At 42.6% G+C, this 115343-nt stretch carries 104 protein-coding genes, 2 tRNA genes, 4 pseudogenes and 1 riboswitch (2 of these 111 only partly in view); of the genes and pseudogenes, 59 read left to right on the top strand and 51 right to left on the bottom strand.

Annotation, left to right across the window (positions count from 1 at the left end; all coding sequences use genetic code 11):
• Positions 1-550 carry the 5' portion of a two-component system response regulator RppA gene (rppA, locus tag DP114_RS19680; protein ID WP_169267556.1) on the bottom strand. The gene continues 128 nt to the left of window position 1, outside the view, so only the first 550 of its 678 coding nucleotides appear in the window; its start codon is at positions 548-550; its stop codon lies off the left edge, out of view.
• 63 nt (positions 551-613) lie between these two features.
• Here rppA and DP114_RS19675 point away from each other — a divergent pair, with 63 nt between their 5' ends.
• Both DP114_RS19675 and DP114_RS19670 read left to right on the top strand, forming a co-directional pair.
• Complete coding sequence (locus DP114_RS19675) at positions 614-1000, top strand: hypothetical protein (RefSeq protein WP_171976918.1); 387 nt, start codon at positions 614-616, stop codon at positions 998-1000.
• A gap of 156 nt (positions 1001-1156) precedes the next feature.
• The gene (locus tag DP114_RS19670; protein ID WP_172195249.1) at positions 1157-2053 is read left to right on the top strand and encodes a GUN4 domain-containing protein; all 897 of its coding nucleotides are present in this window, start codon (positions 1157-1159) and stop codon (positions 2051-2053) included.
• A gap of 300 nt (positions 2054-2353) precedes the next feature.
• Here the strand turns inward: DP114_RS19670 and DP114_RS19665 are convergent, their stop codons facing one another.
• Complete coding sequence (locus DP114_RS19665) at positions 2354-3046, bottom strand: DUF305 domain-containing protein (RefSeq protein ID WP_171976916.1); 693 nt, start codon at positions 3044-3046, stop codon at positions 2354-2356.
• A gap of 177 nt (positions 3047-3223) precedes the next feature.
• On the bottom strand, positions 3224-4303 hold the full coding sequence (locus DP114_RS19660) for an ATP-dependent 6-phosphofructokinase (protein WP_169268897.1): 1080 nt from the start codon (positions 4301-4303) through the stop codon (positions 3224-3226).
• A gap of 615 nt (positions 4304-4918) precedes the next feature.
• Here DP114_RS19660 and DP114_RS19655 point away from each other — a divergent pair.
• On the top strand, positions 4919-5965 hold the full coding sequence (locus tag DP114_RS19655; RefSeq protein WP_211178796.1) for a hypothetical protein: 1047 nt from the start codon (positions 4919-4921) through the stop codon (positions 5963-5965).
• A gap of 929 nt (positions 5966-6894) precedes the next feature.
• Here DP114_RS19655 and DP114_RS19650 read toward each other — a convergent pair.
• The 4 genes from DP114_RS19650 to DP114_RS19635 all read right to left on the bottom strand — a co-directional run bounded on the left by DP114_RS19650 (position 6895) and on the right by DP114_RS19635 (position 8400).
• Positions 6895-7410 (bottom strand): GNAT family N-acetyltransferase, encoded by a 516-nt coding sequence (locus tag DP114_RS19650; RefSeq protein ID WP_169266936.1) that lies wholly within the window; start codon positions 7408-7410, stop codon positions 6895-6897.
• Complete coding sequence (locus DP114_RS19645) at positions 7410-7736, bottom strand: type II toxin-antitoxin system TacA family antitoxin (protein WP_169266937.1); 327 nt, start codon at positions 7734-7736, stop codon at positions 7410-7412. The genes DP114_RS19650 and DP114_RS19645 overlap by 1 nt, the downstream gene beginning before the upstream one ends.
• A gap of 202 nt (positions 7737-7938) precedes the next feature.
• Positions 7939-8106 (bottom strand): hypothetical protein, encoded by a 168-nt coding sequence (locus DP114_RS19640; protein ID WP_169266938.1) that lies wholly within the window; start codon positions 8104-8106, stop codon positions 7939-7941.
• A 15-nt stretch (positions 8107-8121) separates the two neighbouring features.
• Positions 8122-8400 (bottom strand): Precorrin-3B methylase, encoded by a 279-nt coding sequence (locus DP114_RS19635; protein ID WP_169266939.1) that lies wholly within the window; start codon positions 8398-8400, stop codon positions 8122-8124.
• 276 nt (positions 8401-8676) lie between these two features.
• On the opposite strand from DP114_RS19635, the gene DP114_RS19630 reads away from it, so the two are divergent.
• The 8 genes from DP114_RS19630 to DP114_RS19595 all read left to right on the top strand — a co-directional run bounded on the left by DP114_RS19630 (position 8677) and on the right by DP114_RS19595 (position 19118).
• Complete coding sequence (locus tag DP114_RS19630) at positions 8677-9360, top strand: SDR family oxidoreductase (RefSeq protein ID WP_171976915.1); 684 nt, start codon at positions 8677-8679, stop codon at positions 9358-9360.
• A 276-nt stretch (positions 9361-9636) separates the two neighbouring features.
• Positions 9637-9831: a heavy-metal-associated domain-containing protein gene (locus DP114_RS19625; protein WP_169266941.1), complete on the top strand. Its 195-nt coding sequence runs from the start codon at positions 9637-9639 to the stop codon at positions 9829-9831.
• A gap of 44 nt (positions 9832-9875) precedes the next feature.
• On the top strand, positions 9876-12188 hold the full coding sequence (locus DP114_RS19620) for a heavy metal translocating P-type ATPase (protein WP_171976914.1): 2313 nt from the start codon (positions 9876-9878) through the stop codon (positions 12186-12188).
• Positions 12189-12619: 431 nt separating this feature from the next.
• Positions 12620-13897: a hypothetical protein gene (locus DP114_RS19615; RefSeq protein WP_171976913.1), complete on the top strand. Its 1278-nt coding sequence runs from the start codon at positions 12620-12622 to the stop codon at positions 13895-13897.
• A 491-nt stretch (positions 13898-14388) separates the two neighbouring features.
• Positions 14389-15798 carry a PQQ-dependent sugar dehydrogenase gene (locus DP114_RS19610; protein WP_246162592.1) on the top strand — a complete coding sequence of 470 codons (1410 nt, stop codon included), beginning with the start codon at positions 14389-14391 and terminating at the stop codon, positions 15796-15798.
• Positions 15799-16065: 267 nt separating this feature from the next.
• Positions 16066-17007, top strand: coding sequence for an SMP-30/gluconolactonase/LRE family protein (locus DP114_RS19605; protein ID WP_216669922.1), 942 nt, complete (start codon positions 16066-16068; stop codon positions 17005-17007).
• A complete protein-coding gene (locus DP114_RS19600; RefSeq protein WP_171976911.1) occupies positions 17004-18041 on the top strand; it encodes a hypothetical protein in 1038 nt (345 codons plus the stop codon). Before DP114_RS19605 ends, DP114_RS19600 begins: the two co-directional genes overlap by 4 nt.
• Before the next feature lie 273 nt (positions 18042-18314).
• Positions 18315-19118 carry a sulfite exporter TauE/SafE family protein gene (locus DP114_RS19595; protein WP_171976910.1) on the top strand — a complete coding sequence of 268 codons (804 nt, stop codon included), beginning with the start codon at positions 18315-18317 and terminating at the stop codon, positions 19116-19118.
• On the opposite strand, the gene DP114_RS19590 is transcribed toward DP114_RS19595, so the two are convergent.
• Entirely contained in the window at positions 19095-19763 is a 669-nt protein-coding gene (locus DP114_RS19590; protein WP_171978238.1) for a cadmium resistance transporter, read from the bottom strand. The genes DP114_RS19595 and DP114_RS19590 overlap by 24 nt on opposite strands.
• A 72-nt stretch (positions 19764-19835) precedes the next feature.
• On the opposite strand from DP114_RS19590, the gene DP114_RS19585 reads away from it, so the two are divergent.
• Positions 19836-20519 carry a cadmium resistance transporter gene (locus tag DP114_RS19585; protein ID WP_171976909.1) on the top strand — a complete coding sequence of 228 codons (684 nt, stop codon included), beginning with the start codon at positions 19836-19838 and terminating at the stop codon, positions 20517-20519.
• 100 nt (positions 20520-20619) lie between these two features.
• On the opposite strand, the gene DP114_RS19580 is transcribed toward DP114_RS19585, so the two are convergent.
• The 3 genes from DP114_RS19580 to DP114_RS19570 form a co-directional block, all read right to left on the bottom strand.
• Entirely contained in the window at positions 20620-22350 is a 1731-nt protein-coding gene (locus DP114_RS19580; RefSeq protein WP_171976908.1) for a diflavin flavoprotein, read from the bottom strand.
• Positions 22351-22399: 49 nt separating this feature from the next.
• Entirely contained in the window at positions 22400-22930 is a 531-nt protein-coding gene (locus DP114_RS19575) for a phosphate-starvation-inducible PsiE family protein (RefSeq protein WP_171976907.1), read from the bottom strand.
• Between the two features lie 260 nt (positions 22931-23190).
• Positions 23191-24921: a diflavin flavoprotein gene (locus DP114_RS19570; RefSeq protein WP_171976906.1), complete on the bottom strand. Its 1731-nt coding sequence runs from the start codon at positions 24919-24921 to the stop codon at positions 23191-23193.
• A gap of 301 nt (positions 24922-25222) precedes the next feature.
• Here DP114_RS19570 and DP114_RS19565 point away from each other — a divergent pair, with 301 nt between their 5' ends.
• Entirely contained in the window at positions 25223-25369 is a 147-nt protein-coding gene (locus tag DP114_RS19565; RefSeq protein WP_172195120.1) for a hypothetical protein, read from the top strand.
• Positions 25370-25415: 46 nt separating this feature from the next.
• Here DP114_RS19565 and DP114_RS19560 read toward each other — a convergent pair whose 3' ends face one another.
• The 4 genes from DP114_RS19560 to DP114_RS19545 all read right to left on the bottom strand — a co-directional run bounded on the left by DP114_RS19560 (position 25416) and on the right by DP114_RS19545 (position 31042).
• On the bottom strand, positions 25416-25853 hold the full coding sequence (locus DP114_RS19560) for an RrF2 family transcriptional regulator (protein ID WP_171976905.1): 438 nt from the start codon (positions 25851-25853) through the stop codon (positions 25416-25418).
• A gap of 252 nt (positions 25854-26105) precedes the next feature.
• Entirely contained in the window at positions 26106-27098 is a 993-nt protein-coding gene (locus tag DP114_RS19555) for a LysR family transcriptional regulator (protein ID WP_171976904.1), read from the bottom strand.
• 349 nt (positions 27099-27447) lie between these two features.
• Entirely contained in the window at positions 27448-30798 is a 3351-nt protein-coding gene (locus DP114_RS19550) for a PAS domain S-box protein (RefSeq protein ID WP_171976903.1), read from the bottom strand.
• Positions 30788-31042 carry a helix-turn-helix domain-containing protein gene (locus DP114_RS19545; RefSeq protein ID WP_169266952.1) on the bottom strand — a complete coding sequence of 85 codons (255 nt, stop codon included), beginning with the start codon at positions 31040-31042 and terminating at the stop codon, positions 30788-30790. Before DP114_RS19545 ends, DP114_RS19550 begins: the two co-directional genes overlap by 11 nt.
• A 291-nt stretch (positions 31043-31333) precedes the next feature.
• Between DP114_RS19545 and DP114_RS19540 the strand changes: the two genes are divergently transcribed.
• The 3 genes from DP114_RS19540 (at position 31334) to DP114_RS19530 (ending at position 33187) form a co-directional block, all read left to right on the top strand.
• Entirely contained in the window at positions 31334-31594 is a 261-nt protein-coding gene (locus tag DP114_RS19540; RefSeq protein ID WP_246162591.1) for a hypothetical protein, read from the top strand.
• 59 nt (positions 31595-31653) lie between these two features.
• The gene (locus tag DP114_RS19535) at positions 31654-32379 is read left to right on the top strand and encodes a cadmium resistance transporter (RefSeq protein ID WP_169266953.1); all 726 of its coding nucleotides are present in this window, start codon (positions 31654-31656) and stop codon (positions 32377-32379) included.
• 385 nt (positions 32380-32764) lie between these two features.
• Positions 32765-33187: a YidH family protein gene (locus tag DP114_RS19530; RefSeq protein WP_169266954.1), complete on the top strand. Its 423-nt coding sequence runs from the start codon at positions 32765-32767 to the stop codon at positions 33185-33187.
• 370 nt (positions 33188-33557) lie between these two features.
• Here DP114_RS19530 and DP114_RS19525 read toward each other — a convergent pair whose 3' ends face one another.
• Positions 33558-34013, bottom strand: a complete 456-nt coding sequence (locus tag DP114_RS19525) for an RrF2 family transcriptional regulator (RefSeq protein ID WP_169266955.1) — start codon at positions 34011-34013, stop codon at positions 33558-33560.
• A gap of 268 nt (positions 34014-34281) precedes the next feature.
• Between DP114_RS19525 and cysE the strand changes: the two genes are divergently transcribed.
• A complete protein-coding gene (gene cysE / locus DP114_RS19520; RefSeq protein ID WP_169266956.1) occupies positions 34282-35007 on the top strand; it encodes a serine O-acetyltransferase in 726 nt (241 codons plus the stop codon).
• 193 nt (positions 35008-35200) lie between these two features.
• Positions 35201-36169, top strand: a complete 969-nt coding sequence (locus DP114_RS19515; protein ID WP_169266957.1) for a 50S ribosomal protein L11 methyltransferase — start codon at positions 35201-35203, stop codon at positions 36167-36169.
• A gap of 79 nt (positions 36170-36248) precedes the next feature.
• Here DP114_RS19515 and DP114_RS19510 read toward each other — a convergent pair whose 3' ends face one another.
• The 3 genes from DP114_RS19510 to DP114_RS19500 form a co-directional block, all read right to left on the bottom strand.
• Positions 36249-37067 carry a hypothetical protein gene (locus tag DP114_RS19510; protein ID WP_171976901.1) on the bottom strand — a complete coding sequence of 273 codons (819 nt, stop codon included), beginning with the start codon at positions 37065-37067 and terminating at the stop codon, positions 36249-36251.
• A 357-nt stretch (positions 37068-37424) separates the two neighbouring features.
• Complete coding sequence (locus DP114_RS19505) at positions 37425-37883, bottom strand: RNA-guided endonuclease InsQ/TnpB family protein (RefSeq protein WP_246162590.1); 459 nt, start codon at positions 37881-37883, stop codon at positions 37425-37427.
• A 243-nt stretch (positions 37884-38126) separates the two neighbouring features.
• The gene (locus DP114_RS19500) at positions 38127-38396 is read right to left on the bottom strand and encodes a peptidoglycan-binding domain-containing protein (protein WP_169266959.1); all 270 of its coding nucleotides are present in this window, start codon (positions 38394-38396) and stop codon (positions 38127-38129) included.
• A 395-nt stretch (positions 38397-38791) separates the two neighbouring features.
• Here DP114_RS19500 and DP114_RS19495 point away from each other — a divergent pair, with 395 nt between their 5' ends.
• The 14 genes from DP114_RS19495 (at position 38792) to DP114_RS19430 (ending at position 52420) form a co-directional block, all read left to right on the top strand.
• The gene (locus DP114_RS19495) at positions 38792-40027 is read left to right on the top strand and encodes a serine/threonine-protein kinase (RefSeq protein WP_171976900.1); all 1236 of its coding nucleotides are present in this window, start codon (positions 38792-38794) and stop codon (positions 40025-40027) included.
• A gap of 488 nt (positions 40028-40515) precedes the next feature.
• On the top strand, positions 40516-40923 hold the full coding sequence (locus tag DP114_RS19490; RefSeq protein ID WP_169268026.1) for a hypothetical protein: 408 nt from the start codon (positions 40516-40518) through the stop codon (positions 40921-40923).
• Positions 40924-41163: 240 nt separating this feature from the next.
• Complete coding sequence (cas10, locus tag DP114_RS19485; RefSeq protein WP_169268025.1) at positions 41164-43509, top strand: type III-B CRISPR-associated protein Cas10/Cmr2; 2346 nt, start codon at positions 41164-41166, stop codon at positions 43507-43509.
• Complete coding sequence (locus DP114_RS19480) at positions 43506-44216, top strand: RAMP superfamily CRISPR-associated protein (RefSeq protein ID WP_169268024.1); 711 nt, start codon at positions 43506-43508, stop codon at positions 44214-44216. The genes cas10 and DP114_RS19480 overlap by 4 nt, the downstream gene beginning before the upstream one ends.
• Positions 44213-45457: a type III-D CRISPR-associated RAMP protein Csx10 gene (gene csx10 / locus DP114_RS19475; RefSeq protein WP_169268023.1), complete on the top strand. Its 1245-nt coding sequence runs from the start codon at positions 44213-44215 to the stop codon at positions 45455-45457. The genes DP114_RS19480 and csx10 overlap by 4 nt, the downstream gene beginning before the upstream one ends.
• A complete protein-coding gene (locus DP114_RS19470; RefSeq protein WP_169268022.1) occupies positions 45454-45876 on the top strand; it encodes a hypothetical protein in 423 nt (140 codons plus the stop codon). The genes csx10 and DP114_RS19470 overlap by 4 nt, the downstream gene beginning before the upstream one ends.
• Before the next feature lie 22 nt (positions 45877-45898).
• Positions 45899-47044: a putative CRISPR-associated protein gene (locus tag DP114_RS19465; protein ID WP_169268021.1), complete on the top strand. Its 1146-nt coding sequence runs from the start codon at positions 45899-45901 to the stop codon at positions 47042-47044.
• Positions 47045-47051: 7 nt separating this feature from the next.
• Positions 47052-47930 (top strand): type III CRISPR-associated RAMP protein Csx7, encoded by an 879-nt coding sequence (gene csx7, locus DP114_RS19460; RefSeq protein ID WP_169268027.1) that lies wholly within the window; start codon positions 47052-47054, stop codon positions 47928-47930.
• 2 nt (positions 47931-47932) lie between these two features.
• Positions 47933-48553, top strand: a complete 621-nt coding sequence (locus DP114_RS19455; protein ID WP_169268020.1) for a hypothetical protein — start codon at positions 47933-47935, stop codon at positions 48551-48553.
• Positions 48554-48578: 25 nt separating this feature from the next.
• The gene (locus DP114_RS19450; protein WP_169268019.1) at positions 48579-49529 is read left to right on the top strand and encodes an RAMP superfamily CRISPR-associated protein; all 951 of its coding nucleotides are present in this window, start codon (positions 48579-48581) and stop codon (positions 49527-49529) included.
• Positions 49526-50056: a hypothetical protein gene (locus tag DP114_RS19445; RefSeq protein WP_169268018.1), complete on the top strand. Its 531-nt coding sequence runs from the start codon at positions 49526-49528 to the stop codon at positions 50054-50056. The genes DP114_RS19450 and DP114_RS19445 overlap by 4 nt, the downstream gene beginning before the upstream one ends.
• Positions 50053-51108 carry an RAMP superfamily CRISPR-associated protein gene (locus DP114_RS19440; protein WP_169268017.1) on the top strand — a complete coding sequence of 352 codons (1056 nt, stop codon included), beginning with the start codon at positions 50053-50055 and terminating at the stop codon, positions 51106-51108. Before DP114_RS19445 ends, DP114_RS19440 begins: the two co-directional genes overlap by 4 nt.
• 2 nt (positions 51109-51110) lie before the next feature.
• On the top strand, positions 51111-51755 hold the full coding sequence (locus DP114_RS19435; RefSeq protein WP_169268016.1) for a hypothetical protein: 645 nt from the start codon (positions 51111-51113) through the stop codon (positions 51753-51755).
• 137 nt (positions 51756-51892) lie between these two features.
• A complete protein-coding gene (locus DP114_RS19430; protein ID WP_171976899.1) occupies positions 51893-52420 on the top strand; it encodes a hypothetical protein in 528 nt (175 codons plus the stop codon).
• Here DP114_RS19430 and cas6 read toward each other — a convergent pair.
• The gene (cas6, locus tag DP114_RS19425; protein WP_171976898.1) at positions 52406-53518 is read right to left on the bottom strand and encodes a CRISPR-associated endoribonuclease Cas6; all 1113 of its coding nucleotides are present in this window, start codon (positions 53516-53518) and stop codon (positions 52406-52408) included. The genes DP114_RS19430 and cas6 overlap by 15 nt on opposite strands.
• A 73-nt stretch (positions 53519-53591) precedes the next feature.
• Between cas6 and DP114_RS19420 the strand changes: the two genes are divergently transcribed.
• Complete coding sequence (locus tag DP114_RS19420; RefSeq protein WP_169268013.1) at positions 53592-53900, top strand: hypothetical protein; 309 nt, start codon at positions 53592-53594, stop codon at positions 53898-53900.
• 146 nt (positions 53901-54046) lie between these two features.
• On the opposite strand, the gene DP114_RS19415 is transcribed toward DP114_RS19420, so the two are convergent.
• The gene (locus DP114_RS19415) at positions 54047-54979 is read right to left on the bottom strand and encodes a Tll0287-like domain-containing protein (protein WP_169268012.1); all 933 of its coding nucleotides are present in this window, start codon (positions 54977-54979) and stop codon (positions 54047-54049) included.
• Positions 54980-55278: 299 nt separating this feature from the next.
• Between DP114_RS19415 and DP114_RS19410 the strand changes: the two genes are divergently transcribed.
• Both DP114_RS19410 and DP114_RS19405 read left to right on the top strand, forming a co-directional pair.
• Positions 55279-56643, top strand: a complete 1365-nt coding sequence (locus DP114_RS19410; protein ID WP_171976897.1) for an NAD(P)/FAD-dependent oxidoreductase — start codon at positions 55279-55281, stop codon at positions 56641-56643.
• Positions 56644-56839: 196 nt separating this feature from the next.
• Positions 56840-57220, top strand: a complete 381-nt coding sequence (locus DP114_RS19405) for a hypothetical protein (protein WP_172195118.1) — start codon at positions 56840-56842, stop codon at positions 57218-57220.
• Positions 57221-57408: 188 nt separating this feature from the next.
• On the opposite strand, the gene trpD is transcribed toward DP114_RS19405, so the two are convergent.
• Together trpD and DP114_RS19395 are read right to left on the bottom strand one after the other, a co-directional pair.
• Positions 57409-58503: an anthranilate phosphoribosyltransferase gene (trpD, locus tag DP114_RS19400; RefSeq protein ID WP_169266358.1), complete on the bottom strand. Its 1095-nt coding sequence runs from the start codon at positions 58501-58503 to the stop codon at positions 57409-57411.
• A 131-nt stretch (positions 58504-58634) separates the two neighbouring features.
• Positions 58635-60200, bottom strand: coding sequence for a cation:proton antiporter (locus tag DP114_RS19395; RefSeq protein WP_169266381.1), 1566 nt, complete (start codon positions 60198-60200; stop codon positions 58635-58637).
• A 195-nt stretch (positions 60201-60395) separates the two neighbouring features.
• On the opposite strand from DP114_RS19395, the gene DP114_RS19390 reads away from it, so the two are divergent.
• The 6 genes and pseudogenes from DP114_RS19390 to DP114_RS19365 all read left to right on the top strand — a co-directional run bounded on the left by DP114_RS19390 (position 60396) and on the right by DP114_RS19365 (position 65863).
• Positions 60396-60557: a hypothetical protein gene (locus DP114_RS19390; RefSeq protein ID WP_169266357.1), complete on the top strand. Its 162-nt coding sequence runs from the start codon at positions 60396-60398 to the stop codon at positions 60555-60557.
• Between the two features lie 506 nt (positions 60558-61063).
• Positions 61064-61198: riboswitch (cyclic di-AMP (ydaO/yuaA leader) on the top strand.
• 264 nt (positions 61199-61462) lie between these two features.
• A complete protein-coding gene (locus tag DP114_RS19385; RefSeq protein ID WP_169266356.1) occupies positions 61463-61708 on the top strand; it encodes a hypothetical protein in 246 nt (81 codons plus the stop codon).
• Positions 61709-61734: 26 nt separating this feature from the next.
• Complete coding sequence (locus tag DP114_RS19380) at positions 61735-63036, top strand: SLC5/6 family protein (RefSeq protein ID WP_171976896.1); 1302 nt, start codon at positions 61735-61737, stop codon at positions 63034-63036.
• A 94-nt stretch (positions 63037-63130) separates the two neighbouring features.
• A pseudogene (locus DP114_RS19375) lies at positions 63131-63253 on the top strand (glycogen/starch/alpha-glucan phosphorylase); the annotation flags it as partial.
• A gap of 98 nt (positions 63254-63351) precedes the next feature.
• Positions 63352-63623, top strand: a pseudogene (locus tag DP114_RS36370) (glycogen/starch/alpha-glucan phosphorylase); the annotation flags it as partial.
• A 944-nt stretch (positions 63624-64567) separates the two neighbouring features.
• On the top strand, positions 64568-65863 hold the full coding sequence (locus tag DP114_RS19365; protein ID WP_171976895.1) for an HhoA/HhoB/HtrA family serine endopeptidase: 1296 nt from the start codon (positions 64568-64570) through the stop codon (positions 65861-65863).
• Positions 65864-66058: 195 nt separating this feature from the next.
• Here the strand turns inward: DP114_RS19365 and DP114_RS19360 are convergent, their stop codons facing one another.
• Entirely contained in the window at positions 66059-67435 is a 1377-nt protein-coding gene (locus DP114_RS19360; protein ID WP_171976894.1) for a midas domain-containing protein, read from the bottom strand.
• An 11-nt stretch (positions 67436-67446) separates the two neighbouring features.
• Entirely contained in the window at positions 67447-67692 is a 246-nt protein-coding gene (locus DP114_RS19355; protein WP_169268893.1) for a hypothetical protein, read from the bottom strand.
• 709 nt (positions 67693-68401) lie between these two features.
• Here DP114_RS19355 and DP114_RS19350 point away from each other — a divergent pair.
• The gene (locus DP114_RS19350; protein WP_172195247.1) at positions 68402-68983 is read left to right on the top strand and encodes a hypothetical protein; all 582 of its coding nucleotides are present in this window, start codon (positions 68402-68404) and stop codon (positions 68981-68983) included.
• Positions 68984-69269: 286 nt separating this feature from the next.
• Here DP114_RS19350 and DP114_RS19345 read toward each other — a convergent pair whose 3' ends face one another.
• The 3 genes from DP114_RS19345 to DP114_RS35145 form a co-directional block, all read right to left on the bottom strand.
• Complete coding sequence (locus DP114_RS19345; RefSeq protein WP_171976892.1) at positions 69270-72206, bottom strand: methyl-accepting chemotaxis protein; 2937 nt, start codon at positions 72204-72206, stop codon at positions 69270-69272.
• A gap of 653 nt (positions 72207-72859) precedes the next feature.
• Complete coding sequence (locus DP114_RS35150; protein WP_246162589.1) at positions 72860-73153, bottom strand: hypothetical protein; 294 nt, start codon at positions 73151-73153, stop codon at positions 72860-72862.
• Between the two features lie 39 nt (positions 73154-73192).
• Positions 73193-73627, bottom strand: coding sequence for a DUF1998 domain-containing protein (locus DP114_RS35145; protein ID WP_246162588.1), 435 nt, complete (start codon positions 73625-73627; stop codon positions 73193-73195).
• A 3-nt stretch (positions 73628-73630) separates the two neighbouring features.
• Here DP114_RS35145 and DP114_RS19335 point away from each other — a divergent pair, with 3 nt between their 5' ends.
• The 3 genes and pseudogenes from DP114_RS19335 to DP114_RS19325 all read left to right on the top strand — a co-directional run bounded on the left by DP114_RS19335 (position 73631) and on the right by DP114_RS19325 (position 77144).
• Positions 73631-74683, top strand: coding sequence for an RNA-guided endonuclease InsQ/TnpB family protein (locus tag DP114_RS19335; RefSeq protein ID WP_211178757.1), 1053 nt, complete (start codon positions 73631-73633; stop codon positions 74681-74683).
• Positions 74684-74761: 78 nt separating this feature from the next.
• Positions 74762-75022, top strand: a pseudogene (locus DP114_RS19330) (helix-turn-helix domain-containing protein); the annotation flags it as partial.
• A gap of 550 nt (positions 75023-75572) precedes the next feature.
• Entirely contained in the window at positions 75573-77144 is a 1572-nt protein-coding gene (locus tag DP114_RS19325; protein WP_169268591.1) for a group II intron reverse transcriptase/maturase, read from the top strand.
• Positions 77145-77185: 41 nt separating this feature from the next.
• Here DP114_RS19325 and DP114_RS19320 read toward each other — a convergent pair whose 3' ends face one another.
• Positions 77186-77524 carry a hypothetical protein gene (locus DP114_RS19320; RefSeq protein ID WP_169268590.1) on the bottom strand — a complete coding sequence of 113 codons (339 nt, stop codon included), beginning with the start codon at positions 77522-77524 and terminating at the stop codon, positions 77186-77188.
• 958 nt (positions 77525-78482) lie between these two features.
• On the opposite strand from DP114_RS19320, the gene DP114_RS19315 reads away from it, so the two are divergent.
• The 3 genes from DP114_RS19315 (at position 78483) to DP114_RS19305 (ending at position 82636) form a co-directional block, all read left to right on the top strand.
• Positions 78483-79379 carry a class I SAM-dependent methyltransferase gene (locus DP114_RS19315; RefSeq protein ID WP_169268509.1) on the top strand — a complete coding sequence of 299 codons (897 nt, stop codon included), beginning with the start codon at positions 78483-78485 and terminating at the stop codon, positions 79377-79379.
• A gap of 561 nt (positions 79380-79940) precedes the next feature.
• A complete protein-coding gene (locus DP114_RS19310) occupies positions 79941-81251 on the top strand; it encodes a serine/threonine protein kinase (protein WP_171976891.1) in 1311 nt (436 codons plus the stop codon).
• Positions 81252-81268: 17 nt separating this feature from the next.
• Entirely contained in the window at positions 81269-82636 is a 1368-nt protein-coding gene (locus DP114_RS19305; RefSeq protein ID WP_171976890.1) for a serine/threonine protein kinase, read from the top strand.
• Positions 82637-82863: 227 nt separating this feature from the next.
• Here DP114_RS19305 and DP114_RS19300 read toward each other — a convergent pair whose 3' ends face one another.
• The 5 genes from DP114_RS19300 to DP114_RS19280 form a co-directional block, all read right to left on the bottom strand.
• Positions 82864-84897: a potassium channel family protein gene (locus DP114_RS19300; protein ID WP_171976889.1), complete on the bottom strand. Its 2034-nt coding sequence runs from the start codon at positions 84895-84897 to the stop codon at positions 82864-82866.
• Positions 84898-85020: 123 nt separating this feature from the next.
• Entirely contained in the window at positions 85021-85200 is a 180-nt protein-coding gene (locus DP114_RS19295) for a DUF433 domain-containing protein (protein ID WP_370460852.1), read from the bottom strand.
• Positions 85201-85479: 279 nt separating this feature from the next.
• Positions 85480-86664 (bottom strand): ATP-binding protein, encoded by a 1185-nt coding sequence (locus DP114_RS19290; RefSeq protein ID WP_171976888.1) that lies wholly within the window; start codon positions 86662-86664, stop codon positions 85480-85482.
• A complete protein-coding gene (locus DP114_RS19285) occupies positions 86661-88247 on the bottom strand; it encodes an outer membrane protein assembly factor BamB family protein (protein WP_172195245.1) in 1587 nt (528 codons plus the stop codon). Before DP114_RS19285 ends, DP114_RS19290 begins: the two co-directional genes overlap by 4 nt.
• A 1-nt stretch (position 88248) precedes the next feature.
• Complete coding sequence (locus tag DP114_RS19280; RefSeq protein ID WP_246162587.1) at positions 88249-89835, bottom strand: P-loop domain-containing protein; 1587 nt, start codon at positions 89833-89835, stop codon at positions 88249-88251.
• Positions 89836-90738: 903 nt separating this feature from the next.
• Between DP114_RS19280 and DP114_RS19275 the strand changes: the two genes are divergently transcribed.
• Positions 90739-91266: a cysteine hydrolase family protein gene (locus DP114_RS19275; RefSeq protein ID WP_171976886.1), complete on the top strand. Its 528-nt coding sequence runs from the start codon at positions 90739-90741 to the stop codon at positions 91264-91266.
• 50 nt (positions 91267-91316) lie between these two features.
• Here DP114_RS19275 and DP114_RS19270 read toward each other — a convergent pair.
• Together DP114_RS19270 and DP114_RS19265 are read right to left on the bottom strand one after the other, a co-directional pair.
• A tRNA-Arg gene (locus tag DP114_RS19270) sits at positions 91317-91389 on the bottom strand.
• Between the two features lie 407 nt (positions 91390-91796).
• On the bottom strand, positions 91797-92159 hold the full coding sequence (locus DP114_RS19265; RefSeq protein WP_318284138.1) for a helix-turn-helix domain-containing protein: 363 nt from the start codon (positions 92157-92159) through the stop codon (positions 91797-91799).
• 487 nt (positions 92160-92646) lie between these two features.
• Here DP114_RS19265 and DP114_RS19260 point away from each other — a divergent pair, with 487 nt between their 5' ends.
• A complete protein-coding gene (locus DP114_RS19260) occupies positions 92647-92967 on the top strand; it encodes a hypothetical protein (RefSeq protein WP_169264137.1) in 321 nt (106 codons plus the stop codon).
• Positions 92968-93089: 122 nt separating this feature from the next.
• Here DP114_RS19260 and trmFO read toward each other — a convergent pair whose 3' ends face one another.
• From trmFO to DP114_RS36365, 4 genes are all read right to left on the bottom strand, one after another.
• Positions 93090-94409, bottom strand: a complete 1320-nt coding sequence (trmFO, locus tag DP114_RS19255; protein WP_171976885.1) for an FADH(2)-oxidizing methylenetetrahydrofolate--tRNA-(uracil(54)-C(5))-methyltransferase TrmFO — start codon at positions 94407-94409, stop codon at positions 93090-93092.
• Positions 94410-94457: 48 nt separating this feature from the next.
• A complete protein-coding gene (locus tag DP114_RS19250; protein ID WP_169264135.1) occupies positions 94458-94793 on the bottom strand; it encodes a XisI protein in 336 nt (111 codons plus the stop codon).
• Positions 94781-95173, bottom strand: a complete 393-nt coding sequence (locus DP114_RS19245; RefSeq protein ID WP_318284137.1) for an element excision factor XisH family protein — start codon at positions 95171-95173, stop codon at positions 94781-94783. The genes DP114_RS19250 and DP114_RS19245 overlap by 13 nt, the downstream gene beginning before the upstream one ends.
• Positions 95174-95256: 83 nt before the next feature.
• Complete coding sequence (locus DP114_RS36365) at positions 95257-95433, bottom strand: BrnA antitoxin family protein (protein WP_169264134.1); 177 nt, start codon at positions 95431-95433, stop codon at positions 95257-95259.
• A 271-nt stretch (positions 95434-95704) separates the two neighbouring features.
• Here DP114_RS36365 and DP114_RS19235 point away from each other — a divergent pair, with 271 nt between their 5' ends.
• Positions 95705-97222, top strand: a complete 1518-nt coding sequence (locus DP114_RS19235; protein WP_171976884.1) for a protein kinase domain-containing protein — start codon at positions 95705-95707, stop codon at positions 97220-97222.
• A 441-nt stretch (positions 97223-97663) separates the two neighbouring features.
• Positions 97664-98839, top strand: coding sequence for a hypothetical protein (locus tag DP114_RS19230; RefSeq protein WP_171976883.1), 1176 nt, complete (start codon positions 97664-97666; stop codon positions 98837-98839).
• A 22-nt stretch (positions 98840-98861) separates the two neighbouring features.
• Here DP114_RS19230 and DP114_RS19225 read toward each other — a convergent pair whose 3' ends face one another.
• From DP114_RS19225 to modD, 5 genes are all read right to left on the bottom strand, one after another.
• Entirely contained in the window at positions 98862-99548 is a 687-nt protein-coding gene (locus tag DP114_RS19225; RefSeq protein WP_171976882.1) for a glutathione S-transferase family protein, read from the bottom strand.
• A gap of 112 nt (positions 99549-99660) precedes the next feature.
• Entirely contained in the window at positions 99661-100437 is a 777-nt protein-coding gene (locus DP114_RS19220) for a glutathione S-transferase family protein (RefSeq protein WP_171976881.1), read from the bottom strand.
• Between the two features lie 62 nt (positions 100438-100499).
• On the bottom strand, positions 100500-101324 hold the full coding sequence (panB, locus tag DP114_RS19215; protein WP_171976880.1) for a 3-methyl-2-oxobutanoate hydroxymethyltransferase: 825 nt from the start codon (positions 101322-101324) through the stop codon (positions 100500-100502).
• A 173-nt stretch (positions 101325-101497) separates the two neighbouring features.
• Positions 101498-102091 (bottom strand): TetR/AcrR family transcriptional regulator, encoded by a 594-nt coding sequence (locus tag DP114_RS19210; protein WP_171976879.1) that lies wholly within the window; start codon positions 102089-102091, stop codon positions 101498-101500.
• Between the two features lie 193 nt (positions 102092-102284).
• The gene (modD, locus tag DP114_RS19205) at positions 102285-103142 is read right to left on the bottom strand and encodes a ModD protein (RefSeq protein ID WP_169266549.1); all 858 of its coding nucleotides are present in this window, start codon (positions 103140-103142) and stop codon (positions 102285-102287) included.
• Between the two features lie 167 nt (positions 103143-103309).
• Between modD and DP114_RS19200 the strand changes: the two are divergent.
• Both DP114_RS19200 and DP114_RS19195 read left to right on the top strand, forming a co-directional pair.
• Positions 103310-103408 (top strand): annotated as a pseudogene (locus DP114_RS19200) (DUF2254 family protein); the annotation flags it as partial.
• Between the two features lie 65 nt (positions 103409-103473).
• Positions 103474-103875 (top strand): hypothetical protein, encoded by a 402-nt coding sequence (locus DP114_RS19195; protein ID WP_171976878.1) that lies wholly within the window; start codon positions 103474-103476, stop codon positions 103873-103875.
• Between the two features lie 321 nt (positions 103876-104196).
• Here DP114_RS19195 and DP114_RS19190 read toward each other — a convergent pair.
• A tRNA-Gly gene (locus DP114_RS19190) sits at positions 104197-104268 on the bottom strand.
• 178 nt (positions 104269-104446) lie between these two features.
• The gene (locus tag DP114_RS19185) at positions 104447-105001 is read right to left on the bottom strand and encodes a helix-turn-helix domain-containing protein (protein WP_169266551.1); all 555 of its coding nucleotides are present in this window, start codon (positions 104999-105001) and stop codon (positions 104447-104449) included.
• 481 nt (positions 105002-105482) lie between these two features.
• Here DP114_RS19185 and DP114_RS19180 point away from each other — a divergent pair, with 481 nt between their 5' ends.
• Positions 105483-105851 carry a hypothetical protein gene (locus DP114_RS19180; RefSeq protein ID WP_169266552.1) on the top strand — a complete coding sequence of 123 codons (369 nt, stop codon included), beginning with the start codon at positions 105483-105485 and terminating at the stop codon, positions 105849-105851.
• A gap of 237 nt (positions 105852-106088) precedes the next feature.
• Complete coding sequence (locus DP114_RS19175) at positions 106089-106490, top strand: hypothetical protein (protein ID WP_172195243.1); 402 nt, start codon at positions 106089-106091, stop codon at positions 106488-106490.
• On the opposite strand, the gene DP114_RS35800 is transcribed toward DP114_RS19175, so the two are convergent.
• On the bottom strand, positions 106487-106618 hold the full coding sequence (locus DP114_RS35800) for a hypothetical protein (RefSeq protein ID WP_256379272.1): 132 nt from the start codon (positions 106616-106618) through the stop codon (positions 106487-106489). The genes DP114_RS19175 and DP114_RS35800 overlap by 4 nt on opposite strands.
• Before the next feature lie 9 nt (positions 106619-106627).
• On the opposite strand from DP114_RS35800, the gene DP114_RS19170 reads away from it, so the two are divergent.
• Both DP114_RS19170 and DP114_RS19165 read left to right on the top strand, forming a co-directional pair.
• The gene (locus DP114_RS19170) at positions 106628-108877 is read left to right on the top strand and encodes a peptidase domain-containing ABC transporter (protein WP_171976876.1); all 2250 of its coding nucleotides are present in this window, start codon (positions 106628-106630) and stop codon (positions 108875-108877) included.
• On the top strand, positions 108870-110378 hold the full coding sequence (locus tag DP114_RS19165) for a putative HlyD family type I secretion protein (protein WP_171978236.1): 1509 nt from the start codon (positions 108870-108872) through the stop codon (positions 110376-110378). Before DP114_RS19170 ends, DP114_RS19165 begins: the two co-directional genes overlap by 8 nt.
• Before the next feature lie 12 nt (positions 110379-110390).
• Here the strand turns inward: DP114_RS19165 and DP114_RS19160 are convergent, their stop codons facing one another.
• Together DP114_RS19160 and DP114_RS35140 are read right to left on the bottom strand one after the other, a co-directional pair.
• Positions 110391-110597, bottom strand: a complete 207-nt coding sequence (locus DP114_RS19160; protein WP_171976875.1) for a hypothetical protein — start codon at positions 110595-110597, stop codon at positions 110391-110393.
• 171 nt (positions 110598-110768) lie between these two features.
• Positions 110769-113099 carry a TolC family protein gene (locus tag DP114_RS35140; RefSeq protein WP_246162586.1) on the bottom strand — a complete coding sequence of 777 codons (2331 nt, stop codon included), beginning with the start codon at positions 113097-113099 and terminating at the stop codon, positions 110769-110771.
• A 682-nt stretch (positions 113100-113781) separates the two neighbouring features.
• On the opposite strand from DP114_RS35140, the gene DP114_RS19150 reads away from it, so the two are divergent.
• A complete protein-coding gene (locus DP114_RS19150; protein ID WP_169266555.1) occupies positions 113782-114090 on the top strand; it encodes a hypothetical protein in 309 nt (102 codons plus the stop codon).
• Between the two features lie 439 nt (positions 114091-114529).
• Here DP114_RS19150 and DP114_RS35135 read toward each other — a convergent pair whose 3' ends face one another.
• Positions 114530-115343, bottom strand: the 3' portion of a protein-coding gene (locus tag DP114_RS35135; protein WP_246162585.1) for an ABC transporter permease. The gene runs 218 nt beyond the window's last position; 814 of the gene's 1032 nt are visible here — the last part of the coding sequence; the start codon falls outside the window, past its right edge; its stop codon occupies positions 114530-114532.

The raw sequence follows: 115343 nt of genomic DNA, 5'->3' as shown, positions 1-115343 counted from the left end.
CTGTGCCCCATCCCCAAAGAGCCTGTTCTATTTGATTATGAGATAGAATTTGACGAGGATGGCGCATCAAGTACTCCATTAGCTGAAATTCTCGACCAGATAATTGAGCCGTAAATTGATTTCGCTCAATAGTCAGGTTATTCAAATCGAGATGTAAATCTGCCAAAGTAAGTTTGTCTCCTTGCCAAAGTGGCGAGCGCCTTCTCAAAGCTCTCACCCGTGCTAGCAGTTCGACAATATCAACTGGTTTTACCAGATAATCATCTGCTCCAGCATCTAAACCATAAACTTTATCTGATGTCGTATCCTTAGCAGTTAGTATTAGTACTGGGGCAGTTTTAAGCGCTAGTCGATATTCCCGACAAAGGTCAACGCCACTGACTTTAGGAAGCATCCAGTCTAAAATCAGCAAGTCATAATCTTTTTGAGATAAGAGCCATTGGGCTGTTTGTCCATCTTCTATCGCATCAATAATATGTCCTGCTTTAGTGAGCGCAGCTCGCAGTGGTTCTAATTGGGCTGGGTCATCTTCCACCAGTAAAATTAACATAGGGCGATCGCTGCTGTTGTTTTTTCTTTATCCTAGTGTGCTTAGTATCTGTAAAGTGAATCTATGCTCCAATCCCGATGGTTTAAGATTTTACGTTCTTTGGGATTAGAGTTTTGGCTACTCCTACCACTGCTTGGATTGACTTTTTGGGTGGGGAGTGGATTTGTGATGAATAGCATATTGTTGCGCTCTCGTCAATCAACGAATCCGTTGAAGGTTGAGACATTATCAGCAAAGCAATCCCCAACACTTGTACTATCAATCACAGTTCAAATCAAAAAGCATCAAAATCTTTCTAGAGTCAGAGTCAAGACAGCTTCCAAAGCCCTAAAAGAACTAGAATTTGAATTTCCGGTCACACAACTTAGCGCATTGGAAGCAGCAATTAGCAAAGAGTTACGATTGCCAATCGATGATGTGAGGAAGTTGATGCGCTTTGCAACGGATTGATTGGTGTTCCTGCTAATGGTTTTCCCGCAAGCGACGGTAGAGATTTTGACTATGGAATTGAGCATTTATCAGGTATCAGTCTTGACAACTCTGTTTTTAATAGTTAACAACAGACAAATTAAATCAGCGTGAAATTATCACAGGCATAAAAAGGTTATGAATTGGCTTGCCATTAGCATAAGCGTTGCAGTAGTCGTGACAGTAGCAGTAGGAGTGTTATTGTGGTTTAAATGGAAAAAGCGGCTCTTAACTCAACTCAAACAAGAAAAACATCAGCTTCAAGAAATAGAACATCGCTTACTAGCTCAACTTGAACAAGAAAAACACCAGCGTCAAGAAACAGAACGTCGCTTACTAGCTCAACTCGAACAAGAAAAACACCTCTTAACTCAACTCGAACAAGAAAAACATCAGCTTCAAGAAACAGAACATCGCTTACTAGCTCAACTTGAACAAGAAAAACACCAGCGTCAAGAAACAGAACGTCGCTTACTAGCTCAACTCGAACAAGAAAAACACCAGCATCAAGAAGCAAGAAAGCTCAAAGACTTGAGTCAACAGCAGCTAACTTTACAAAAGACACCAAAGTTAACTACAACATTGCGCGATCTCCTAGTATCTGGAAGATGGAAAGAAGCTGATCACGAAACACTCAGGATTATGCTCAACCTGACAAATCGAGAACAAGAAGGTTGGCTAAATGTAGCATCTATCCACAACTTCCCACACGAAGACCTCCGCGCTATCGACCAACTTTGGGTAGAATCTTCCAATGGTCGCTTTGGATTTAGTGTTCAACAACGCATTTGGAAAAGCGTAGGAGGAAATCTCAAAGCTAACGATAAGATTTACGAAGCCTTTGGTGATTGTGTAGAATGGCGCGTCCATAAAAATTGGTTACAAATCAATGAACTGACGTTCAATTCCTCAGCTCCGACTGGACATCTACCTGCTGTTGCTGTGAGGTTGGGTGGGTTGAGTTGGGGTATAGATGGGTTTTTGTGGGAAAAGAGGGATGCCTATGTGTTTCTTCTCTGTGAGAAAGATTGGTAGTTGTAACATCCTCTTTGGATGCTGATATCATCTGAGGTTTGATACGACGAGCTACTCAAAAAGCAACCGCTGCGATACGCCTCTGGCGTCTGCCCTTTGGGCAATCGCCCTGAGTGAGTCTTCCTGCTAGAGCATCGCACCCCCTCCTCCCACTACTTTAAAGTTGATAAATATGGGTAAGTGGGTAAGTGGGGGAGTAGGGGGAGTAGGGGGAGTAGGGGAGGCAGTGCGGTCTTGGGGTTTCCCCAAGTGGAGCAACTGCCGTGGAGTCAAATGTATCAGGATTTTTGTGAAAGGGTATTACTGCTTATACCAAGCTTGTCGCCACTTCTTCATTTGTGCAATTTCTTGTTGTTGAGAAGTGATGATATTTTGAGCCAGTTTCTTGATTTCAGGGCGCTTGGATTTATTCAATGCATCTTGCGCCATTGTCACCGCTGCTTCATGATGTGGAATCATTGCATTGATGAAACGCAAGTCAAAGTCGTTATCAGCCGCTCCCAAGTCCATGTCCATTCGCATAGCTTTAGATTGTTCAGGAGACATTTCCATCATGTGATTCATCTGGGTATTCCAAGCCATTGGCGTGCTAGGTGCTTTGGGATACCATGCTGTGCGCCACTGTTTCAACTCAGCGATTTCTTTGTTTTGAGCTTTGATGATTTCCTGTGCCAGCTTTTTGATTTCAGGACGTTTTGATTTCTGCAGGGCAACTTTAGCCATCACCACAGCACCTTCATGGTGTGGAGTCATCGCATCAATGAACCGCAAATCGTAGTTCGCATCGGCTGAACCTAAATCCATGCTGTGATTCATGTCACTACTATGATTCATACCACCGTGGTTCATCTGCTGCTTGTCGCTAGCCTCAGTTGCAGTGGTGTTTGGGGCTTGAGTTTGATTTTGGGAAGTTGTTGTAGAACAGGCGCTTAGGGATGCGAGTGCGATAAAGGTAACTGTAAAAAACCCAGTTTTCCAAGAAACACGTTGCATAGAATTTTATCCATATTATGGTTTGTAGCTCTATTGTGAAATCTCCAGTCAACTAGAGAGTCAACTATAATGTTTTGCTATAGTCGTTCACTGTTGGTGCAAAATCCTATGCCCTGGAATTTTCTCCCCAATTTCTGAGTAGTGTAAAGACGTTGCACTGCAACGTCTTGACAAATGTTAATCTCCCAAATAAATACCCAAACCACGAGCAGTTTTGACTAAAGTATCCTCTGGGTTGACAGCTCTATACTGAGCGATCGCCTCAGCAATGGGTACAGGAAAAACTCGGCGATTTTGCCATGTTACCATGTAGTCATATTTACCTTCATCAATGAGGTTTACTGCTGCTACACCAAAGGCAGCTGCCACGAGTCGATCCAGTGGTGAAGCGGTTCCACCCCGTTGGATGTGTCCTAATACTGTGACTCGGGTTTCTGCACCAATGCGATCGCTAATTTGATCAGCTAAGTATTGACCAATACCACCATACCGAGATTGACCCAAGCGATTTGTCATTGTGATACTTTCACCTTCTTGAGTACGAACTGCCTCGGAAACAATAATTAAACAATAGTTTTTGCCTTTTTCTTGGCGCTGTTTAATTTTGTTGCAGATGTGGTCAATCGTGTAGAGAATTTCTGGAATTAAAATCACATCTGCGCCCCCTGCAATTCCCGCAGCAATGGCAATGTGTCCTGCATCACGACCCATGACTTCTAAAATCATGACTCGACTGTGAGAAGCAGCTGTAAAATGTAACCTATCGAGTGCTTCTGTGGCAATATTAACTGCAGTATCAAAACCGATAGCATGTTCAGTAATCCCAATATCATTATCAATCGTTTTGGGAATACCTACTAAATTAATCCCGCCTTGTTGTGCCAAGCGACGGAGAATAGCCAAGCTACCATCGCCACCAATCCCAATCAAAGCATCTAAACCGAGTTGATGGTAGCCTGCAATGATTTCTTCTGAGCGATCGCATACACTGCCATCAGCCATAGGAAAAGCAAAAGGATCACCTTTGTTGGTGGTTCCTAACATTGTCCCACCAGAAGTTAACAGCGGGTCAACTTGGTCGATTTCCAGTTTTGTGAATTGCGGTGGACGCGCCATTAATCCCACAGTTGCTTGACGAATTCCCAGCACTTCCCAACCTTTTCCACAAGCACAATGGACAACAGCTCTGATCACTGCATTCAAACCAGAGCAATCTCCTCCACTAGTAAGAATGCCAATACGCTTGTATTTTCCCATATGTTCTTTAACATTTCAAATGTGAAATATATTTGGTAGTACATTAAAGATTAGCAGCATTCAATAACCGAAAATCCCAGGGTTGGGAACTGTATGCAGAAGAACTAGTGCGATAGTCAAGAAGAAGGGTGTGGGGCATGGGGTGTGGGGTGTAGTTTAATTGGTGGGAGCTTGCACCCTTCTATTCCGGAGGTAGGTGTACAAAAATACAATTTTCTCTTTTTCCCCTACACCCCTATCAAATGAAGTTAAAAGTTAAAAGGCAAAAGGCAAAAGAAAAAATTCCTTCTTTTTACTTTTTACTTGGTTCTTTTTACTTGTTTTGCCCTTACACCCTAGTTTCGGTCAGACAGCACTACACCAGAGAAGCCAGTACTCGAAAGTGAGTGTTACAGCTTGTAAGCGCAAAAGCGACGCTAAGGGCGTAAGCGCAAAGCGTTCTTATGGCATACAAAGCAGCCATGCTGTAAGTATAAGCTGATGCTTCTGACTCATCGTCCTAGGGGTCTGTTTTAAACACAGGCTCCTTTTCTTTTTATACTTGTACAAACACCTTGCTTTGATCACGCTTGTGCTTTTTTAAGTCTAAATTCCAGTACTTTAGGAGAGTCTTTCATGAAGATATCAGATGCAGATAAGGCAAAACGAATCGTATCTCCCTGGTGGCGCTGGCCTCTTGAAGCTTTCTTCCCGGATAAAAAATTTGATGGACAATTCCAAAATCCAGGTAATGAACAAGTTTTTGATTTTGACGCAGTGATGGAATCTTTTGATCCAATCACCATGATTACATCTGAGATTACTTATTATCCAGAAAATGATAAGCGTGAACTTTTTGCAGTATTTGTCTCTGGGCTGGGACAAAGTGAGTCAGAATCTTCAAAAAGGAGCCGTAGATATGCTGATACTCTTTTAACTGGCATCGCCAATATGAACAACTCCACTTTTCTTAAAAAACGTCCAGTTGTCGCTTGCATTAACCGACGCCTTGACTGGGCTAATGCAGCTCTTGACTATTTCGGTTTATCTGGTAGTCCAGTCATTGAAAATTTAGCAACTTTGATAACTTATGCTGTAAACAATTCAAAACCTCTCAATTTATCAGGCGATAGTCTTGGTACAATTTTTTTGGCTAGAGCTATTAAGCTTGCTAAAACAAATTTTATTTGTGAACACGCTAGGGTGTTTGACTTTAAACAACGACGAATTCAAGAACAGATTTGGAAGCAACGCACTAGTCAACTCATCAATGTTTTCACCTTTGGAAATGGCTATCAAAAATGGGTAGCAGGTCCAAATTACATTATGGTTTTCATTCAAGGCGATCCATTAACAGAGAATTTTGGAATAACACCCCAAAGAGCTATAAAGCAAAAACGAAAGGATATAAAATTTTTGATATTTCCGCGTTTGTTTACTCAAGGCAGCTTTGAAGCCCATAACATGATGTTTACAATCGAACTTCTTCGCGAAACCTTTGACAAAAATCATATTGAAATTGGTGATTTTTTGGGCTTATATAACAAACTCAATTCCGGCACCCTAAAAATTGCCACACCTGATGAAGTAACATGGCCAAGGGACATGAAAGATTACACATGGGATCAAAACAGCCTCAAGTCAATTCCATCTTTATCGCGACAGGAATCAAATTTTAACTGATATATAGCAATCCGTGCATGTTACCGGTGAGTATGCCTTGAACTCAAGTTCAAGGCTTATAGCCAAAGTCCGTTAAAACGGACTGAAATATATATCCAGTGAGCTAATCGCATACTTCAGCTCTTAGCCCCTGAATTTATTTCTAGGCGGACGAAAAAGTACGTGCAAGATCTGAGTATAGGAATCCGGTAGCGAGATTGTGCAAGAAATATCAATACAGTTCAGTTAGTGGTAATACCAATTCTCCATGAATATGCACTTAATGTTTTTTAAACGAACCGCCAAGACGCCAAGAACGCCAAGAATGAAAGAGTAAGTATTAAGTGCAAGTTTACAGAGAATTGGTATAAGTAGATCAACATTAAAAAACGTAAAAAGGTAGTGGAAGACAAATCAAAGCTCCTCATTTTCATATTGTCATCAACGCTTTCAGCCTTAACTGAACCGTGATTGAAAAAGAGCAATAACAGACATTACTGATGAGCAGTTAAGGAGAATTGTAGGTTGGGTTGAACGTAGTGAAACCCAACAAAGTCCCGAAAATGTTGGTTTATGTCCTGCGGACACGCTGCGCGAACGTTCCTCAAACGCCAGACTTGCCGTGAGAGCGGAAAGCCCTTCGGGTTCGCCCTATGGCTAACGCCACGCCTTACGGCTATCGGGAACGCCCGTCGCCTGGCTGTCGGGAAACCCTCCCGCAGCGCTGGACTCACCAGATGCCTGGCTGTCGGGAAACCCTCCCGCAGCCGGTTGTCGTCACCGTCATTCGCGCTGGCTCAACGGACAGGTGCGCGACTGTCGCAAAGCTCGCCGGACGGAAGATTCCGCCCGGCAGACTTTGCGGGAAACCCGCCCACGGTACTGTCCTCCCCAACCTACGAAAATTAAGGTTTTTGGCTCTAACTGAACCGTATTGGCCCATAAAGAACTTAACCTGCGGCTTCGAGCGATCGCCGAATGTCCTTGAAGAGTAAAAGCAGGTGCAGGGGATTGGTTGGGGATTCTTCCATGCCAAACTTGAGGTAAAAGGCGCGGGCTTCCTCGTCTTTGGCGTGGACAAGAAAAGCGCGACCGCCAATAGTTTCTGCCCCCGCCAGGGAGCGACGTAGCGCATTGCGGAACAGGGCTTTGCCTAAGCCTTTTCCCTGTTCGCCTTTGTCTATGGCAAACCGCGCCATCAGGATCACCGGCACAGGATAACGCCCTTGCCCTTTCATGACACGAGCGGGAGCCGACTCCGGTGATATGGACGCAGGGGCAAGGCTGTAATAGCCAATGACGCGATCAGCACGAGTCAGGATGTAGGTTCTGGCTCCGCCGCTTGCCTGATTTTGCAAAGCGTATTTGATCAGGAAATCATTAAGTGGCGACTTGCCGCAATCGAAATCCGCGATCAGGTGATGTTTGGCAAGCAGAACAGGCTCGTTTAAAGGCTCACTGTGCATTAAAACGGTTCCGGTTCGCTAAAGAGTCGCTGCAAGGCGGGAACGACTTTCGGCGGTGCGTCAAGACGTTCGCAGAACGCTTCCCACTGCTCAGGCGGCAAGCGAAACTCTGTTTGATGCACAAGAATCGCATTCGCGGCATCAAGTGATGCTTGCAGCACAAACTGGCTGACATTCGTGTGCCGCACGCGGGCAGCTTCTGCCAGTATCGCCTTTTGTGGCTCCGTTGCCCGAATGGAAAGCCGCGATTCTTTGGGCGTTGCGGCTTCTGCCTCAAACATAGTTTTTCTCCTATGGCGTTCTTCGTATTCCCAATGTACACCCAATTAATAAAAACTGTAATCTATGTTAAATGCGATCGCCCTTGGCGGCTCCCTGCCGGAGCATCGCACCTAAAAGCCCTTAAAAAGGGGGGCTTATAACCCTGTTTTACCCCCTTTTTAACTCTGTCGCCGCAGGCGTTGTGATCTTAACCGAACCGTATTGTGAGGTAAAATGGGAAAGAGGAAATAGATATCTGCGCAATGACTACGGCTCTATTCCTTGATCAATCCAAACATCAATTGCGGTTTTTACTTCTAATTCAGTCACGCTAGACCATTCTTTTTCGTTAATGATTGTTTGAAATACCGCTCTTTTACCGTGACCAACTTTTTCTATTACGTGTCCGCGATACAAATTTTTAGGCTTAATCATTTTTATATGTGCTCGTTAACGGATCTGGGTTTTGGATTTTCGTGCCGACTTGGGCGGTGTTCGGTGTGCCCCAAAGTATTTCTCACTGCGATAACGTAACCACACGCGCAACACTTGCGGAATCTGTTCTTTTTGTTCCTTGCTTAAGGTATTGTAAAGAGCTAACGCCTGATCGCGTTCCCCCCGACAAGCAGCATTGTTGTGGGCATCCCAATAACTGCGAGCAACCCGAATCCGCCGACAGACTTCTTTAATGAGTTCTTCCCCAGCAAGTGGAACTTCCTGCTTTGCCATACAATTATGCTACAAATTTCTAATACCATTGTAGCGAGTTAGATCTAACTCAAACTCGTCAAATCCGCAAATCGATTTCAACATTGTAAATGCGATCGCCCCAAAGCTATATCACTGCTAAACTTCTACATATAGCAGTCGCCAGTTACCAGTTACCAGCGATCAGTTATCAGTTGTTACTGTTCACTGTTTACTGTTCACTGTTTACTGTTTACTGTTCACTGTTCCCTGTTCCCTGTTCCCTGCTATAAATAAAAAACGCGATTGGATATCTAGATGACCAAGCAGATAGTGATAACAGGCGTGAGTCGCGGTCTAGGTTTAGCCATGACCGAACAGTTTATTGCACGAGGACATACGGTGATTGGGTGTACGCGCTCAACCACAGCTGTGGAAAAATTATGCCAGCGCTTTGCTGCTCCTCATGATTTCACCTCTGTCGATGTTGCGGACGAATCAACTGTGCAAGCATGGGTCGAGCGAATTCTCGCAACCTATGGCTCGCCCGATTTATTGATCAACAATGCCGCTTTAATGAATCATCCAGCACCCTTGTGGAAAATACCATCGGATGAATTCTCGCAGTTAATTGATGTTAACATCAAAGGCGTTGCTAATGTGATTCGTCACTTCGTGCCAGCGATGATTCAACGCCAGCAAGGGATTATTGTCAACTTCAGTTCGGGTTGGGGGAGATCGACCTCGCCGGAAGTTGCTCCTTACTGCGCCTCTAAGTGGGCAATCGAAGGACTCACGCGTACGCTTGCGCAAGAACTACCTGCTGGCATGGCAGCAATTCCCCTCAATCCTGGCATCATTTACACTAAGATGCTAGAAATTTGCTACGGCGAGGATGCAGCCCTATTTACACCACTCAAGAAGTGGGTAGAAAAAGCGGTGCCATTTTTGCTCTCGTTGAAACCTGAAGATAATGGCAGAGCGTTAACGGTGCCGAATTAGAGGATGTCCAGTGGATTGATTGACCAAGAAAGGGGTGTAAGGGTGTAGGGGTGTAGGGGTAAACGCTGTAGAAAAAGATCCTCTTGACTCTCCAGTTGACTAGAGATTTTAAGATAGATTCAAAACGAAACACGTTGTTAGGACTTACGCACGCGCTACTAAAAACAGTGGGTTGCGATTGCTTCCCAGAGGTCGCAATGACTATGATTACGTTGTTCGTGCGTAAGTCCTGGTTGTTTGTAACTACACACCACTAATAATCAATCATTTACCTTTATGACACTACAACTTCAAGTCCCCAATATGGCTTGTTCTGCTTGTGCAGACACTATCACCAAAGCAGTTCAAGCTATTGATGCCAATGCAACAGTTCAAGCTGATCCCAAAACCAAAATTGTGTCCGTGAAAACTAACGCTTCTCAAACAGCAATTCAGGAAGCGATTACACAAGCTGGATATACAGTTGCCTGATTTTTGATATCTACTACTCTCAAGGGTGCAAAGGAGTTTGTGAAATGGATACCCTCACACTCAAACTACGAGGCATGAGTTGTGCGTCATGCGCCAGAAATGTTGAACAAGCAATTCGTTCTGTTCCTGGAGTGATTGACTCTAATGTCAACTTTGGTGCAGAACAAGCTAGTGTCAAGTATGATCCGAGAAAAACCAGCTTGGAGAAGATTCAACAAGCTGTAGAGGATGCAGGATACTCAGCTTACTCACTCCAAGAACAAGAAATGCTGACAGGAGAATCGGATGCCGAGAAAGCTTCCCGGAATGCTGAAGAACAGGATCTCACCCGTAAAATTTGGGTAGGAGGCGTTGTCAGTATCATACTTGTGTTGGGTTCGCTGTCTATGATGACAGGACTCAAGCTACCCTTGATTCCTGCTTGGCTGTCTCAGGGATGGTTTCAATTAGCACTGACTGCACCTGTACAATTTTGGTGTGGATATAGGTTCTATGTAAACGCCTGGAAAGGTTTGAAGCGCCACACAGCAACAATGGATACGCTGATTGCACTGGGTACGAGTGCGGCGTTTTTCTACTCGTTGTTTGCAACTGTTTTCCCTAACTTCTTGATCAATCAAGGCTTAATGCCAGAGGTGTATTACGAAACAGCAGCGGTTGTCATCACACTCATTCTGCTGGGGCGACTTTTTGAAAATCGCGCAAAGAGTCAGACTAGTGATGCCATTCGCCAACTCATTGGTTTACAAGCAAGAGATGCCCGTATTATCCGCAATGGCAAGGAAATTGATGTTCCCATTCAAGAAGTTCAGATTGGTGATGTGATTTTGGTGCGTCCAGGTGACAAAATTCCTGTTGATGGAGAAGTGATAGAAGGCGCTTCTACTGTTGATGAATCAATGGTTACCGGCGAAAGTGTCGCAGTGAAAAAGCAGCCACCAGACGAAGTTATAGGAGCGACAATTAATAAAACTGGTAGCTTTCAGTTCCGGGCGACGAGAGTAGGAAAAGATACCGTTTTGGCTCAAATTGTTCAACTCGTGCAACAGGCTCAAGGCTCAAAAGCACCCATTCAACGATTAGCAGACTCTGTGACGGGATGGTTTGTACCAGTGGTTATTGGTATTGCGATCGCCACCTTCATCATCTGGTTTTACATCATCGGCAACTTGACATTTGCCCTGATCACCACAGTTAGTGTGTTGATTATCGCTTGTCCCTGTGCTTTGGGTTTAGCTACCCCCACTTCTGTGATGGTAGGTACAGGTAAAGGTGCAGAAAACGGTATTTTAATCAAAGGAGCAGAAAGCTTAGAACTGGCACACAAAATTCAGACGATTGTGCTGGATAAAACTGGAACTCTGACTCAAGGTAAACCCACTGTTATCGACTATGTTACCGTCAACGGTACTAGGGATAGTAATGAGTTAAAACTTCTGCACCTAGCCGCATCAGTTGAGAGAAATTCTGAGCATCCTTTAGCTGAAGCAGTTGTGAGATATGCTCAATCACAGCAGGTAGATTTGAGTGACGTGCAGAAATTTGAAGCGATCGCCGGGAGTGGCGTGCAAGCTATTGTTTCCAACCACCTTGTCCAAATAGGGACACAACGCTGGATGGAGGAACTGGAAATTAACACTGATACCCTCCAAGAACACAAAGCTGCGTTGGAAGCTGCTGGGAAAACTGCGATTTGGATTGCTGTAGATGGCGAAATGCAAGGATTGATGGGTATTGCAGATGCCCTAAAACATAACAGTGAAGCTGCTGTCAGAGCACTACAGAAGCTCGGTTTAGAAGTAGTGATGTTGACGGGAGATAATCGTAAAACTGCGGAGGCGATCGCCCGTGAAGTTGGCATTACCCGCGTTTTTGCCGAAGTTCGACCAGACCAAAAAGCACAGGTGATTCAATCTCTTCAAGCAGAGGAGAGAAGAAGACGAGCGCAGGTGTCTCTTGTGGACAAGAAGAGGGAAAATAGAAACTCTATTGTGGCGATGGTGGGTGATGGTATCAATGATGCACCTGCCTTGGCTCAAGCAGATGTGGGGATAGCGATTGGTACAGGAACAGATGTCGCGATCGCAGCCAGCGATATCACTTTAATTTCTGGAGACTTGCAAGGCATTGTCACCACCATTCAACTCAGCCGCGCCACGATTCGTAATATACGTCAAAATCTCTTCTTTGCCTTTATTTACAACGTTGCTGGAATTCCTATTGCTGCTGGCATTTTGTTTCCCATCTTTGGCTGGTTGCTCAACCCAATCATTGCAGGAGGAGCGATGGCTTTTAGTTCAGTGTCTGTCGTGACTAATGCTTTGCGCTTGCGTAATTTCCGTCCCAAAACTATCTGAGTTCGTAGAGGTAAAAGACAAATGTTGAGCAAAAGCAAGATTTTAGGAGCGATCGCTGGTTTGACCGATTTGCAGGACAGGCATAGCAATACAAAAACTCCTAAGTGTTAATTATTAGACCAGTACCCATGCTCAGATCTTGCACCTCTCCGTATAAAACCGTACAATATAAAAAGAGGTGCATAAAAATACATGATTTTTATTGGCTTTTCTCGCTAAATAAAGACTTATAGCTTAATACTGAGTGACTCAATGCCATCAATTTTTATTGATGCAAAATGTCAGCATGCGAACAATAATAATGTCCTATTTACTTTAAATAATTAAGTAAAATGGTTTTTAGCATGATATTGTCTCTACCCCTTATTTTTCTAACTTTAATCTTGCTATTTTTTTACCGAAAATTTAACAAGAGCAATCAAGATTTAATTTTGCTACCAAAAATAGATAAAACAGATAATTTTGGGGACATAAGACATTTTTATTTAATTATAAAAACTTTAATTGTGATAGTAGCTAATTCAAACAAACAGGAAGCAGAACTTCAGGTTATTCTTGTTAACCATCAATCTCTTCAACAAAAAGTTTGGAAGCTAGATGAAAAAATTCTTAATTTGTTGTGGGAGCGCGATAAAGCAGTAGAACTTACAACAAAAATACGCGCAGAGAATACTATTTTGGAGCATAAAAATAAGGAGTTAGAAGCTAACAGAAAAGCATTGATTGAAGAACTAGGTGGTGCTGTAGGTAGAGAAGACCTCGAATATGCTACATGGGACTTAGTTCTTCAGACGACTCAATTATTAATCAAGGAGCGAGATAAAGCTGTAGAAGAGAATCAATCACTCAAACAGGAAAACAGCCAGCTAGTTCAATCTATTAACCGTCTAGAATCTCAAATAAATTCCAAAGAAAATGAAATTAATTTCGTCAAGCAGAAGTTAAGCGATACAGACCGAGAAGTTAGCGCATTACAAGCTAGATATACTTCGCTAAAGCATCTTCAAAACGAGCTTGGTCAAAAAGAATCTGATATTCAAGCTATTAACCGTCTAGAATCTCAAATAAGTTCTAAAGAAAATGAAATTAATTTCGTCAAGCAGAAGTTAAGCGATACAGAGCGAGAAGTTAGCGTATTACAAGCTAAATATACTAGTTCGCTAAAGCATCTTCAAAACGAGATTGCTCAAAAAGAATCTGATATTCAAGCTTTAAAAGAAGAGAATTCTGAAAATCAAAAAATAATAACTTCTTTAAAAGATAATCTTTATAATGAACAGAGTTATAAATCAGAAAAACAACAAAATATAGAAGATAATAGTAAAGATAGATATAAATTTATCCAAAACCTACTAATAGAGAAAGAACAACTATATTCGAGTGACATCTATATAGATCTGCATAAAAAGAATTTTTCATCTGCAATAAAAGAATATAATAATTTAATATATTTTATTCAAATTTCTTTTCCGGATTTCGGGATAGAAGAGATAAATGAATGGAGACAAACTGAAAGTTTTTATTTTCACATTATTAGCCAGTTATATGTGATTAATTCACTACTAGTTTGTAAGGTTAGGGAATTGGATAAAAAGACTGGTAAAGCATTATACTGGTGCAATCAAGTATTAGTGTCAGAATTAAATATATTATTGTCTCAAGCTTCCTTTTTAGACAGCCAAGACTTTAATATATCTTATTTTGCATAGTGCTTAATCGCATACTCATCCACCTTACTTGGAATATCTTTCCAATTTTCTAGCTTGAGGTGAAACACCAAAGCGCGAACTTTTTGGCGCAGTTCTTTGCGTAATTGTTCCTTGAAATGCCAGCCGGAAGGGGCAGTTTCATCGCTGGAATAAAGTTTGTCAATGGCAAGGGAGGCTTGTTCTAAGGAACTAAGCTGGTTGTGCTGAGGTGAGGTTTTTGGTAACGCCGATGTAGTCTACAATGAGTCCGAATTCTTTATGAGAATTATAAACGCTGTTGGTACGGGCGATCGCTTGGGACAAACTGCCAATTTTGTAGTGGTGTAGTGGAAGCTCAGTAGTAAGATATTAGACATGGCTCGTGTAAGGCTGTCGCATTTGTTTATACTGACAGAATACCGTTACATGGGCTTTTTTTGATCTTCCGAACATCCTCTAAGATGAAAAAATTATATATTTTCTTTTGTATCTGCTCTGTTTTGTTTTCAATTTTGGCTTTTTCAAGTATTTCCTCTGCCCAGATTACAAACCCCATTCCCGTCAAAATTGAAAAATCAAATCTCCGTGTGGGGCTTAAAGAAGTTGTGCAAATTCCCATAAGTGGAGCAGGACGCGAGAGAGTGGCGCGATTGAATCTTTTGACTCATGCAGGTGATGGTAGTGGAAGGTTATTTGTTAATGATATGCGTGGCAAGCTTTATGTCATTTTGAACGAGAAAGCTTCTGTATACATGAATTTAAAAAATTTAGTTTGCCCAGGCTTTAGCGATGAAACTTCACAACAGGGTTTTTCCTATTTTGCGTTTCATCCAGAGTTTGCTAAAAATGGAATTTTTTACACTATACATAGCGAAGAAAAAAATAATCGAATTCCTGATTTTCCAGTCACGAAAACCATTTTTGATAGCAAAGGCAAGGTTATAGAAAGTTCTCATCACGAAGTGATTCGCGAGTGGAAAGCTACCAATCCTGCTGCTAATACTTTTTCTGGAACTTTTCGGGAAATCCTTCGTATTGAAAAACCCTACCCAGATCATAATATAGGGCAATTAAGCTTCAATCCTAATCCTAAACCTGGAAATGCAGATTATGGAATGCTGTATATTGCAGTAGCAGATGGTGGGAGCGATGGCTTTCCTGTCAGCGATACAGATCCTCTAAATAATGGACAAGACCTCGGCACTCCCCTTGGTAAGATACTCCGTATTAACCCTTTCGGCAATAATAGTGCTAATGGCAAATATGGCATTCCCAAGGACAATCCTTTTGTTAAAGATGGTAGTCCAAATATTAGTCCAAAAAAACTAGGGGAAATTTGGGCTTATGGATTGCGTAACCCCCATCGTTTTAGCTGGGATATGGGTGGCGAAGGCAAAATGTTGATTGTCGATATTGGTCAAGCTTTTATCGAAGAAGTGAATCTTGGCATCAAAGGTGCTAATTACGGATGGGGAAACCGTGAAGGAACTTGGGTGATTGATGAAAAAAATGAGAATGTCCTGTTTCCATTACCTAAAAATGATGCTGATTATGGTTACACATATCCTGTTGCTCAATATGAGCATGACAAACCACCTAATTGGTCAGGCTACTATGCGGTGGCGATCGCTGGCGGTTATGTTTACAGGGGCAAAGCGATTCCAGAATTGGTAGGTCAATATATTTTTGCGGACTTTTGCAATGATGGACGCTTTTTTCATGTGCCTGTCAATCAACTCGTTAATGGTAAACAGGCAAAGATAAAAGAACTCAGACTTTTTGACGGCAAACGAGAAACTTCTTTTCTCAAAATCGTTGGCAGTGAACGTTCTGATGTCCGGTTTGGCATAGACGAAGCAGGAGAAATCTATGTGACGTCTAAGAGTGATGGTAAAGTAAGAAAACTTGTTCCATCACTATAATCACGGGATTATCAAAACCGCTATCAAAGAAGCAAATAACAAATTTTTATGCAAAAGAAACGAATCAAATGCTTGTTGGCTCGGATCTTGCACCTCCGGCTGATACGCCTTGAACTGAAGTTCAAGGCTAATAACCCAAGTCCGTTAAAACGGACTCAAAAACTTACCCAGTCCGTTTTAACGGACTTAGACTTTGAGCCAAGAAATTTATTTATTGGCGGACGAAAAGTATGGTGGAAGATCTGAGTTGGCTTAAGGTAGGTGATTGTGAAACAATTTACTTTGCGAATAGCTGCCTACAGTTTATTACTGAGCATTTTGACTGTACAACAAAGTCAGGGAAAAGCGATCGCTAATTTACAAACCATCATGAGCAGCAACACCAAGCTAGAAAAGTTGGCTGATGGTTTAAAGTTTACAGAAGGACCCCTTTGGCATCCGCTTGGCTTTTTACTCTTCAGTGATATTCCCGCTAATACTATCTATAAGTGGACAACTGACAGTAAAATTTCCATCTATCGTCGTCCTGCTGGCAATCCCAACGGCAATACGTTCGATAGGGAAGGACGGTTAATTACTGCTGAACATGAGCGCCGGCTTGTACGGACAGAAAAAAACGGTCAAATAACCGTTTTGGCTGAACGCTACCAGGATAAGCGTCTCAATAGCCCAAACGACGTTGTAGTCAAGTCAGATGGTAGCATTTACTTCACTGACCCGCCCTATGGTATTAGTAAGGAGAAGGAAGAACTTGGCTTTTATGGTATTTATCGTTTGAAACCAGATGGAACCTTGAGTTTGCTCAACAAAGAGATGGTGCGTCCTAATGGACTCGCTTTCTCTCCTGATGAGAAAAAACTCTACGTCAGTGATTCTGAAAAAGGACACATCCGTGTTTTCGAGGTCAATTCAGATGGCACATTGACTAACACCAGGGTTTTTGCAGAGTTAACTGGACCGAAAGACAAAGGTGTACCCGATGGCATGAAGGTAGATATCCAAGGCAATATCTACTGTAGCGGTTCAGAAGGGGTGTGGGTTTTCTCGCCAACAGGTCAACTTCTGGGTAAAATTCTCGTACCAGAGGTAGTCACAAATTTGGCTTGGGGTAATAAAGACTACAAAACACTTTACATCACTGCCGGTCAGGGTGTTTATCGTATTCGCCTCTTGGTAGCGGGAGTGCAACCGCCGAAGGATAAACGATGAAGACTAAAACGTGGAATCTGTTTTGCTTCGCTTTATTACTAACGATTTTTATCGTAGGTTGGGGACAAGTCACTGCAAATGTCCCGAACCAAAAAGCTCCATCACAATATGCAAAAATCACGGTAGTAAAGACTAATTACCAAGGCTGGCGAGACTCCTGGGTTTTGAGTAATGGTCAAGTAGAAGCAGTTATAGTACCAGCAATCGGGCGGGTTATGCAGTTTCGATTACTAGATGGAGAAGGTACATTCTGGGAAAATCCGAAAATGTTTGGCAAAGCCCCCAATCCCAAGCCAGAAAAATGGGTTAATTTCGGGGGTGATAAAACTTGGCCTGCACCTCAGTCTGACTGGACAAAAATCATGGGGCGAGATTGGCCTCCACCGACAGGTTTTGATTCCATACCACTTCAGGCAAAGGTTGACGGCAGCGAAGTGACGCTCATTTCTCCTATAGATTCACTTTACGGCATTCGGACTTACCGCAGGATTCGACTCCATCCACAAAAACCTGTGATGACTATTTCTACAACTTATGAAAAGGTCAAAGGCAAGCCAAAAGACGTTGCGGTATGGGTGATTACACAGTTGCGTGATCCAGTGGGTGTATACGCTGCCCTACCCCAAGCTTCGATTTTTCCTCAAGGATATAACAGACAATCCGAGGAGTTACCAGCCAACTTAAAGGTGGAAAACGGGATGCTCTCATTGACACGTGATCCAAAAAAATCCCACAAGATAGGCTGTGATGCGAGTACGTTGTTATGGGTTGGAGAAAAAGTTGTAGTCCGCATTGACTCACCCAGAGAACCTGCGGTTAGTTATCCTGATCAGGAAAGCAGTGCTGAAATTTATACCAATTCCGCTCCAGATGCTTTCGTGGAGCTTGAATTTCTTAGTCCACTAAAAACCCTGCAAATTGGGCAAAGAATCGACCTTACCACTACATATACTTTACTTCGGCGCACGACCCCGAATGCTGAAGAAGAAGCAAGGAAAATTATTGGACGATCCAAAGTAACCCAAGAAAGATAGCGAAAGCTACTAGACAACTCTTCCTTCCTACCAACGGGTTTTGACTACATCCCATTAACACAGTACAAAAGAACTCAAGAATTCATTTATTCTCTGTGTAAATAATAATCTCTTGTTCATCTGTGCCATTACGCTAGACGTTCGCTCACTTTTTGAGTTAAAGTACGGTAAGGACATAGAATTATTGTATTTGTCAAGCGAAAGGGGTTTGCATCTACCAAGCTGACTTCCGGTCAGAGATAAAACACCTTTAACCCTTTCTAGAACAGCAATATGCATTACTCATTATTACCCGTATTCAGCTTCTTTATTGGTATTGTCGTCGGCTTAACAGGCATTGGTGGGGCATCTTTGATCACGCCAATGCTCATTTTTTTATTCCAGGTTCCTCCTTCCATTGCTGTGAGTTCTGATGTTGTGGCTGCCACGCTGATGAAGTTTGTCGGCGGCTATAAGCACTGGCAGCAACGAACCGTCGATGTGCAAGTGGTGAAGTGGCTGGCATTTGGCAGCGTTCCCGGATCGCTTTTTGGGGTAGGAATTTTGCATTTCATCAAACAAACAGGGGAGCAGAACCTAGACGACATCCTGCTGCACTTGGTTGGAATGATGATTTTGTTTATGAGTTTGTTAGCACTCACACAACTGCTGGTATTATGGTTTTTCCCTGACTTGAAATTACCAGAGCTACCAAAGTTTGACTTGACAACAAAGCTTGGTTGTGTTTATGCAATGAGCGTGGGAGCAGTTCTAGGCTGTTTGGTTGGTTTAACGAGTGTCTCCTCCGGTTCGATGTTTGCATTGGTACTGATTGCCTTTTTCCAGCTAGAGACCCGTAAGTTAGTGGGTACAGATATTTCACAAGCCGCAATTTTATTATTTTTCACTTCCTTGGGACATCTCACCCTTGGGACAGTTGACTGGAGTTTGGTCTTACCAATATGGTTAGGCTCTGTACCTGGGGTACTGCTTGGTGCTAAACTTTGCCAACTTGCGCCTCAACGTCCACTGCGGTTTATCATTTACACAATCTTGCTCATGGCGAGTTACAAGTTAGTTTCCCCTGTAGGAGTGTAATATCAAGCTGAATGTTCCTCTTTCATACATGATAAAAAGACCAAGGCAAATCAATACAAAAGGAACAACGGCTCTACCGTAGCGGCTTAAAATGTTAGCAATCGCTCTTTGACGAGCCAATAGGTAAGCAACAGCACACCAAACGCCTATTAAGACAAAAAATACACATAAAGTTACTCCCAAACTAGCAAAGCTCTTACCAGCAAATAAGGGTATGTAAATACTGATATTATCACCGCCATTAGCAAATGTTACTCCTGCAACTTGATAAGTTTGGGGATGCAAAATACTCAACACAAAAGACAGTATGGGGTTACTATGTGAGGAGGAGTGAAAATCAGTGGTTACTGTTTGAACTTGCGTAGTTTCTTGTTCTTTTTTCACCAATAGCTTTAAACCAATTGCGATCGGTAGTAATCCCAGGAATCCAATCCATTCTCGCGGGATGAACAAGCCACCAAAGAATCCTGGTAAGCTAGCAATGATGATCGCTGTAAAACCAAGGTACTGACCAAACACAATATGTCGTCGCCGAAAATTGGCATTTACTTGTGAGAAAAATAGCACCAGGATAAGGATATCATCAATATTGGTAGCAACGAAGGCAATAACAGCTTCCGTGAAAGCCGTCCAAAGTTGAGTTATGGTCATTGATAAGAAAATATGATGTTATCAAGCCTATAAATTATATATAAAAAATAAAATCATGATATATATATGAGTGGGTTAGTCTCTGGAATTAGCAGGGGAATAGTTGCCTTCACCGCCACGAATATTGATGATATTATTATCCTTTTGCTCTTTTTTTCTCAGGTTAATTCTACCTTCACTCGTAGGCATATTATTCTTGGTCAGTACCTTGGTTTTACAGCACTTGTCATTGCCAGTCTCCCCGGTTTCTTTGGTGGATTGATCTTATCGCCAAACTGGATTGGATTATTAGGTTTAATACCTCTTGCTATAGGTATTAGTAGTTTGGTGAACCCAGAAAAAGATTCAGAAGAAGAAGCAGCAGAAACGGAACAATCAGAAGATTCGACTTTTGCTAGTTTTATTTCCCCTCAGACTTACAGTGTAGCCGCTGTCACCATTGCTAACGGTAGCGATAACATTAGTGTCTACATACCATTATTTGCTAGTAGTGATTTCGGAAGTTTTTTGGTAATTATAGTCGTATTCTTTTTGCTAATAGGAGTTTGGTGCTATTCCGCATACAAACTAACAAATCAACAAGGAATAGCTGAAACTGTCACTCAATACGGTAATTATCTTGTGCCTTTTGTTTTGATGGGATTGGGTAGTTTTATTGTTTTAAAAAGTGGCGCTTTGAATCCAGTCAAACTCTTATTTAGCTGTTTATGTTTGATAGTTCTTGTAAAAGACGACCAGAAAATAAGCTAATGCACGTCTGGTTTGCGTGGTTTGGATCTCTATTTTCAAGGCAGGTTTAACGCATTTCGGCGGAATTCAAGAGTCCGCCTATGCGGTGGGGAGAATGTCACTAGCTACCTGATTTGCGGTGCTCGATCGCACTCACGCCTATCGCTTCTAAGACTTTGCCCTCATTTACCGTTGCGTAGATTAACCAGCGATCGCCACATTCCATCCGCTGTTGGACAGTACATTCCAGATAGGTGAGGGCATCACTAAGAATTAAGCAACCGTTGTTAGCACTTTGAGTCGCCAACTCAGCAAAGGGATTGTCTCCTGGGGTACTGCGATAAGAAAAGTATCGCCGCAGGTTGCGTCCTTCCTTAAGGATGTTGAGGACAAATTGATCACCAGGATGAATAATCGCATCGGCATTTTGATCTTGAGCGATCGCAATCATCAAACCAGGAGGATTAAAAGTCGCTTGAGAGACCCAAGAGGTGAGGATACCACTATGGCTGTCACCGCGTCGAGAAGTTAGGACGCAAAGAGAACCGATGATCCGTCCAACGGCTTGTTGTGTTCTGTCAATTTGCGCTTCTGTTAAAGCTTGGCGAGGTGTACGCAGCTTTTGTTTCTTTTTCAAGACTTGGGCAAATTCTGCCCCCGCATCCTGACACTGCTGTAAAGTGGACTCAGTGGGACTGAAGCGAACGCGGATAGTTTCAAACCCTAAACGAAAATTGGCATCCAACAATTTGCTTTCAATCAAATCGGTGGCTTCACCACTCCAGCCGTAAGAACCAAAGACTCCTGCTAGTTTAGTTTTCGTCGCTGCTGATAGAATAATTCCCAAGGCTGTTTGAACTTGAGTGGGTGCATGACCTCCTAATGTAGGAGAACCGATAATGAAGCCATTGCAAGCTTCCACTGCACGGGTAATTTCGCTTGGTTCTGCTAGTTCGCAGTTGATAAGTTCGACTGCAATCCCATTTTGAATTAACCCTTGGGCGATCGCCTGTGCTAAAATCGCTGTATTACCATAAGCAGACGCATAAAGCAAGGCTACTCGCAATTCCTGGGTTTTCTGTTGTTGGCACCATTGACGGTAATCGTAGGTAAAGCGACTGAGGCTGTAGCGAACAATCGGACCATGACCAGGTGCATAAAATTTGGCTTTTAAGGGTGCTAATTTCTCTAAGGCTGCTTCGACTTGTTTTGCCTGGGTGGCGTGGAGACAGTCAAAATAGTAGTGGCGATCCGCATCCAGTTGCTTCCAATCCTCATCAAAAACAACATCGCTACAAACATGAACCCCAAAAAATTTGTCAGTGTAGAGAATACGGGTTGCATAATCGTAAGTACACATTCCATCCGCCCAACGGGGAGTCGGTACAGTCACGAATTGCAGTTGATGTTCTTGCCCCAAATCTAGAGTGTCTTCGGAACGGACTAGCTGAATTTTCGACTCCCACTCAGGGAAAATCATTTTCAGAACATTTGCGCCTGGTTTAGAACAGACAATTTTAGCTTGGGGTGCTTGTTCGAGGAGGACTTTGAGGGTAGCCATCCGGTTAGGATTAATGTGATTGAGGATTATGTAATCTAATTGCGTCAAATCCAGATGTTTGTTGAGTTCTTCTAAGAAAATCTGGGTAAAAGACTCGCCTGGAGGGTCAATTAAAGCAGTACGATCAGCATGTATGAGATAGGAATTCGCTGTTGTTCCTTTTTGGCGGGCGTATTCAACTTCAAACTTGAGGCGTTCCCAAGTGCGCGATCGCAAAACTAAAGTATGAGTCGCAATTTTAGCAACTTGAACGTCACGAGGGCGGCTGGTTGTGGGGGCTAGAGTTTGCATTAGTATAGTAATGGGTTGGTTGTTAAGGGTTAGATCACAGGAGACATTTTCAGAACTCAACATGCGTATGAGGTTCAGCCATTTCTTGGGCGAGGCGGTTTTTGTATCGCTTTGAGACTTGGTGTTCTGGATCGATACCTTCAAAAGTTGGAGGTAACCAAACTCTCACAACCAGTAACACCCCTAACACCACTAAGAAAGCACAGGCGGCTAAAACTTGCATAAACGATGTTTCTAATACGCCTCGCACAATCATTTCTCGCAACACAGAAACAATTGACACTTCTACGGCGACTCCAATAGAAACTCGTTGCTCTTGCAGGTAAATGATCAACAAACGAAATAACTCTACTAAAATCAGCAACGACAGGATATCTGCTGTGACGCTGTGGAACTGAATCGGGGGGATGAGAGAGAGGAACATGGCGCGGATTTGTAGCACCATAAAGCTAAATAGCCCGATGCACAAGCAAATCACAATCAAGTCCTGCACAAGTTCCAGTGCTTGCACAATTCGACCGAGATTTAACCAGCTTTCGCGCTTCACAGGTTTGACTGGTATGTTTTTGAGTAATTGCATTGTTTAAAGACTCCAATGAAAGTGAGGGAGTGATATTACAGCAGTTTTCACCTAAATGAACCACACCATTTGTAAGGGCGCAAGCAAGAGCGTCGCTATGACTATGGTCTATTTACCTGAAAATGGCTGTAAATTCGTTTGTACCGGAATTATTTGTTGTTCCTCTTCCTCTCCCTCTGCGTTCTCTGCGCCTCTGCGGTTTTTTAATGATTCAAATTCAACCGGAAACCATATGAGTGAGAGAGGAAAGTGGTTTGCAGTTAATAGTGGTTACCAACCTTGCGATGGTGGACGGCGCTGAAGGCATCTAGTTTGGCGACTCTGCCAGTTTGGACGCTGCTGTAGATAATCCAGTGATCGCTGCACTCGATTCGCGTCGTGACTTTACATTCCATATATGCCAGTGCATCTGCCAAAATGGGACAGTTATTGCTGGCGGGGTAGGTTTTGATGTTTGCAAATCGATCTGCACCGGGAGAGAAACGCTTGAGGAAGTGTTTCATTAAGGTTTGGTAGTTGTCTTCCTCTAAGACGTTGAGAACAAAGCGATCACCTATGTGGAGTAATGATTCAATTGCCCGATCCTTGGCAACTGCAATCGCGACTCCTAAAGGATTCATGCTCGCTTGCATCACCCAAGAGGCTAACATGGCACTGGTGACATCTGCTTTCTGGGCAGTCATAATATAGAGTCCACTGCTTAACCGTCCCAATGCCCGTTCTAAATCATTATCTATGGCTTTGATTTGTTTGATCGTGCGATCGCGAGTCAACCACTGTCCGATATCTGTACCCGCTTCATCACACATTTGCTCGGTGATATGCGTCGGTGGTTCTTTCACCAAAATGGGTGGAAAAGCTTCCGTCAGACCGATTTCTTGAAACTTGTTCCGCAGAGGATAAATTGGTTCATCTTCCCTACCGCCACTTTCAAACAGTCCGACTGCTTGCTTACGGTGTGCAGCTGCGAGAATGGTACTTAAAGCTGCATGGGCATTTTGATTCGATTGAGATGGCATACCAATCACCAAACCCGTGGCTTGGTTGACGAATTCCCGGACTTCCTGAGGTTCAGCAGTATTTAAATCTACCAGTTCTACCGCTACCCCATTTCTCTGGACGCCATGAGCGATCGCTCTTGCCAATTGGTCACAAAAGCCGTAATCTTCACAGTAGAACAGGGCAACAAGGGTATCTGTCTTTGCCTGTTCTTGACTCCATTTCTGGTAGCAACTCACCCAGTCTGACAAATGATGTTGTAATAAAGGTCCATGTCCTGTGGCGATTGTGCCGATATCTAATTTTTCCATCCGCTTGATAGCAGACAGCACGGAACGGGCATTTGGAGCCATCAGGCAGTCGTAGTAATATTTAAAATCGGCTTCAAGTAGTTCTGGATCTTCATCAAAGGTGTGATCGTCGCAGTAATGCATCCCAAAAGCATCGCAAGTGAAGAGGATGCGGGTTTTAGGATCGTAGGTAAAAATAGTATCAGGCCAGTGGAGATTGGGGGCACTCACGAATTCTAACTCATGTCCGTTGCCTAAATCGAGGCGATCGCCATTCTTAACTATCAGCGATTGAAATGGCTGATGTATCATATTTTCCAGGAACTGGATGGCAACTTTTGCTCCTACTACTGTCACCTGAGGAGCTAACTGCAACACCTCTTTAACAAGTCCACTGTGATCCGGTTCAGTATGACTAATAATTAAATAATCTAGCGTTGAGAAGTCAATCAATCCCTTTAAGACATCTAAATATAACTGCTGAAACTTGCGGTGAGACGTGTCAATTAGAGCAGTCTTCTCACTTTGAATTAAAAACGAATTATAGGTTGTACCATTGTCCAATCCAAACTCGATATCGAAGCGATCGCGATCCCAATCTAGAGAACGAATAGCGATCGTTTCATCCCCAAGATCGACTATTTGCATAGTCAAGCGATCGTGGGATTGAGTATTTTCAGAACGAGCAGTGAGTGCAACCATACGCTTGTGCCTCCAACAATCTTCTGGCGTGAGTGTTCTTAACTCTCATTCTGCTTGGAAAGCACTCCAATTGTAAAATGTCAATTCTTAAAGTTAATTATTAGTTATTTCAATCATCAAATCTATTATAATTTTCTATTCTTATCATTTGATTTTGCACTGATTTTAGGCTTTTCTGCGGCTCCAAAAAGCGGTATAAATAGAACGTTTTTTTGACTTACGCACCATCTGCCACCAAACCCGGTTTCTTAGCTCGTATTTGGTTGCGAAACAGACGATTTTTGCTCTTAACCGGGTTTGTTTGCGTAAGTCCTGGCTTAACAACGTCGTCGGGTGGGCACTCTTGCTCGACCAACCCAAAATTGCGGGGTTAAGGCAAGTTGGGGAAGTTGGGGAAGTTGGGGAAGTGGGGGAAGTTGGGGAAGTGGGGGAAGTTGGGGGAGAGTAAGAATTTTTTCACCTCATCTACCCCTCAAAGTTGATGTCATGGACTACTAGATGTAGTACATAGATTCCATCTGTCGTTGTTTCGCTCGTTGCTCACAAATGTCATGGATGGTATACTTCTGTAGAACAGAGTAAGCTGCATCACACCCTTCTTGCCAAACCTCTTGAATAACTTCAGTTTCTACTGAGCTGGGGGTGGAATTCTTCTTGGGCACATCTGCGTCTCCTTGTTCCATGCAACGGAAAGCATCTAGAAGTGTAATCTTTCGCGGTTCTCGCGCTAGAACATAGCCACCTTTGACGCCGCGTATGCTCTTAATTAAACCTCCACGCCTTAATGTCGCCAGAAGTTCTTCCAAATAGCGGTTTGGTATGTTTTGTCGTGCTGCTATTTCCCGGATTTGTAATGATTCACCGCTAGAATAACAGGCTGCTAGCGCTATCAGGGAAAGAACCGCGTACTCAGTTTTGTTAGAAAGTTCCATAGACGAGAATATATAGACCCATTTAGTTATTACCTGTGAGCAAGCTGAGTGTCAGCCTAACCATTAGAATTAGGGTCACACAGGCAATATCTCGCTAATCTTGTGCTGGATAGGTTTACGACAAGTATAAAGAAGACCACTAATAAAATCAAATATTTTTATTTGTCACTTTAATCAAAAAAAGTGATGAATCAGTATAAGTACTTATTTTACTCCAGCGGATATTTTGTCCAAAGCATCGCAAAAATAGATTTAGTTGAGTTCCGACTCCAAAACTTTTGAGTTTTGACCGTTCGCTTCGCTCAAGGGCATGCTTTTTGACTCTGGACTTTGCACAGCGCTCAAAATCTCTTCAAAGGCGATCGCAACTCGGGTTTGAAAACGTTGTTTGTGTTTAAGCTTCCAAACAGGTTGAACAATGTCTAGCTCGGTGTCAGAGTTTCTATCAACCACAGGAACGGCGTGAAGTGTAGATAGCTGTATTTCCTTGGTAACCATCAATTCCGGAATAGCAGCAGCACCAACACCGCTTTCAACCACTGCTTTCACCATTTCGCTACTGCTCAAGACAAGAACAATATCCAACTGAGTCGGGTCAATTCCCCAACTTTGTAAAGCTTGCTCAAACATTTGCTGCACTCCCGAACCTGGCTCTCGCATCACCCAAGTCGTCGCTAGCAGTTCTGCTGGGCAAATTTCTGTACGCTTAAACCAGGGGTGAGATGTGCCAACCACAATTTGCAGGCGATCGCTCCCCACAACTTCCTGCTCCAAATAGTTCTTCAGTGAGGGTTTAACGTCTCCTGTTACTAAAGCAAAATCAAAAAGTCCTGTAGCTGTCCCTTCGCAAATTTCTTCTGCATTACCCAGCGTACAATCAATATGAATACCGGGATATTGGCGCTTGAACTGGCTAATTTTCCCTGGTAACCAGTAGTTACCAATCGTCAGACTTGATCCCAACTTTAATTCACCTCGTTGGAGATTATTTAGTTCTTTCAAGCCTCGCTCAGTTAAAGAAACTTGCTCAAGAACTTTCTGTGCTTCCATTTGCAGCAATTTACCAGCATCAGTAATTTCGATATGGCGACCAATTCTATGGAATAGTCTGACGCCATATTCTGCTTCCAAACTTTGAATTGCTGCACTCACTGCTGGTTGAGTAATATAAAGCGTTTCTGCAGCACGGGTAAAGTGCATCAGTTCCGCAACTGCCAAAAAAATTCGCAACTGCTCAAGCGTCATTTTGAACCTTAAGGCTTTTTGGGTATTGAGTCTGACCACTATGGTTGATGACTTCCTAGTATTGTACGGTAATTATAGGCAACTACCGTATTTAAAAATAAAGTTTTTCTGACATATTTGGCTTTTAGTTATGTGCCTGAATATTTAATCAAAAAAAAGAAGCAGACTCTGTATTATTCGTGACTTTACAACTTTGTGTATTGGAAATACTGAGTTGTAAAAAAGCTAATAAAGGACTGCATAATAAACATTAGCATAAGTATTATCGTCAGAAAAGAACACTCAAGATAATCATTCTTTGTGAACTAGACATGTGCGAATTTAATGTATTATGAAAACTTTGTGGATCTTATTTGCTCGCTTTGATGAGATCAACAATAACCTTTACCAGTTCCTCTGGCTCAATTGGTTTGGTAATATGTCTTTGAAACCCAGCTCTGTTCGCTTGCTCTTGATTGATTTCTCCGGCATAAGCAGTCAGAGCTACAGCTAAAACATCTCTGCCTTGTGTGGATGTGATTGCCCGGATTTGTCGCATTAGCATATAGCCGTCCATCTGAGGCATTCCAATGTCTGAGATCAACACATCAAAGTTTGTTTGCTTAAAAGTTTCCAAAGCTTCTATTGGGGAAGTTGCTGAGGTAACCAGGGCACCACTTTGCTCTAGTATAAAAGTAATCAAATCTCGTGTGTCTGTATCGTCATCGACTAGCAAAACTCGCAGATTTGCAAGGGGGAGCGATGAGGAATTTTGGATGAGAGATGAAGAAGTTGATTCATCCAAATGCCCGAAGCCTTGATCGTTTAAAAGCGGCAGTCTGACGGTGAATATAGCCCCCTGTCCAACTCCTGGGCTGTCTGCGTGAACGGTTCCCCCGTGCAGTTCCACCAAGTGACGAACGATCGCCAACCCTAACCCTAATCCGCCAAATGTTCGAGTTGTCGTGCTATCAGCTTGACGGAAGTATTCAAAGACATGGGGAAGAAAGTCTGGAGTAATACCTTTGCCTGTATCCCTAACTTGAATTTGAGCTTGCGATCCTATACGGTTGAGTTGAATTTCCACGTTTCCACCATTAGGCGTAAACTTAACAGCGTTAGTAAGTAAGTTCCAGATGATTTGCTGTAAGCGAGCAGAATCCCCAAGGATTTGCCCTATGTCTTTTTCAAACACCGTCTCAACTCGAATCGATTTGGCTTGGGCTGCTAACTGCACGGTTTCCATTGCAGCTGTGATGGTTGATGCTAGGTTAACTCTAGCCATGTTGAGACTGAGTTTGCCACGCAATATGCGAGAGACATCCAACAAATCCTCAATCAGTTGTACCTGTAGCTTAGCGTTGCGTTCGATTGTTTCCAAAGCATAAGCTGTTTTTGCGGCATTTAATTTACCGTTGCGAAGCATACTCGACCAGCCTAAGATTGGGTTGAGGGGCGATCGCAACTCGTGAGACAGTACTGCTAAAAACTCATCTTTAATGCGATTTGCAGTTTCGGCGGCTTCGCGGGCGGTTTGTTCTCGTTGCAAGATTTGTTCTCGTTCGGCTTCGATGCGCTTGCGCTCGGTGATATCTTTGAAGAGGACGGCGACTTTGCGACTTGGTGGTTCTCCAATACGGCAGGCATACACCTCAAACCAACGGTTCATCACTTGGGAAGCATTCTCGAAGCGAATCGGTTCGCCAGTCAGTGCGACTTTGCCGTAAATCTCATACCAATGAGCTTCAAGATTTGGAACGAGCTGACGCGCCGTTTTGCCCACTGCTTGTACGAGTCCCGTTTGTTTCTCGAATGCCGGATTGGTTTGCAAAAAGCGGTAATCAATCGGCGTATTGTTTTCATCAAAGAGCATTTCGATGATGCAGAAGCCATCATCAATGGACTCAAACAACGTTCGATAGCGTTCTTCCGAAAGGCGCAAGGCATCTTCGGCAAGTTTTAGATAGGTAATATCGATGAGTGCGCCAGGAAAAGAAACGGGGTTGCCTGCTGCATCATACTCGACTCGCCCGCAAGCCGACAGCCATCGCTCCCCGCCACTAGCAGTCCGAACGCGGTATTGGGCGGCATAGCCCTTACCCGATGAGATCGCTTGATTAATTGCGGTCGAAACGCTATCGCGATCTTCTTCGTGGATGGCATCGATAAACAGCTCGATGGGCAATCCAACTGTCGTCGCGATCGCCGGATCTACGGCAAACAAGTGAGCAAACGCAGCGTTAACAACGACGCGATCAGTGAAAATCTTCCAACGCCAGGTGTAAACTGATCCAGCCGCCAAAGCGGACTCTAATTGCACGTGTGCTTCTCGCAGCGCCATTTCCGCTTGCTGGCGTTCGGCTTCAAGGCGTTTTGCTGTGGAAATGTCCCGTGAAATAGCGAGCAGTTGTACAACTTGTCCTGATGCATCTCGGATCGGCGAAATAATAGTATCCCACCATTTCGGCTTACCCTTTGCGGTGGGGAGGTAGCCTTGGAATTGACCCGTGTTGCCCATTCTGGCGGCTGCGATCGCAGCTAATGCTTTATCATAATCTTCGCCCTGCCAGAAACTAACCCAGTCGCTGTTGAGAATCGATGCAGAATCGTCAACTTCCAAAAGATGTTGCCCCCCTGGATTCAGGTAAAGGAGGTGCCCGTCTAATCTTAAAACTTTAATCCAGTCATTGCTGCTATCTAGAATGCGTTGCTTTAGCTCTTCACTTTCTCGCAGGGCTTCTTCGATTTGTTTGCGATCTGTAATATCAATCAGCCAGCCGTCCCAAGCATCTCCGTCTGCGGTTCGTAACCCACTCGACCTGCCTTGAATCCACTTGAGTTTCCCACTAGACGTAATAATTCTGCCTTGCCAATCCCAAGGGAGAAAGTTCTCGGCAGCTTTAGCAGCCGACGCTTGAAATGAGGGTTGATCGTCGGGATGAATCTGGTTCCAAATTAAATTAGCGTCCTGTAATGCCGCTGATGACTCTACTTCAAACAAATCACGGCAACCAGAATTAACAAAGGCAAAGCGATCTGAACCATCGGCTCCGGCAATATAGCGATAAACCATTCCTGGTATATTTGCGAGCAGGCTCTGCATTTGGGCTTGGCTCTCGTGCAGTGCCTGTTGAGCATCAACAGCCGTTTGACGGGCGCGACTGCTACCTAAAGCAGCGGCGGTAAAATTTGCCAAGCTAGTCATCAGCCGCACATCTTCGCTATCGAAGTGCCGTTGCTCATCGTGAGACACGATCCAAATCGTGCCTAGCGGTTGCTCATCAATGGCTAAAGGAATGATTAAACTTTCAATAATTGCGGGTTTCGCCTGTTGGAAGTAAGTAAAATACCGTTCGGGGTACAAAAAAAGCTGGGGCGATCGGCGTTCTAGACACACCCCACAAGGGCTAAAATCGCCTGGGCTTGTCCCCTGCTCATATTCCTCCAACTCTCCAGCCAGTGCTACCCAACGGAAAATTTCCTCTCCAGTGGGGGTGATCTCTAGTAAGCTGACCCCAGCAGTTCCCGCTTGACAAAGATCCCTGGCAACAGCAACAAGGGTTTTGAGCATAATTTGCGGCGATTCTGCTAGTTGCCGAGCCAGAGTATGCAGGGCTTGGTTCTCGGCTTGCAAGTCAATTGTTTTGGGCAAGCGACGAGATAGTTCTTCCGTAATCAGAATGTCTTCTAGATTAATCTGCTTTTGCTCATCACAGGTCATCGCCAAGCTCCATCTCTGGGAAATACTGATTCAATAATGCTTTTCCCGACACACCCATTTGCAGCAGCTGGTCTTTAATCAACTTAAGTGCCATTGGGGAAGGTGTACTATGTCCGTTCTCCCAACGATTCACGGTTTTGAATGAAACACCTAATTGTGCAGCAAACCGTTCTTGAGAAAGATTGAAGTGCTGCCGCAGTTCACGGACTAAATCTGAGGTGGAGCTTGGCTTGGTAGTTGCCATCGCCTTTTTCTATGCCTTTTTACTTAAGTATAGGACAAAAGGGATAATACTTGTCCTATCTTTAAAAAAATTATTAAATGTATTAAGTTCTCTCCCCCTACACCTCTAGTTTTGATCAAAAAAAGAATCGAAAAATTAATAAATTCAATCTATGACTTTGACAAAAAAGAATATTTGCTTTTACTAATAGGGAGCAATAAAGTGAGACTGTGCCACAGCAGAGGAACTTTGTTAAGGCGAAAGTTTACCAGTTTCACAAAAGACATCTACAACTGTTGGAAATTTGCTCACATGACCATTACTGACCAAACTCGACTGAAAAAAAGTGCTCACGGTTTAAAGCCGAACTGTCTATCATTTAGAGAAGTACTAGCACAATCCTTTGCTGTCATCGCTCCCACTACGATGGCGATCGCAGCATCCAACATCGGCTTAATTGTTGTCTTATCGGGAAATGGCACTTGGCTGTCGTTTGTAATTGGCTTAATTGGATTGGTGTTTGTGAGCGTCAATATAAATCAGTTTGCCAGTGGTGATTGCTTCATCGTTTGATGACGAAATCTAAGATTAGCTCAGAAAACGCGAACACAACAATTAAGGATAAACACCAAATGAGCTTATATACCGCAATTCCCACTGGGCTGTCTGCCTTCGCTGCTACTAATCTTGACGACATTGTGATTCTGTCTTTGTTTTTCTCTCAGGTCAATGCAATCTTCCGTCGTCGTCACATCGTTACGGGTCAATACCTTGGTTTCAGTGTCCTGGTTATCGCTAGCCTGCCTAGTTTCTTGGGCAGTCTCATCCTACCGCAGTCTTGGATTGGATTGCTAGGAGTTGCTCCTATTGTGATTGGTATCACTCGCTGGTTAAACCAGGAGGATAGCGATAATCCCGAAGCACAGACAGAGCAAGAAGAATCTGATAGATCCTGGTTTACCAGCTTTTTGTCCCCCCAAAGCTACAGTGTCGCTGCAGTAACAATAGCTAATGGGAGTGACAACATTGCTATCTACGCACCGTTGTTTGCTAGCAGTACCTGGGAGAGTTTAGCAGTTATCCTTGGAGTCTTTTTCTCGCTCGTGGCAGTTTGGTGTTATGCAGCATACCAGTTAACTCGTATACCAGTTATGGTCGATGCCCTAACGCGCTACGGTCATCAACTTATTCCCTTTGTTCTGATTGGGTTGGGTGTTTTGATTCTGGTTGACTGTCACACTTTGGAAAATCCTAGTTTAGCCGTACTCACTTTAATCACAGGTAGTTTTTGTTTGCTAACTCTCAACAGGAACCTTTGGAGAACATCTGAAATAGTATCTGAAGTTGAAAAAAATTGAGTCATATAGCAATTTGAATTTTTTTTGTGAACAACAAGATTACCGACTTATTTAAAAAGTCGGTAATCTGTATATGCACGATTTCAAAAAATTAAATAGGATTACTATATCAAGTCTGTCTTAACAAGTGAAAGTCATTTCAATTTGTTTAAATTGTTGTGTGAGCAAATATTTTTATTTAAAAAGTATTGTTGAATACAGCTAAAAGTGATTCCTTAACCAGTAGAATTCACAATTATCAAGATAACACTATAAAATTTTTTTGTCAAAAAGTGAAAAGTTCATAAGACAATATAGAAGAGGAAAAAAACTTTCGCATAAGTAAAGTTTACTCAAATTCATCAAAAAGATTAAACACTTTTGTATGCGACTACCATTCAAATTTATGAAAGCTAATGTAGAAATTTCAGAAAAAGAAAAGTCAAATAAACCTAGTTCAACAGATAAAGTGCGGGAACATTTAGCAAATGAACGTACCTATCTTGCATGGATGAGAAGTGGAATTTCCTTGATGGGGTTTGGTGTTTTGATTGTCCGCTTGCGTATTCTTCGTCCTCCTCTTGCACCTCAAGCACCGGGTGATGGTTGGAAGTTAGGTTTAGCCTTTTCATTAGTCGGTTTGGTGACAGTCATGTTTTCAACCCAGCATTATCTTGCTGTACGCCGTGATATTGAGGAGGATACCTACCAACCAGCAGACCGATTGGTCATCCTCTCTAGCCTTGCTGTTATACTTCTTGGAATTGGGGTTATTTATTACGTATTTAGTATTCCTCTTGAGTCATTAAATACAGTCATAGTTGACTGAAGAGACTGGGTGTGGAGTGTCAGGAGTACCCTGCACCCTGCACCTTTTAGGAAGCATTGTTAGAATAGAATGGTAGCCCCTGGTAAATCCCATCATTAGAATCTTTGTGATTCCTGCGTGAGGTGGCTGTTGACTCCACCAGGATGAATTTTCTGATTGAACTTGAGTCTACTTTTTGTGTTGTTTCCTCCATCGTCGTTTCAATCGAGTCTTTGGTAGAAGTGACTGGTTCGGTAAGAAACGACCTCCAACTGTTTGGGAATCTCTTTTAAGCAAACGACAAAAATTCGTCTGGCTAATGCTGTGCTGCTTCGACTACGCTCAGCACAAGATGTTTTTTGCTATCTGCATATGGTAACTGCGAGAATGTCTAAATATAATACATTGGACCTTGCTGCAAGCGAGCTTGTCTTTGCTGATACAAATCTTGGAGTGTATAGCTGTGTAAAACCTTAATACAGGCGGTGTTGGCTTGCTCCCAGATCTCATGAACCAAATCCCTTTCCAAAGTGGAAGTCACAGAGGGTTCTCTGTCTTTACGTTCTCCTTCCACCAAAGTGACAATCTCCAGTAAGGTGATTTGCCAAGGTTCACGAGCTAGAACAAAGCCTCCTCGCGAGCCACGATGACTCTGTATTAGACCTGCTCGCCGCAAACTGGTCAGAATTTGTTCCAGATAGCGTTCAGGTATGGGTTGTTTAGCAGTCATTTCACTCATAGTCAGAGGAGTTTTTTTTTCCTTGTTGCTTGCTAGTTCTAAAAGTGCTAGCAGCGCGTATTCAACTTTGGAAGACAGATCCAAAAGAGTATAGTTTTGGCTATTCAAGTCCGTACTCAATATACTACTGTTTTTCGATAAGTTTATCGTAATTTTATGACAGATTTATTTTCATGGGAGTGTTAGATGTAATAACATTGCGCTAATTAGTCATAAATTATCATAATATTATCGATTTGCAGTAGATTATCCAAGACAATTCCTACAAATGATTTCATTAATTACATAACTTACACACTTGGCTTGTCTGTTGATCTTTGGTGTAGGGGCTGTTGAATTTTGAATTGTTATAAACTTCCCGAGATAGGAACAAATTATGCTGCTAACTGATTTGCGAACGATTTATGAGCGCGATCCAGCCGCCCGTAACTGGCTGGAAGTGTTGTTCTGTTACCCAGGTTTTCAAGCCATACTCTTGCATCGAGTGGCGCACTGGCTTTATCAAACGAAGATTCCCTTCATACCTCGGTTTATCTCCCATATAAGTCGGTTTTTGACTGGAATTGAGATTCACCCAGGAGCAAAAATTGGCACGGGAGTTTTTATTGACCACGGTATGGGAGTGGTGATTGGTGAGACAGCAGTGGTGGGTGACTACAGCTTAATTTACCAAGGAGTCACTCTCGGTGGTACTGGCAAAGAGACAGGAAAGCGCCATCCTACTCTCGGCAATCACGTCGTTGTGGGAGCAGGTGCTAAGGTATTGGGCAACATTAATATTGGGGAACATGTCCGCATTGGGGCAGGTTCAGTAGTGCTGCGAGATGTGCCTAGCAACACCACAGTCGTAGGGGTTCCAGGGCGCGTGACTCGTCAGACTAAGGAAATAGCCGATGTTCTGGCTCACAATAAACTGCGGGATGTGGAAGCAGAAGTGATTCGCGCCTTATTTGAACGAGTCAAAGCTTTAGAAAAACAAGTCCAAGAATTACAGGCGCAGTCATCTGTACACGCATTGCAAGTTAGCGACTCACAAACGAACAATAGCAAGTCGAATAGTGATTTGGTGATTTCAGAGTTTTTAGATGGTGCGGGGATTTAAATCAGGGAACAGTGAACAGTGAACAGTGAACGCTTAACAGTGAACAGGGAACAATTGATAACTGATAACTGATAACTGATAACTGATACTAGCATTGGTTAAGATGAAAAGGCTGTCTGCGATCGGTAGCTTCACCGTGCAGTCAGTTTTTGTTTTAGGCAATGCAGCTGCACGCTAAGGAAGAAAAGAAAGTATGCCGTGGATAGAGTTAAGCCTCGATACAACACACGAGGCTATTGATTGGGTTCGTACGCTGCTTGCAGAGACTCTCGAAATTGGTGACATTAATATCGTAGAATATACGGGACTGAACCAACCCCATCCAGTTGAGCAGCACCCTCAATGGACATTCACGATTTACTTATATCTACCACTAGATGCCCAGTCGAGAACACGTGTAGAAAAAATCGTTAATTTGCTCTCGCCTTTGCACCGTACTGGACTAACGACTACGATACAGACGACTGTGGTTGAAGACAAACCCACAGACGCAAACGGACTCAACTCTAGAATTCATCGGATAGGGAAACGCTTCGTTGTACTTACTCCTGATGCATCTTATCAATCCCAAACAGCAGACGAAGTCACTTTGAGACTGAAGACAACCCTCTGTTTTGGCAGCGGTTTACATCCAGCAACTATTCTCAGCCTTCAACTGCTTGAGCAGTACATCATCCCCACCATGAATGTCTTAGACTTGGGTTCAGGTTCAGGTATTCTGAGTGTGGCAATGGCGAAGCTTGGGGCAAATGTCTTAGCATTAGACAACGATCGCATTGCGGTAGTTGCCACTCAAGACGCTGTACGTTGTAACGGGGTAGAACAGCAGGTAAGAGTGATGAAAGGAAGCTTGGGATCTGGAAGTGAGATGGGGCATTGGATGGGTGGAGACATTATCGACAATGTGCCAAGCATCAAAGATACAAAAACTTTTGACCTGATTGTCGCCAATATTCTAGCACGGATGCATATTGCTCTTGCTGATGACTTCCAGCGTGCGCTGCGTCAAACTGATGCACACGGGGGACTTCTGATTACAGCTGGTTTTACTGCTGATCATGAGGAGAATGTTGACAAAGCTTTAACAAAAGCAGGATTTGAGATCGTTGATTGTAAACGATTAGACGAGTGGGTTGCATTTGCTCATCGCCTTGTTTTGTAATGGGATAAGCTCTATTTTCAACGATCTCGTAAACCTGCGTACTCTAAGTCATTCAAGCAAGTAGAGATGATAGAGTTAGTTATGGGTATATAGTGTCAGCAACGAACACAGGTTTGTTTTTGTAATCTGCTTCCAACTGTCGTCTCACCCTTTGATCCCAAGTGATGCCGTAGTCTCGTTCAATATCTGCAGCGACAAAAGGACGAACAACACCCACCATGCCTACTGTCTGATTTTTGTTTATCACCCTTTTTGGTGTTGCGACGAATAAAACCAACAAATCTTCCGTGCCTAGGGAGTAACTTTCATCGAGTGTGAACAAAACGGGACTTTGAATATTATCAACACTACCCATAACTGCAACCTTTGTACCATAGTACTTGCGAGGGTTTTGGGTAATTTGTCCGACTCTAGGCGCTAATAGAATTGACTTAGCAATAATCGCAGGTTTATTGATATAATCCTCATAGATTTTGTCCTGCAAATTGAGATTATAATTCCGCTCAATGTTTTGAATATTTAAGTTACGAACATCACCCGTAACTTGAACTTTTGTATCACTGTCAGTTGGTAAATCGAAAGCTAGACCCGAAGCGTTGATGACTACTACAGGCTCGCCGCCTAATAATTTTTGATCACTTACCGTAAAAGACGATTGACCTACTTTTTTCATCGGTTGGCTTCTCACCGTTACGGGTTCACCTATGAAATTGTCTGTTTTTTTGCTAAGATCATATGTATTAACAACTTGTGTAGGAGCGAGTGTATTACCGCCATAGCCTACTCTCACCAGCACTGCAATCAATACTAGAGATACAATGACTCTTGCATCCCAAAGTTTTTGCAGTAAATAATCTCTCTCACGACTGATTTTGCCTTTCATCTCTTGGTCATTCATAATTCAGACTTTCTTATTTTAAATTTATTTGTTGTCCAAAAATGCTAAGCTAAGATTAGATAGTCACATACTATACAGATTTGTGAAAAAGCAATAAGTATGAGACTTTCACGAAAACTCAAACTTTGCTTCTTCATGGAGTTATGAATCTCAAGGAAGAGAAATTTTTGTTTTATGTGATGCAAGTTTATTATTAGCGAAGTCGTGTTATTTTCTCTTCCTGCTGAGGTAATATAATTAGTATCAACTAAGATAGATTGCCAATACTGTAGATAGAGTCTTCTCTTCCTACCGGCGACTCTAGGTGGCTATCTTAGCTAATGCAACTATCTGAAGAGAATGTTGACACTTTGCGGCCTAAAGGCACGCAGATTCTTGGGTCTCGGGGATTCCAACGAATTTACCCTCACCAAGCGTGTGCCCCACGGCTGCAAGTCCGCGTATCGCGACTACTTGTGCAGCTGCAACATCCCTATCGGTTGTATAGCCGCAATGTGAACATACATGAACACGTTCACAAAGATCTTTTTTACCAGTTTCAGTTCCGCAGTTAGGGCAGATTTGGCTAGTCTTACGAGCATCTACCTTCTGGAAATAAACACCGCGCTTAAAACATGTCTGTTGCAAGATATTAAAAAACTGACCAAATCCTGCATCAAGGCAATCTTTACCGAGTATTACGCGAGATAGCCCAACAAGATTTAGATCTTCAACAAACACCATCCCTGCATTATTGCAGTTGACATACATTTTACAGGCAGCGCGAACACGAATGCGTATCCCAGACAAAAAAGCAGGTCGAAAGGAAATTTTCAAAGGGAACTCTAATAGTAAGCCAAAAGCAAAGACAAATAGCAGTGAGCAAGCCTGGAATTATAGCCCAGGCTTTTTTTTAGGTTTTACTCATCGCAGACAAAAAAGCAGGTCGAAAGGGAATTTTTAAAGGGAACTCTAATAGTAAGCCAAAAGCAAAGACAAATAGCAGTGAGCAAGCCTGGGGGATAATCCCAGGCTTTTTTTAAGTTTTACCCATGGCGCAGTAGCAGTGTGCTAAGGAGCTTAGGCAATATTTGCGCCTAGAGCACGCCAAGTTTTTACACCAACAATTCCATCTTGACTCAGATTATACTTGCGTTGAAAGTCCTTGACTGCATCCTCAGTTTTATCACCGAAGTTAGCGTCAAAGGTAATTTTGTATTTGTAACGGAGAATCAGAATTTGTTGCAGTAATCTAACTCCTTCAGTTTGTAGACCTTTCTTTAGAGTTGGCAGATCATTAGACAGTTGGGCATCAGCAGCAGTAGTTGCAGCTTGAAGTTCGGATGACATAGTTTATTCCTGTTTGAATGTTTTTTGGGAGAACACCCACAGTCAAAGTATTGAGGCTTGTCCCTCCAGATTCTTAGTAAATGTCATCGAATGTAACTTATGCAGTTGGACAATCAACTTTATTGGCGATCATGCTTTTGCTAGATAAGGCGTTGGCAATATTGCGATAATGTGAGAAGCTATTCTGGCGTTGATCTTCTGCACCGGCTGCTCGCAATACGGTTCGGTTAACGGTCGTCAGTAGACCTCTCCAAAAATGGCTATGAAACCTTTAGCGCGCTTGCACTAAAAATCATTTTTGGAGAGGTCTAGTTGTAGTTTGGTGTATCCTGGCAAGTAAGAGACACTAGAATAAAATTCTATTTGCATTTTACTCACCAAACCACAACGCAGTAATGCTACCAGAGCTAAACCCCGGAACTTCGATTAACAGTCGCTATCAGATTCAAAGACTTCTTGGACAGGGAGGCTTTGGAAGAACTTACTTAGCAGTTGACACTCAACGTTTCGGGGATTATTGCGTCCTCAAAGAATTTGTCCCTGCAAACACAGCAGAAGCCGTACTTGTCAAATCCCGTGAGTTATTCGAGCGTGAAGCGAAAACTTTATACCAACTCAATCATCCCCAGATTCCTAAGTTTCTGGCTTGGTTAACCGAGAAAGAGCGGATATTTATAGTCCAGGAATATGTTGAAGGTGATAGTTACTCTCAACTTTTGCGCGATCGCCTTTCAACAAAACGAAAGCCATTTTCCGAGGCAGAAGTTATTCAGTGGTTATTGGATTTGTTGCCAGTTTTAGAGTATATCCATCAACGCAATATCATTCATCGGGATATTTCACCAGACAATGTGATGTTTTCCCATAAGCTTTCTAAACCTGTACTGATTGACTTTGGAGTGGTTAAGCAAAAATTCACTCAAATTCTGGCGGGTGATTCTTCAAAATCTTCGTACTCTGTTGCTGGTTCAGTAGTTGGAAAAGTAGGTTATTCTCCACCAGAACAGATTCGCATGGGACGTTGCTACCCCTGTAGCGACCTCTATGCACTGGGTGTTTCTGCTATTGTTCTTCTGACTGGAAAAATGCCACGTTTGCTGATAGATCAGTCTTTTCAGTGGCAATGGAAATCTTACGTTAAAGTTAGTGATTTTGTCACTCAGATATTGGATAAAATGCTGGCGGAAAGACCAGCCGACCGTTATCAATCAGCCAGAGAAGTATTGAATCTGTTTCAGTCACAAGGTTTATCTGGTGGTATTGTGACACAATCACCTCAAAACGTACCAATTCATCCTCACCCTGCTCCAAGGCTTGAACTACCACAGACTAAACTGTCTGAAGAAAGTAAACAGTTTAATCAAAAATCACAACAACCCAGGCAAAACACAGAAAAAGCCAACGAATTCCAAGCAGAAAATACGACTAGCATCAAGCCAGAGTTTGTGGAGTATTGTCGGCGAGAACTAACTAGTTTTGTAGGTCCCTTCGCCAGTTTTGTTCTTGAAGACACTTTGAATAAAAATCCACAAATAACACCAGAGCAATTGGTAGAAGTTTTAGTAGAAAAAATTCCTGATCACCGAAGAGCGCAAGAATTTAAAAAGCGCCTTAACCCTCCTCGTGGTTAAACAAATTATATCAAGTTCGCTTAATCGCTTATAAATCGCGCATTCACCCAACCCACCCTTGTCATCGGGTATTTAGGTACAGTCTTGGGTTTGTGTCCCCTTGCGGGGAAGTATTGAACACTGACTGAACAAGTCATATATACATGAGACAGCGAGTTTCAATCCCCTTGCGAGGAAGTTACTGAATTGTGGTTTAACCTCGTAGTTTACTGTTTCCACTTTAAGTTTATCTTGTTAAGAATCAATATACAACTTTTAGCTAAAAATATTGTAAATATAGCTGATTAGTGTACTTGCTAAATCACGAGGTTAATATCTATACAAAGTATATAAAATTACGGTAAATTACGGGCAAACCAGAATTGGTCTATTACAATCTAAAGTAATGTTCAAAGGAGAAAGACATGGAAATCCCAGATGGATGAAACCAGTAAACTGACGGAACTATTCAGGATACGTGAGACGAGCGATTTTTAGAAGGAAAGTAAATGACAATTTCTTATTACGGAAACACTCCAGGAAGACACTCAACAAGCTTCAATTCCTGGATAGCGTTGAATTGCAAGAATGGCAACAACGCTTTGTTGCAAGCAGGCGGACAGTCATCAAACTGGGTAACCATACCAGCAATACCGCAACCAACGCTGACTACTATAAGTATCTTGCCTGTAGCATCGCTACAAGTGCTACCCCAAAATCAGGAATCCCTCGCCACAAACCAGGATTCCTCAATGAATAAGATTTCTGCTGTAAACTCAGTTGCAAAATCAACTGAGAATGTTTTGACACGCCTGATTGAAGTCCTATCTAAGAATCTAGAGTTGAATCTAGACTTTGCTCTTGTTTGCAAACGTATTGGCTTGGAGTGGAAATGGAAAGCGGAGTTAAAGTTATGACAGAGTCTCAGGAGAGGGTTTTGATTTTGTTGGAGTTAAGATTTTTCAAAAACTATCTGACTCAGACTAAAGCCCAATAAGGTTTGATACGGATTTTCGGCTGGTGGAATAAGTATTTTCCACCAGTATGACATAATAGCAGTCGATAAAAAGCTACTTGGAATTATGAGTGTACTCACGCCCGTACTATGTCTGGGCTGAAGTGGACTGCAAAGTATTAAAAGTTTGAAATAGTAAATTATGACAAATTCTCAACACAGCATCACAACAGCTATTAGCTGGTGTTTGGCTTGGGGAGACAAGCGACAACCCAAGTTTGATATAGCTGTTTTAAAGCAAATGCGACAGGCTTTGAATGATGGAAAAGATGTCCCAGAAGAGGTGCGATCGCTTGTCGAACAAGTAAAGGAACTACAAGGAATTGATAAAGATTATTTTCCAGCAACTCTAGATGAATTAAAGAGCAAGTATTCTGAATTATGGAATCAGACTACTCGCATTGGCTTAGTTTACGGTGGGGCTACCAAAATTAAGCAATACATGTTTGAGTCCTCAAAAATTCAAGATATTCGTGGTGCATCTGCCTTACTGGATCGGATAAATCTGATTGATTTATCTGCTTTTTTTCACAAAAATCCTCAGTCATCCAAGAGTTATACTATTGAGTGCACTCAAGTTAGGGAATGGCTTGATGAAAATTTTTCCACTGACTACAAACTCTCAGAGGTACTGATTCCAGAACTCATTATTTATTCTACGGGTGGTAACATTCTCGCATTTTGTCCGGCTGCTTTTGTAGATGATTTAGCTAATGCAATTGAAAAACGCTACACTGAGGAAACTTTAACAGCAAATTCTTGCGCAGTAGGAGATACGTTTAGATTATTAGAACTCAGCTTTGGATTGCTACGAGAACCTATTGAAAATACATTATGGTTAGATTGGTATCGTCAGGAATATAAAAAACCATTAGTTCAAGCTTACTTTGGCTATCCTAATAATGATGCAGAAATATTTGAAGTTTTCAAAAACCGTAAAAGTTTTAATGAACTGACAACCAAATTAGCAATTCTCTTTAATCAGCGTCGTAGTGGATATGACTTTTCTGGTCGTCCCAGTCGTCGCTATCCTCCCATGTTTGAAACCCATCCTTACTTGATGCGTGATGGAGGAGAACATAGATCTGCGGTAATGATTGTCCAACCACCAGATCTACCCAGAGAATCTCATTTTTCGGAAGCTTCGGCTCGCAAACATCTGGTTGGTTATAGAGCCAAAAAGGGAAAAGCAGAGCTGCCTACATGGTACAAAAATTCTCATTTGACATGGAAAAGCATCAGAGTTGAAGGTTGGATAGATAAATTCAATTCATTTCTGAATAAGAATCCCAGTTTAAAAGAAAAATACTATGGAAATTTGACACTTGATAACATTGAAATTCCCCAAAGCCTAAGTCATATTGCCAATGCTAGTAAAGGTTTTGTTGCCTATATCTACGCCGACGGTAATAACATGGGTGGTTATATACAAAAAATTCTGACTGCACAAAAATATCAGGAATTCAGTCAAGATGTGGAATTAGCGACGCAGTATGCAGTTTATCAGGCATTAGCAGAGAAATTAAATCCTCACGAACTGCGAAATCTGAATGATGAAGAGTCTACACTGGAGAACGGTGAATTAGTTCATCCCTTTGAAATCATTACCATTGGTGGTGATGACATTATTCTGATTGTTCCAGCTAATAAAGCTTTGGAAATTGCTCAGTTTATTGGAGAAAGGTTTGATAAAATTCTGCTCAAAGAAGTGCCATTGGTAGAAAACCCAACAGCAGAAGAAAAAATCAAGGGTTGCTATAAAATTAAGACCCCAGAGCAACCCATTGACTTGAAAAAATGTCATCGTTACAAACCTACAGAGGCTACACCTTCTCAATGTCAACTCAGCACGTCAATTGGTGTCTTGATTACCGCATATAACACCCCCATTTACTACGCCAAAGACCTAACAGAACAATTACTAAAATCAGCTAAAGAACGTGCAAAAAAATTGAAGGAAGCTGGATACTATGGTGGAACAGTAGATTTTTTAACTCTCAAATCCGTCACGATGATTTCATCCAATATCAAAGAATTTCGCGAGCAGGCGTTGACGAAAAACCTGAGATCAAAACTCAAGCTATATGCTGCTCCATACACTTTACATGAATTAAGAGGATTTTTAACAGCAATATCAGCTTTGAAAAAAGCTAATTTTCCCAAGTCACAACTCTACCAAATTCGGACTTTATTAGAACGAGGTAAGCATACTGCCATTCTTAACTATCGCTATTTTCGAGTACGGCTGAAGGAAGGTAAAAAAGAATTGCAAGAACAGTTTGAAGAAGCTTGGTGTCAGCCGAAAGACGAAAATAATGGAGGTAATTTAGCCCCGTGGATGTATGACGATGGCGCACTTGAGTATGACAAGTCAGACTATCCTCTTTTTGAAACCATTTGGCGAGAAATGGTAGAACTCTACGAGTTTATAGAAGAAATACCAGATAGTGAATTATCAGAGCTTTTATCTGTGGGGACTGAGTTATGATTAATCTTCAAGAACTATCAAACTCCATCACTTCATATCAAATTACAGCACTCATTGACACGGCTTTGTGTATTGGTGCAGGTGGTTCTTCTGGTTCACTCGCAGATAAACCAATAGTTCGCAACTCGGAAGGAAACTTACTTATTCCAGCTTCTCAACTCAAAGGTCGTTTGCGTCATGAATGTGAAAAAATTGCTAGAGGGTTATGTTGGAAAATCTGTTATTCTCCTAATCCGCAAACCATGTGTCCTCAAAGAGCAGGGTTAACTGGTAACTTTGAGCGAAGCGAATATCAACTAAAAAATTACGAGGAGCAGCATCATTGTCTAATTTGTCAAATATTTGGGAATCCAGCATTACAATCTCGTGCCATATTTGATGATCTGATCTGCACTGAAGAACCAGATAATTTGCCAGAAGTGGTGCGTCCAGGTGTCACCATCAACCGCCGTCGCCGCATCGCCGAAGAACAAAAACTTTACTTTTTGGAAACCTCTCCTGCAAACGCCCAACTCAAGTTTACAGGACATATTCACCTATCTGGTGCGCCAGTCTATGCGGCGGCATTAATTTTAGCTGGGCTGCGACACATAAATGCTTTGGGTGGGAGTAAATCAGCGGGTTTGGGTTGGTTGCATTGGAAATTCCCGGCTTTAGCTTTGGAACAGGAAGCATGGGATTTTTTAGCAAAAGGAGGTGTGCAATGAAACGAATTAATTTGGAAATAAAAGCACTGTCTCCCTTAGCGATTGGACGACAAAAACCAGGGGGAAGCGTTAGTGAAGCCCAGACATATATTCCCGGTTCTGTTATTCGCGGTGCAGTTGCAGCTCATATTTTGAAGCAGGCTAATACATCTATTAGTGAAGGTGACAATTTTCATGAGTTATTTTTGGGTGAAAATCCGGCAATATTTCAAAATGCCTATCCCGCAACTATTGAGGGAGATAAGTCCACTAGAGTGCAGCCAGAAGTCAAGGTTGTACCTGCTACTGCTTTAAGTTCTAAAACTAAGTCAGGTTTTAAGTCCAAACCAAATGATCCAAAACATAACGGTGTTTTTGATACGTTGATTGACCGTTTTTGTGCTGATCGCTATAATCATCTCTACGATCCTAATTGTCCTACTGATGGAGAAAGAGTTGACGCATTCAAAGGTTTCTATAGCCAACTCAAAGGCAAATATTACAGTCACTCTATAACGACTCGTTTGTTAACACGAGTTGGTATTAATCGACGTCGATCAACTTCAGAAGAACGGGTACTCTATAGCATTGAAGTTTTAAACGAATCTCAAGATAACAGAAAAAAACCTGTTACATATACAGGAGGGATTCTCGTAGTAGATGAATTAGCGGAATCTCTAGAAAGATTCATTAATAATCATAAAGAAGACCTACGTTTAGGTGGTGCAACTTCACGAGGATTAGGAAGAGTCAAAATAACTGCAAACCCACATGTAGAAATCAAGTCAAAAGTAACTAACCAGATAAAGCAGTTTAATGACAAATTACATCAACGCTGGCTTGAGTGGAATCAGATATTTGGTAATTCTTTACAAGATTTACTGGAAAATCGTACCTATTTCACTATCGATTTACAAGCCGATGCAATTTTGAGTGAAAACTGGCGACGGACTACTGTTATTTCACGGGAAATGCTTCAGCAATTTACAGGGGTTAGTGATACATCTCTACAACTTCACGCTGCTTATAGCAGCTATGATTATCTTTCTGGCTGGAATTCAGCTTGGGGACTAATGAAAGATGTAGAGTTGATTACTGAGAAGGGTTCTGTATATTTATTTAGCACAACAGAAAAAGATTTGTGGCTCAAGGCTTTGGAAGATTTGGAAGTAAAAGGAGTAGGCGATCGCACTTGTGAAGGTTTCGGAAGTTTGCAAATCTGCAACGATTTTCATCTGGTATTGAGAGAGGAAGCAGTATGAGTGATTTTTCAGAGCAACAGAAACAGCTTAAGATTCAAAAGGGCATCCGTCAAGCTGAAGACTTTTTAGTAACTTGGATTCAGGATGCTTTGGATAATAAAAAATCCTATGGTGATTTGGAAGAATCTCAATTTCGCAATTTAGTACGAGTTTCTGATACCACTGAAAGCACGGAAGTTATCAAAAATTTTCTACGCTATCAGGTTGGTAGAGACAAAAAATGGGGGAGAGGAAAAGAATCACTGGCTGAGAAGATTATTGATGATATTAATACAAAAATAAAAGAACGTGCTAAGAAGATAGCCAATGAAGCTAAAACTGAGGATTTCAATTCTATTTTGTTAGAACTAACCCGTCGTTATCTAGGTTACGGCGCTCGATATTTAAAATACAAACGTGAAGGCGAAGTGAATACTTAATTAACTCTGGGAGATTATTTCTATGCCTCGATTAGTCATTTCTACGGTTGGTACAAGTTTACTGACTAATCAAATTGATAGAGAATTTGAAAAAAACTACTACGACACTTTACGAGATACAGTCAATTGTACCCGTGAAGAAATTGATAGGTATGATGAAGATGTTAAAGATATAATTGACACATTAAAAAAAAGAGCCGAAGAAGAACTTAATGGTGATCTTGACGATATTAGAGAAGCTAGTGCTGAATTGAATGGTATTTATGGCTTGTATGACAAAGAAATAGAAAAAGGCAAAGAAGATACTCATCTACTAATTACCACTGATACTGCACAGGGTAGAGTTGCTGCTGAAATTTTAGAGAATTTTCTAAAACAAAAAGGATTGAATAGTACCAGTACTTACTTCCCTGTTGGCTTTTCTTTGAGCAGTAGTGATACTTTTTCGGAAGGAATTGCAAGTTTATTTTCTTATCTTCAAGAAATTATCGTTTCATCTAAACATAGTCAGCATCAAATTTGTTTTAATCTCGTAGGCAGCTTCAAAGCTATACAAGGTTATTTTAATACTATTGGAATGTTTTATGCTGATGAAATAATTTATGTTTTTGAAGGCTCAAATGAAGTGATAAAAATTCCTAAGCTTCCTGTACAAGTTGATAAATCAATTATTGAGCCTTATAAAGTTCAACTTGCTATGATGAATGTTGGCGACATCCTTAAATCTTCGTCTGAGGCGCAAAAAGTTCCAAACGAATGGGTTTTAGTAGACGGTCAAGAAATGACCTTATCAACATGGGGAAAACTTCTTTGGAGTCAGTGTAAAGATTACTTTCTTTCACAAGAAAATTTGCTTAATTTTCCTTATATAGAGTATGCGCAGAGTTTTATAGAGGATTACAAAAACGATAAAAATAAAAGAGCAGAAGAAAAAATAAAATTACAGGAAACTCTTGCTCGTTGTTCATGTTTACTTACTAAAAAGATAGACGGTGTTAGTGCATTAAGACAAGATGGAATTATTAGGTTACGTAGATATGAAGGTAAGCATAAACAAATTGACCATTTTGACTTGCCAAAAGACCGACGTGTAAGTTGTATCGCGAAAAATAATACTCTTTACCTTCGACATTACGGAGAACATGATTATGTCAACAACAACCCATAATTATCTTATGTTCGACATTTTTAAAAACCGCCTGGAAATCACAGGCAAACTAACCACAATAACAGCATTACGTATTAGTGCAGGACGTTCCACCGAACCAATTGGTTCTGATTTACCTGTCATTAAAGACGCTTTAGGTAGACCATTAATACCAGGTTCTAGCTTTAAGGGTGCAATGCGATCGCGCGTAGAAAGTTTCCTCCGTGGTATCGTCGGAAATAACCGCAAACTGGTTGCAAATCCCGCAAACGAGGATGAATGGTCGATTACATCTAAAGAGATATCTGACTTCAAAGAAACTATTAAAAACTTCAAACCAGGAGAAAAAGAAGAACAGCTACATAAATATATAGTAGAAAATACAGATTTAGCTTCTCACCTTTTTGGTTCTCCCTGGCTCGCCAGTAAATTCCAAGTCCGAGATTTAACCATAGTACCTGATACCTGGTTTGGACAATACCAAGAAAGAGATGGTGTCGCCATAGACAGAGATACAGAAACAGCCGCAGATGGTAAACTCTACGATTTCCAAGTCGTTCCTGCTGGAACACAGTTTGAGTTTCAGGCTGTGGTGGAGAATGCTGAAGAATGGGAACTGGGATTGTTGATGATTGGTTTGCACCAGTTTGAAACAGAACAGGTACCTTTGGGTGGTGGGCGATCGCGCGGATTAGGCGTTGTTAAACTGGACATTAACGAGATGCTTTGGTTTGACTATCCTGAAGACCAACCTGAGCTATTACTAGATTATCTCAAAAAATTGGTTATGGGAGACAAGAGTGCTTATGAAGATGCACGGGATTTTAAAGACCATTGGGTACAAAAGTTAATTGAACATATTCAGACTAAAGTACCGAAGAAAAATAACACGGAAGCGAAGAGGTAAATATGTCTTTTAGTAGCTACAAAATTATTGGTGAAGTTCTCAAAGCATTTCAAGTTATCTACACCGAAGCTAATTTCGTAGGCGAAGTAGAATTTAATATCCCAGACTACTTCCGAGAAGACTTAGAAACCATGATGCGGGATGGTGTCGTTGATAATTCAGAGTTTGCTATTTGTGAAAATCTCATTTATCCAGTCCTCAAAGAAGTTTGGAAGTGCTACCGCAGTAAGTTTATTTTATGGAGTCATCACTCACTCAACTATGACGAAAAGCTATCAGGATTTCCTGAGTATATTTTAGCTAAACGTTCTCCTTTAGGAAAAGTTGTTTTTGACAAACCATACTTCATCTTAGTCGAAGCCAAACAAGACAACTTTGAAGCTGGTTGGGCGCAATGTCTAGCAGAAATGATTGCTGCCCAAAGACTTAATGACGAATTGAAAATAATTATCTTTGGTATTGTTTCTAATGGTGATCGTTGGCAATTCGGGAAGCTAGAAGCAGAAGTTTTTACGAGAAATATCACGTATTACACAATTCAGGAACTCGATAAACTCTTTGCTGTTGTTAATTACGTATTTCAACAATGCGAATTACAACTCAACACTCTCATAGCTGCTTAATGCTTTTTCACAACAAACTATAGTCATGCATAAAAGATTTGTTAACCACTGCACAATTAATGTAACCTTAATTCCTGATGGTCCAATTCTGATCAAATCTGGTAAAGAAGGTGCAGATCCAACTAAGCCGGATATGGAATTTGTAGAAACCTATCATGCTGGAGGACGTTCTATATATTTGCCAGGAAGCAGTTTAAAAGGAGCAATTCGCGCTCATGCAGAACGTATTGTTAGAACGGTAGGTAAAGACAAGCGCGATTCTAATAACTGGAATTTGCTTTGGGCTAATGACCCATTAAATGATAAATATGATTATCTGCAAAATAAATCACCTAGCGATATTTACAAACTCTCTTCTTTTACAGACAAAATGTTTGGTAACACTTCCATCGCCAGCCGAGTCAGAATAGAAGATGCTTATCCTGATAAATCTCAACCACTAAAAATTGAAGAACGCAATGGAGTTGCAATTGACCGAGTATTTGGTTCTGTCGCAGTCGGTCCATTCAATTATCAAGTTTGCACTGCTGGGGAATTCCATACCAAAATTCATTTAAAAAACTTCACTCTTGCGCAGTTAGGTTTAATTGGTTTAGTCTTGCGAGATTTAGATGATGGTTGGTTTGGCTTAGGTTTTGCTAAATCTCGTGGTTTGGGTACAGTACAGGTGAAGTTAAATAAAGCTGTTGTCCAATATCCTGGATGTATTTTATCGGAAGATAAACAACAAATTTGTGCTTTGGGTAGTGAGAAAAAATGGTCTAAGACTTTCCTCTTAGGTGCTGGAGAGTTTTTAGAACTTCAAGAAGCACAATTATATGGCTTCCCCACACAAGATCATCAAGATACTCCAGTTGCAGCCCAAGAAATGGATTTGGGTTTTGGAGTACAACTCACCTGGCGAGAAGGTACAGTCAAAGATTTGTTTGAGCGTTCTGTCAAATCTTGGAGTCATTTACTGGTGGGCGCTAAATGAAACCTTTTGTTGGTTATAAGAAAGAACTTTTCTCAGTAGCTCAATTACTAGAGTTAATCCCAAAATTCATAAGTGAACCTAGTTATTATTTCTTACGTTGGACTCATGAAGTCAGTGGAATTGTAGAACAACCACCTGTAGAGAAAAACTTTCCCATGATTGAGGGACAAATGTTTAATCATGAGTGTGAACTGCGGTGGAAGCACAAGCGACAAAATACTTATGAAGTGTTGCTGCTCACAATTGCTGACAATCATGATGAGTTTATCCCAGTCAAAGAAACAATTAACAAAGAAAAAAAAGAACCTTGGCGGATAGAACCCAATAATCCTCCTTATGGATATCCCGCTTATGGGTATCGTCCAGATGAAACTCGTTTCCCCAAAAAGCTAATTTTCCCTAAGAGTTTGGATATTCGACAAGAAGAAAAAAACAATCAGCCAAAATTAGCTCAACGTTATTTTATTGATAATCAAACCTCAACTGTACAATTTATCGCTTTGACTGTGGAGGTTACGCAACCATGACTGGAAATCGTCCACAACCACCTCAACAACCAAACAAACCTAACCGTGCAGCTTCATCAAACCCTGAACTTGCACCTAAACCTTATGAATTCGTCTCTTTTCCTAAAGAACGTCCAAATCTACAGCGTCCCGTTGGACATCACAAATATTTGAGCGATTGCCTCCACGGTACCCTACATCTTACCCTAAAAGTCCAGACATCTCTCCACGTCTCCACAGGAGTCGTTGTCATGGGTAGCGACATTGGCAGTCGTATTCCCCTCATCAAAACAATGATACAAGGTGTTGACCAAAAGCTTACAATTGGTGGCAGTTCCCTCAAAGGTTGCATCCGATCTGTTTATGAAGCGATTACTAACAGTACTCTAGCGGTTGTTACTCCCAAGTATAGAAATCAAATACCTACCGAACGCCTACCTTGTCGCAACAAAGAACAACTTTGCCCAGCCAGTCGGGTATTTGGTGCGTTAGATTGGCAGGGCTTGCTGGATTTCAACGATGCGAAGTGTGAAAGCATGGGCTTTTCCACTGGATTTATGCCTTCCTTGTATCGTCCTCGTCCAGATGAAAGCAGCGCGTACTTTATTCAAGGTAGGGTTGCAGGTCGGAAGTTTTACTATCATACTATCAAAGCAATTGATAAAGGACAAAATGCTGGCATTCCTGTACAACAAGCCGCAAGAGAGTATACTTTCAAAACTGAATTGCACTTCAAGAATTTACTAGCAGAAGAATTAGGAACTTTGTTAATTGTCTTAGGACAAGACTCCAAAAATCCTATCGCCTTAAAGGTGGGAGGCGGGAAACCCATCGGTATGGGAACGATGACAGTTGCTGTGGAAAAAATCTTACAAGCACAAAACCTGAAACAGCGTTACTCGTCTTATAACCTCAATGATTCTGACGAGATGACAGGAGATAAATTAAAACAATTTATACAAGAAAAGATTCAAACAGCCCACTCGCGTTTGATTCAGAAACCCCAACTAGAGGAACTCGCAGCCGTACTGCGCTATCCAACCGACCGCGAACCGCCATCTGGAATGTACTAATTATGACTATGCTTGAATCTTCCTTGGAATCATTGACGGATGCAGAGTGGGATATTGCTCATGCGATCGCTCAAACCCTAGTAAAAGAAGATACAGACATTAACGAATTGGGGAAAGCAGTTGCCTATCTGCGCACTATTGTTGACAAACCAGATGCAACTTCTCGGTTTTTCAAGTATTTAAAAACCTTGGTGAGTAATGGTAGAGTCATTGGACACAGTGGCAAAACTTCAAATTATTACCGCAGTATCGAGAAAGCTTGTAGTGATTCTCTCAAAAGTGTTGGAAATGCTTACACCATTCTGCAAATTTTAGGCTGGGTATCTCGCCTCATGCGTTACTACAAAGATGCTGGTGTTCCCATTGGAGAAATTCCTATTTTTACTGCATCTCCTGTAGAGTCATCCCGTCAAGTAGAAATTGCCAAAGTCGTTCAATCCCAAGACTTTCAAGTTGACCAAATATTAGAGGCAAAAGTTACCAAAATCAATGGTAACAAGGTCACTTATGAGATTTTGGGGACAATTAAATTAACTGAGAAGGAACCGAAGAAAGCTAGTGTTCTTAAGGAAGGACAGACGGTGAAGGTGAAAATTGTGTCTCTCAAAGAAGATGGGAGTATTAAAAGTGTGAAGTGTGTTGATTGATGAAGAGCTTTCTATTATTTAGTTTATTTTACAGCTATTTTCAGGTAAATGAACCATTTAATTAAAAACTTAGAAATGCTGTTTCCTCAATATACCCAACTAAAACTTACATAAAAACTTCACCAAACTCATTCACCATGCCCAAACTTCTCCTCGTCACCGTCGGGGGTTCCTTCCAACCCATCGTCACCGCAATTCACACTCTCCAACCCGAACGCATCATCTTCATCGCCTCGGATGGCGACAAAGGAAGCAAGTCCCAAGTCATTGGCGAAGGAACACCTTGCGAAGTCCGACGCGGAAGCGAAGTTATTGACAGATTACCAAATATTCCAGCACAGGTGGGGTTAGGCGATCGCTTTCAACCAGAACGAGATTTAATTCTCATCCAAAACCCCGACGATTTATCAGAATGCTACCTCAAAATCCACCAGTGCATTCGTCATCTCCAACAACAAGCCCCTGATGATGAAATTCTTGCTGACTACACAGGCGGGACAAAAACCCTATCAGCTGCTTTAGTACTGGCGGCGGTTGATAACGGGATTTCTCTGTATCTTACTATCGCCACTTCAAGGGAAAACTTGGTGAAGGTGGAACGAGGAGAAGCGACGCGACTGGTGGACACCAGTTTTAGAAATCATACTAAACTACCCTGGTTTTAAAGCACGACGCGCCAATTTTACATAAGTCTTCACCGTCTCATAAGGCATTTCCAAATCTTGCGCCACCAGCTGCAATGACTCCCCCATCTCCCGCCGCGCCAGGATTGTTGCCCATTTTGATGCTATCTCTTCTGCGCGATCGCCTCCAGTCCGCTTACGCTGTGCCTTAAAAATGTCTGTCAGTTCCTCAATACGTTTTGCTAGCAAGCTTTGCACATCAGGTACTTCTGGTGCTGCTTGCGATGACCAACCCAACCGTGTTTGACCTAATCCAAACGTTGTTTTATGACCAGTACCACAGTAAGGTGCTAACTTTCCCAAAGCATAAAATAGCTTGCAAAAGTCTGGTTGTTTGGAAGCTTCTTTAGTCAAACCAAATTCTATAGTTCCTGTAAATCCCGTTACCGCACCTTTCTTACCTGCTAGGACTTTCATAGATGTGAGTTGGTGACGGATAATCAAGACGTTATCATCCACCCAAGCCAGAAACGCCTCCTGATCAACAGACATTCCAGAAAAGTCATTCCAACGACGCAAATAACTGTGAAAAACATTCGTTGGCATTGGTAAGGGAAAATGATGACCTTTGCGACGGAAACTGGTTGGGCTGAGAAATTTTAAGGTAACAGTTTCTCCATGTTCAGAGTTTAGCAGTTGAGCATAAGTTGTGGGATCATGAGCAATATTGCAAGAGCGAATCTGCAAGGATGCATTGCGCAAGTTAAGTTCTTTTGGTAAATTTTGCACCCACTTTTCCATCCATTGTGAGACTCGACTCGACAATACTGTGACATACCAGTAGTAAGAGTTGTTGGCGCACAGTTGCACTTGCCTACCACTGCTGACTAATTCTCCATCTAATGCAGAAATTGTAAAGGGTTTTTCTGACTCACCATCATGGAGGTACGCAGAAAGTTCTGGATCATAAGAACGCACTTGGTCAAGAAACCAAGCATGCAGTCCAATAGTATACTGAGGGTAAATAGAAACATCTGCTAGCGTGACGAACTCAAATACTAGCCCGACGAGTTCCGTTTCTGATGACCAGTTTAAGTTAGATTTGTAGTCAATTGTTTTGTTTTCTAATTTGCGAGCCATTATCAATTTTTATAGCGATTCTCGTTTCAATCAAATATACAACGGTGTGTAGAGATCCCTCCGGATTCGCCAGATGCCTCTGTCGGGAGAACGCCACATGCTACCCTGCGGGAAGCCGCCCTCCGGGCGTCTACAAGCCGGGAAACCCGGACGCCAGATACCTACGGAGGGAGACCCTCCTGCAGTACTGGCTCTCCAACGCAGTGGCTCCCCTCCTGCAGCACTGGTCTCACCGTACAGTATGGTTTCTACTGTATTGGACGCAATTGAAAACCGCTATAATTTTCAACAATCACAGGACTTACGCAAAAATAACGTACTTGGGTCATTGCGACGTAAGGAAGCAATCTCAAAGTCAAGTTCATTAGTAACTCGTGCGTAAGTCCTAAATCAGTAAACAATAGACTTCGTGGCAGTTGTAGGGAAAAGGGTAAGGGAGAAAAGAATAAGAAAAAACCTTTCCCCTTTAACCTTTCTCCTTTCCCTACAGGAGTGGCAATTGTTACTTTTGCAATCTTGTCTAATAGTTCACTGATTTCCTCCACGATATCGTTCAAAACTTTTAATTGCCATAACTAAACTTATCTTCATGCGTGTGAAAGCTTCCACCAAACTGCCCACCTCATCGTTAGCTACTTTCTCAAACTCTGCATCCATATCACCAGTACTAACAGCTTCTGCAACACGGACGACACGTTTAATCGGTCGTACAACATATCGCGTCAGCCAGAAGTTAGCCATGTATATGGCGATCGCAAAAATGATAGTCACGATTCCCATCACTAATACAAACGATTGATTAGCTTTCTGGAAGACTTGGCTAGCAGGAATAGAAACTATCTGAACACCATTAATAAGATTTAATTTCCATCCAAATCCATTTTCTGTTCCATAAGTCGCAATCATGTTCTTGGGTGCAACATCTGGTGTGCTGTGACATCTCAAGCAACTAGATTCGGTTATCGCTAAGGGACGCGCAATATAATAAAAATTCTCGTTATCAAAAGGGCGGAATCCTGACAAAAATGGAAGCTTTTTGTCTTGACGGAATTTTTGTATAAGTTCTGTCTCAAAGCTATCAGCTTTATCCCGAGGATTTGTTGGATTCAGCATCGCCTCCTTATAGAAAAAATCTTTATAGGCTTCGTCCTCATTTCGTAGCTTTTCAAAAACTTTCCGTGCTGAGTAAGCAGGGATAGTCTGTGCTGCAAATTCATCCTTTCCTAAGCGTGCTTCCAACTCGGGATTAACTTCATCATTGGTATAAGATCGGACAGAGTTTATAGTCCGAAACAGCAATTTACCATTTGAACTCACTTCATCTTGAGCTTTGTAATTTAGGATCCCAGACAAAGCTATACCACTCAGAGTAATTCCTGCAATAAATATAATGAGCAGTAATACAGTTAGCTTTTTGCCTAATGGAAAATTGTTAAAATTCCAGGAAAATTGTTTCAGCATATTTATTGAAATCCATTTATAGAAATCAACGTTCTTTACTTATATTAGTTTGTTGTACGAAATAGTTCTATGGCTTTACCTATGCGATAATTACAACATTTTGCTCGCTGTTGTTTTTACCACAAAGACGGCATAAGTGGCTGTACTTAAAATCATCACACCCGCTTGGATTTAGAAAGATTCTCAATAATTTTGGTACAATAGGACACTTTCCAAGCAGCCTGCTAGGTTACTTTGACTACATTTTTTTTAAACCCATAGGAGAAAAATCATCTTATGAGCAATCTAGTTTATCAGTTATGAGCAATCCAGTTTCTCAAACAATTATTTTAGGTGGTGGCTTTAGTGGGCTTTTTACAGCGTTACATCTTGCTAACCAAGACTATCCTGACTCAATCATCTTAATTGATAGCAACGAACGCTTTTGCTTTAAGCCATTACTCTATGAGTATTTTAGTGGTGAGATGGATGCTTTTCAGGTAGTACCACGTTTTGCAGAATTACTCAAGGGTAGCGGTGTAACTTTTGTTCAAGATACAGTAGAATCGATTGATTTGCATCAACGACAAGTCAAGTTAACTTCTGGAACTTCCTACAACTACAGCAACTTAGTCTTAGCTTTAGGTAGCGTCACTGGCTACTTTGGTGTTGAGGGAGCAAAAGAGTATGCTTTACCTTTTCGGACGCAAAAAGATGCGATCGCCATTGATCAACATTTGCGTAACTGTTTCCAAAAAGCCGCACAAACCGAAGATCCAGAACAACGTCGTAAACTACTCACAGTCGCAATCATTGGTGGTGGTCCTTCAGGTGTGGAAATCGCAGCCACTTTAGCAGATTTTTTACCAGATTGGTATGCAGCGCTTAAAGGTAACCCTCAAGAAGTGCGGATTGTACTCATTAATAACAGCAAGGAAATCCTTAAAGGTGACAGGGATTCAATGCGTGAAATTGCTGGGAAGAGTTTGCAAAAACGCACTGTGGAAATAGAGATACTTTTGGAAGCAGAAGTCACAGCGATAAGTCCCAGCACAGTTGAGTATAAGCGTGATGGTAAATCTGAGACACTTGTAACATCCACCACAATTTGGACAACAGGTACTGACACCCATCCGCTGATCAAAGACTTACCAATTCCAGATGAAAATCGAGACAAACGCGGTCGATTGAAAGTCACGCAAACCCTACAATTACAAGATTTTCCTGAAGTTTTTGTAGGAGGTGATTGTGCTGTTGTAGAAGATGCTTCATTACCACCAACTGCACAAGTTGCCTATCAACAAGGAATAACAATTGCTGAGAATTTAAAAGCCATTGCCTCAGGAAATGATCCCAAACCTGTCAAAGTAAGCTTACGCGGAACTCTTCTTAAGCTTGGGTTAAATGATGCTGCTGCTAACATTTACGACGTCTTAGAAGTCAAGGGTGAACCTGCTCACTTAATCCGCCAAGCCACTTATTTGAGGTTATTGCCAACACCAATTCATAATTTGAAAGCTACTACTGAGTGGCTAAGTGAGGAGATTTTTCACAACCACATAAATCTCCATGATGTTGGCAAGAAAGTAGTACAGGCTGTGGAAGTTGTTGGTGATGCAGTTATGGGTGCTTTGGGTGCAAAAAAATTACTTCATATGTTAGGAGATGACGAGAAAAAGAATTAATAGGGAATAGGGAATATAGCGGTTCTCATTTGCATGAAGTACATTTTTAACCTCACCACGCCAGGTGCCTCAAGTCGGGGGACCCGGACGCCCTTCGGGTATCTCCTGCGGAGACGCTACGCGTAAGTCCCAAAGGGACACGCTTACGCGTTCGCTCTTAGCGTGCGCTTGCGCTTACGCCCAAGCCGCGTGCGCTTTGCGCTTACGCAGTCGCCTAGGTCGGGAGACCCCTTCGGGTTCGCCAGATGCCTGGCTGTCGGGAGACCCTCCCGCAGCACTGGTCTCACCTCCTGCAGCGCTGTCTCACCAGATACCTAGGTCGGGAGACCCTCTGGGTTTGCGTAGCGCCCCCTATGCCTGCGGCACGGCTACGCCTATCGGGGCTAGTTGCCACAACGCGCTTAACCCGACGCCCTTCGGGTTCGCCAGTCGCCTACGGAGGGAGACCCTCCTGCAGCGCTGGTCTCACCAGATACCAAGTGAGGGAAACCCTCATCAAGTACTGGCTCCGCAAGGCACAACTCTTGGCAGTACTGGCTCCCCACAGCACTGGCTCCCCAACCCCTCTCCTTGCTAAGGAGAGGGGAGCGTTTGCGAGACTCAAATGCGGGGTGAGGTGACGACTATATTGCACCGAAGTGAGAACCGCTATAGGGAACAGGGAACAGGCAAAAGATGTTTCTTCCATAATTGATTGGGGTATCAATCCCCATCCAATTGATCCCTTTGCCCTCTGCTTTCTTCAATGTTCTTGCAGATTATCTTTCACTTCAAAAATTCAGCAAGCTGTTCCAACTTTTTCCAAGCAAGTCCACTTTGGAGAATTTCCTTAGCAACAATAACAGCTTGAGAAAAAGTTTGATAATCATCTGCTTGATCTGGTACTGCTTCGCCCACATACAGTGCAAACGCTGCATTGAGAGCAACCACATCTTGCTGTGGCCCAGTCCCTTTACCTTGAAGAACAGCTTTGAGAATTTCTGCATTCTCTTCAACATCCCCACCCCGTAATTCACTAATGGGAGCAGGGTTTAAGCCTAGCTGTTGTGGAGAAAGTTCGATCAGGTGTATTTGTTGGTTTGACAACACAGCCAAATCAGTTTTATCTCCCAACCCTGCTTCATCTAATTTTTCGCGTCCGTGAAGTGTAATTGCGCGGCGAGTCCCTAATTGATTTAAAACCTTAGCAAAAGTTTCTACCAAAACCGGAGAGTTGACACCAATAACCTGTCCTGTTGGTTTTAAGGGATTAATTAATGGACCTAACAAATTAAAAATTGTGCGTACTTTCAGAGTTTTTCGTAAAGGGGCGAGAACTTTGAGAGCTGGATGCCAATCGGGTGCAAACAAGAAAGTCATGCCAACTGCGCTCACAGCTTCTTGAGTTTTCTCCAGACTTGCTTTAAGATTAACACCCAAAGCTTCTAACACGTCTGCTGAACCAGTTTTTCCAGATGCTGAACGATTACCATGTTTAGCCACTTTTACCCCAGCAGCAGCAGTCACAAAAGCAACAGCAGTGGAAATATTAAATGTTGATGCTCCATCTCCCCCAGTACCACAAGTATCTACAAGTGGTGAGTTACCAACAATCAAATCTCGTTGCGCTGGTTTGTTAGATTGAGAATATAAAACCTCAACCATGCCAAGTAACTCTTCGGCAGACACTCCCTTGGCTTGAATTGCTGCTAAAATAGCACCCGATAACACAGGGGGAATGGCTTCTTGTAGCCAACCAGACATTAAGTTAGAAGCTTGAGATACCGAAAGTGATTGACGCTCTAACAGTTGCTGCAACAAGGCAGACCAATTAGAGGAGTCTTGATCTAATGGATTTGTGTCAACATTAGCTGTTATCATAACTTCGATAGATACAACTCTTTTACGACTGTTATGTTACGTTGGAGTACGTTTTCACCGTAAGGATTTTATCAGAAACTAACATCGCAAAGATATCTCGAAGCTTCTATAGAAGAATTTATCTGTATATTTCAAATCCCCTCACTATTTTGCAAAACATCTTCCAGCAATGGAGAAAGTTCTTTATTTAACTGACCTGTCCGCAGAAATTCAGCATAGGTATCTGCTTCAATAGCCAAAAGTTCTCCTCGGAGTTGTTCAGCTGGAAAGTTGCGGATGTTTGGATGCTCATCCTGTAGCTGGTTAATTTGCGCTTCTAAATTTTCAATTTCTCCTTTAACCAGTGCTTCTTGATAGCGGTAAAACTCTGGGTCTACACCAGGTCTTTGGTCTACTTGAAGGTGTTGTAAGACACGATTGAGAGCAACAGTCCGTGCAACTATTTCTAAATATCGCTCGCGTAAGGACTGGTCACCCAGAAAGTTAAGCTTTTGTAATAAAGGTTTGATACTTAATCCTTGGAATAGCAAAGTAAATAATACTGCACCAAAAACTGTAGCAATAATTTTTTCTCGCTCTACTACAATTGTGGGTACACTCAAAGCCAAAGCAATAGAAACAGAACCGCGCACCCCGCCCCACCAGAGTATAGTTTGTTCAGGTAAAGTAATTTTTGATGCTTGTAAAAGATTGCTTAATTGACTTAAAGACAATATTGCAATTGCCCGACTTAAAATCATTACCCCTACTGTCACTGCAATGATTGTTAAGTTTTCCTCCAAACTGGCATACCGTATCTGATCCCCAATCAACAGAAAGACAATTGAGTTCACAAAAAACGCCAGAAATTCCCAGAACTCAGTCACGATAACCCGAGTACGCGGGTTCATACCAATCCGAGAACCAAAATTGCCCAAGATCAACCCTGTCGTCACAACCCCAATGACTCCAGATCCACCTAACTCCTCAACAATAAGATATGTTGCATAGGTAGAAACTAAAGTTAAAGACTGTTCCACAAGTGGTAAATCGAAACGTTGGGTGAGGTAAGAGATCCCAAAACCAATGAGTCCTCCAACCGCCATACCAATACCAACAACTGTAAAAAGTTCTACCACAATTGGTTTTAATTCTAATTCAGCTGTTCCTAAAGGCAGTTGCACTAAAAAACTAAAAGCAACAACTGCCATGCCATCATTGAACAAGCTTTCACCTTCAATTAATGTTGTCAAACGACTAGGAACGCCCAATTCCCGAAATAAAGCAGTGACTGAAACTGGATCCGTGGCACAAAGACTAGCCCCGATGAGTAAAGCCGTTGTGAGTGAGATTCCTGCAAATTTATTTAAACCTATTGCCATCCCCACTATTGAAATCACAACCCCAATAACTGCATAAAGAGTAATTGGCAACAAATCCCGCTTTAAATTCGACCATTTTAAATTCCATGCTGCTTCAAAAAGTAATGGTGGTAGAAAAATAAACAAAATTAATTCTGGAGAAAGATCCACTAAACGAACATCGGCAAAAGCTAACCCTAAGCCTACAATGACTAAAAGTAAAGTGTAAGGTATTTGCCGAAACCAGCTAAATATCTGTGATATTGTCGCCACCCCTAAAGAAACTGCAAGTACCAAAAGAAACTGCTTTAAGTTTGTAGCAATGACTTGTTCACCAATTACCGAAGCATCCATCATAAAAGCATGATTAATACAATTCATCGTAAATCTTAACCAGATAAGTTGTTAAATAGCACTCATCCTGAGGTGGGAAGTTAATAAGCTTACGAGAGCATTTGTGTGGAACGAACTGTGTAGGCATCCTCTCTGACAAAACTAAAACATCTGTGGAAAGCTTATAATTCTATAAAGTTGGTAGCTGACCCGTGTTTTATGTGTTTAACTAAACAATGGTTAAACTTCGTAAAGCCATCACAACCAAAGGTGTTACATAGCTCAATACTGTGCGATGCTCCCAAAGGGAGCCGCCAAGGGCGATCGCCGTTCGCACAGCATCCGCTTTGCCCTCAGGCGGCGGCTACGGAAGTTTTTTAGCTTGAAAGTCTGCTATGGCAGTCCTATTTCATTTGTGTTGGCATAGCCTGTGCAGAGCGTTCCCTACCTCAACGAGTAATTTCACAACTCCTGCACGGATTGCTATATGGTGCAAGTTGATTAAAGTTTGGTTTACAATTTGGTCAATCATATGATTTTTCCTAACTAGTAACAGCCAATTAAGGCTGTTGCTAATTTTTAAGCTTGACAAGTATGGCAGTCATGGCGCTTGCAGTATCCCTAAAAAATAGGTATTTCAGCACCTGAGCAATCTTTTTATTCTTGGGTATAATTTGTAAAGATATGAGGTTTGACTCATATACGTTTCCTCACCAATTACTGAAGCATCCACCATCAGAGCATTATTAATACAATTCACCGTAAATATTAACCAGATAAGTTGTTAAATAGCACTCGTCCTGATGTGGGAAGTTAAGATGGATTGACTCTTTGGACGTTTCAGTATAGTTTTAGTGAATGTATGGGTAAAACTTGCCTAATTCAATCCAGTCTAGTTGCTGAAAAACTTCAACTCTGGGTTAGAAGCGGAGGAACCAATGTATTGGGGCGAATCTTGAATGGAGAGACACCTTCCAGTCTTAGCCCGTCAGCTAACTCCGTCGGCATTGGAACGAGTACCTATGGCATCTGCTGATTCCAAGCTGTTGTCCCCAGGTTCTCCTTGCTAACATTGCCTTTCATTACTGGCAGTGTAAACATATATCTGTTGATTTCCTTTAGGGAAGAGCCTGTATCTTTTGTGAATTCAAAAGTCAAAAATTTAAGTAATTGTGTGCATCTCTACTAGCAATTCCCTTGACTACGAAGAATCAGCATCTTTCCCAACTAAAGGTTGAGAATTAATTTTAACCAGTCGCACCTTTTATAAGAATTGAGGAGAAAATATGCCGATCAAAAATCATACGTTATATACAGATGAAGTCAACTTTTTTCCCGACCATCAGTTCAGATTAATTGGAGAGTGTGCCGGAAAAAAACTTTTACTGATTGGTAGAACGAAAGCATACAATGACCCAATTGTGGCAACAAGTCAGACTGATGAGCCAAGTCAGGAAGATTTATATGCTTATGATCTCTACGAGTTAATGAAGTCTAGCCACGAGCCAGTAAAAATTCACGGGGAAATTTAAAAAAAATTTGTGGAGCAGATGCCAATATGGCTTTAGAGCGCAGACTCGACACCTTCTCGCTAGCAGCCTTGCTAGTATCCGCGCATTACGGTTTGGGGTTTGTTTTAGGAACCGCTGAGAAATCACTAACTTTAGGGGCTGCTGGCAGTCTCTATACTGTCTCCCTTGGCTTTGGTACAATAGCTCTTTTAGGACTGGCAAAATTTTACTGGAAGCGAACAGAGCCAATTTGGACATTGCTAGGTTCTGCCTACGGAGATGGGGTAAAAGTTTTTGTCAGCCTGATGTCGTGGTTATCGCTGATTGGTATTGAAGCCGTTCAGTTGATTTCTGGAGCTTTTATTCTCAAGGTTTTCGGAATACCCACTCTCCCGACGATGGTTGTTTTGGCTATCCTGTTTGCAATCATTTCTTTACTCCCAATAAAAAAAGCAGGCTGGATATTCCGCGGGTTACTGATTCTGAACTTTTTGGCTTTGCTTTATGGACTGTGGGTGTTACACGCTTTTGGTGATTATGTGCGATCGCCCATAGAATTTGCTAGCTCACTCAAGCATATGAGTTTGCCAACTATAGTGGGCGTCTCATTGTCTACAATTCTGCTGGTACCTATAGATATGAAGTATCAGCAGTTTCTTGTCCAAGCAAAAGATGAAAACAGCCTGTATCGAGGGTGTACAATAGCTGCAATTTTGCTACTACTGCTTGCTTTTTTACCTTCAACAGTTGTTGTCGCAGCACAGAACGCAGGAATTTTGCCTGCTGGTATTGATGGTAAACAAGCTCTCCCATTTATCCTAGCTTGGGTTGGCGGTGGCACCGACAAGCCTTTAGGTATAGTGATGATTATGTCTTTACTGGTTCCAGCGCTGGGTATTGGCAGCAGTATTTTGCGAGTGCAAACCAAGACAATTTTGGACTTCAATATTCTGCCTGCATCTGTTTGGAGTCGGCTACTCGTCACTGCTGCAAATGCTCTGTTTAGTCTTGCCGTTGCTTTGAAAGGTGGGGAGATTGTTAATCTGATTGTGTATTTTTATGCAGCATATGTAGGAGCGGTGTTTGCTCCTTTTGTTGCTTATTTAATCGCTCAAACGGAACGCTATAACTTCTCCAAACAAAGCGTAAAGCTGTCTTTAACAATAAGTAGTTTTTCGGCTTTTTCATTACTCATTATAACACTTATAAGTCCTGATATTATAGGAGGATTTGGTAGCGTTGAATTGAACATCATGGGAATAGGAATTCTAAGTGGGATTTTCTTTTTGTTGGTTGGGGAGGTATTACAAAAGTACTTGCCAACATCCAAGGTTGAGGAAAAAGCTTAAGAAATTAGAAAATATAAAAATATTACAAAATCGCTCCATCTCCATCACTCATCAGGTTTGATTGAAAACAGCTTAACACTACCTTGGGTCTCGCCTTAAAGTGGTTTTTCTAGCAAACTACAATATGGCATTAGCACAGCGAATATATTCAGCGGCTGATGTTTCGGAACAAATCTCGACTGCTGGTAAAGAAGCTTCTGGCACGAGTAATATTAAATCCGGTAACATCTGAATCATTAAAAAACCGCAGAGGCGCAGAGAACGCAGAGAGAGAAGAGGGAGAAATAATTCTGATACAAACGGATTTGATATAAAATGAACTTTGCGATGAATGGCACATTGACGATTGGTACACTGGATGGGGCGAATATTGAAATTCGCAATCGCCCCTTTGGGGCGATCGCGTCGGACACGAAAATTTCTTCCTCTTTGGACTGACGGCACAGCAAGTTTCACAAATGAAAGCTCAAGGCTACCATCCGTGGGATTATTACAACAGTAATCCTCAACTTAAACAAGCGATTGACCAGATTGAATCCGGTTACTTTTCCAAAGGTAACAGGGATTTGTTTAAACCACTGGTAGATCTCTCAAAAACCGAGACGATTTTAACAAAAGAACTCAGGAGTCAGGAGCCAGAAGGAGGCAGCGCCGTGGGCGGTGAGACCACTGCTGCGGGAGGGGAGCCACTGCGTTGGAGAGCCAGTACTGCAGGAGGGTCTCCCTCCGTAGGTATCTGGCGTCCGGGTTTCCCGGCTTGTTCGCATGATTGCGTCTCCCCTTGGGAGATAGCATGTGGCGTTTTCCCGACAGCCAGGCATCTGGCGTAAGCGCAAAGCGCACGCCAAGGGCGAACGCGTAAGCGCAAGCGCACGCTAAGAGCGTTCGCGCAGCGTCTCCTACGGAGATACGCGTAGCGTGTCCGTTCGGCTTTGCCGTGCCCGTTCGCGCAGCGTGTCCCTTTGGGACTCAGGGCTCAGGACTCAGCGTCTCCGAACGCGAGTGCGTGCCCGCAGGGCTTAGGAGATACCCGAAGGGGTTTCCCGACTTGGGGCGACTGCCGTTCAGAATGAACTTCTGTGCGACTGGCGGATGAATAAATGGTGAAACACCACACCAAATTTTCAATCTGGTGGTCTCCAATCAGTGGCGGGTTCTACCGTCTGAATTCTGAATTGCTGAATTCTGACTTCTTCTTCAAAAACATAGATTATAAACCATATGGTGAGGGCACAGCATTGCTGTGCCCTTATAATTAACCAGTGTTCTACCTAATGGAAAAGAAAAATTATTTTTTAATGAGTAACACAGTAAAATAGCCATACTAACAGGCTGGACTGTTATAATAAATCCGCTTTACTAACTGCTTTTTAACCCAATACGGTTCAGTTAAAGCTAAAAATCAACACCTACTGGTAACTGATAAGTGATAACTTTCTTATGGTAGATGACAATAAGCATCATAAAATATAAACCTTAAATAAGGAGATTATTTTCACCAGACACTAAGATATAAAATCAATAAAGTCTTATGAACAAAAAATACCTAAATAATAATCAAAAGCTTATCAAATTAAATATAGATGGTTTCGAGCACAAAAATAATCTCACAAACAAATTCTTTTGTAACAAACCGATAACTCACTTATTGTTACCACTTCTGGGAGTAGGAATTACATTTTTGAGTGCCTGCTCAATAAACTCATCCAGAAACGTGGAAGCTTCACGGGAGACTAATACTGCTAATGCTCAACCAGTCCAACAGTCTGCTACTCCAAATAACCGTCCTCTGACACCAACTCCAGAGGATAATAACTTTGTAGTTGCTGTGGTAAATAAGGTTGAACCTGCGGTAGTGCAAATTAATACTTCCAGAACTGTCAGAAGCCAAGTCCCAGAGATCTTAAATGACCCATTCTATCAACGGTTTTTTGGTCGGCAGATACCAGCACAGCCTCAAGAGAAAGTGGTGCGTGGTGTTGGTTCTGGTTTTGTGATTAATGCTAATGGACAGATTCTCACAAATGCTCACGTTGTCAACGATGCTGATACAGTATCGGTATCATTGTCCGACGGTCGTACTGTTGAAGGAAAAGTCTTGGGACAAGACAAATTGACTGATATTGCGGTTGTGCAAGTTCCACTAAATAACCTGCCAACTGTAGAACTGGCAACATCTCAGCGGGTTCAGCCAGGACAGTGGGCGATCGCAATCGGGAATCCCTTAGGTTTGCAAGAAACGGTAACAGTGGGCGTTGTTAGTGCAACGGATCGTTCTATTAGTGATATCGGTGCATCTGATAACCGCGTTGGTTATATTCAAACTGACGCAGCCATTAATCCTGGAAACTCCGGCGGACCACTGCTAAATGCTCGTGGTCAAGTTATTGGGGTCAACACAGCTATTATCCAGGGCGCTCAAGGAATAGGCTTTGCGATTCCCATCGACACCGCCGAGCGAATTGCCCAACAATTAATTACTCAGGGCAAAGTTGAACATCCCTTCATAGGGATTCAGATGGTATCCCTGACACCTGAACTTAAGCAACGGATTAACAGCCTTTCTAATAGTAACGTCCGCGTGCAAGCAGACCAAGGCATTCTGATTGTCCGCGTTCTTCCTGGTTCTCCGGCTGATAGAGCCGGAATACGTCCAGGAGATGTCATCCGACAAATCAACAATCAATCTGTTACCACTGCGGATACAGTGCAGCAGATAATTGATAAAAGTGGCGTTGGGGCAAACGTGCAAATGCAACTGCAACGTAATGACACAACCGTGCAAGTTACAGTACAACCTGGGTCGAGACCAGCAAATGCGCAATAACTTTGGGAGGATGCTTGGAAGTAAAAAAGCTCCCTAACGTTATCGACAACATTAGGCAATGCTTGCAGAAGTCATTTGGAGTCGCCCTGAATTTGCAACTGGGGCTTCTGTTAGCTGAGTTGCAAATTTGCGAATTTTGCATTTGCCATTCCACAGTACAAACTCCTTTTGACTTCTCAAGTTGCGATCAAAAGGCTATTTTCTCCGGATTTTACTTAAATCCCAAGTATAATAACCAGTTTTTTCAGGAACTCTAGAGAATCTTCCTATCCGGTGACCTCTAGAAAGTTCATTATGCACGGCAGTTTTTATCTCTGCTAGTTCTTCAGCATTGAGTTCTCCATAAAGTCCTGTGATCACATCAGCTACGCTGAAGATTTTCCCGGAATTTTTCTGCAAGAGTATGCAGATGGCATCAATCAAAAATTTACCTTCATATTCAGGTACCATTGATGCCCTTTTTGCCTTGGGGAGTAGGAAGGGTTTCTTCTTTTTAGGTTTGATTATCTTGGATTTGACTTTACCATTTGCTGGTATTATCAAGCTTAAATCCAGAGTATAACACCCTGGCTCATCCGGAACGGCAGCCCAGTAACTCTTTTCTTTGCCGTGTGTCAGAGAGGATTGGATGCGACTTTTGACGATTTTGAACACACTTGGCTCTAAATCGCCAAAAAGTGAGCGCACAACAAAGTCTATATGACAGACACTTCCAGCATTCTCTCGCAATATTTTCTCTATCGCTTGCATTCGCGTGAGAACTTGGAACTGGGGCAGCATTGGAACATCTGTCCCAGGAGAGTAATCGTTATTCTGGGTTGGTATCTCCTTTTGTGGGGATGAAGTGGGTGATGTAACTACCGTGTTTTCTTCGTCGGGTGACTCCTCATCTAAATCTATGTGCTGGTCTTCATCGTCTGGGAGTTCTGAGTCGATCGCTTGTTGTTGTTCAACATCATCCAAATCTACGTCGAACTCCGAGTCTGGGAGTTCTGAGTCGATCGCTTGTTGTTCAACATCATCCAAATCTACGTCGAACTCCGAGTCTGGGAGTTCTGAGTCGATCGCTTGTTGTTGTTCAACATCATCCAAATCTACGTCGGATGAGGACTCCGAGTCTGGGAGTTCTGAGTCGATCGCTTGTTGTTGTTCAGCATCATCCAAATCTACGTCGGATGAGGACTCCGAGTCTGGGAGTTCTGAGTTGATCGCTTGTTGTTGTTCAGCATCATCCAAATCTATGTCGGATGAGGACTCCGAGTCTGGGAGTTCTGAGTCCTTCGCTTGTTGTTGTTCAACATCAGAAATATTCTTGAACTGTTGTGGTGAGAAGGAATCTTGTTGGCTAGGAGTGGGTGCAAAAGACAACATCTCAACGACAGCCGTTAGATCGTCGCGTTCATCAACACCAGACCAGTTGGATAACAAGGCTTCTACATGGACAAGTTGCGATCGCGCAGTTCGCCATAAGCGTTCATACTCTTCAGTAAGAGCAGTATAGTACTCCCGTAATTCCAAAAGTGGCTCCAACAATGTTTGGGGTGGTGGCTCTAGTTTTCCCTTAGTAGTCATATAGCTTCAACTCAATCCAAATCAGTTTTAGATTTATAGGTCATTGGTCTAGGTTTAGCCTTTTGAGGCTTCATTAATGATTTTTTCGGTGGTTGAGGAGGACGACATTGTTCACAATATAACGGTCGAGAACCGTAAGTCTCGCGCTTCGCCGGAACACCGCATTCCTTACAGAGGAAGTTGAAAACCCGCGTATGAATCGTCCGTTTGTGTGCCTTAACAGTGTATTCTCTAACAGAGACTAATTTACTTGCCATAATCAGAATTTGTGAATTTTTGTCCGGTCAATATAGCTATTGGAGCAGAGGAGCTTGCAGAAATATGACGCAAACAGCACGTTTTTGCCACTCATTGACTTAGGGATAGCTTTTTGTGCAACGCCTGACGCAAAACTCCATTTTGTCAAGTCGAAAAGGCTTTCTCGTCGTTTGTGAAGATGAGAAATGGGTTTATAATAAACCCTCAAACACCTTTCTACGACCATATCTTATCCTTCACGCTAGCGCCAATGTTGTCACTCTAGCACAGCATCTTGTACTGACTGTGCCAATATGAGGCAAACACTAAATACGTTTTTTTGGAGAGTGCCATCGTTCTGCAAGATTGTCTTGAAGAGATCTTTGAGGCACTCGGACAGGGTGTAGGCATCAATACTACGAAGTAATACAGGGTTTTAACTACAAACAAGCAATTTATCTACATATTTTAATTAAAGCATTGCAAATTCCCTGTTGGTTCATTTAAGATTCATCATTTCAAACAAAAAAATAAGTTCTACAATTTTCAGATTTCCCTGGTTAATCTTTAGTGCTACTTGTAGCGTAGTTTTCACACACCATCAATGCACCATTACTCTACCATCACCGAATAATTTCGGCGGTATGTTTAAATCTGTCAAGGTTTGCATACATTGTTTTCAGACTTTTATCACATTTTTACTTTTCTCATTGAAGAAGAATTCACCCTATGGCTAACGCCACGCCTTACGGCTATCGGGTGTGCGCAGAGCGCACGCCTTACGGCGAACGCCCTTCGGGTATCTCCTGCGGAGACGCTACGCGTAAGTCCCAAAGGGACACGCTTACGCGTATCTCCGTAGGAGACGCTGCGCGAACGCTCTTAGCGTGCGCTTGCGCTTACGCCCAAGCCGCGTGCGCTTTGCGCTTACGCAGTCGCCTAGGTCGGGAGAGCCGTCATTCGCGCTGTCTCACCAGATGCCTCTGTCGGGAAACCCTCTCCGTTTGCGTAGCGCCCCCTATGCCTGCGGCACGGCTACGCCTATCGGGGCTAGTTGCCACAACGCGCTTAACCCGACGCCAGATACCAAGTGAGGGAAACCCTCCTGCAGTACTGGCTCCGCAAGGCACTTCTCTGTGCAGCACTGGTCTCACCAAGTCACCAAGCCAGAAGTCAGAATCAAATGTATTGCTATTCAAACCCCAACCAATTGTGGACACTGAAAAAGCGCACGCTCGACCAGTCCTTAATGAGGTGGGTAGGTATAGTAAGGAACGCTTAACGCTTAACAGGCGTGTGAAAGTCTGGTGATGTCCGTTTTTTCTCATAAGTTCATGTCCTAATCTACCTGGCAACGGATATAGCTGAGTACCAGGCGATCGCTCTTGCCAAATTATAGATGGTCAACGCCGGGAGGGCAGGGTGTAAGGGGTGTAAGAGGGGAAAAATATAAAAAACCTTTCCCTTTTAACTTTTGCCTTTTCCCTGCAAGAGTGGCAATTGTTACTTTTGCAATCTTGTTTAATTGAGTCTATGGGATGTCACCGGACTTGGCTTAGTCTTGGAGAATCCCGGCACCTTTAGCGTGGTGGGAATGTCAATCAGCATCCTCCTGTAGATTTTGTGCGAGTGTTGACAGCTTGTCTAAAGACTTAGCTACTGCCAGGACTTGTTCCGAAGTCTTGCTGGCAATACTGACAACTTCTAGAATAGATTGGCTTGCTGAGGTTGAAGTTTTTGCTTGGACAGGAGCAGTTTGGACAAGTTCCTCGACCAGTTTTTTCATTTGCTCACTGAGCATAATAATCTGATTGAACTTCTCCTGAGTTTCCTGCGCCAATCTAATCCCCCTCATCGCCTGTTCTGCCCCGTATTCTATAACAGCAACTACTTCATTGGCTTGTGTCTGAATTTCTGGAACGAGTAATTGTACTTCTGCAATACTCGCTTCTAATTGATGCACTTGAGAAAGTGCTTGGTCAGCGAGCCAAGCAAATTGTTCACCACCTTCTGTGGTGCGACTTGCTTCAAGTACTGTATTCATAGCTTGGAGCTTTATTTGAAATGCTATATGACTAATGAGGCCCACGAGCTGGGAGAACTTTTGAAAAGGTTGGTCTAGACGCTCGACCTTCTCGACAGCTTCCATAACCTTTACTTGGACATCACACAAGTTTTCTAAAATCGGGTCTATCGACGAATGTCCATCGTGTACTGCCTGAGTGAGCTGCTGCTCTTGCAGTTCTGCTTGTTGGGCACAAATCAGCATTTCCATAGCCGAATCAACTAACGCTTGAATTTGATTGTAGGCACCAGTAAGGGACTCAACCTGGCTAAGAGCCTCACCTGAAAGGGTTTGGACAGATGTTTGACTACCTCTGAGCAACTCAAGTACCATGAGCTGGAGTGCTTCTTTTTGTTCACGCTGCTCGTAAGAGGTCGCTTCAGCAGATTGGTACGCCTGCTCTACCTTGTTTAGGAGTCTGGCATGGTCGAGAGCAAATCCCACCTGCGTAGCTATTTGGGTGAATAAATCAATTTCATACTGCTGCCAATCACGAGGTCCTGAACACTGATGCGCAATCAATAAGCCAAATAACTGGTCATCTTTGAGAATGGGCGCAACCAAATTTGCCTTAACAGCAAACGGTTCGAGTTGGCTAATGTGACAAGTAGTCAAACCAGCTTCATAAATGTTATTGGTAGCTTGAACTCTACCAAATCGGTACTTTTCCACATAGCCCTCAGCAAAGCAGGGGTCTTTGATTTTGGCTCGCAACGCTTTGGGAAAACCTGGAAGCACTGATTCTGCAATCACAGTTCCATACCAATTGCTGTCAAACCCATAAACCAGTACTCGGTCAGCGCTCATTGCTTTGCGGGTTTTTTCAACAGTGGTTTTGAGGACATCCTCTTCGTTGAGCGATTCCCGAATGGAACGGGTCATGTCCGCAAGCAATTGAGTTTGCACTCCTTCAGCATCGATTCGTTGAACAAGTCTAGCATGGTCGAGAGCAAATCCCACCTGCGTGGCTATCTGGGTGAACAAATCGATTTCATACTGCTGCCAATCACGAGGTCCCGAACACTGATGTGCAATTAATAAGGCAAATAGCTGGTTATCTTTGAGAATGGACGCAACCAAATTTGCCCTGACAGCAAAGGGTTCGAGTTGGCTAATGTGACAAGTAGTCAAGCCAGCTTCATAAATGTTATTGGTGGCTTGAACTCGACCAGCTTGGTACTTTTCTACATAGCCCTCAACAAAGCAGGGGTCTTTGATTTTGGCTCGCAACGCTTTGGGAAAACCTGGAAGCACTGATTCTGCAACCACAGTTCCATACCAGTTGCTGTCAAAGCCATAAACGAGCACTCGGTCAGCGCTCAGTACTTTACGGGTTTCTTCAACGGTAGCTTTTAGGACATCCTCTTCGTTGAGCGATTCTCGAATGCGGCGGGTAATATTTATAAATGCTTGAGCTTGATCGGCTTTTGTATCTATCCGTTCTAAGAGCTTAACGTAGTCAAGAGCAAATCCCACTTGTGCCGCTATTTGAGCAAACAAATCAATCTCATACTGCTGCCATGTACGAGGTTCAAAGCACTGATGTGCAATCAATAAGCCAAATAGCTGGTTGTTTTTGAGAATGGGTGCGATTAGATTAGATTTTACAGCAAATCGCTCTAGCAACCCAATATGACAATCAGTGAGATTAGCTTGATAGATATCATCAATAGCACGAACACGACCATTTCGATATTGTTCGACATACCCTGTTTGGAAACAGGGGTCTGAGATGGTAGTCCATAGGATTTTTGGCAACTCAGGTGCTGCAGATTCTTCTACAAAAGTTCCATCCAAGTTAGAATCAAAACGAAAGATGGCAACGCGGTCAATTCTTAGAGCCTTGCGAACTTCTTCTACAGTGGTTCGCAAAACATCTTCTTGAGTGAGTGATTGGCGAATACCGCGGCTAATGTTGTGAAACACCTGGGAGCGTTCGGCTTCGGCTTCTTGTTTCCAGAGTAAATCCGGAAGCTGTTCTTTGACGAAGTTGATGTTTGTCTCTAAGACAGCCAGTTCATCTTTGCTGACGATGGAGGTGCCAGAATCCGCGCTTTCTCGACGTAACCTATTCACCATAGTGGTAGAGACTGAGGCGGCGTTCAGGATTGGACGAATGGCGCGAATCCCTAAAATTGCAGCGATCGCACCTGCCAATACTGCCGTCACCCCCGTTTCAATTAACAGCAGTGACAGCAGTCTATGTAGTCCAAGTTCAGCTTCTGCCAGACTTGTGGTATCTGCTTGTCTTGCTTGGGAAATCTGTTTGGCTGTCAACTGGCTACCAAAGTAGTAAGTAGTTGTCCCTACTGTCAGCACAGGGAGCATACTCACAAGCATAGCCCAAGCTATTGCCTTGGTTTTCAAACTCCATTCCTGTGGCCTCTGCTTCGGATCAGCAGACTCTTGAAGCCCTTTTGACTGATTCAACTGTTGCTCGGCTTGCTTTTGAGAAGAAGGCTGAGTCATAGAAAAAATCTACTTTTGCTGCAAAAATTTATTGAGGACATAGGTGTTAGTTGCGATATTGACTTCCCCAACTAAGAAGGTAGGGTAACGCACCTTTAGGATTACTGCAATCAACAATTAGGGGTGTTAGGGTAAAATTAATGGCGGCACCAAACCCGCCACGTTATTGTTGACCACTGTATCAAACATGAGGTGAGGGCGGTGAGTATTCTTTTGGCTCTGTTTGCTTGGTGTACAATAAGTACATTTTCAAAGTCCCTCCTAAACCCCAACAAAATCTGCACCTTTGCACCCGCGCGTTTTGGTAAAAGGTAGATTTAAACAGTCGCAATCTTCTCCTGATTTTATCTGGGGCTTTTGTGTAAGAGTGCGCGCTACCATAAGTATCGGTAAAATTTAGAGTTCGGTACAACAAGCGGCAAAGTAACCCTAAAAGTTTGGCATAGTTTGCTTTTCACTCCTTAGGCTTTCTGCCTCTCCTCAAGGATTTGATGTTGCGAGTTAAGAATTTTTATGTATTTAGTATTTTATGCTATTAAAATATATTATTTTATGGATTGATTCAAGTGAATGATATAAATTTGTCAATTTTTTTGTAACTTTTTTAGGTGCGGCAAGTAGCTAGATAAAACGCTGGTTTTGGGGGTAGCTAATTAACTAGTCACAAAGTCATCGGCAAAAATATCATCTGGAAAGAATGCAGCGTCTAATTCTTCAACTGTATTCACCACGAGTGCACTATCAAGAAATTCGTTGCGGCGTTCGCAGGATGTTTCAGCAATTAACAAACACCCGTGACACGCAGAACCGTGCAGAAAGCGTTCTTCGCGGGGGTTCTCCGGTTCGTGTTGAGCGCAAACCGGGTCATTCGAGCAAAGTCTTCCTAACCCCAGGGCTTTTCCGAGATGGTAATCAATGGATGTACCAACTTCTACTAAACCACCCAAAGTCCCTTCAGAACCTGAAGAACCTGTATCAAGTAAAATTCAATACCCAGAATCGCTTGCATAAATGCGTTCACGGATGGCACTCGCAGCATAGCCGCATTCGAGGGATACTGCTGTAATCAACAAGTGAGATAGCGAGTGCAGCATGATGTATTTTACACCTGGGAATGTGGCTTTATCCCGGGGAATTCCTTTGCTATCAAGCCATTTGAGAAAACCACGGTTTAAATCTTCCGCCCGCTTCTTCACCGCATCGCGCTTGAACCATTCCTCTATGACTTGCTTATGAAACGAGATAAAGACACCTTCGCCTTTGTTTTCAATGGCAGGTATCCAGCTTGTTTCAAAATCAAGGGCAGCGCGACGGACATTAATCGCTAATTCGTCGATTTCACCCTCAATATTTGGCATTGCGGCTTCAAAGCGGGTAAAACCAGTGAGGGCTATGACTTCGCGCAGGCGATGGACTAGCACTACGTGACTCAGCAGTCAGACCTGAAGCAAACAAAACAGTTGTTTCCCAATTACAAGAATGTTTGGGTACAATCTCAGCAAGTTAATCTACAACGCTTGAATAAGGCTTGGAAGAAATGGTTGTTTCCCGACAAGAGTGGCAAAAGGGGAGGCAGACCGAAGTTTAAGAAGTCGGGACAAATGCGTTCTTTCGTGTTTCCACGAGTCAATAATCCCAAGGCAGGGGCTTTTTTAGAGAACGGAGTATTGCGTTTGTCTAAGATTGGCTTAATGCCCGTAATCATGCATCGACCATTACCAGTCGGGTTTAATCTCAAACAGGCAACGATAGTCAAAAAAGCGGATGGTTGGTATGTGTGCTTGTCCCTAGAAGATGACACAGTGCCATCACCATTGCCATTAGATGAAGTGAAATCTACTGTTGGCGTGGATGTAGGATTAAAAGAATTTCTGACCACATCATTGGGCGAAACAGTGCCCCCAAGCAAGCCATACCGCACTGCACAAAATCATTTAGCCCGACAACAAAAATTTTTATCCCGCAAGCACAAAGGGTCTAATGGCTACAAGAAGCTGCAAAACAAGATTGCTCGCATTCACCAACGAGTGGGGCGGGTGAGAGAAAATTTTCACTACAATACGGCACACAAACTGGTTAAACGCTATGACTTAATTGCAGTTGAAGACTTGAATATCCGAAGTTTAGCTCGCACTCCTTTGGGTAAATCAATCCTAGATGTGGCTTGGGGTAGTTTCATTAACAAGCTGGAAGCAGTGGCAGTCAGATGCGGCGTTCACCTTGTTAAAGTTAATCCTTATGGCACAACTGTGGATTGTTCAAATTGTGGGGCGAAAGTACCTAAAACCCTGTCGATACGTACTCATGAATGCCATAAATGCAATGCGGTCATCGACACAGACGAAAACGCGGCTCGTAATATCTTGCAACGAGCATTAAACGCCGTGGGACTCATGGTGTCTGCTGGTGGAAGCTTAGGGGATGCCCAGCCTATGAAGCCAGAAGCTTGGGGTTGGAATGGAGTACAGACAACTTAATTTTGACTCTTAGAAGCTCCCGTTATATCATGTCCGCATAATCGCTTACGAAAAAAAAAGAAAGTAAAAATATGACTTATGCCAAAACGAATCAGTATAGCCGAGCATTTAAATATCTCTGAATTAGAGCAACTTTACAAACAAGCTAAGGACGGAATAGAAAGTCGTAACGCTCGCCGCTTGGGTTGCTTCCCCCGGCAGACTTTACGTCAGTATCAAATTATATGGTTACTAGCGCAAGGCAAGAAAACAGAGGAAGTAGGGGAAATAACGGGCTATAGCAGAACATGGATTTACGCACTGGTAAAAAGGTATAACGAGTTGGGTATTTCTGGGCTGTGCGATTCGTTGATATCTGAATCACGGTTAAAATCCGCAAAATAAGATATCCAGTCAATCATTTTTGACTGAACTCTAGACAAAAGATGTAGGTGAAAGCCCTATCCTCCAAGTTCAGGAGTGACTCCTTACCTGTCCACACCGAGCAAACTCGGAATTTTGCAGAGTGAAGCTGGAAGCAGGGCGCAATCAGACGGCAGTTATGGGCTGACACTGGCGCTAACAGGGAGTGTACAAGGTGAGACAGAACCTAAAAAAGCAACCCAAAGTAAAGCAGGGCATAACATAAAAACCCCTGACTTCGTTAGAGACAAAACCCCGTCGATGTTAGTCCAGCAAGCGACAAGAACAAGGGGTTCTAACGGTTGAAGTGGTTACACCTAAAATACACAAAACAATCTAATCTAGGGAACGAAGAAAAACGGGTTAGGAGTCTTGAGAAAGGTCGAAAACTCAGGTAAACCAGACGAGAGGTGTAAACCTCCTAACACGGGTAGGATACGGCGTAATTGCTGTAAGGTGTTCAGAAAACATTCTTAGGAGTCAGAGCATGATTAGACACAGTAGCAATACTAGTGAATCTTGGAGCAAATTACCCTGGAAGAAATTCCGGCGCAATTTATTCCGCCTACAAGTTAGAGTGTTCAAAGCAGTTAAAGCAGGAGACATGCGGAAAGCGCGGTCACTTCAGAAACTGATTCTGAAATCCAAAGCTGCACGGCTATTGGCTATACGTCAAGTAACTCAGCTTAATGCTGGTAAGAGGACTGCGGGTATTGATGGCAAAGCGTCCCTCAACTTTGAAGAACGCCTTGCACTTGAGGAACACCTCAAGCTCAATTACTCTAATTGGCATCATAACAGATTACGGGAAATCCCGATACCTAAAAAGGACGGAACATTCCGGACTTTAAAAGTCCCCACTATCACAGACAGAGCATGGCAATGCCTTGCAAAGTTTGCTCTAGAACCAGCACATGAAGCAACATTCCATGCACGGAGCTATGGATTCAGAACAGGACGCTCAGCACATGATGCACAGAGACAAGTCCTCAACAGCCTAAACTCCTACGCAAATGGAATAGAAAAGCGAGTAATAGAACTCGATATCGAAAAATGCTTCGACCGGATAAGCCACACAACTATCATGGATAACTTGATAGCACCAAAAGGGATGAAAATTGGTATCTTTCGATGCCTAAAAGCCGGAATACATCCCAACTTTCCAGAACAAGGAACCCCCCAAGGTGGTGTGGTAAGTCCCCTACTAGCTAATATTGCACTCAATGGAATAGAAAGTGTCCACAGGTATCACAACCAAGGGTCAAAGATAACCGATAGGACATCTCCTAACAAGATAATAGAACCAACCGTCCGCTACGCTGACGACATGGTAATTTTTCTTAAACCCAAAGATAATGCAAAAGAAATACTTGAAAAGATAAGCCAATTCCTAGCAGAAAGAGGAATGAAAATCAGTGAGAAGAAAACCAAGATAACCGCATCGACAGATGGTTTCGACTTTTTAGGCTGGCACTTCAAGGTACAGAACAACGGGAAAGTAAGAAGCACTCCCTCGCTGGAGAACTTCAAGAAATTCCGTCAAAAAGTAAAAACTATCGTCAACTGCTCTAATTATGGTTCCGAGGTAAAAGCTGAGAAATTAGCCCCCTTGGTTAGAGGATGGAGGAATTACCACCGCTTCTGCAAAATGGATGGAGCACGGTTCTCACTATGGTTCACCAGACGCAAAGCATTCAAGGTATTCAACAAAGAAACAAAGAATGACAGATGGTCATGCGCAACGCTGACTAACAAAGCATTCCCAGCAGTTTCTTGCTCCGAAAGAAAATATGTCATGGTCAAAGGTAACAAATCACCGTACGACGGAGACATCCAGTACTGGAGCGAGCGTAACAGCAAGCTCTACGATGGCGAAACCTCTAAAGCCTTAAAACGGCAAAACCATGCATGTGGTCACTGCGGCATGAAGATGCTACCAGGTGAAACAATCCACCTACATCATGTAGATGGTAACCACCAGAACTGGAAAGCAAACAATCTTCTAGCCATACATCAAAGTTGTCACAACTACATCCACATGAGCAAGGGGAAACCTTAGAACATCGGGAGCCGGATGCACGGAAACGGGCACGTCCGGATCTAACTGAGAGGGACGGAGCATAATAGCTCCTCTCGACTCAAACCACATTGCTCTGTTGTACCCAACTTAGGTAGTGTCCAGTGAAGGCGTTGCTTGGCAAATCGATACCAGTGGTCCACGGCAAAGCGACGTAGATACTGACGCCAAATTTGGGATAATTCGGGTATTCCCTCACCTACCCAGATCAGCCATAAAGGTTTAGCTGTTCGGATGAGCCCTTCGTCAAGTCGCTCAACTTGAATCAAATCCATGTTGATCTTGGCAGAGTGTTGGAAATGGAGATTGCACCATAGACGTAGGCGCATTCGCCCCAATTTTAGGTCGAGTATCTCTAACATTTTGTCAGGTCTCCACCATGAAGTTTCGTCGTTGAGTTTAAATTTATTCCCATGAAGACGAGGACGACCAATACGCCGCGCTATCCTTCCCTACCCCGCCTGCGGCTGAGGGTAGGGAAGGATAGCGCAATACGTTCAAGGAATTTTCTGATCAGGCTATTTGTATAGAAACTGAGATGAAAAAGGGGTGTAAGGCTGTAGGGGAAATACATTTTCATCTAAGGTTCGTGAGATTTTCCCGTGATTAGCTGACATGAAAAATCAGGGGCGAGAGGCGATCGCCTCTCGCCTCTGGCTTATCGCGCAATGTTCTGGAGAAACCGCCTCAAGAAAGTAACATTTGGTTCAATCCTGGCGATTATAAATCGCGGCTACACGAGACAAAACCCCTCCGGGTATCTCCTCTGCCCAGACGCTACTTTGTAAGTCCCAAAGGGACACCCTTACGCGTATCTCCTGCCCAGACGCTACTTTGTAAGTCCCAAAGGGACACGCTTACGCGTTCGCGTTCGCGCAGCGTGTCGCTTTGCGACTCAGCGTCTCTGAAAGAGATACGCTCGATTCGTGCGCTTGCGCTTACGCAGTCGCCTAGGTCGGGAAAGCCGTGATTCGCGCTGTCTCACCGCCTGTGCGGGTTATTTTATTAAGTCCACGTAGGTGGACTTGGTTTGTGTAGTAGCGATTTATAATCGCCCAATTGTTTCCAAATTTCTCATGTTCGCCCAGCGTGCCCGTAGGGCTTATGATTTAGGATTGCTATAGTACGTCACCCTGGCATCACGCCCGAGGCTTATATCCCTTTCCCCTTCCCTCGGTTATGTAAGACTTTGGAATAGAAGAATTTTTTATTTTTATATGTATAAATAAAAGTAAAAACCATAAGTAAGACGACTTGAAGTTTAGATGAACTTCAGAGTATAACCAGAAACATATTAAGGACTTGAGCAGGAATAATCTCATGAGCACATCACTCAACGCCAAAATCAGTTTGAATGACTTTCAACTTCGGGATGGCATTTATTTTCCTAACGATTACGAACAGTTGAACAGTACTGAACAAAAACAAAGATGGGACGAAATTGGTAAGACGTACTACGGTTCTCAAAAAATTGAACAAGCAGAAGAAACATCACCACTGAAACAAGATTACACTCTTTTAACCGGAAGACCTGGAGGAACTTGGAATAAGTTTCCTATCAATAAGTCTGTGGATTCTATTCTGGAAATTGGCTGTGGGTATGGTCGAATTCCTTTGTTTCTTTCAAAGGACAAAAATTTGAGGTGTCAAAAGTATTATGGCATTGATATCTCGGAGTCTTTATTGCGACGGTTACTAAAGTGTAAGCAAGAATATGATTTTTTCCCTGGAGCAGAGTTTTACATTATTTGTGCTTCTGCTGAATTACTGCCTTTAGAAGATAATTCTGTAGACTTGATTATTTCTAACTGTGTATTTATGCATATACCAGAAGCACAGATTAGAAACCTCTTGGTTGAAGTATCTCGTGTACTCAAGCCAGGTGGAACTTTCGTCTTCAATCATTCTTTCCACAACAAGTCTTGTCCTTCTCATATAATTCATAATTTAGTCAGAAGGTTAAACCCAAAACAGAACTCAGTTTATCTCAAGCAATATTCATCTGCAGAAATAAATGCAATGTTAACTACTTCTGGAATGAAAACTAAGTGTCCACAATACATCGTAGAACCAACACAAGAATATGCAATTTTACCAGAAACCATCAAAGGAATCCAGATACCCTTTGCTAATTCAATTAACAGAAGTCTCAAGCCGTCGGCTGCGATGAAAGAAACTCTAGCTTATGGCTATAGTGCTTACAGTAGTCAACTATAGGAATTCGGTTTGATTTGGTGAACGAACTCGTAGGGGAAGGGAACGCTTAACGCTTAACGCTTAACGCTTAACAGGAAAGAAGAAATAAAGGTGTACCTAGCTTCGTCAAAACTCAAATAGGAATCCTATATTTGATTTGTGTGAAAGTGCCTGCTCAGATTCCCGACAACTTTTAAAGGAGTCGGGAACCTTGTTATTCAGTGGGCTATTTTACCCCCTTTTTAACTCTGTCGCCGCAGGCGGGGGATCTTATCCGATCCCAAGCATCTAATCCTACTAACCCTGGAAGTAATTGTACTTGTCCACCACAGACAAGTCCGAAAAAACCAAAAGCAAGATAAATTGCTCTCTAGTATAATTAGGTAGTGACCCAAGTGCCTTGTATCAGGTGTGTCTACCAAAACTTTGCTCAGGACATCCGGAATACGGTTGTTTCGTTTTGTATATTAATTTTATTACTATAGATATTGGAATACTTCCCTTCAACAGGGATTGCCTTGTTATCTTTAGGGTTAAGAGTGTTATTTTGGTACAACAGAAGTGTTGAGGAATAGCAACACGATGCTGCAAACGCAACAGGTTATACATAATCGCTATCAACTGAAAGAAAAGCTGGGTGAAGGTGCAGGTCGTCAAACTTGGTTAGCACTGGATTTGTCAACACAAGACAATATTGTGGTGAAACTGTTGACCTTTAGCGACCAGATGCAGTGGGAGAGTTTGAAACTCTTTGAGCGAGAAGCACAAGTTTTGAAACAGTTGAACCATCCTCGCATTCCTGACTATCGTAATTATTTTTGCATTGATGACCAGTTACTCTACTTTGGGTTAGTTCAAGAATATATTCCTGGTACATCACTCAAGCAATTACTCACTAAAGGTCAAGTGTTTGCAGAACCAGAAGTTCGTAAAATTGCTGCTCAGATTCTAAAAATTCTGATTTATTTGCATGGTTTGAGTCCTCCTGTGCTGCATCGGGACGTTAAGCCTAGCAATGTGCTAGTAGGTAAAGATTCTGGTATTTATTTGGTTGATTTTGGTGCAGTACAAGACCGCGCTGCAAGAGAAGGTGCTACTTTTACAGTGGTGGGAACTTATGGCTATGCACCACTCGAACAGTTTGGCGGAAGAGCAACTCCAGCATCTGATCTCTATGCTTTGGGAGCAACATTGATTCATTTGCTGACGGGTATTTCTCCAGCAGATTTGCCTCAGAAAGATTCTCGCTTGCAGTTTGCTCACCTTGTCAGGCTCAATCCTGGGTTTGTCCGTTGGTTAGAGCAACTGACTGAGCCTAATCTTGAAAGACGCTTTAGTAGCGCTCAACAAGCACTTGACGCTCTTAGGGCTAATCAAAATGCGATCAAAATTGCTAGTCCACGACTCCCGGAAAGTTGCATTTGGGTGGACAAATCACCAAGGCGCTTGCAGATTCAACTTCATGTCCCTTGGTACAAGGTAATATCTACCCCAAGAAATTGGCTTGTACTGACGGGGTTGGGACTTTGGTTATTTTGGCTGTCGATGCTGATCAGCGGTTGGGTTTATTTGTTTTGGTTGGCAGGTAGTCTTGTATTGGGGGCTTGGTTTCTATTACCTGTGTTTGCCCAAACCAATATCAACTTCGATCATCAGCAATTTGAAATTGAAGTGAAATTATTAGGTTTTTGCATCAAACGACAGCGAGGAAATGTCTTAGAGATTGATAATGTTTTTAAAAGTGACTCTGGCGGCTATGGTAACAAGAAAATTCCTGAGGTAACTTTGGCTGTTGGTGTCGAAGAGTATTCATTTGGAAGATTGAAACCACCTCTTTCTCATCAGGTATGCCGTTGGCTCGTAGATGAAATCAAGCATTGGTTGGGACTTTAGATTTTAAGCTTTTGGTTATGGCAGAAGGTGGACAAGTTCTTTGCATTCGCGAGGCGACTCCCCAGGAGTCTCGTTATCAACTTAAAGAAAAATTAGGGCAAGATGCTAGTCGTCAAACTTGGTTAGCAGTAGATTTGCATACACAGCCTCAAGAACAAGTGGTTGTCAAACTGCTTGCTCTGAGTCCGCAGATGCAGTGGGATGAACATAAGCTGTTTGAACGTGAAGCTCAAGTGCTGAAAAATCTCAATCATCCCCGAATTCCCAAGTATCGGGATGACTTTGTTTTGGAAAAGCAACCTGGCTCAAGATTTCCCTGGTTTGGGTTAGTGCACAGTTACGTTCCCGGAACATCATTCCAGCAACTGCTGAATCGGGGGCATCGGTTTTCTGAGTCACAGGTGGAAAAGATCGCAACAGAAATTTTGAGCATTCTTGTTTACCTGCACGAACTCAACCCTCCTGTGTTGCACAGAGATATCAAACCCAGCAATTTAATTTGGGGTGAGGATGAGCGTGTTTACCTGGTTGACTTTGGCGCAGTGCAAGATCAAGCGGTGTTAGAAGGTGCGACTTTTACAGTTGTAGGAACCTACGGTTATGTACCAATGGAACAGTTTGCAGGTCGTGCTGTTCCCGCTTCTGACTTGTATGCTGTAGGTACAACCTTAATTCATCTCCTCACCGGAACGCCTCCTGCTGATTTACCATACCAGAACTCTCGCATTCAATTTGCTGATAAAGTAAGTGTCGATTTGGGTTTTGTGAATTGGATTGGTAAACTGACAGAACCAAATGTTACAGAGCGACTGAGTTCTGCACGCCAAGCCCTAGATACGCTCAAGAATAGACACGCACTCACCCCACCACTCACTAGCCGTAAGCCCACAGGTAGTCTGGTTCAAATCAAAAAGTCTGCTCACAAAATAGAAATTAAAATCCCCAGACGCGGAAGAAAAACATTTAAATTATTCTATCTTCTAGGCTTAATTATTCCTTTTGTCTGGCAAATACCACAGTGGTTTAATTTGCTCTCAACAGGACTTATCTACCATTCGATATTATATATTATGCCTCTTTTAGCATTAGTATTTGTCCTATTCCAAGCAACAGTGCTACCTGCTTTTAGACATACAGATATGTACTTTGATCGTGAAGATTTTGAGATTCGCTGGAAGTTATTTGGTTTATCTTATTGGCGGTATCGAGGAAAAACTCCACTGATTTGTAGAGTGTATGAAGAGATAGTTCAACAGGGTTCTGCACCTCGGGGCGTGACAATTGAATATTCTGATAAACAGAAGCTCACCTCTAGTCCTTTAGCAACTGTGGAACGCCATTGGTTAATTGACGAGATTAAGGATTGGTTGAAATTAAATCAGTGAACAGTAAACAGTGAACAGTGAACACAACGACCACGCTCAGTGGATCGCAGTGAACAGTAACAACTGATAAGTAGCTCAACCTAATTAAACGTAAAATGTCATTGCGTTAGCGTAGCGGGCAAGGGAGGGCATACGGAACGTAGTGGAGGGAAGCAATCGCAAGAATCGTATTTTATATTTTTTATGTTGACCTACTTAACTGATAACTGATAACTGGTAACTGATAACTAAGGAGAATCCGTCCTAAGCAAGTGGGCTGTAACTTGAGCTTTAGCTAGTTCTATAATAAGTCGCTGAGCTTGATGCTTATAAAGTGGTACATGTAATGTTTCTGGTAAGTTTTTCATCACTGTTCTCGCTGTGTTGAGACTGCATCCCGAAATGCGAACAAGAACATTCGCCCCCTCAAATTGTGCTTCCTCTGTCAAAGCTTTTGTAATATGTACTTGCCAGGTTTTTGATGTGGCGATCGCAGATCCCTGCTCAATCCGCTGTAGACCATCGCTTGTTGCTAACACTACCATGCGATCTGCGCTCCGCGCAGCAGCGAAGCTATCGCCCACAACTAAACTAATATCCTCAGAAGGCATAAGCTTAGGCATTTCTGTTTCTTTTTGGTAAAGAATTGGAATAACTCCATAGCCATAAGCAACTTCAGATAGCAGTAAGCCATTGAGCGTATCACCTGCTTCAATTTGGTATTCTGTGACCAAGATAGTTTTGTGATCAACGCGGAATAGATTAATAATATTTTCCCCAAATGCAGCCCCAGCAAAAGCTTCAGCGACTACAGCATAGACACACAAAACTTGAGCATTCGGCAAGAGTTCAGCCAAATTGTCACTTAAACTAAGACCTGTGGTGCGGATAACCAAATTGCTTTCTGGATTTGCATCATAAGCCATTAAGCTGACTTCCAAATTCAGCATCTCATCATCAGTTACCACAACGACACTTTTTGCTGTCTGAAGATTTGCCTTGGAAAGAGACCTCTTTAACGAACCAGTTATGAGTGGCATCTCTGGTAGAATTGTCATGTCAAAGTCTGTGTTTAGGGTGATGCCAACAAGTGGTTGGTTGAATTCTTGTAAAATCTCCACAATTCCCTGACCCATCCGACCGAGTCCCACCACGACGACATGGTCTTTTTGAGGAACGGGTGGACGTCGTTTATTCAACTGAAATCTGGCAGCTAAAAGTCTTTCTGTCAAAAAACTATAGAATATCCCCACAAGGATTGTACCAGTGATTGTCATTCCCAAGCTAATGAACCGCAACCAAAAGGGAACAGGAAGTGTGAAATTGAACCCACCAAACAAATCACCAAATCCCCCTAGAAGTAGCATCATTGAGGTAAAAAAGGCGTCTATCAAGCTGATTTGGGGATAGCTTAACTGATACAAAACCGTTCCCAATAGCAATAAAAAACTGACAATCACTCCACAGATAATACCTAACTGCTTAAATCGATTTTCGTCAGATTTTCGCAAAAATGTGATAAATTGCTGCTTAATAGTTAACCAGTTAAGGTGTTTTAGTGTTGTTAATAAGTGCCAAGGATTATACCAGGTATTTCTTACCAGTTTCTTAGAATTAGTAGAAGTTGGTTTTATAGTCTCAATATAAACAATCGTATCTCCCGGCATCAGACGTGTATCTGGCTCCCATTCATGGAAAGCTTTGGATAAAGAAGTTGCACCAGATGTGTGATAGAGAATCCGACGCTTGTGAGTATTCAGTTCGTACAAGGTAGAGTTGTTGCACCAACGGTCTGTTGGTGATAAAGTACGTTTGACAACTTGCAGCCACTGTCCTTGTAAGTGAAATAATCCTAATGTCTCTGTACCAAGAGCAGCAAGAGCAAAAGCTGGCGCAGGTAGTTGAGTTGGTTCAAAGGCAACAAAATTCCCTAAATGTTGACTCAATAATTCATTGAGATTTTTTTTAGATGAACGAACAATTAAGCGGGTTTTGGGATTAAGTTTCCGCACCGCTAAAGCTGTCTCTGCATTCACTTGCTCATTACTAGTGACTATGATGGCAGCTCGACACTGTTGGATTTTAGCTTGCTCTAGAACACTGATTTGACGACAGTCACCAACGAGTACATTATCTAATAAATCTGGAAGGTGAGAAAATTCCCAGTCTTGGGGCAGGTTTTTGTCAATCGCAATCACGCTGACTTCAAACTGTTTGAGGGCGACAACACAATGTTGACCTAAACTCCCCAATCCGCAAACTAAAAATTGATCTAAGAGCACCTGAGGTTGTACCACGTGATGCACCTGTATTACTGGTTGTTAATAGATATTTACAATTATGGACTACTAATTTATAGATATTAATTACTGTGCGTAGAGAAATTCCCATATCTGCTAAAAATTTCATGATGCTTGTTTTTCAGCATTTGTGAAAGAATAAACCCGCTCTTGAGTCAACCAAGCAGCATAAAGGAGAGATTGCCGAATATCCTCTGGTTCTAAATCAGGGTATTCTTCTAAAATTTCCTCTACGGGTTTCCCATTCGCCACCAAATTGACAACTAACGAAACAGGAATTCTCATTCCACGTTCGCGTCAGCGTTGCGAAGCAATATACAAGCTTGTCCAGCCATGATGCGGGCATCGAAGGTAATTCTGTCTAAACCTAACATAAATCAACTCTCCAAAATACGTCGTCTAAACTAAATTTAATTCCTTGCCTGACCAGAAAAATCTTGAGTCGTGTAGTAGTGTAGGGTGGGCACTGCTAGTCAGATCCTGCCAACCATATAAGGGTTTTAGTGGCAGTGCCCACCTATGTGTGTTTCTAAAACTAACATAAATCAACTCTTAATACCTCGTCTAAACTAAATTTAATTCCTTGCCTAACCAGTTCGCAAAACTGGAATGATACAAACTATAAAAGATTTCTTCTCCTCTGATTTCCTCATATAAAAATTCCAGCCAATTTTCCAGCACTTTTTCTACTTCGTATTCATCTTCATCAACCATTTGGGCGATTAATTCTCCTGAAAGCGGTTGCACAAGCTGTGCTAGACATTTTAATACGGCTAATCCCACTGAAGACAAACCCTTACCCTTGATGCGCTGGTAATGATTCTTGTAATACGCTTCTAACCCTGGAGGCAGTGGTTCAAATTGGAAGGGTTTAGGATAAAAACCTTGGGAGATTGCTTTTAAGATGTGGTTGAGATACATGAAATTGTTTTCGCTCTTGACTGTTAGCTGTTGTGTTAGCTGTTGGCAGAATTCTTGTTCGCTGATAGAGTCATTGGTTATCCACCCAGTGTTTTTAAAAAAAGAGGGTGTGACTGAAATATATTGTTGTATATAGGTCTGCACATCTTCTCGGTTTTGTTCGGAATATGCTTCTAAATCCAAAATTTGAGCAGGGGTTTCGATTAATAAACCAGATTTTTCGCTCTTGAAGGGGCGACGGGTGAGGAGAAAATAAACTCGCTCTGGGAGATATCTAGGAAGGTAAAATAGATTTGAGTCTGGGGATTGGTTGTTGAGGTCGATGCGATCGCACCCATCAATCGCAATAATCAAACGCCCATCTGGTTCTAGTAAATCGCTCACTTTCTGAAGTAAAAGCGAGAAAAACCAACTTCCCTCAGTCGCGTTATCAGGAAGCGACACATTTGTATCCCCCATTTCCCCCATTAAAGCCTCGACTCCGCTCACTTCGGCTACGCTCAGTGACCTCGGCTTTAACCCTGAGCGTAGCCGAAGGGTTAACTGAGTGCAAACAGTTATGAGAAATTCCTCCGCACAATTTTTTCCTTCAACTTCCGCACTGTAATAAACAACAGAAGGATTTTCCATCACATACTTGGCGATGATGGCACTTTTGCCACTGCCAGGTGTGCCCACAATGGTAAAGTAACCACAGGGTTGCTGATTGAGGAAGTCGGTAATAGCAGCAAAGGCAAATTCACGACCAACAAAATTGCAGCTTTTCTCGTGAATCAGTTGCTGGAATTCTTTTTGGGAAGCAGTTGGGGGGCGAGGTGTGATATTCATAAACCTGCTTCTAACTGGAGGAAATGAATCTGTCCTGAACTATCCCCTGCCGTAATTGTCATGCCATCCGGTGCAACAGCACAACAATATACTGAATTATCAGCAGTAAAATTGGTAATAACTTTACCATCAGCCAAGTCCCAAACTTTGAGAGTCCCATAGGAAGCAGAAATCACCCGCTTGCCGTCTGGGGTGAGGGCGAGTGCGTTTACCCAGTGGTTATGACCAGTAAGTGTGAAAACTTCTTTGCCATCTGCCAAATCCCAAACAATGATCGTGCTGTCATCGGAAGCAGAAATCACCCGCTTGCCGTCTGGGGTGAGGGCAACTGCGTTTACCGAGTTGCTATGACCAGTAAGTGTGAAAACTTCTTTGCCATCTGCCAAATCCCAAACAATGATCGTGCTGTCATCGGAAGCAGAAATCACCCGCTTGCCGTCTGGGGTGAGGGCAACTGCGTTTACCGAGTTGCTATGACCAGTAAGTGTGAAAACTTCTTTGCCATCTGCCAAATCCCAAACAATGATCGTGCTGTCATCGGAAGCAGAAATCACCCGCTTGCCGTCTGGGGTGAGGGCAACTGCGTTTACCGAGTTGCTATGACCAGTAAGTGTGAAAACTTCTTTGCCATCTGCCAAATCCCAAACAATGATCGTGCTGTCATCGGAAGCAGAAATCACCCGCTTGCCGTCTGGGGTGAGGGCAACTGCGTTTACCGAGTTGCTATGACCAGTAAGTGTGAAAACTTCTTTGCCATCTGCCAAATCCCAAACAATGATCGTGCTGTCATCGGAAGCAGAAATCACCCGCTTGCCGTCTGGGGTGAGGGCAACTGCGTTTACCGAGTTGCTATGACCAGTAAGTGTGAAAACTTCTTTGCCATCTGCCAAATCCCAAACAATGATCGTGCTGTCATCGGAAGCAGAAATCACCCGCTTGCCGTCTGGGGTGAGGGCAACTGCCGTTACCGAGGAACTATCACCAGTAAGTGTGAAAACTTCTTTGCCATCTGCCAAGTCCCAAACTTTGAGAGTCCTGTCAGATGAAGCAGAAATCACCCGCTTGCCGTCTGGGGTGAGGGCGAGTGCGTTTACCCAGTGGTTATGACCTGTGAGAGTACGAAGCAAACGCCCACCGGGAGGAGTTAAGCTAGGTGTCAGGGGACGCAACCAAGGATTATCTTGCCACTGCTTTGCCTGTGCTAATAATGCCTGAATCTCAGGTTGGGGAAAAGACAGCAACCGCCCTAATAATTGCCCTGCCAGTTGCGTCTGATCCTCAGCTAAAATATGCGCACAGAGACGCAGCGTTCCTTGAATCCGTTTCAGCGTTTCTACTTCATGGGAGTTATCGTCTGAGTGAGTTGCCACCTTTGACTCGTCAATCAAATCGTAATCTGTAATCAGCGCTTGCACTCCAAATTCAGGACGCTTAATCTTGGCTTCTAAATAGTCGAAATCAGTCAAAAGTTTGTAATACTCTGCAAATTTCCCCGACTTCACTTGACTTTTTACGGCACTGCTTAGATAGGCGTTTTGGAAGTAGAGAGGTTGTGCAGCTAATTTGTCGGCAAATTTCCCCATCTTACGCCATCTCCCTGATGAAATATTCAGCAATTTTTTGGTTAACTTCGTCAAATAGTTTCCGGGTTTTCTTCAGATCCCGTTTGCCTTTCAGGAAGTCAAGGAAACTTGTATGGTAGATGCTATAACAGGTTTTTTTATCTACTTTTTGGTCTTTCAAATACTCAACCCACTGATCCAAAACCTTTTCCACCTCATATTCATCCTGGTTGGTAATTTTTGCCATCATCTCACAGGGAATAGGCGTACTAATTTCCACTAAAATAAATAGAATAATCACCATCTTTTCCTTAGGTTCTGTATCCATACCCATTCTCCTCCAATGGGTTTGATAGTATTCCTTAAGACCTTTAGGAAATTTTTCTAAGGATAGGTCGTTGTATTCTCCTTGAGCAATTCCTGGCAAGAGATGATACAAATACATAAAGTTATTTTCACTTTTTTCAGCTACCTGCTCAACAAAAGTGAAAGCAGCTATTTGACGCTCCTCAATCCACTTCCTGAGACTATCTTTAAATTTAGGATTTTCTTGGATAAAGAACCAAATATAATTTTCAATATCCTGACGGCTCAAATCTCCATATTCCGGATTTCTTAAATCTAACTCCTCTTCAGGAACTCCTTGAGTGTATAAGCGCTTGTTATCTGCAATATAAGGTCGTCTCGTCAACAAGAAATAAACTTTATTGGGGAGTGTCGTCGGTAAATTCAAAAGATTTTTATCTCGGTCTTCTTGCTCCACCTCATCAAGCGCATCAACCACAATCACAAGGCGTTCGTCATCTAACAGATTATCGCTGACTTTTTGAAGCAAAGTTTGTAAATTATCATCCTTAGCATTCTGCAACCAATAACGATTAATTAGCTGTTGACGAATACTTTCCAAAAACAACTCAGGTTTATTGCGACCTTCAGAGCGAATATTGAAATAGCAAGGAAATTTATGATCCCAAATAAATTTAGCCGCTATCGTGCTTTTTCCCATCCCTGCATCTCCCACGATAGTAAAATAACCGTTAGAGTTACGGTCAATAAACTGTTGTATTTGCTTAAAAACAAATTCTCGACCGCGAAATGACTCTATTTTATTCTGTATTAATGCTTGAAACTCTTTTGGATAAGGCGAATATTCTGAAATTTTAGTAGAATCTGGATCACTTAAAACTTGTAGAGGAGATTTAGTCCATTTCGTAACTTGAGTGTAAACACTAGAAAATTTTTGAATCTCTGCTCTCAGGTCAAGCTTTTTTTCTCCAAACTCACGCCACAACCCCCTGCGAATAATAAAATCTTTTGCTAGTTTTAAAAATTTTGCTAAGTCATTAGCATTATATTTTTCTACAAAAGTCTTTTTTATCTCGTCTTCACCCAACAAATCTATCATCAGCTGCATTCCTTGAAACTCCTGATAATACTTGACGATACTCCAAGCATAAATAGCATCAGGATTTTCAGGAGGCTGAGTCGGATCTAATCCCCATTTCTGTAATTCTTTAATAAGATTTGGATAGTTCTGAGCTTGTGTGCGGAGTTGACCAAGAGCATCAGCAATCTTGGGTAGCTGCCCAATAAGTTCTGTAAAGATCATAATAAATGGTTGTGTAATAAATGACTGGATATTAGCTACAAATACGATAGCAGTGTTTCCAGAAAATATTTACTCAGATCTTGCACCTCCACCTGAGCACACCTTGAACTGAAGTTCAAGGCTAATAAACCAAGTCCGTTAAAACGGACTAAAAAACTTACTCAGTCCGTTTTAACGGACTTGGACTTTGAGCCAAGAAATTTATTTCTTGGCGGACGAAAAGTATGGTGCAAGATCTGAGTTTAGGGGATACGGTGTACACACAAGTTCTTGAATTACCCGCTCATTCCCTCGAAACCTCACCCTGCCCTATCGGGCATCCCTCACGCCAGGTGCTACAACGGGGGGAACCCCCGCAACGCACTGGCTCTCCTTATTAAGGAGAGGGAAAGATTTTAGCGCCGATTCAAGCGAGGGTGAGGTGAAAACGAGATGTGTGTACACAGTAGTTTATAAGGGGCAGGGAGGTTTTGGCGTTAGACAAAACGGGGGTGGGGTTAAAACAAAGTAGAGTTAACAATAATTGTAGGTTGGGTTGCGCTTCGCTTAACCCAACAAAAGTGAGGCAGGTGTTGGGTTTCGTTCCTCAAACGCCAGACTTGCCGTGAGAGCGGAAACCCTCCTGCAACGCTGGCTCCCCAACCTACATAATTTTATGTTTTTTGCGCTAACTGAACCGTATTGGCATATAGATAGTATTATTTATTGGTAGTAAAATCAGTGTGCAGTCATGCCTGGTACTCGGATCGATATCGTTCGTCACCTGGATTATGCAGAGTTAACGATCGCGCTACCGTTTATCTTGAATGCGTTATCTGCCGCAAAGATTTTTTTAATTAGTATAATTTTTTCATAATAAATACTGAAAAGCTATAATTCCAAGATTTTCTCAGGTCTAACAATATGAACTTATGTTTATTTGTCATTGATCTTCAAAACGGATTCATAACTCAAAATACAAGTCATGTTATACAACGGATTAAGTCTCTATTAGAGCAAAAGATATTTGAGTACGTTATCTTCACAAGATTTATCAATACCTTTGATAGTCCTTATGTAAGATATCTAAATTGGAACAAACTTTTTTCAGACACAGAGCGCAAACTTGTTGATGAAATTGAACCATTTGCTAATGTTGTTTTTAATAAAACTATATACACTGGCTGCAATGAAGAAACTCTTATATTTCTTAAAAAAAGGGATATTGATACAGTCTTTATTTGTGGAATTGATACTGAAGCTTGTGTCTTAAAAACTGCCATCGATTTTTTTGAAAACAACATTAATCCTTATATTTTAGAGTATTACTCAGCATCAAATGGAGGTGATAATTTTCACCAAGCAGCTATTTTAGTTTTAAGTCAGCTAATTGGAAGAAGTAATATTATAAGTGAACCGATAGATAAATTTGATATCAGTAAATATTTATAATATTATATCCGACAAATTACTTGTCAAATAATTAGTTAATGTACATAAAACGAGCGCGGAGGGATTTGAACCCCCGACCCACAGGACCGGAACCTGTTGCTCTATCCACTGAGCCACGCGCCCTTAAAGTAGTAAACATCAAAGTTTGCTACTTTAACCTATTATAGCATAGCTTTGACTTGCGACCAAGATCTTTATTCCGTCCGCTACACCAGATTGTTAGACTGCTGCTTGGGTTGCAAAGACACCAACTTTCTAGGGCCTTCTTTCGTTTGCAGGAAGTGCGATTGCAAGAGAGTGCGGTGTTATGCAGGGCGATCTGCGCGGAGCGCAGCAGCGAAGCGATCGCCTAATTTGACAAAAACAAGCTCGGATTACAGCGGTTTTCATATGAATAGACCACACATTGTAGGGTGGGCATTGCTCATAAAAGCCTATGTGATAGAGATTTGAGATATTGGTGAGCAATGCCCACCTTACAGAAAACCGCTGTAACTTGGAAAAACTCCCCTAAAGCCTCAGCTTGTTCTTTACTGATTTCTAGCTGACCATTGACTACTTCGGTAGTTACGTCCCTCGAACCAAAAATTTTCACTCTTCTCAGCTTTTTCCAGACTCCTAGCCTCTATCAAATGAAGGAGTCTTGAGTGTGGCGTTGAGGCATTAATCTCATAGTGCTTATCTTCAAAATCCTCAATCAGTCTTACCAATAGTTCCAACACAGCATCTTCTTCTGGAGTCAGCTTAGCACGAGAAAGCAGTTCTTCAACGATTGCGAGAAATTTCTCGTTTTCCTCTTCACTTTTGATAATTCGAGGTTGATGTTTAGATAGCAATTCGCTGTAAATTATTGGATTAAAAGTAAGGGTCATTTTTCCAGTTATCTTTGTCATATATAGCAATCCTAAATCATTTGTGAAAAATCCAACTCATCGATAAGCTTGATATAAGCAGTATCAACAGTGTGCATATAGCGATCCTATTTGATTTGTGAAAATTGAAAGCCACAGATCCCCGACAACTTTTACGAAGTCGGGGATCTTCGAGGATCAAGTTTGCTCACGTAAGCGCAAAGCGTGCCGCTGTTCCCTATGCACAGCGTACCCGCAAGGCTTATGATTTAGGTTGCTATAGATGCATAATGTGCAGCAAAATATAAGAAGAAATCGCTGCTCATTTTTCCCTGATGTTCTGGAAGTTGAGCTTTTTTCATGCTCTTGATATTAGATTTCCCAGGGTATGGTCGGAAATTTCATGACTGTTATTCCCGGACACGATGTCATCTCAGAGTGGACGATTTTTCTAATTTGTTCGCCAGATACTATCAATAAATGCTCGCCATGTCAGCATTAACTCAAATATATTGCCTAACGAGGTTGTATGAGCATAGGCAGAGCAATTCTCTTTATTGCCTTGGTTATTCCAGGTTTATTGATAGCGGGATCATCGCTTTACTCGTTTAACACTGAGTATACGGAGTTACAAAGAACTGAAAGATATGTGGACAAGTTAGCTAGGGATGGAAGAACCAATAATAGACAGTTGGATCTTGCCTATCATCGTAGTTTCGTTCATCGGATGAATGCATTCACAAATGGGACTTGGGGTTTTATTGGTATAACGATCGCAGCGATCGGTATACACGGAATAGCTACAACCAACGACGAAACAATTCAAGACCAGCGAAGGATATCAAAATAGTCCTGAGTTCTGAGTCTTGATGAAGGACAAGGGGACAAGACAATTCAAAATTCAAAATATGCCCAACGGGCACGCTGCGCGAACAGAATTCAGAATTAGAAGTCTCTCCCTGACTCAGCACTTTACTGCTGAACACTGTTTATCAATTCCTTCAAGTCAGCCAAAGCGCGATCGCGATAACGTCCGTAACGCTCTTGTTTATTTTTGATTTTCTGACCCAATTCTGGTAATATCCCAAAATTAGGAGGCATCGGTTGAAAATGCTTAGGCGAAGCGGAACTGATAAACTCAAACAGTGACCCCATCATCGTCGTCTTGGGTAGAGTCAAAGGTTCTTTCCCCAAAGCCAGCCGCGCTGCATTCGTTCCCGCCAACCAACCACCGGCTGCGGCTGCAGTATATCCTTCAGTTCCAATTATCTGTCCAGCAGCTAGTAACGTTGGACGGTTGATAAATTGCAAACTAGGCTGCATCAGCACAGGCGCGTTGAGAAAGGTGTTGCGGTGCATGACTCCCAACCGCACGAACTCAGCATTTTCCAAACCAGGAATCATTTGGAAAATACGCTTTTGCTCACCCCAACGCAGATTTGTTTGGAATCCTACCATATTCCAAAGTTGACCTGCTTTGTCTTCTTGCCGCAACTGTATCACAGCATAAGGGCGTTCTCCGGTACGACTATCCGATAACCCGACTGGCTTAAGAGGACCATAACGCATCGTGTCTTCCCCTCGGCGTGCGAGTTCCTCAATTGGTAAACAAGCTTCAAAAAATTTCGCCGTTTCCCGTTCAAAATCCTTCAATTCCACTTGTTCAGCAGTACGCAGTTCTTGCCAAAACTGCAAGTACTGCTCTTTATTCATCGGGCAGTTTAAATATGCAGCTTCACCCTTATCGTAACGAGAGGCGAGAAAAGCAATATCGTGGTTAATCGATTCTCCCACAATGATTGGGCTTGCGGCATCAAAAAAGCTGAGGTATTCCATCCCTGTGAAACGGCGTAAATCTTCTGCCAATTCCGGACTTGTTAAAGGACCAGTTGCCAAAACGACAATTCCTTCAGGGATAACACGTAATGCCTCTCGACGCAGTTCAATCAGAGGATGCTGAGCGAGAGTTTGCGTCAAATCCTGACTAAATTGTCCTCTATCGACTGCAAGCGCCCCACCAGCGGGAACTGCGTGTTCATCCGCTTTTGAGATGACAATAGAATTGAGTTGGCGTAGTTCTTCATGCAAAAGACCAGCGGCGCGATCGCTTGCCATTGCCCCAAAAGAATTGCTACACACCAATTCCGCTAAATGTTCCGTGTGATGTGCACCACCGAAGCGATTTGGGCGCATTTCCCACAGAACGACCGATATTCCAACAGAGGCTATTTGCCAAGCTGCTTCTGTCCCAGCTAGTCCACCTCCAATAACATGAATTGTTTGTTTTTCCATATTTCTTTCCATATTTATATTATTTTAAAATACTAAACTTTCATAATTTTATCCTACGGCAAAATCAGTATATTTACGCATAAACGGAGATTTGTATGCCAGAACAATGTTGTCTTTGGGAACGCCTAACTCCACTAACTCATTAGCGATTCCATCTTCCGTGCCATCGTATTGAATCCAAATTTGGTCGCTTTTGATATCAATGTGGATTAAGCATCCATAAACGCGACGACGATTTTCCCAGCCAACGCTAATCACCTGATAGTGATCTTGCTCAGTATCAAATGCAGTATAGCGCTCAATCTCGCCAAAGGAAGGCTTGATCTGACTATAGCGCGTCAAAATTTGCTTGATTGCTTGACGGTACTGGTTTAGTTTATCCACTGTGTGATGACCTCCAGTTCAGGATCGAATACCAAAACCTTGATCTGATATTCCTTTAGACTAAGCTGAGGGAGTTCTTCAGAAAAAAAATCTTCATAAATGTCCAGTGGGACTGCTAGATAGAGAATTCGTTGTGGCTGCTTCAGACGTAAAATAAGTCGGTAGTTCAAAAATTGTCCTAGCGCCATATGAAACTCGGAAACATTAGAAGGCGCGACAAAACTCTTGATTTCAACAGCAATTTGCTGGTTATCTTTCTGTGCAGCAATTAGTTTTTCTGCTCCAAGATCAACATGCAATTGGCGATCTCGCAGATCCAAAGTTAGGGGATCGTGGGTAATGACCCAATCATCCTTATGAAGTGCATTTTTGACCAGCATTATGGAATAGATCTCTAGCGGGCATCAGACAGGCTCTATTGCTTACAGTTCGGCACAGTTCAATATTTTTATTCGGTCGCTTCTTAGCTGCTTTTGTTGGTCATTACTCCGCGAACAGCCTCAGACTGGTGTTTGAGCATGTACTCCCGAAGGACAAAGTTGATCAGGGTCTGATAGCCTCGTGACTGTCGGTTCTTTAACCAGGCTACCACATCGGCATCAAGTCGCATATTTAGGGAAACTTTCAGTACCCGTGCCATCTAATTGTAAGCTATCGTACTTAAAGGCAGTAGTCTATTGCTTTCCCACACGAAGGAATGCAGTGTTATAAAAAGAGAAGAGAGCATCGCATCTTATGGATTCGACGCTAAGAGTATCCGTGCTTACTGCCGTGTCATTATATAGTTATACCATTCGTTTTGCCAAGCAGGTGAAAAACTCTCTGTTCACTTGCACAAACAAAGGAGTTGGGCGATTAGGTTGTATGTGCCAAAATTTAAGAGAATTCATTTTGTTCTTGGTTAAATAGTAATGCTTATCGGTCAAATTCTCCGCCAGCGCTACAAAATTGTCAGACTCTTAGGAAGCGGTGCCTTTGGAGTTACTTATTTAGCTGAAGATTTAGATTTACCCGATCATCCTCTGTGTGTTGTCAAAAACCTCAAGCAAATGCAAAATCAAGAAGATTTGCAACTTGCCAGAGTGTTATTTGACAGAGAAGCAAAGGTTTTATATAGCTTAGGCAATGAGTCCAGTCAAATTCCGCGACTTTTCGCCCACTTTGAAGAAAACGGCGAATTTTATTTAGTACAAAAATTTATAGATGGGCACGATTTAAGTGGGGAAATTTTTCCTGGTAAGAGGTTAAATGAAGCTGAAGTAACACAGCTATTACAGGAAGTTTTACAAATTCTTACATTTGTTCACAATAAGAATATCATTCACCGAGACATCAAACCACAAAATTTAATGCGGCGCAAGACAGACGGCAAGATAGTATTGATAGACTTTGGCGCTGTCAAGCAAATTAGCGCATTAGTAGTCAATGCTCAAGGGCAAACAAACGTCTCCGTTATTGTTGGTACTTATGGCTATATGCCCAGCGAGCAATTGAATGGGTATCCCAAGTTAAGCAGCGATGTTTATGCAGTGGGGATGCTGGGAATTTATGCTTTAACTGGGATCAGACCTCAAGAACTGCCAAAAAACTCTGAAACTTTGGAAGTCATTTGGCGAAATCGGGCTTCGGTTAGCCCTAGACTGGCAGATGTATTAGATAGAATGGTGCGCCATAACTTCAATAAACGTTATCAAACAGCATCCGAGGCGTTGCAAGCGCTAAGACCATCTTCATTACCCTCACCATCGCCACCACCGGTACCACCATTACCAACCCCAACACGACGAGAATTGAAACTTTACCAAAAAGTATTAATTGGTACTGGAGTTGGCGTGGGTGTGCTAATCGGAGTGGGATTGTTATTTATGAGTTTTTGGAGACAACCCACAATCGATCTAGAAAAACCCGTCGCTGATTCAGGACAACCCACACCCGATTCACAAAAAACCGTCGCTGATTCCAAACAACCCACACCTGACTCGCCACAAACCACATATGACGTGCAACTGGTTTGCCCAGAAACACCAATACTAGCTCAACCAAGTACGCCCGGTAGGAAAATTGGTTCAGCCACAGTTTATGGTTTCCCAAAGAATTCACCACTGACAGGCAAAGGAATCATAGTCTTTCCTGATCGCAAGTTGGGTGGATCTTCTCGATATGATGGAGAACTAAAAAATGGAGTATATAGTGGTTGTGGAAACTTGGTACGTGGAAATGGTGAGCGTTACGTAGGTCAGTTTGATAAGAATTCTTTTCAAGGCACAGGAAAATTTATCTACAAAAATGGTTGTCAATATATAGGAGAATTCAAAAACAACCAGTTTGATGGTCAAGGTACGTTGATATCTAAAGACGGCTTGCGTTATAGTGGAATTTGGCAGCGGGGAAAATTGCAAGGAAGTAATAATATTGTACGCTGCCAATAATTTTTAATCTTATATTACGTCAGGATACATTATCCGAACCAATGTTTAAATAATCAGACAAATAACTGAAAATTTTTCTATCAATTAGGAAAAGCATAATAATCAAGCTAAATGAATATTTGAAATTGATTTTAGCAAAAATATATCATAAAATCATAAACTTAAAATTGGACTTATTACGTTATATTTTTAGTATCATTTTACTTAAAAAAAACGAAACACAAGTACTTGAAGCTAAAAAACATGAGATTATGTAGAGTGTGTTAAGCGCTGCCGCAATGCTTATAAACGCATCATTCGGCGAGCTGCTACACTCCAAAACCGATTTTACAAGCTTTATTTGCTCATACCTTTGGGCTGTCTACCTTCTAGCTTCAAGTACCAGCCTGCGATCCGTCTATTTATGTCTTCGGTGTGTGTTGATATTTAGAGGAGTGATAAATGAATCAAAAATTACTTACAAAGCTGAGATTAGTTTTGTCTAAAACTTCTTTACTAGGTATTACGAGTTTAGCTATTTCTCTACAACCATCCTTAGCGCAACCTTCAGCTGTTAATCGATCGCCAACAACACCATTAACCTTACCACCTGCAAAAAATCCGATCAGCCAAACACCTCCAGAAAATCCCGTCAGCCCTACCCCAACACCTTCACAAAATCAGACACCTAGTCCTACACCTCCAGAAAATCCGCTCAGTCCAAGCCCAACACCTTTACAAAATCAGACACCTAGTCCAACACCTCCAGAAAACCCCCTCAGCCCAACACCTCCAGAAAATCCGCTCAGCCCAACCCCAACCCCAACGCCGACTTTAACACCAGCGCCAACGCCAACTCCAACCCTAACGCCAACTTTAAGACCAACCCCAGCGCCAACTTTAAGACCAACCCCAGCGCCAACTTCAATACCATCACCCGCGCCAACTTTAAGACCAACCCCAGCGCCAACTTCAATACCATCACCCGCGCCAACTTCAATACCATCACCCGCGCCAACTTCAATACCATCACCCGCGCCGACTTTAACACCAGCGCCCGCGCCGACTTTAACACCATCACCCGCGCCAACTTCAATACCATCACCCGCGCCGACTTTAACACCAGCGCCAGCGCCGACTTCAATACCAGCGCCAGCGCCAACTTCAATACCTTCACCCGCTCCGACGCCACCAATACGAAACGGAGCATCAGAACTGTTACCTGTTAGAGCAACTCGTAACTATATCGGAATCGGTCCAAATATTGGATTCAGTGGCGGCGATACTGCTCTAGCTGAAGGTGCCTTCACTATCTTTAGCAAAATTGGTATAACGAAAAACTTTTCTTTTCGCCCTGCTGCTGTATTCAGCGATAATGCTGTGTTTCTTCTGCCTGTAACATTTGACTTTCCAATTAAACCAGTCACAGACTTTGAAGAAGAACAAATAAATTTTATTCCTTACGTTGGGGCAGGAGCGGCAATTTCCACAAGTGGAGATAGCAGCGTCGGCTTTCTTCTGACTGGTGGTGTGGATGTGCCCTTATCACCTGAGTTTACCGCCACTGCTGGTCTAAACGTTGGTTTCCTTGATCAAACTGATGTTGGGCTAGTGCTTGGTGTTGGTTACAACTTTTAAGCACTTCACCGCGCACACTAAGCTAAGTCTTCTCCTCCTGCACCGGGTGCACCCGGTGCTTGTTGGTCAACTTACGGCTACGTAGCTTTACAAAAACTCGTTTAAATTTTTCAAAGTCTTCTGTACTCAGTTCCGTCTTTTGCCATGCTTCTCGCTGCATCAAGCGCTCAAACCAGTCATTTAGTTTGGGGTAATGACTAAAAGAAACGCCTAACTTAGGTAATAAAGACAAATCACATCCAGCGACAATATCTGCTAGAGTTAACTGTTCGCCACCAAAATAAGAACTATTTCCTAAACAATCTGTCAAAAATTTTAGGACTTTATCTATATGTTCCTTTGCTTGTAAACATTTTGGTGAATCCTCAGTTTCAGAAATTAAAGAAATCATTTTTGGCAGTAACTCATGTGTCGCCACCATTTGAACCATCCTTACTGTTGCTAACGCCTCAGCTTCTTTAGGCAAAAGTGCAGGTGTGGGGTACTTAGCTTCTAAATAGTCCAAAATTGCCAAAGATTCTATCACTCGTAAACCGTCATCAACTATCACTGGAACATGATGAAAAGGGTTAAGGTTCAAATACTCTGGTTGCAATTGGTCACCATTTAAGCTCAACAAAATTGGATCAAATAAAATTTCCTTTTCGAGTAAAGTTTGCCATACACGACGAGCCATAGGTGAGCGGGGGTTGTAGTAAAACTTGAGCATTGATAATTTCTCCTAAACTCATTAGCAAAAAAACCGTTCGGTCTGTAAATGAACAAAAAATTTTCTCTTTCTCTCAACAAAAGAGTCTTGAGATAGCTTTTCATTCCCATATTTAATAATTTCTATCGTGATAAAGACGCAGTGCAAAAGCTCCTGCTGGGGTTTCGCGGAATTTCTTAATCTCAGATACCATTTTGGATGGCAATTCCTCCAAGCTAGCAGAACTCATTGGATGTTCTGGTGGTCTAACAACGGGAGTAGCAAGCGCCGCAAAGGTGAGATCAGCAGCAGAAAAGCTGTTTCCAACTAAATAAGTACGTCCATCTGCCAATAATTCGCTCACTTGCTTAAAAATGCTCTTGATTTGTTCGTAATCTTGTGCATCAGACTCTTGAGTTATGTTTAGTTTCTGCCGAACAATTGAGCGGACAATAGGAAAAACGACTGGAAATAATACTCCTTCAACAAAAGGCACACCATTACACCATGTACGTTGCATCAACTTGGAGTTATTCATGGTGTGAAAATAAATCCAACGGCGTGTAGCAGGTCCAAGTTGCTCGTCAAATAAATCTTCTAGTTGTTCTACTTGTCGCCGTGAGTCAGGGTGAGTGGGGTATAACTTAGCGTTATCAGGGGCAACTTTGTCTAGGTAACGTAAGATCTCAGTTGAATCAGTGAAAGTACTAGCTTCAGTAATAAGAACAGGAGTTGATTTTCCACCAACTCGACCAGTTGCTAATAGATGAAATAGTGGTAGATGAGGCTCTTCAATGTAAGGAACTTTCAGTTTTGTAAGTGCCCATCTTACTTTTTCACAATAATGACTGACAGGAATTGTAATCAGACGAAAGGGTTTTTTATTACCAGTCAGGGAATTAGACAACATATTGTTGATGTTAAATTTGAGATTTTGGATGAGTTACTGGCTACTTTGGTTCTTTTATGTGTTCATAAACTTTGCTTTACCCATTGAATGAAATTTTGTAATTCTTCTTGCACCATGTGTTGAACATTTTCGTCTGATGGAAATATCTTTTGCTCAACTTCTTGTTTGTACTGTTCTATTGCTTGAAGAGTTAGAGTTTGGTAATCTTGATACTTTGTTGCTAGTTTAAGTTTACGAGGTGTGATTCCTAAAATGTCGTTAACAATGAGAACTTGTCCATCAGTAAACCGACCTGAACCAATGCCAATCGTGGGTATGCTGACTTTTTCTGTGATTATTTGACCTAGCTCTTCAGGAATAAGTTCAAGTAAGAGTACAGATATCCCAATTCTTTCTAGGGTTAGCGCACCTTCAATTAATTCTTTAGCTTGTTCAAAGCTTTTTCCTTGTACTTTCTTCTGTTGTTGAGTTTGTGGAAGTAAGCCAAGATGACCACATACATTTATATCATGCTTAATTAGATGCTTGACAATTTCTTCTCGAACACCTTCTAACTTAATGATATCGGCTCCATTTGCTAAAAGTTTTCTGGCATTCTCTAAAGCTTGTTTTGGAGTTTCATAAGAAGCATAAGGCAAATCAGCAAGAATATATGCTTGCGATGTTCCTCGTCGAACAGCTTTAAGATGATGGACAATGTCATCCATCGTGACTTCCTGTTCACTGTCATAACCTAAGATGTTAGTTCCTACACTGTCACCAACAAAAATGACATCTACTCCAGCTCTATCTTGCAGCAGCGCAGTAGGATAGTCATACGCTGTGAGTGCTACTATTTTCTGATGATTTTGCTTTTTGGCGAGCAAGTAAGCTGAGTCTTTTTTCATAGGAAACTCTTCTGGTTTAACGTTGATAGGTAAATAGCTCAGGTGTTCTCAGTATACATAGGCTATCTCCCATTCTCTACCTCCCACAAACTGTTAAACTATGATTTTTCATGATTTTTTCAGACTGAGCGGTCTTTTTTTAAGCAAAGGCAATTTAAGCAAGTGGACTTGCTTTAAATGCGCAATTGGCTATCGATGTAATTCGTCAAATGATTGATTGCTCGTTCAAGATGAATTGAGTCACCATAGAGCTTGCTCATCATTGCAGCCCCCTCAAGTGTGGAAATAATAATGGTGATAACTTGATCAGCGTCAACTGTTGAGCGAATTTCACCTTTTTCTATTCCTTTTTGGATAATTCGATAAAATAGCTGACGCCAAGAGTTCATCGCCTGTTGAGTGCGTTTGCGCAAAGCAGGATGAGCATCATCACTCTCAACAGCAGTATTCAGCAGCGGACACCCTCCCTTTATGATTGGGTTATTTATATTGCTGTGAAATACATCAAAGATAGCTTGCAGGCGCTCAACTGCATGACGTTTTGTTCCGACTGCGGCTAAATAATGTTGTCTGAGTTGGGCGATCGCAAAATCAAATGCCTGTAGTGCTAGCTCATCTTTACTTTTGAAGTGGTTGTAAATTCCTCCCTTCTGTAATCCTGTAACACGCATAATGTCTGAAATAGACGAGCCAGCATACCCCTGTTGATTAAACAGTTCGGCTGCTTGTTGGAGAATTTTCTCTTTCGTTTCTTCGCCTTTAGACATTTTTTTAGACCGATTGGTCTTTTTTACTATAACTGGAAATATCAGTAAATTGAAAAGTTTTTCTTAAAGGAGCGATCGCAAGGGAGCAAGAGACGTCAAAAACGAAGCGTAGTTAAAAAGTAAAGGATTAGGGGGTTGGATGAAACGGATTGGTGGTAGGATGTCCTGGTAAATCGATTCCGGTTGCTCATCTTTAAGGATTTGGAAGCAACCTCATTTTGACTGCAATATCGCACGGTTTACCGAAGTACGGTGAACTTGTGACTAAAATATCTACACCAGTGCTAGCATAATCCTTTATATTTTCAGAGGTAATACCACCAGCCACTGCTAGTTTTAAGTTCGGATACTGCTGCTTCAACTTCAAAACCAGAGGCTCAAGATCTGAGATCGCAATTTTATCAAACTGAATTAAATCTACACCTGCTTGAGCAACCATCCAGGCATCTGCTGGTGTATCTACTTCAACGCAAATATGTTGTTCTTGAAACTGTCGTCGCAGTTCATTCATACGCTCAGTTAGCCCAACTATACCTCCCAGGAATATCAGGTGTTGGTTAAAGATTAAAACTGTTTCAGATAATCCTAAGCGATGAAAAAAGCCCCCACCAGCTAGAACTGCTTTGATGGAAAGCGCTCTAGTACCTGGAAAACACTTGCGAGTAGTCACAATAGAAACAGACTGATTTACTGTTTTAGCAGTATCTACCAATACTCTGGTACGCGAAGCAATGCCAGAAGCATATTCCATCAAATTCAAAGCAACTCTCCAGCCACTATGCAAAGCGCTCGCAGTGCCACTAGCTTGAAGAATTAATTGCTTTTCCTGGCAGACTGTACCACTTTCCACTTGATAATGAACTTTAGCACCACAATATTCTAATACTCTGGCAGCTTCTTCAGTAGCGCTAATGGTCATCGGATGACGGGTAGAAAACTCGATTTCACCAAGCTGCTTGCCAATGCCAAGTCCGTAAGTTGTCAAATCTAGGTAAGGAACATCTTCCTGAATTAACCTAGCGATCGCCTCATCTGAGAAGAAAACACTCATTTTAGTTTTGCGACGAGCGCGTAAATATATAAACTCTACTAAGATTTACATTCAACTTAATATCTTTTCATAAGACAAATTGTAGAAATCACTACTATTGTGCGCGATCGCCATTGCTACTTTCATCTGTTGCTGGTTCGATGGTTACTGTAGCCCTTTGTGTTGGAATCAATGACCCTTTTACCGCCATCAGGTGGATTGACCGACTCAGCGCCGGACTTTCGCGCCTAGCCCAAACAAATTTTCCCTCACCCTACCGCTACGATAAAGAGGTTTTATATTTGGATTAACAGATGTAGCGTTATTTATAGAATGAGTTAGAGAATTAAAGATGATTATTGAGCCAGAATTTGACAAAGAAACTTTTTTTGAAGCAGGCAATCAAGAAGATTTTTCTAAATTATTACGTGCTTGTGCTTACGCTCTTGAAAAAAAGATGTCACTTTATAACGCCATAGAAGAAACAAAAGTGAAATTTCAAATTATCATGTGTTCTATCGTAAAAAATGAAGCAGTCAACGATGAAGGAAAAATTGAGGAAACCGAAGCGGAATTTTGTGAGAATTACCAGTTACAAGATTTCATAGAAGATATTCCGTACGGTGTTCGGCTGGCGTTTCTTGGGGCTGAATGCACAGCAAATTTAATTCGCTGCGTAAGTATTTCTGAGAATGAAGAAAGTCGAATTTTGTATGAGCATATAAAAAAGAGTTTAGAAGAAGAGAACGTTTGAGCTATCTGCTAAAAGCAGCAGCGCTAGCCCCGCTCTGAAAGTGCCGTGCCGTAGGCATAGGGGGCGGCGCATTCAAAGGACGCAATCGTCCGTACACGCCCAAGGGTTTCTGGAGGAAACCCCTTCCCCATATATTCGATGAAAGCTTACGAAGTCCAGGAAGTATAGCGATTTGTCAACAGCCCTTCGGGCGGGGAAAAGGTTAAAGGGGAATAAGGGGCAGGGGGAAGGGGAACCCCATAAAGGCTATTTTGGATGTGTGAAAGGGGTGAGCGAACGGGTAAAGCCTTTGATAAGTAAACCTTTTGAAGATTTTTTGAAAGCGGGTGATGGGACTCGAACCCACGACATTCAGCATGGGAAGCTGACGTTCTACCACTGAACTACACCCGCAAGTCAAGGTTAGTGCCCTTGTATAGTGCTAATCTTACCAGATATTTCGACCAATGACGGTTAAGGTAGAAGACGATCGGGGGAGATTTTTACTGGCATTCCTACACGCAGTGCTCTGCAATTGTAAATGCCCAAAGCTCCACTTCCCGACTTTTTTCAGCCAGGATTATTTACAACACTAATTTTCAATCAAACTTAATTGCGACAAAAAATTAGGTGATGCGTGCAATGGTAAATCATTAATCCTAATGCTGCAATTTTGTTGGCTTGAAGTTTCTTTCTTTGTTGTGTTGTTTTTTGGTCGAGTGGAAAGTCCCATTTCCTTGAGCAAGCGATTAATGTGGCAAGCGCTAACTTTAATTCCCAATTCTTTTGTCAGATGCTTGCTTAACCATTGCGCTGTCCAGTGTTGAAATGGATAGCCATACTCACGCGGACTATGGCTTGCCAGTTCTTTCAAGCGAGCGAGATATTCCTCATTCACAGTTTTGGGGCGTCCCATCGGGCGATCGCTCCAGTTATGAGCTAACCCGGCTTGTGCCATAGCAATCCAGTAGCGTGCAGTCTCTTGAGAACACCCCAGAGTTTCACAGATTTGTGTCTGAGATTCACCCGCATCTGCTAATAGCATGATTTCAACACGACGGCGATATTCTGGACGTAAGTCGGTTACTAGACTCTTAAGCAGAAACTTGCGCTGAAAAGGTGTTAGGTAAAGACTTTGGTTTTCCACAGCGATTCCTCTTTGTAAAACTTGGGGGTGTTGGAAGTTCGTTTGGGTGTTCCTTGCGAACCTCTGCCTACTTCTCGGAATCAAAAGTCTAGTATTTCCGCAACTCGTTACAAAAGTTCACACTAATTGGTGAACGGTCAGAAGTGCTGCTTTTGAGGCGTTGGTGTTGTGACAGGGCATCAAGCACCATCTGCAACCAGATATATAGCCTCATTTTTAAACTGCATTAGTCAGAGTAGTTCAATACATCACTACACTTGAATTTTAAAGGCTCAAGTAACATTATTTGGGGAGATAAAAGATTGGAAACATGAAAACATAACTCATGGATTTATGCATAAATAAGAAGTTTAAACCCCTTGCGATACTAGATTTTATTTCAGAATATAGAAGTGTGATTAGCGAAGAGAAAGTTAATTACAACTTACCAATTAATGGCAATCGATAACTGAACAATTCACACTTAATTAGGAGAAAAAAGATGAAAGACAATCAACATGAACAACTGTTTACCGAATTAACTGCGGCAGAAGCTGCCGTTGTTGAAGGAGGTGGTAGTTTCGAGTCCACTATTAAGTTTGATACCTTCCTCACCACACGAGAGTTCTATGTGCAACCCGGTGGAACAATCAAACTCACTTCCAACACCAAATCGGCTACGAATAACCCAGACTTCGGTGCAATTATTAGAAATGTAAAAACTAATAATTCAAATGGAAAGATAGCCAGTGTTGGTAAAGATACCACTACATGGACTGATATACGGGGAGGCACTTACGTAATCGACTTTAGAGATAAAGAAGACGGTGTATTTGTCACTGGCGACATAAGAGTTGACTACACCTCCTGATGCAGCACTTTGCTAAACGCGGCAAGTCTTGTAACTATTGCCAAACACTCAGGACGCATCTTTGCCATTCGTTTGGTGAAGAAATGTTACAAGAACTAATGGTTTGCATAAAACACAGACGTAATTCACCGAGAAGTAGGTAGCAGATCAAAACAACAAGTTTTGCGTTTGCTTTCCAAAACTATAGTTCCTCAAGGAACGACACAGAACAATTCACACTTAATTAGGAGAAAAAAGATGAAAGACAATCAACATGAACAACTGGTGACCGAATTAACTCCCGAACAAGGAGCTGTCATCGAAGGTGGTGCTTGGCTTTACTTGTATAAAGCCACTGCAATTAAAGCAGGTGCAGACTTCGGTTGGAGTAACGGAGACGACGTATATGCCAGGATAAATGGAGACCAAACCAGTACAACTAACGACGTAGATACTGGTGAAACCGCCAATTTCTTCAAATGGAAGCAATTTAGTGGGACTGCAAGCATTAATCTGTTTGATTCCGACGGCGGTTTGGCTGGTGACGATGACTATCTAGGCGGTTTTACTGTTGGAACCACTCCTACAAACGGTTCCAAAACACTACGCATTAGTGGAAGTGGCTCTATTTATGACGTAACCTACGCGGTCTATGCTTAAAAAGCACTCCTGAAAACTTTGGCATCGTCAATAACTCCAGGGTCAAACTTTTGGTTCTCAGGAGTTAAATATTCAACATTGTCGGGGCTTTCTGCCCCGATTATCTTGCAGATGATCAAAGATTCCATATACAAATTATGAAATACCCAATTATCCAACAACATAGTGAAGAAGACTGTGGAGCCGCCTGCCTAGCCACCATTGCTAAATATTACGGACGCACATTTACCCTCAATCGCGTCCGGGAATGCGTAGGCACAGGTTCTAGGGGAACCTCCCTATTGGGATTAAGCCGGGGTGCAGAAGCCCTCGGATTCAATGCCCGCCAAGTCAAAGCTTCCCCGCAATTGCTCGACTCTTTGCACAAAATTTCGCTGCCCGCCATTATACACTGGAAAGGCTACCACTGGGTCGTTTTATACGGGCAAAAGGGGAAAAAATATGCACTTGCTGATCCAGGTGTTGGCATCCGTTACCTCACCCGCGAGGAGTTAATCAAGGGTTGGGGCAATGGTATCATGCTGTTGTTAGAGCCAGATGACAGCCGCTTTAGCGAGCAACCTGAAGATAAAATTGGTGGCTTTGGACGCTTTATTGCGCGTGTTTTGCCCTATCGCAACATTTTAGCTCAAGCGATCGCCATCAATATCGCCATTGGACTGCTGTCGCTTGTCTCTCCCTTGATGATGCAACTGCTTACGGATGACGTGCTGGTGCGGGGAGATACCCAACTGCTGACGACAGTAGCAATTGGGGTCATTGCTATGAACTTATTTAGAAGTGCCATTGGTTTGGTACAATCTCACCTAATTGGTCACTTTGGCCAGCGGCTGCAATTAGGACTGCTTTTGGAATACGGTCGAAAACTCCTGCACTTGCCCCTAGAGTATTTTGAAGGACGGCGCAGTGGGGAAGTCGTTAGCCGCATTGCCGATGTTCATGCCATCAATGCCTTAGTTTCTCAAATTGTCCTCGGTTTACCCAGCCAATTTTTTATTGCCGTGGTTTCCTTGGGCTTGATGCTGTTCTACAGTTGGGGACTGACTCTGGCTTCCTTAGCCGCCTTTGTCATCGTCACAGGAATCAACCTGCTTTTTCTCCCCGCCTTGCGTCAGAAAACCCGCAACATGATTGTCTTAGGTACAGAAAACCAAGGCTTTCTCGTTGAAACTTTTCGCGGTGTCCAGGTGCTTAAAACTACCCAAGCGACTCCCCAAGCTTGGCAAGAGTATCAGACTAATTTTGGTCGTCTTGCTAACTTGGGCTGGACTACGATGAAGTTGGGGCTTTACAGCAGCACAATCACCGGTATTCTTTCCAATTTCACTAGTATTGCCTTACTTTGGTTAGGTAGCTATTTAGTGATTAATCGCACTTTAACCATCGGTCAGCTGATGGCGTATAGTGGCTTGAGTGGCAACTTTCTCGGCTTTCTGGGTTCAGTCATCGGGTTAGTTGATGAGTTTATCACCGCCCAGATTGTCATCCAACGTTTGACAGAGGTAATTGACGCCACTCCAGAAGACGAAAACGACTTTAAAAAGCCACAGGTAGAAATTCCTGGTGATGCAGATATTACCTGCACTAACCTCAACTTTCACCATGCTGGTAGAGTTGACCTTTTGGAAGATTTTTCCTTAACTATACCAGGTGGTCAAGTGATTGCCCTGATTGGTAAATCTGGCTGTGGCAAAAGTACTCTCGCCAAAATGATTGCTGGTTTATATTCTCCCCAGTCTGGTAATATCCGCTATGGCATCTATAACCAGCAAGACCTCTCCTTGGAATGTCTGCGACAGCAGGTGGTGCTTGTGCCTCAAGAACCGCACTTTTGGAGTCGCTCAATTATTGACAACTTCCGCTTCAGCTATCCCCACATATCTTTTGAACAAATTGTCAGGGCTTGCCAGATTGCAGGTGCAGATGAGTTTATCAGTAAACTGCCCGACAAGTATCAAACCGTTTTAGGAGAATTCGGCGCGAATCTCTCTGGTGGACAACGGCAGAGATTAGCCATAGCAAGAGCGATAGTTACTGAACCGCCTGTACTTATTTTAGATGAATCCACTGGCGCTCTCGACCCGGTGAGTGAAGCGCAAGTGCTAGATAAATTGCTGTACTACCGAACTGGGAAAACCACAATTATGATTAGTCATCGCCCAAAAGTGATCCAGCGAGCTGATTGGATTGTACTGCTCGAACTTGGGCGCGTGAAAATCCAAGGAACTCCCCAAGAACTACGCCATCAAAGAGGCGATCACTTAGATTTCCTAGACGAAGTTGCCCCGTCAACAAATAATTTGGTAAATGGTTTGGTGTTTCCATCCTCCAAATCTGATTCTAACGGCAAATCACCCGCAATTAGCTTTTACAACCATGATGCTTAGCCACTCCAACTCAGATTCTCTTCCCCTAATTGAAGAAAACGGTTTTCTACCACCTATTGGTCGTTGGACGACGGTTGGGGGAATGGTTATGCTTAGTTTTATGGGAATAGCGATCGCTCTTGCTTCTGTTACCCAATACAAAGTTACCATCAAAGCACAGGCTAACTTCCGTCCTGCTGGTGAATTGCGGATTGTTCAAGCTGCAACAGAAGGTCCTGTTATGGGTGTCAGAGTCAAAGAGAATCAAGTTGTCAAAAAAGGAGACATCATTGCCACTATCGACGACTCGAAGCTGCAAACGAAAAAGAGTCAACTGCAAACCAACATCCAGCAGAGCCAGTTACAAATCGTTCAACTGAATGCTCAAATTAGCGCCCTGAATAACCAGATGAGAGCCGATAGCGATCGCGTTAACCGTGTTGTTGCTGCTGCTCGTTCTGAACTACAATACAAAAGCCGAGACTATCAAGACAAGCAAATTACTACCGTTGCGGACGTAGCAGAAGCCGAGGCAAATGTCAAGATAGCTCAGAGAGAATTGCAAAAAGGTGAGGCAGAGTTAAGGACAGCTTCTGCAAATTTAAAGTCAACGCTAGCCGCTTTATCAGCAGCTCGATCAAAGCGGAACCGATATCAAAGTGTAGCAAAAGTTGGAGCTCTTTCTTGGAATCAATTTGAGGAAGCACAACTGGCTGCTGATCAGCAAGAACAAGCAGTGGAGGCGCAAAAAGCAATCATTGAGGCGCAACAACAAACAATTGAGCGTCTACAACAAGCAGTTTCGGCAGCCGTAGCTAGAAAGGAACGCGCTGCTTCTGCCCTGAATCCGAGTCATGCAGAAGTGGCGATCGCCGAGTCGCGGATTGCCCAAGAAAAAGCTTCGGGGGAAGTCAACTTCGCTACATTAGACAAAGAACGTAAAGCCCTCATCCAGCAACAAATTGAAATTCACAAACAACGAGAACGCGACGCCCGCGAACTCCAACAAGTGGAAATCGACCTCAAGCAGACTGCCATTACTGCCACAGCAGGCGGTATTATCTCCAAGCTAAATCTGCGAAATTCTGGTCAAACTGTACGTCCAGGAGAGGAAATCGCGCAAATAGTTCCTAGTGATGCCCCGATAGTGGTTAAGGCAGCGGTAGCACTTGAGGATAAAAGCAAGTTGAAAGAAGGACAAAAAGTACTCGTGCGGGTTTCTGCTTGTCCTTATCCAGATTACGGCACCCTAAAAGGTAAGGTCAAGGCGATCTCTCCAGATGCATTCACTCCTCAAGCAAATGGTGCAACTGCAGGAACGTCCCCCACAGCAGCAAGCCAGAAGGCGGCTGTTGTTGCTTTTTACGAGGTCACAATTGAGCCAGAAAGCCTTGGACTATATAATGGCAAAAAACAGTGTTCCATTCAATTAGGAATGGAGGGCACAGCCGATATTATTTCTAAAGAAGAGACTGTACTGCAATTCTTTTTGAGAAAGGCAAGGCTAATCGCAGACGTGTAATACCGTTTCACTTTAAGGTTGATACAAATGGGCAGCAGGGGAGCCAGTGCGTTGCGGTGAGAAGTTTGAGCGGAGGTTTCCTCCGCTCAAAGCTTCGGAGGGTTCCCCCCGTTGTAGCACCTGGCGTGAGCAGGGGACACCGGAGCTGGGGGAAATAATTCCAGAAAAATCATTTGTATCAAGGATTTCGTGAAATGGTATAAGGTTAGTAATAGACATCTCCGAAAAATCCCAATACCAATCTCTAACTGAGCTTCAAGCTTGCGATTCCTACGGAGAGCTACGCTGAACGCCCATGACAAGCATCAGCCAGTTTCAGAGGATGTTTGTAAAGTATCCATTCCCCTCTGAACGGTTACTGTTACTGTCCCAAAGTACACTGGAAAAAACTCATTTCTTATTGCTCTCAATTGTTACCTGCCAGGTATCTAATGTGGTTCCTACAGTTTTATCAAGGTTCGTCAAAGCGTTGAGATATTCAATAGTTGCATTAAGTTCTGCGTTTCTTGCTTCTACCAAACTATTTTCCAAACTCACAATTTCAAAAACTCCAGATCCTCTGCCTAATCGCTGCTTTTCTCGTTCAATCTCTAGTTGTCGTTCCGAAGACTCCCTCGCTTGTCGGGCAAGTTGCACCTGAGAGAAACTCAAATTAGCATCTCTAATCCTATCTGTTACCTGAATTTCTAAACTTTCACGCTGATCGTTCAAATTGTTTTCCGCTTGCAATTGGTTAACTCGGCTGCGCTGAAACCTCTGTTCCGGTGTGAGATCGCCCAATGTTTTGCTAAAACTTAGTCCGGCTCTCACGTCTGGTGTTGCGTTGTCTCCTGTATTGTCATAGCTGACATTCAAACCCAAGTCCCAGCGTCTGTTATTTTTTGCCTGCAACAGGTCAAGTTTAGCTTTGTCCAGGTTTAGCTGTGCCTGCAAATATTCTGGCTGACTTAAGAGCGCTAATTGCCGAAGTTTGTTCGCGTCTAGAGTCACGGGTGACGCCTTTGGAACTTCTGCAGCCATAATATTAGTGTTTTGATCAATGTCAAGAATCTGAAGTAGAGCTAACTTTGTTGACTCAAGATTATTTTGAGCAGCCACCAAGCTGACTTGTCGATTAGCGATCGCTGTCTGACTTTGGATAATGTCAACCGGTGCCAACCTACCCGCCTCAATCAGAGCTTGGTTTATTTCCAGAAGTTCTTGAGCACTTTTCAGCGAAAGCTGCTCAATTTTTACCCGTTCCTGAGCGCGGAGTAAATTCAGGTATTGTATTATAGCATCCGTAATGGTGTTTGTCAATGTCGATTTTAAACCCAAGACGTTACTCTTTTCAGTAAGTCGAGCCGTCTTAATCGAAGCTGTGTTTACATCGATTCCAGCTCCTCTTAGTAGAGGTTGATTAAAAGTTATCTTTGGCGTTAGAGCGTTAGCTGTCAAGCCAAAACTCAGTTCCCCCCCGGTGGGAATCTTCATTTTTGCCTCAAGACCGACTTCATTAGTCGTTGTTGTGCTTGCACCTGAGCCGGATGATGCCATCGACGTTGACAGGGTAGGTGTAAAGTCAGGAGCAAATTTATCTTCTTCCACTGCCAAGTCTTGTTTTTGAGCTATTCTTTCGAGATATGCGTTTTTTATAGATCTATTGTTTTGCAAAGCCAAGACGACAACATCAGAGAGCTTTAGTGCAACAGGACGTACTTTTGGTAATGGTTTGGGTTGACTCTGTTTCAGACTACTTTGAGTTACTGTATTTGCTTGTTCTACTTTTGAAATTTGGTTCTGATACGAAGTTAGATTCTGTCGTGGTACTTGAGGCGTTTGAGAGAAGACATGGTGAAGCGGCTGTGATGACATGGAGAGGGAGAGACTCGGTGACGCGAGAAAAGACGCACCCGCCCTAAAGTTACTCTGCTTGCGGGGCAACATCGGCTGAGTCTCCTGTTTTGAAGGGAAATTTGGTGGGGTGGGAAGACGTGATGACGCAGAGATATCTCTGTGTCCTCTTTCCTCGTGTCCTTTTGTCTCTTTGCTTTCTAGTCTTTGCGTCCTCGTGTCCTCTTTTCTCGTATCTTCTCGTTCCCAGGTGGAACTTGGGAATGCTTTACCAGAGACAGAATCTTTCATTTCTGGCGTAGGTATCGCCAAAGCCTCTCGTCTGTCATTTTCTGGTTCTTTGTGTGAACGAGAGGTTGAGGGTGATGTAAAGGCGACTTGCGATTCCACGGAGTGCAGCGCTTCAGAGGGCGATCGCGTAGCGTCATTTAACTTCCAACTTTTAACAAGCAGTTGGTTGTTTTGGCTCTGAGGTTGGGAATGAGTTATGGGTGTGTTCGCGTTTACCGTTGGCATTTTTGAAGCGTAGTGTGTCGGTTTTTCGCTCTGAGTTTGCTGTGGGCGTTTCCACTCTGTAGGAGTTTCCGAAGGGTTTTTCAAAGGTAAGACAATCGCCTCACCCTTGCTAAGTTGCTGATTGTCTTTGCTTTGGTGTTTGATGTTTTCACCAGCCACAGGTTGAACGATTAACCGTTTGACAGCTGGCTCAACGCTGACTGCTGGTTGAAGTATCTTTTGGGATTTCAAAATTGGGGTGAGAATACGAGCTGTACCCACAATTACAGTTGAAACAACGACCACATTAAGTAACAAGAAGTTAACGGTTCGGAGAAATTGATGCTCGCGTTGGTTTTGACGTTGAGAGTCTTGGTTAGATGGCTTCTGCATGATGACTTGAATTTAGTAAATTGCTCTGCTTAGCCTGACTCTTTGGGATTGAGATTGATTTGGGACACCACCAGGACAAAGCCATTAGCTTTGAAATGAACGGTCAGGTCTTTAGACACCACCGCCACTGTTAGATTGGCGATGTTAGATTTGGGAGTTGCATCAGGCAGTCATTGAGTTTAGTAAAACTCATTGCTGCTGTCTGAATTATTGCCTTGATTTTACTTTACACTGCTCATCTTACTTTCTGTGTAAGTTTCAAAAAACAAAAGTGCTTTAGTTTTGAGCGGAAAAGATGATTTTATTAATCATTAGCTTTCTTAAAAGCCAGAAGCACTCTAGATATTAATATTTAGCACACTTCTCATCTTGATTCTTTAAAAACTTAACAAAATGAAAACATAAATCCTGTAGTTATGTTTTATAAACAAGCTGCCTCCCCTTGATTTTCTAAATTTCATCGGATAAAAATTGGATTAAGTAGATTAGGCGTTGACAAGTTAGTTCTACTTGATAAAAGTAGGTGAATAAAAACTAAAAATCAACCGAAAATTCTGCTAATCAAACATCCAATTTTTTGTCAGATTTTGAATTAACTTTCAAATTGAAATTACTGCACCAACAAAATTAGGATGCAGATTGTTTTCATTCTCTCAATGTGTAAATCCCAAAGGAGATAAATATGTACGCCAAGCTCATCAAAGATAATTTCGTGAAATTAACTAGTATGGCTGCTATCGGTACAGCCGCAGCATCTCTTTCGCTTGTTAGCACTATCCCACCATCATTTGCTGCTCCTGCGCCAAGCTGCATCAGGGTAATAAGTCAATCGTCAAGGAGTATAACTGTGAGAAACGATTGTGGAAACCAGCAGCGGGTGAAGCTCATCATTGCCTGGGGACCGGACTCAGGATGCAACGTTCTCAACCGTGGCCAGCAACGTACCTTTACATGGACGTTAGGTAGATTTGATAGACTGGATAGATGCTGATTTTATTTCTCCTATACAGGACAATTTAAGGTCACATCTCATTTGTCAATAAGTAATGTTACTTAAAAATTCCTCTGAGCGCGTAGTGGAGAACTGACAATTTGGGAGCTTTGCGTAATATTTACGCACATCGTTCTATCTTGCTGTTAAAAGTCATAGCCAAGGTTAGTTTGATACCTGCACTCCGATTGAATATTCTGGACAATTATTTATTGACAAACGCAACGCTATCTAAACCAGCCACGGATGCCCGCTTCCAGTACCTACAGCGCCATCCCTCCGGCGGTCCGCTTGATCACCAAGCTTCGGTGTGCAGCTGGTTACAGCGGCATACCTGCTTGGTAGCGCTCTAAAAAGCTATCTCAAATAAGTGTAGGACTGCCCCCAATAGCTTGCCACTTGGGGGCTTATTAATTGACTGCGATGCTTGCGACAAACACTATGTGCTACGCAAAGCTGTAACAGGATTTAGGTGGCTAGCTCGTAGAGCCGGGAGAAAACCAGCGCCCACCCCCACCAACAGCGCTGAACCTAAGGACAAAGCGGCTGTACTGCTTTCAAATTGATAGGGCAAATCAAAAGTACCGGCAACCACCAAAGTTAACCCATGCACCGAGGCGATCGCCACAGTTCCCCCCAATAAGCTCAAAAGCGCCGCTTCGAGAATGAACTGGAACATGATGTCCTGCTTTGTTGCCGTTGGTGGGGTGGGAAGACGTGATGACGCAGAGATATCCCTGTATCCTCTTTCCTCGTGTCCTTTTGTCTCTTTGCTTTCTAGTCTTTGCATCCTCGTGTCCTCTTTTCTCGTATCTTCTCGTTCCCAGGTGGAACTTGGGAATGCTTTACGAGAGACAGAGTCTTTCATTTCTGGCGTAGATATAGCCAAAGCCTCTCGTCTGTCATTTCCTAGTTCTTTCTGTAAACGAGAGGTTGAGGAGTGTGATGTAAAGGCGACTTGCGATTGGGCGGAGTGCAGCGTTTGGGAGGGCGATCGCATAGCGTCATTTAACTTCCAACTTTTAACAAGCAGTTGGTTGTTTTGGCTCTGAGGTTGGGAATGAGTTATGGGTGTATTCGCGTTTACCGTTGGCATTCTTGAAGCGTAATGTGTCGGTTTTTCGCTCTGAGTTTGCTGTAGGCGTTTCCACTCTGTAGGAGTTTCCAAAGGGTTTTTCAAGGGTAAGACAATCGTCTCACCCTTGCTGAGTTGTTCATTGCCTTTGCTTTGAATGTGTTTGATGTTTTCACCA

It is taken from the genome of Brasilonema sennae CENA114, from assembly GCF_006968745.1.
GTDB lineage: Bacteria > Cyanobacteriota > Cyanobacteriia > Cyanobacteriales > Nostocaceae > Brasilonema > Brasilonema sennae.
Note: the sequence above shows the minus strand (reverse complement) of the source record. Positions and strands in the feature narration are given on the sequence as shown.

Coding starts and splice junctions, on each gene's coding strand:
- DP114_RS19280 (WP_246162587.1), bottom strand. CDS start 89,835: ATGATCTTTACAGAACTTATTGGGCAGCTACCCAAGATTGCTGATGCT.
- DP114_RS19470 (WP_169268022.1), top strand. CDS start 45,454: ATGAGTGATTTTTCAGAGCAACAGAAACAGCTTAAGATTCAAAAGGGC.
- DP114_RS19640 (WP_169266938.1), bottom strand. CDS start 8,106: ATGATTAAGCCTAAAAATTTGTATCGCGGACACGTAATAGAAAAAGTT.
- DP114_RS19430 (WP_171976899.1), top strand. CDS start 51,893: ATGCCCAAACTTCTCCTCGTCACCGTCGGGGGTTCCTTCCAACCCATC.
- DP114_RS19550 (WP_171976903.1), bottom strand. CDS start 30,798: ATGACCTGTGATGAGCAAAAGCAGATTAATCTAGAAGACATTCTGATT.
- cas6 (WP_171976898.1), bottom strand. CDS start 53,518: ATGGCTCGCAAATTAGAAAACAAAACAATTGACTACAAATCTAACTTA.
- DP114_RS19490 (WP_169268026.1), top strand. CDS start 40,516: ATGACAATTTCTTATTACGGAAACACTCCAGGAAGACACTCAACAAGC.
- DP114_RS35800 (WP_256379272.1), bottom strand. CDS start 106,618: ATGGAATCTTTGATCATCTGCAAGATAATCGGGGCAGAAAGCCCCGAC.
- DP114_RS19290 (WP_171976888.1), bottom strand. CDS start 86,664: ATGAATATCACACCTCGCCCCCCAACTGCTTCCCAAAAAGAATTCCAG.
- DP114_RS19225 (WP_171976882.1), bottom strand. CDS start 99,548: ATGCTCAAGTTTTACTACAACCCCCGCTCACCTATGGCTCGTCGTGTA.
- DP114_RS19620 (WP_171976914.1), top strand. CDS start 9,876: ATGGATACCCTCACACTCAAACTACGAGGCATGAGTTGTGCGTCATGC.
- DP114_RS19410 (WP_171976897.1), top strand. CDS start 55,279: ATGAGCAATCCAGTTTCTCAAACAATTATTTTAGGTGGTGGCTTTAGT.
- DP114_RS19420 (WP_169268013.1), top strand. CDS start 53,592: ATGCCTCTGTCGGGAGAACGCCACATGCTACCCTGCGGGAAGCCGCCC.
- DP114_RS19585 (WP_171976909.1), top strand. CDS start 19,836: ATGAGTGGGTTAGTCTCTGGAATTAGCAGGGGAATAGTTGCCTTCACC.
- DP114_RS19435 (WP_169268016.1), top strand. CDS start 51,111: ATGACTATGCTTGAATCTTCCTTGGAATCATTGACGGATGCAGAGTGG.
- DP114_RS19325 (WP_169268591.1), top strand. CDS start 75,573: ATGATTAGACACAGTAGCAATACTAGTGAATCTTGGAGCAAATTACCC.
- DP114_RS19345 (WP_171976892.1), bottom strand. CDS start 72,206: ATGACTCAGCCTTCTTCTCAAAAGCAAGCCGAGCAACAGTTGAATCAG.
- DP114_RS19515 (WP_169266957.1), top strand. CDS start 35,201: ATGCCGTGGATAGAGTTAAGCCTCGATACAACACACGAGGCTATTGAT.
- csx10 (WP_169268023.1), top strand. CDS start 44,213: ATGAAACGAATTAATTTGGAAATAAAAGCACTGTCTCCCTTAGCGATT.
- DP114_RS19315 (WP_169268509.1), top strand. CDS start 78,483: ATGAGCACATCACTCAACGCCAAAATCAGTTTGAATGACTTTCAACTT.
- cas10 (WP_169268025.1), top strand. CDS start 41,164: ATGACAAATTCTCAACACAGCATCACAACAGCTATTAGCTGGTGTTTG.
- DP114_RS19350 (WP_172195247.1), top strand. CDS start 68,402: ATGGCTAACGCCACGCCTTACGGCTATCGGGTGTGCGCAGAGCGCACG.
- DP114_RS19310 (WP_171976891.1), top strand. CDS start 79,941: ATGCTGCAAACGCAACAGGTTATACATAATCGCTATCAACTGAAAGAA.
- DP114_RS19530 (WP_169266954.1), top strand. CDS start 32,765: ATGAAAGCTAATGTAGAAATTTCAGAAAAAGAAAAGTCAAATAAACCT.
- DP114_RS19625 (WP_169266941.1), top strand. CDS start 9,637: ATGACACTACAACTTCAAGTCCCCAATATGGCTTGTTCTGCTTGTGCA.
- DP114_RS19540 (WP_246162591.1), top strand. CDS start 31,334: ATGACCATTACTGACCAAACTCGACTGAAAAAAAGTGCTCACGGTTTA.
- DP114_RS19195 (WP_171976878.1), top strand. CDS start 103,474: ATGATTATTGAGCCAGAATTTGACAAAGAAACTTTTTTTGAAGCAGGC.
- modD (WP_169266549.1), bottom strand. CDS start 103,142: ATGAGTGTTTTCTTCTCAGATGAGGCGATCGCTAGGTTAATTCAGGAA.
- DP114_RS19365 (WP_171976895.1), top strand. CDS start 64,568: ATGAACAAAAAATACCTAAATAATAATCAAAAGCTTATCAAATTAAAT.
- DP114_RS19630 (WP_171976915.1), top strand. CDS start 8,677: ATGACCAAGCAGATAGTGATAACAGGCGTGAGTCGCGGTCTAGGTTTA.
- DP114_RS19295 (WP_370460852.1), bottom strand. CDS start 85,200: ATGAGAATTCCTGTTTCGTTAGTTGTCAATTTGGTGGCGAATGGGAAA.
- DP114_RS19675 (WP_171976918.1), top strand. CDS start 614: ATGCTCCAATCCCGATGGTTTAAGATTTTACGTTCTTTGGGATTAGAG.
- DP114_RS19545 (WP_169266952.1), bottom strand. CDS start 31,042: ATGGCAACTACCAAGCCAAGCTCCACCTCAGATTTAGTCCGTGAACTG.
- DP114_RS19440 (WP_169268017.1), top strand. CDS start 50,053: ATGACTGGAAATCGTCCACAACCACCTCAACAACCAAACAAACCTAAC.
- DP114_RS19160 (WP_171976875.1), bottom strand. CDS start 110,597: ATGTCTATTACTAACCTTATACCATTTCACGAAATCCTTGATACAAAT.
- DP114_RS19285 (WP_172195245.1), bottom strand. CDS start 88,247: ATGGGGAAATTTGCCGACAAATTAGCTGCACAACCTCTCTACTTCCAA.
- DP114_RS19655 (WP_211178796.1), top strand. CDS start 4,919: ATGAAGATATCAGATGCAGATAAGGCAAAACGAATCGTATCTCCCTGG.
- DP114_RS19660 (WP_169268897.1), bottom strand. CDS start 4,303: ATGGGAAAATACAAGCGTATTGGCATTCTTACTAGTGGAGGAGATTGC.
- DP114_RS19595 (WP_171976910.1), top strand. CDS start 18,315: ATGCATTACTCATTATTACCCGTATTCAGCTTCTTTATTGGTATTGTC.
- DP114_RS19305 (WP_171976890.1), top strand. CDS start 81,269: ATGGCAGAAGGTGGACAAGTTCTTTGCATTCGCGAGGCGACTCCCCAG.
- DP114_RS19170 (WP_171976876.1), top strand. CDS start 106,628: ATGAAATACCCAATTATCCAACAACATAGTGAAGAAGACTGTGGAGCC.
- DP114_RS19665 (WP_171976916.1), bottom strand. CDS start 3,046: ATGCAACGTGTTTCTTGGAAAACTGGGTTTTTTACAGTTACCTTTATC.
- DP114_RS19635 (WP_169266939.1), bottom strand. CDS start 8,400: ATGGCAAAGCAGGAAGTTCCACTTGCTGGGGAAGAACTCATTAAAGAA.
- DP114_RS19355 (WP_169268893.1), bottom strand. CDS start 67,692: ATGGCAAGTAAATTAGTCTCTGTTAGAGAATACACTGTTAAGGCACAC.
- DP114_RS19175 (WP_172195243.1), top strand. CDS start 106,089: ATGAAAGACAATCAACATGAACAACTGGTGACCGAATTAACTCCCGAA.
- DP114_RS19275 (WP_171976886.1), top strand. CDS start 90,739: ATGAACTTATGTTTATTTGTCATTGATCTTCAAAACGGATTCATAACT.
- DP114_RS19495 (WP_171976900.1), top strand. CDS start 38,792: ATGCTACCAGAGCTAAACCCCGGAACTTCGATTAACAGTCGCTATCAG.
- panB (WP_171976880.1), bottom strand. CDS start 101,324: ATGAAAAAAGACTCAGCTTACTTGCTCGCCAAAAAGCAAAATCATCAG.
- DP114_RS19555 (WP_171976904.1), bottom strand. CDS start 27,098: ATGACGCTTGAGCAGTTGCGAATTTTTTTGGCAGTTGCGGAACTGATG.
- trmFO (WP_171976885.1), bottom strand. CDS start 94,409: ATGGAAAAACAAACAATTCATGTTATTGGAGGTGGACTAGCTGGGACA.
- DP114_RS19455 (WP_169268020.1), top strand. CDS start 47,933: ATGTCTTTTAGTAGCTACAAAATTATTGGTGAAGTTCTCAAAGCATTT.
- DP114_RS19560 (WP_171976905.1), bottom strand. CDS start 25,853: ATGGAACTTTCTAACAAAACTGAGTACGCGGTTCTTTCCCTGATAGCG.
- DP114_RS19210 (WP_171976879.1), bottom strand. CDS start 102,091: ATGTCTAAAGGCGAAGAAACGAAAGAGAAAATTCTCCAACAAGCAGCC.
- DP114_RS19445 (WP_169268018.1), top strand. CDS start 49,526: ATGAAACCTTTTGTTGGTTATAAGAAAGAACTTTTCTCAGTAGCTCAA.
- DP114_RS19390 (WP_169266357.1), top strand. CDS start 60,396: ATGTGTTTAACTAAACAATGGTTAAACTTCGTAAAGCCATCACAACCA.
- DP114_RS19180 (WP_169266552.1), top strand. CDS start 105,483: ATGAAAGACAATCAACATGAACAACTGTTTACCGAATTAACTGCGGCA.
- DP114_RS19150 (WP_169266555.1), top strand. CDS start 113,782: ATGTACGCCAAGCTCATCAAAGATAATTTCGTGAAATTAACTAGTATG.
- DP114_RS19360 (WP_171976894.1), bottom strand. CDS start 67,435: ATGACTACTAAGGGAAAACTAGAGCCACCACCCCAAACATTGTTGGAG.
- DP114_RS19415 (WP_169268012.1), bottom strand. CDS start 54,979: ATGCTGAAACAATTTTCCTGGAATTTTAACAATTTTCCATTAGGCAAA.
- cysE (WP_169266956.1), top strand. CDS start 34,282: ATGCTGCTAACTGATTTGCGAACGATTTATGAGCGCGATCCAGCCGCC.
- DP114_RS19510 (WP_171976901.1), bottom strand. CDS start 37,067: ATGAATGACCAAGAGATGAAAGGCAAAATCAGTCGTGAGAGAGATTAT.
- DP114_RS19320 (WP_169268590.1), bottom strand. CDS start 77,524: ATGTTAGAGATACTCGACCTAAAATTGGGGCGAATGCGCCTACGTCTA.
- DP114_RS19260 (WP_169264137.1), top strand. CDS start 92,647: ATGAGCATAGGCAGAGCAATTCTCTTTATTGCCTTGGTTATTCCAGGT.
- trpD (WP_169266358.1), bottom strand. CDS start 58,503: ATGATAACAGCTAATGTTGACACAAATCCATTAGATCAAGACTCCTCT.
- DP114_RS19220 (WP_171976881.1), bottom strand. CDS start 100,437: ATGTTGTCTAATTCCCTGACTGGTAATAAAAAACCCTTTCGTCTGATT.
- DP114_RS19230 (WP_171976883.1), top strand. CDS start 97,664: ATGAATCAAAAATTACTTACAAAGCTGAGATTAGTTTTGTCTAAAACT.
- DP114_RS19535 (WP_169266953.1), top strand. CDS start 31,654: ATGAGCTTATATACCGCAATTCCCACTGGGCTGTCTGCCTTCGCTGCT.
- DP114_RS19500 (WP_169266959.1), bottom strand. CDS start 38,396: ATGTCATCCGAACTTCAAGCTGCAACTACTGCTGCTGATGCCCAACTG.
- DP114_RS19450 (WP_169268019.1), top strand. CDS start 48,579: ATGCATAAAAGATTTGTTAACCACTGCACAATTAATGTAACCTTAATT.
- DP114_RS19670 (WP_172195249.1), top strand. CDS start 1,157: ATGAATTGGCTTGCCATTAGCATAAGCGTTGCAGTAGTCGTGACAGTA.
- DP114_RS19380 (WP_171976896.1), top strand. CDS start 61,735: ATGGCTTTAGAGCGCAGACTCGACACCTTCTCGCTAGCAGCCTTGCTA.
- DP114_RS19650 (WP_169266936.1), bottom strand. CDS start 7,410: ATGCACAGTGAGCCTTTAAACGAGCCTGTTCTGCTTGCCAAACATCAC.
- DP114_RS19570 (WP_171976906.1), bottom strand. CDS start 24,921: ATGGTTGCACTCACTGCTCGTTCTGAAAATACTCAATCCCACGATCGC.
- DP114_RS19235 (WP_171976884.1), top strand. CDS start 95,705: ATGCTTATCGGTCAAATTCTCCGCCAGCGCTACAAAATTGTCAGACTC.
- DP114_RS19265 (WP_318284138.1), bottom strand. CDS start 92,159: ATGACAAAGATAACTGGAAAAATGACCCTTACTTTTAATCCAATAATT.
- DP114_RS19600 (WP_171976911.1), top strand. CDS start 17,004: ATGAAGACTAAAACGTGGAATCTGTTTTGCTTCGCTTTATTACTAACG.
- csx7 (WP_169268027.1), top strand. CDS start 47,052: ATGTTCGACATTTTTAAAAACCGCCTGGAAATCACAGGCAAACTAACC.
- DP114_RS19165 (WP_171978236.1), top strand. CDS start 108,870: ATGCTTAGCCACTCCAACTCAGATTCTCTTCCCCTAATTGAAGAAAAC.
- DP114_RS19580 (WP_171976908.1), bottom strand. CDS start 22,350: ATGCAAACTCTAGCCCCCACAACCAGCCGCCCTCGTGACGTTCAAGTT.
- DP114_RS19395 (WP_169266381.1), bottom strand. CDS start 60,200: ATGATGGATGCTTCGGTAATTGGTGAACAAGTCATTGCTACAAACTTA.
- DP114_RS19385 (WP_169266356.1), top strand. CDS start 61,463: ATGCCGATCAAAAATCATACGTTATATACAGATGAAGTCAACTTTTTT.
- DP114_RS19245 (WP_318284137.1), bottom strand. CDS start 95,173: ATGCTGGTCAAAAATGCACTTCATAAGGATGATTGGGTCATTACCCAC.
- DP114_RS19480 (WP_169268024.1), top strand. CDS start 43,506: ATGATTAATCTTCAAGAACTATCAAACTCCATCACTTCATATCAAATT.
- DP114_RS19575 (WP_171976907.1), bottom strand. CDS start 22,930: ATGCAATTACTCAAAAACATACCAGTCAAACCTGTGAAGCGCGAAAGC.
- DP114_RS19465 (WP_169268021.1), top strand. CDS start 45,899: ATGCCTCGATTAGTCATTTCTACGGTTGGTACAAGTTTACTGACTAAT.
- DP114_RS35140 (WP_246162586.1), bottom strand. CDS start 113,099: ATGCAGAAGCCATCTAACCAAGACTCTCAACGTCAAAACCAACGCGAG.
- DP114_RS36365 (WP_169264134.1), bottom strand. CDS start 95,433: ATGGCACGGGTACTGAAAGTTTCCCTAAATATGCGACTTGATGCCGAT.